Source organism: Streptomyces sp. CB09001, assembly GCF_003369795.1.
Classification (GTDB): Bacteria; Actinomycetota; Actinomycetes; order Streptomycetales; family Streptomycetaceae; genus Streptomyces.
Window position 1 is genome coordinate 7,302,385 of record NZ_CP026730.1, and the last position, 113,458, is coordinate 7,415,842.

General features: G+C 72.7%; 101 protein-coding genes and 5 pseudogenes (2 of these 106 running past the window's edge). 57 read left to right on the forward strand and 49 right to left on the reverse strand.

Annotation, left to right across the window (positions count from 1 at the left end; translation table 11 throughout):
* Window positions 1-344: the end of a Cmx/CmrA family chloramphenicol efflux MFS transporter gene (locus C4J65_RS33555; protein ID WP_115745827.1), read on the forward strand. Its footprint begins 868 nt before the window's first position; only the last 344 of its 1,212 coding nucleotides appear in the window; its start codon lies beyond the left edge, outside the window; its stop codon occupies window positions 342-344.
* Window positions 345-359: 15 nt separating this feature from the next.
* On the opposite strand, the gene C4J65_RS33560 is transcribed toward C4J65_RS33555, so the two are convergent.
* Complete coding sequence (locus C4J65_RS33560) at window positions 360-1,361, reverse strand: WYL domain-containing protein (RefSeq protein ID WP_162833474.1); 1,002 nt, start codon at window positions 1,359-1,361, stop codon at window positions 360-362.
* 145 nt (window positions 1,362-1,506) lie between these two features.
* On the opposite strand from C4J65_RS33560, the gene C4J65_RS33565 reads away from it, so the two are divergent.
* Both C4J65_RS33565 and C4J65_RS33570 read left to right on the forward strand, forming a co-directional pair.
* On the forward strand, window positions 1,507-1,929 hold the full coding sequence (locus C4J65_RS33565) for a VOC family protein (RefSeq protein ID WP_115745829.1): 423 nt from the start codon (window positions 1,507-1,509) through the stop codon (window positions 1,927-1,929).
* Window positions 1,926-3,026 carry a winged helix DNA-binding domain-containing protein gene (locus tag C4J65_RS33570; RefSeq protein ID WP_115745830.1) on the forward strand — a complete coding sequence of 367 codons (1,101 nt, stop codon included), beginning with the start codon at window positions 1,926-1,928 and terminating at the stop codon, window positions 3,024-3,026. The genes C4J65_RS33565 and C4J65_RS33570 overlap by 4 nt, the downstream gene beginning before the upstream one ends.
* A gap of 39 nt (window positions 3,027-3,065) precedes the next feature.
* Here the strand turns inward: C4J65_RS33570 and C4J65_RS33575 are convergent, their stop codons facing one another.
* From C4J65_RS33575 to C4J65_RS33585, 3 genes are all read right to left on the reverse strand, one after another.
* Window positions 3,066-4,142 (reverse strand): MerR family transcriptional regulator, encoded by a 1,077-nt coding sequence (locus C4J65_RS33575; RefSeq protein ID WP_205351181.1) that lies wholly within the window; start codon window positions 4,140-4,142, stop codon window positions 3,066-3,068.
* A 77-nt stretch (window positions 4,143-4,219) separates the two neighbouring features.
* On the reverse strand, window positions 4,220-5,470 hold the full coding sequence (locus C4J65_RS33580; RefSeq protein ID WP_115745832.1) for an acyltransferase: 1,251 nt from the start codon (window positions 5,468-5,470) through the stop codon (window positions 4,220-4,222).
* A gap of 88 nt (window positions 5,471-5,558) precedes the next feature.
* Complete coding sequence (locus C4J65_RS33585) at window positions 5,559-6,395, reverse strand: SGNH/GDSL hydrolase family protein (protein ID WP_115745833.1); 837 nt, start codon at window positions 6,393-6,395, stop codon at window positions 5,559-5,561.
* A 147-nt stretch (window positions 6,396-6,542) separates the two neighbouring features.
* Here C4J65_RS33585 and C4J65_RS33590 point away from each other — a divergent pair, with 147 nt between their 5' ends.
* From C4J65_RS33590 to C4J65_RS33605, 4 genes are all read left to right on the forward strand, one after another.
* Complete coding sequence (locus tag C4J65_RS33590) at window positions 6,543-7,241, forward strand: response regulator transcription factor (protein WP_115745834.1); 699 nt, start codon at window positions 6,543-6,545, stop codon at window positions 7,239-7,241.
* On the forward strand, window positions 7,238-8,749 hold the full coding sequence (locus C4J65_RS33595; protein WP_115745835.1) for a HAMP domain-containing sensor histidine kinase: 1,512 nt from the start codon (window positions 7,238-7,240) through the stop codon (window positions 8,747-8,749). The genes C4J65_RS33590 and C4J65_RS33595 overlap by 4 nt, the downstream gene beginning before the upstream one ends.
* Window positions 8,746-9,309, forward strand: a complete 564-nt coding sequence (locus C4J65_RS33600) for a GerMN domain-containing protein (RefSeq protein ID WP_115745836.1) — start codon at window positions 8,746-8,748, stop codon at window positions 9,307-9,309. The genes C4J65_RS33595 and C4J65_RS33600 overlap by 4 nt, the downstream gene beginning before the upstream one ends.
* A gap of 241 nt (window positions 9,310-9,550) precedes the next feature.
* Window positions 9,551-11,770, forward strand: coding sequence for an MMPL family transporter (locus C4J65_RS33605; RefSeq protein WP_115745837.1), 2,220 nt, complete (start codon window positions 9,551-9,553; stop codon window positions 11,768-11,770).
* A 73-nt stretch (window positions 11,771-11,843) separates the two neighbouring features.
* On the opposite strand, the gene C4J65_RS33610 is transcribed toward C4J65_RS33605, so the two are convergent.
* A complete protein-coding gene (locus C4J65_RS33610) occupies window positions 11,844-13,157 on the reverse strand; it encodes an aspartate aminotransferase family protein (RefSeq protein ID WP_115745838.1) in 1,314 nt (437 codons plus the stop codon).
* A 108-nt stretch (window positions 13,158-13,265) separates the two neighbouring features.
* Here C4J65_RS33610 and C4J65_RS33615 point away from each other — a divergent pair, with 108 nt between their 5' ends.
* Window positions 13,266-14,213, forward strand: coding sequence for a LysR family transcriptional regulator (locus C4J65_RS33615; protein WP_162833475.1), 948 nt, complete (start codon window positions 13,266-13,268; stop codon window positions 14,211-14,213).
* Between the two features lie 13 nt (window positions 14,214-14,226).
* On the opposite strand, the gene C4J65_RS33620 is transcribed toward C4J65_RS33615, so the two are convergent.
* Window positions 14,227-14,961, reverse strand: coding sequence for a TetR/AcrR family transcriptional regulator (locus tag C4J65_RS33620; RefSeq protein WP_115745840.1), 735 nt, complete (start codon window positions 14,959-14,961; stop codon window positions 14,227-14,229).
* Between the two features lie 186 nt (window positions 14,962-15,147).
* Between C4J65_RS33620 and C4J65_RS33625 the strand changes: the two genes are divergently transcribed.
* Window positions 15,148-17,409, forward strand: a complete 2,262-nt coding sequence (locus C4J65_RS33625; protein WP_115745841.1) for an MMPL family transporter — start codon at window positions 15,148-15,150, stop codon at window positions 17,407-17,409.
* Window positions 17,410-17,490: 81 nt separating this feature from the next.
* Here the strand turns inward: C4J65_RS33625 and C4J65_RS33630 are convergent, their stop codons facing one another.
* The 3 genes from C4J65_RS33630 to C4J65_RS33640 form a co-directional block, all read right to left on the reverse strand.
* Window positions 17,491-18,162, reverse strand: a complete 672-nt coding sequence (locus C4J65_RS33630; protein ID WP_115745842.1) for a CBS domain-containing protein — start codon at window positions 18,160-18,162, stop codon at window positions 17,491-17,493.
* Window positions 18,162-20,321, reverse strand: coding sequence for a SpoIIE family protein phosphatase (locus tag C4J65_RS33635; protein WP_115745843.1), 2,160 nt, complete (start codon window positions 20,319-20,321; stop codon window positions 18,162-18,164). Before C4J65_RS33635 ends, C4J65_RS33630 begins: the two co-directional genes overlap by 1 nt.
* Window positions 20,322-20,451: 130 nt before the next feature.
* Window positions 20,452-21,810, reverse strand: coding sequence for a family 43 glycosylhydrolase (locus C4J65_RS33640; RefSeq protein ID WP_115745844.1), 1,359 nt, complete (start codon window positions 21,808-21,810; stop codon window positions 20,452-20,454).
* Window positions 21,811-22,046: 236 nt separating this feature from the next.
* Between C4J65_RS33640 and C4J65_RS33645 the strand changes: the two genes are divergently transcribed.
* The 6 genes from C4J65_RS33645 (at window position 22,047) to C4J65_RS33670 (ending at window position 28,649) form a co-directional block, all read left to right on the forward strand.
* A complete protein-coding gene (locus tag C4J65_RS33645) occupies window positions 22,047-23,312 on the forward strand; it encodes an ROK family transcriptional regulator (protein ID WP_162833476.1) in 1,266 nt (421 codons plus the stop codon).
* The gene (locus tag C4J65_RS33650) at window positions 23,299-24,240 is read left to right on the forward strand and encodes an ABC transporter permease (protein ID WP_205351111.1); all 942 of its coding nucleotides are present in this window, start codon (window positions 23,299-23,301) and stop codon (window positions 24,238-24,240) included. The genes C4J65_RS33645 and C4J65_RS33650 overlap by 14 nt, the downstream gene beginning before the upstream one ends.
* The gene (locus C4J65_RS33655) at window positions 24,237-25,049 is read left to right on the forward strand and encodes an ABC transporter ATP-binding protein (RefSeq protein ID WP_115745847.1); all 813 of its coding nucleotides are present in this window, start codon (window positions 24,237-24,239) and stop codon (window positions 25,047-25,049) included. The genes C4J65_RS33650 and C4J65_RS33655 overlap by 4 nt, the downstream gene beginning before the upstream one ends.
* 20 nt (window positions 25,050-25,069) lie before the next feature.
* The gene (locus tag C4J65_RS33660) at window positions 25,070-26,071 is read left to right on the forward strand and encodes an aliphatic sulfonate ABC transporter substrate-binding protein (RefSeq protein ID WP_162833477.1); all 1,002 of its coding nucleotides are present in this window, start codon (window positions 25,070-25,072) and stop codon (window positions 26,069-26,071) included.
* An 83-nt stretch (window positions 26,072-26,154) separates the two neighbouring features.
* Complete coding sequence (locus tag C4J65_RS33665) at window positions 26,155-27,633, forward strand: sulfatase-like hydrolase/transferase (RefSeq protein WP_275898188.1); 1,479 nt, start codon at window positions 26,155-26,157, stop codon at window positions 27,631-27,633.
* Window positions 27,634-27,671: 38 nt separating this feature from the next.
* Window positions 27,672-28,649: a formylglycine-generating enzyme family protein gene (locus C4J65_RS33670; RefSeq protein ID WP_115745850.1), complete on the forward strand. Its 978-nt coding sequence runs from the start codon at window positions 27,672-27,674 to the stop codon at window positions 28,647-28,649.
* Window positions 28,650-28,674: 25 nt separating this feature from the next.
* Here C4J65_RS33670 and C4J65_RS33675 read toward each other — a convergent pair whose 3' ends face one another.
* The 3 genes from C4J65_RS33675 to C4J65_RS33685 all read right to left on the reverse strand — a co-directional run bounded on the left by C4J65_RS33675 (window position 28,675) and on the right by C4J65_RS33685 (window position 30,792).
* On the reverse strand, window positions 28,675-29,019 hold the full coding sequence (locus C4J65_RS33675; RefSeq protein ID WP_115745851.1) for a hypothetical protein: 345 nt from the start codon (window positions 29,017-29,019) through the stop codon (window positions 28,675-28,677).
* Window positions 29,020-29,192: 173 nt separating this feature from the next.
* Window positions 29,193-29,396 carry a hypothetical protein gene (locus tag C4J65_RS33680; RefSeq protein WP_115745852.1) on the reverse strand — a complete coding sequence of 68 codons (204 nt, stop codon included), beginning with the start codon at window positions 29,394-29,396 and terminating at the stop codon, window positions 29,193-29,195.
* A gap of 178 nt (window positions 29,397-29,574) precedes the next feature.
* Window positions 29,575-30,792: an IS110-like element IS110 family transposase gene (locus C4J65_RS33685; protein ID WP_115745063.1), complete on the reverse strand. Its 1,218-nt coding sequence runs from the start codon at window positions 30,790-30,792 to the stop codon at window positions 29,575-29,577.
* Window positions 30,793-31,406: 614 nt separating this feature from the next.
* Between C4J65_RS33685 and C4J65_RS33695 the strand changes: the two genes are divergently transcribed.
* The gene (locus C4J65_RS33695) at window positions 31,407-32,369 is read left to right on the forward strand and encodes a zinc-binding dehydrogenase (protein ID WP_162833478.1); all 963 of its coding nucleotides are present in this window, start codon (window positions 31,407-31,409) and stop codon (window positions 32,367-32,369) included.
* 70 nt (window positions 32,370-32,439) lie between these two features.
* Here the strand turns inward: C4J65_RS33695 and C4J65_RS33700 are convergent.
* Both C4J65_RS33700 and C4J65_RS33705 read right to left on the reverse strand, forming a co-directional pair.
* A pseudogene (locus C4J65_RS33700) lies at window positions 32,440-32,898 on the reverse strand (class I SAM-dependent methyltransferase); the annotation flags it as partial.
* A gap of 213 nt (window positions 32,899-33,111) precedes the next feature.
* The gene (locus C4J65_RS33705) at window positions 33,112-34,125 is read right to left on the reverse strand and encodes a LacI family DNA-binding transcriptional regulator (protein ID WP_115745854.1); all 1,014 of its coding nucleotides are present in this window, start codon (window positions 34,123-34,125) and stop codon (window positions 33,112-33,114) included.
* 337 nt (window positions 34,126-34,462) lie between these two features.
* Between C4J65_RS33705 and C4J65_RS33710 the strand changes: the two genes are divergently transcribed.
* The 4 genes from C4J65_RS33710 to C4J65_RS33725 all read left to right on the forward strand — a co-directional run bounded on the left by C4J65_RS33710 (window position 34,463) and on the right by C4J65_RS33725 (window position 39,294).
* Window positions 34,463-35,773: an extracellular solute-binding protein gene (locus C4J65_RS33710; RefSeq protein WP_115745855.1), complete on the forward strand. Its 1,311-nt coding sequence runs from the start codon at window positions 34,463-34,465 to the stop codon at window positions 35,771-35,773.
* A gap of 104 nt (window positions 35,774-35,877) precedes the next feature.
* Window positions 35,878-36,873, forward strand: a complete 996-nt coding sequence (locus C4J65_RS33715) for a sugar ABC transporter permease (RefSeq protein ID WP_115745856.1) — start codon at window positions 35,878-35,880, stop codon at window positions 36,871-36,873.
* Between the two features lie 12 nt (window positions 36,874-36,885).
* Window positions 36,886-37,809 (forward strand): carbohydrate ABC transporter permease, encoded by a 924-nt coding sequence (locus C4J65_RS33720; protein WP_115745857.1) that lies wholly within the window; start codon window positions 36,886-36,888, stop codon window positions 37,807-37,809.
* A gap of 45 nt (window positions 37,810-37,854) precedes the next feature.
* Complete coding sequence (locus tag C4J65_RS33725) at window positions 37,855-39,294, forward strand: GH1 family beta-glucosidase (protein ID WP_115745858.1); 1,440 nt, start codon at window positions 37,855-37,857, stop codon at window positions 39,292-39,294.
* A 113-nt stretch (window positions 39,295-39,407) separates the two neighbouring features.
* Here the strand turns inward: C4J65_RS33725 and C4J65_RS33730 are convergent, their stop codons facing one another.
* From C4J65_RS33730 to C4J65_RS33745, 4 genes are all read right to left on the reverse strand, one after another.
* A complete protein-coding gene (locus C4J65_RS33730; protein ID WP_115745859.1) occupies window positions 39,408-40,604 on the reverse strand; it encodes a glycoside hydrolase family 64 protein in 1,197 nt (398 codons plus the stop codon).
* 189 nt (window positions 40,605-40,793) lie between these two features.
* Window positions 40,794-41,288 carry an NUDIX domain-containing protein gene (locus C4J65_RS33735; protein WP_115745860.1) on the reverse strand — a complete coding sequence of 165 codons (495 nt, stop codon included), beginning with the start codon at window positions 41,286-41,288 and terminating at the stop codon, window positions 40,794-40,796.
* A 4-nt stretch (window positions 41,289-41,292) separates the two neighbouring features.
* Window positions 41,293-42,354, reverse strand: coding sequence for a serine hydrolase domain-containing protein (locus tag C4J65_RS33740; protein WP_115745861.1), 1,062 nt, complete (start codon window positions 42,352-42,354; stop codon window positions 41,293-41,295).
* On the reverse strand, window positions 42,351-43,187 hold the full coding sequence (locus C4J65_RS33745; RefSeq protein ID WP_115745862.1) for an IclR family transcriptional regulator: 837 nt from the start codon (window positions 43,185-43,187) through the stop codon (window positions 42,351-42,353). The genes C4J65_RS33740 and C4J65_RS33745 overlap by 4 nt, the downstream gene beginning before the upstream one ends.
* Before the next feature lie 54 nt (window positions 43,188-43,241).
* On the opposite strand from C4J65_RS33745, the gene C4J65_RS33750 reads away from it, so the two are divergent.
* Genes C4J65_RS33750 through C4J65_RS33770 form a run of 5 tightly spaced genes read left to right on the forward strand, consistent with a single transcriptional unit; the run spans window position 43,242 to window position 48,523 of the window.
* Window positions 43,242-44,819, forward strand: coding sequence for an ABC transporter substrate-binding protein (locus C4J65_RS33750; protein WP_162833479.1), 1,578 nt, complete (start codon window positions 43,242-43,244; stop codon window positions 44,817-44,819).
* Window positions 44,816-45,808, forward strand: coding sequence for an ABC transporter permease (locus C4J65_RS33755; protein ID WP_115745864.1), 993 nt, complete (start codon window positions 44,816-44,818; stop codon window positions 45,806-45,808). Before C4J65_RS33750 ends, C4J65_RS33755 begins: the two co-directional genes overlap by 4 nt.
* A complete protein-coding gene (locus tag C4J65_RS33760; RefSeq protein WP_162833480.1) occupies window positions 45,805-46,719 on the forward strand; it encodes an ABC transporter permease in 915 nt (304 codons plus the stop codon). Before C4J65_RS33755 ends, C4J65_RS33760 begins: the two co-directional genes overlap by 4 nt.
* Window positions 46,716-47,582, forward strand: a complete 867-nt coding sequence (locus tag C4J65_RS33765; protein WP_115745865.1) for an ABC transporter ATP-binding protein — start codon at window positions 46,716-46,718, stop codon at window positions 47,580-47,582. The genes C4J65_RS33760 and C4J65_RS33765 overlap by 4 nt, the downstream gene beginning before the upstream one ends.
* Window positions 47,579-48,523, forward strand: coding sequence for an ATP-binding cassette domain-containing protein (locus C4J65_RS33770; RefSeq protein WP_115745866.1), 945 nt, complete (start codon window positions 47,579-47,581; stop codon window positions 48,521-48,523). Before C4J65_RS33765 ends, C4J65_RS33770 begins: the two co-directional genes overlap by 4 nt.
* A gap of 11 nt (window positions 48,524-48,534) precedes the next feature.
* Here C4J65_RS33770 and C4J65_RS33775 read toward each other — a convergent pair whose 3' ends face one another.
* Window positions 48,535-49,473 (reverse strand): ROK family protein, encoded by a 939-nt coding sequence (locus C4J65_RS33775; RefSeq protein ID WP_162833659.1) that lies wholly within the window; start codon window positions 49,471-49,473, stop codon window positions 48,535-48,537.
* A gap of 62 nt (window positions 49,474-49,535) precedes the next feature.
* Here C4J65_RS33775 and C4J65_RS33780 point away from each other — a divergent pair, with 62 nt between their 5' ends.
* From C4J65_RS33780 to C4J65_RS33805, 6 genes are all read left to right on the forward strand, one after another.
* Window positions 49,536-50,318, forward strand: a complete 783-nt coding sequence (locus C4J65_RS33780; RefSeq protein WP_115745868.1) for a creatininase family protein — start codon at window positions 49,536-49,538, stop codon at window positions 50,316-50,318.
* A 23-nt stretch (window positions 50,319-50,341) separates the two neighbouring features.
* Window positions 50,342-51,469, forward strand: coding sequence for an enolase C-terminal domain-like protein (locus C4J65_RS33785; protein ID WP_115745869.1), 1,128 nt, complete (start codon window positions 50,342-50,344; stop codon window positions 51,467-51,469).
* Window positions 51,466-51,873 (forward strand): Rid family hydrolase, encoded by a 408-nt coding sequence (locus C4J65_RS33790; RefSeq protein ID WP_115745870.1) that lies wholly within the window; start codon window positions 51,466-51,468, stop codon window positions 51,871-51,873. The genes C4J65_RS33785 and C4J65_RS33790 overlap by 4 nt, the downstream gene beginning before the upstream one ends.
* Before the next feature lie 93 nt (window positions 51,874-51,966).
* On the forward strand, window positions 51,967-54,894 hold the full coding sequence (locus C4J65_RS33795) for an FAD-binding and (Fe-S)-binding domain-containing protein (RefSeq protein ID WP_115746770.1): 2,928 nt from the start codon (window positions 51,967-51,969) through the stop codon (window positions 54,892-54,894).
* A 71-nt stretch (window positions 54,895-54,965) separates the two neighbouring features.
* Window positions 54,966-55,517, forward strand: coding sequence for a YciI family protein (locus C4J65_RS33800; protein WP_115745871.1), 552 nt, complete (start codon window positions 54,966-54,968; stop codon window positions 55,515-55,517).
* Window positions 55,514-56,803 (forward strand): helix-turn-helix transcriptional regulator, encoded by a 1,290-nt coding sequence (locus tag C4J65_RS33805; protein WP_205351194.1) that lies wholly within the window; start codon window positions 55,514-55,516, stop codon window positions 56,801-56,803. The genes C4J65_RS33800 and C4J65_RS33805 overlap by 4 nt, the downstream gene beginning before the upstream one ends.
* A 6-nt stretch (window positions 56,804-56,809) precedes the next feature.
* On the opposite strand, the gene C4J65_RS33815 is transcribed toward C4J65_RS33805, so the two are convergent.
* A complete protein-coding gene (locus C4J65_RS33815; protein ID WP_115746771.1) occupies window positions 56,810-57,832 on the reverse strand; it encodes an aldo/keto reductase in 1,023 nt (340 codons plus the stop codon).
* Between the two features lie 176 nt (window positions 57,833-58,008).
* Here C4J65_RS33815 and C4J65_RS33820 point away from each other — a divergent pair, with 176 nt between their 5' ends.
* Window positions 58,009-58,851: a helix-turn-helix transcriptional regulator gene (locus C4J65_RS33820; protein WP_115745872.1), complete on the forward strand. Its 843-nt coding sequence runs from the start codon at window positions 58,009-58,011 to the stop codon at window positions 58,849-58,851.
* An 80-nt stretch (window positions 58,852-58,931) separates the two neighbouring features.
* Here the strand turns inward: C4J65_RS33820 and C4J65_RS33825 are convergent.
* Window positions 58,932-59,783: pseudogene (locus C4J65_RS33825) on the reverse strand (glycoside hydrolase family 16 protein); the annotation flags it as partial.
* A gap of 99 nt (window positions 59,784-59,882) precedes the next feature.
* Entirely contained in the window at window positions 59,883-61,076 is a 1,194-nt protein-coding gene (locus C4J65_RS33830; protein ID WP_115745874.1) for a glycoside hydrolase family 64 protein, read from the reverse strand.
* A 253-nt stretch (window positions 61,077-61,329) separates the two neighbouring features.
* Between C4J65_RS33830 and C4J65_RS33835 the strand changes: the two genes are divergently transcribed.
* Window positions 61,330-62,439 (forward strand): glycoside hydrolase family 43 protein, encoded by a 1,110-nt coding sequence (locus tag C4J65_RS33835; protein ID WP_115745875.1) that lies wholly within the window; start codon window positions 61,330-61,332, stop codon window positions 62,437-62,439.
* A 32-nt stretch (window positions 62,440-62,471) separates the two neighbouring features.
* Here C4J65_RS33835 and C4J65_RS33840 read toward each other — a convergent pair whose 3' ends face one another.
* On the reverse strand, window positions 62,472-62,831 hold the full coding sequence (locus C4J65_RS33840; protein WP_346265891.1) for a hypothetical protein: 360 nt from the start codon (window positions 62,829-62,831) through the stop codon (window positions 62,472-62,474).
* 392 nt (window positions 62,832-63,223) lie between these two features.
* Between C4J65_RS33840 and C4J65_RS33845 the strand changes: the two genes are divergently transcribed.
* Window positions 63,224-64,099: a helix-turn-helix transcriptional regulator gene (locus C4J65_RS33845; RefSeq protein ID WP_115745877.1), complete on the forward strand. Its 876-nt coding sequence runs from the start codon at window positions 63,224-63,226 to the stop codon at window positions 64,097-64,099.
* A gap of 44 nt (window positions 64,100-64,143) precedes the next feature.
* Window positions 64,144-64,959 carry an SAM-dependent methyltransferase gene (locus C4J65_RS33850; protein WP_115745878.1) on the forward strand — a complete coding sequence of 272 codons (816 nt, stop codon included), beginning with the start codon at window positions 64,144-64,146 and terminating at the stop codon, window positions 64,957-64,959.
* Between the two features lie 29 nt (window positions 64,960-64,988).
* Here C4J65_RS33850 and C4J65_RS33855 read toward each other — a convergent pair whose 3' ends face one another.
* Window positions 64,989-66,665 (reverse strand): VWA domain-containing protein, encoded by a 1,677-nt coding sequence (locus C4J65_RS33855; protein WP_115745879.1) that lies wholly within the window; start codon window positions 66,663-66,665, stop codon window positions 64,989-64,991.
* 20 nt (window positions 66,666-66,685) lie between these two features.
* Entirely contained in the window at window positions 66,686-67,903 is a 1,218-nt protein-coding gene (locus C4J65_RS33860; protein ID WP_115745880.1) for an AAA family ATPase, read from the reverse strand.
* 136 nt (window positions 67,904-68,039) lie between these two features.
* Here C4J65_RS33860 and C4J65_RS33865 point away from each other — a divergent pair, with 136 nt between their 5' ends.
* Window positions 68,040-69,944, forward strand: a complete 1,905-nt coding sequence (locus C4J65_RS33865; RefSeq protein WP_162833482.1) for a glycoside hydrolase family 9 protein — start codon at window positions 68,040-68,042, stop codon at window positions 69,942-69,944.
* A gap of 28 nt (window positions 69,945-69,972) precedes the next feature.
* Here C4J65_RS33865 and C4J65_RS33870 read toward each other — a convergent pair whose 3' ends face one another.
* Window positions 69,973-70,545 carry a TetR/AcrR family transcriptional regulator gene (locus tag C4J65_RS33870; protein ID WP_115745881.1) on the reverse strand — a complete coding sequence of 191 codons (573 nt, stop codon included), beginning with the start codon at window positions 70,543-70,545 and terminating at the stop codon, window positions 69,973-69,975.
* Between the two features lie 60 nt (window positions 70,546-70,605).
* A complete protein-coding gene (locus tag C4J65_RS33875) occupies window positions 70,606-70,971 on the reverse strand; it encodes a MerR family transcriptional regulator (RefSeq protein ID WP_162833483.1) in 366 nt (121 codons plus the stop codon).
* Window positions 70,972-71,087: 116 nt separating this feature from the next.
* On the opposite strand from C4J65_RS33875, the gene C4J65_RS33880 reads away from it, so the two are divergent.
* Both C4J65_RS33880 and C4J65_RS33885 read left to right on the forward strand, forming a co-directional pair.
* On the forward strand, window positions 71,088-72,161 hold the full coding sequence (locus C4J65_RS33880; protein WP_115745883.1) for an alkene reductase: 1,074 nt from the start codon (window positions 71,088-71,090) through the stop codon (window positions 72,159-72,161).
* Between the two features lie 196 nt (window positions 72,162-72,357).
* Window positions 72,358-73,647, forward strand: a complete 1,290-nt coding sequence (locus C4J65_RS33885; RefSeq protein ID WP_205351183.1) for a phosphatase PAP2 family protein — start codon at window positions 72,358-72,360, stop codon at window positions 73,645-73,647.
* Window positions 73,648-73,698: 51 nt separating this feature from the next.
* Here the strand turns inward: C4J65_RS33885 and C4J65_RS33890 are convergent, their stop codons facing one another.
* From C4J65_RS33890 to C4J65_RS33905, 4 genes are all read right to left on the reverse strand, one after another.
* Window positions 73,699-74,619 carry an SDR family oxidoreductase gene (locus tag C4J65_RS33890; RefSeq protein ID WP_115745885.1) on the reverse strand — a complete coding sequence of 307 codons (921 nt, stop codon included), beginning with the start codon at window positions 74,617-74,619 and terminating at the stop codon, window positions 73,699-73,701.
* 145 nt (window positions 74,620-74,764) lie between these two features.
* Window positions 74,765-75,514, reverse strand: a complete 750-nt coding sequence (locus C4J65_RS33895) for a hypothetical protein (RefSeq protein ID WP_205351112.1) — start codon at window positions 75,512-75,514, stop codon at window positions 74,765-74,767.
* A gap of 264 nt (window positions 75,515-75,778) precedes the next feature.
* The gene (locus C4J65_RS33900; RefSeq protein WP_115745887.1) at window positions 75,779-77,299 is read right to left on the reverse strand and encodes a catalase; all 1,521 of its coding nucleotides are present in this window, start codon (window positions 77,297-77,299) and stop codon (window positions 75,779-75,781) included.
* A gap of 448 nt (window positions 77,300-77,747) precedes the next feature.
* A complete protein-coding gene (locus tag C4J65_RS33905; RefSeq protein WP_115745888.1) occupies window positions 77,748-78,710 on the reverse strand; it encodes a LysR family transcriptional regulator in 963 nt (320 codons plus the stop codon).
* A gap of 112 nt (window positions 78,711-78,822) precedes the next feature.
* On the opposite strand from C4J65_RS33905, the gene C4J65_RS33910 reads away from it, so the two are divergent.
* The 3 genes from C4J65_RS33910 (at window position 78,823) to mgrA (ending at window position 81,335) form a co-directional block, all read left to right on the forward strand.
* A complete protein-coding gene (locus tag C4J65_RS33910; RefSeq protein ID WP_115745889.1) occupies window positions 78,823-79,716 on the forward strand; it encodes an NAD(P)H-binding protein in 894 nt (297 codons plus the stop codon).
* A gap of 77 nt (window positions 79,717-79,793) precedes the next feature.
* Window positions 79,794-80,168 carry a darcynin family protein gene (locus C4J65_RS33915; protein WP_115745890.1) on the forward strand — a complete coding sequence of 125 codons (375 nt, stop codon included), beginning with the start codon at window positions 79,794-79,796 and terminating at the stop codon, window positions 80,166-80,168.
* 120 nt (window positions 80,169-80,288) lie between these two features.
* Window positions 80,289-81,335, forward strand: coding sequence for an L-glyceraldehyde 3-phosphate reductase (gene mgrA / locus C4J65_RS33920; protein ID WP_115745891.1), 1,047 nt, complete (start codon window positions 80,289-80,291; stop codon window positions 81,333-81,335).
* Between the two features lie 24 nt (window positions 81,336-81,359).
* Here mgrA and C4J65_RS33925 read toward each other — a convergent pair whose 3' ends face one another.
* The 3 genes from C4J65_RS33925 to C4J65_RS33935 are packed head-to-tail and all read right to left on the reverse strand — an operon-like array spanning window position 81,360 to window position 85,144.
* A complete protein-coding gene (locus C4J65_RS33925; RefSeq protein ID WP_115745892.1) occupies window positions 81,360-82,535 on the reverse strand; it encodes an anhydro-N-acetylmuramic acid kinase in 1,176 nt (391 codons plus the stop codon).
* 39 nt (window positions 82,536-82,574) lie between these two features.
* The gene (locus C4J65_RS33930; RefSeq protein WP_115745893.1) at window positions 82,575-84,146 is read right to left on the reverse strand and encodes a sodium:solute symporter; all 1,572 of its coding nucleotides are present in this window, start codon (window positions 84,144-84,146) and stop codon (window positions 82,575-82,577) included.
* Window positions 84,147-84,154: 8 nt separating this feature from the next.
* Window positions 84,155-85,144, reverse strand: coding sequence for a BadF/BadG/BcrA/BcrD ATPase family protein (locus C4J65_RS33935; RefSeq protein WP_240330577.1), 990 nt, complete (start codon window positions 85,142-85,144; stop codon window positions 84,155-84,157).
* A gap of 207 nt (window positions 85,145-85,351) precedes the next feature.
* Between C4J65_RS33935 and C4J65_RS33945 the strand changes: the two genes are divergently transcribed.
* Window positions 85,352-86,290, forward strand: coding sequence for a MurR/RpiR family transcriptional regulator (locus tag C4J65_RS33945; RefSeq protein ID WP_115745896.1), 939 nt, complete (start codon window positions 85,352-85,354; stop codon window positions 86,288-86,290).
* A gap of 7 nt (window positions 86,291-86,297) precedes the next feature.
* Here the strand turns inward: C4J65_RS33945 and C4J65_RS33950 are convergent, their stop codons facing one another.
* Window positions 86,298-87,512: an alanine--tRNA ligase-related protein gene (locus C4J65_RS33950; protein ID WP_115745897.1), complete on the reverse strand. Its 1,215-nt coding sequence runs from the start codon at window positions 87,510-87,512 to the stop codon at window positions 86,298-86,300.
* Between the two features lie 327 nt (window positions 87,513-87,839).
* Here C4J65_RS33950 and C4J65_RS33955 point away from each other — a divergent pair, with 327 nt between their 5' ends.
* A complete protein-coding gene (locus tag C4J65_RS33955; protein ID WP_115745898.1) occupies window positions 87,840-88,601 on the forward strand; it encodes a hypothetical protein in 762 nt (253 codons plus the stop codon).
* A gap of 47 nt (window positions 88,602-88,648) precedes the next feature.
* Here C4J65_RS33955 and C4J65_RS33960 read toward each other — a convergent pair.
* A pseudogene (locus tag C4J65_RS33960) lies at window positions 88,649-89,941 on the reverse strand (amidase); the annotation flags it as partial.
* Between C4J65_RS33960 and C4J65_RS33965 the strand changes: the two are divergent.
* Window positions 89,927-90,058 (forward strand): annotated as a pseudogene (locus C4J65_RS33965) (TetR family transcriptional regulator); the annotation flags it as partial. The pseudogenes C4J65_RS33960 and C4J65_RS33965 sit on opposite strands and share 15 nt — an antisense overlap.
* Before the next feature lie 55 nt (window positions 90,059-90,113).
* Here the strand turns inward: C4J65_RS33965 and C4J65_RS33970 are convergent.
* Window positions 90,114-91,052: a LysR family transcriptional regulator gene (locus C4J65_RS33970; RefSeq protein WP_115745899.1), complete on the reverse strand. Its 939-nt coding sequence runs from the start codon at window positions 91,050-91,052 to the stop codon at window positions 90,114-90,116.
* 64 nt (window positions 91,053-91,116) lie between these two features.
* Here C4J65_RS33970 and C4J65_RS33975 point away from each other — a divergent pair, with 64 nt between their 5' ends.
* Window positions 91,117-91,857, forward strand: a complete 741-nt coding sequence (locus C4J65_RS33975) for a hypothetical protein (RefSeq protein WP_240330578.1) — start codon at window positions 91,117-91,119, stop codon at window positions 91,855-91,857.
* 70 nt (window positions 91,858-91,927) lie between these two features.
* Window positions 91,928-92,794 carry an endonuclease/exonuclease/phosphatase family protein gene (locus C4J65_RS33980; protein ID WP_162833484.1) on the forward strand — a complete coding sequence of 289 codons (867 nt, stop codon included), beginning with the start codon at window positions 91,928-91,930 and terminating at the stop codon, window positions 92,792-92,794.
* Window positions 92,795-92,801: 7 nt separating this feature from the next.
* Here the strand turns inward: C4J65_RS33980 and C4J65_RS33985 are convergent, their stop codons facing one another.
* Together C4J65_RS33985 and C4J65_RS33990 are read right to left on the reverse strand one after the other, a co-directional pair.
* Window positions 92,802-94,223 (reverse strand): M1 family metallopeptidase, encoded by a 1,422-nt coding sequence (locus tag C4J65_RS33985; RefSeq protein ID WP_115745901.1) that lies wholly within the window; start codon window positions 94,221-94,223, stop codon window positions 92,802-92,804.
* 53 nt (window positions 94,224-94,276) lie between these two features.
* Window positions 94,277-95,083, reverse strand: a complete 807-nt coding sequence (locus C4J65_RS33990) for a DUF4111 domain-containing protein (protein WP_115745902.1) — start codon at window positions 95,081-95,083, stop codon at window positions 94,277-94,279.
* Between the two features lie 68 nt (window positions 95,084-95,151).
* On the opposite strand from C4J65_RS33990, the gene C4J65_RS33995 reads away from it, so the two are divergent.
* Window positions 95,152-96,273, forward strand: a complete 1,122-nt coding sequence (locus tag C4J65_RS33995) for an ABC transporter substrate-binding protein (RefSeq protein WP_115745903.1) — start codon at window positions 95,152-95,154, stop codon at window positions 96,271-96,273.
* A gap of 32 nt (window positions 96,274-96,305) precedes the next feature.
* Here the strand turns inward: C4J65_RS33995 and C4J65_RS34000 are convergent, their stop codons facing one another.
* Window positions 96,306-97,424 (reverse strand): serine hydrolase domain-containing protein, encoded by a 1,119-nt coding sequence (locus tag C4J65_RS34000; protein ID WP_115745904.1) that lies wholly within the window; start codon window positions 97,422-97,424, stop codon window positions 96,306-96,308.
* A gap of 245 nt (window positions 97,425-97,669) precedes the next feature.
* On the opposite strand from C4J65_RS34000, the gene C4J65_RS34005 reads away from it, so the two are divergent.
* Complete coding sequence (locus C4J65_RS34005) at window positions 97,670-98,044, forward strand: VOC family protein (protein ID WP_162833485.1); 375 nt, start codon at window positions 97,670-97,672, stop codon at window positions 98,042-98,044.
* Window positions 98,045-98,100: 56 nt separating this feature from the next.
* On the opposite strand, the gene C4J65_RS34010 is transcribed toward C4J65_RS34005, so the two are convergent.
* Window positions 98,101-98,787: an alpha/beta fold hydrolase gene (locus C4J65_RS34010; RefSeq protein ID WP_115745906.1), complete on the reverse strand. Its 687-nt coding sequence runs from the start codon at window positions 98,785-98,787 to the stop codon at window positions 98,101-98,103.
* 115 nt (window positions 98,788-98,902) lie between these two features.
* On the opposite strand from C4J65_RS34010, the gene C4J65_RS34015 reads away from it, so the two are divergent.
* The gene (locus tag C4J65_RS34015; protein ID WP_115745907.1) at window positions 98,903-99,889 is read left to right on the forward strand and encodes a WYL domain-containing protein; all 987 of its coding nucleotides are present in this window, start codon (window positions 98,903-98,905) and stop codon (window positions 99,887-99,889) included.
* Window positions 99,890-99,976: 87 nt separating this feature from the next.
* Here C4J65_RS34015 and C4J65_RS34020 read toward each other — a convergent pair whose 3' ends face one another.
* Both C4J65_RS34020 and C4J65_RS34025 read right to left on the reverse strand, forming a co-directional pair.
* Entirely contained in the window at window positions 99,977-100,387 is a 411-nt protein-coding gene (locus tag C4J65_RS34020; RefSeq protein ID WP_115745908.1) for a cupin domain-containing protein, read from the reverse strand.
* Window positions 100,388-100,469: 82 nt separating this feature from the next.
* Window positions 100,470-100,964, reverse strand: a complete 495-nt coding sequence (locus C4J65_RS34025) for a cupin domain-containing protein (protein ID WP_115745909.1) — start codon at window positions 100,962-100,964, stop codon at window positions 100,470-100,472.
* Between the two features lie 133 nt (window positions 100,965-101,097).
* On the opposite strand from C4J65_RS34025, the gene C4J65_RS34030 reads away from it, so the two are divergent.
* Window positions 101,098-101,781, forward strand: a complete 684-nt coding sequence (locus tag C4J65_RS34030; RefSeq protein WP_115745910.1) for a 2-phosphosulfolactate phosphatase — start codon at window positions 101,098-101,100, stop codon at window positions 101,779-101,781.
* 3 nt (window positions 101,782-101,784) lie between these two features.
* On the opposite strand, the gene C4J65_RS34035 is transcribed toward C4J65_RS34030, so the two are convergent.
* The 3 genes from C4J65_RS34035 to C4J65_RS34045 form a co-directional block, all read right to left on the reverse strand.
* Window positions 101,785-102,435, reverse strand: a complete 651-nt coding sequence (locus C4J65_RS34035; RefSeq protein WP_115745911.1) for a YceI family protein — start codon at window positions 102,433-102,435, stop codon at window positions 101,785-101,787.
* A 153-nt stretch (window positions 102,436-102,588) separates the two neighbouring features.
* Window positions 102,589-105,000, reverse strand: coding sequence for a hypothetical protein (locus C4J65_RS34040; protein WP_115745912.1), 2,412 nt, complete (start codon window positions 104,998-105,000; stop codon window positions 102,589-102,591).
* Window positions 105,001-105,065: 65 nt separating this feature from the next.
* Window positions 105,066-105,587 carry an ATP-binding protein gene (locus tag C4J65_RS34045; RefSeq protein WP_115745913.1) on the reverse strand — a complete coding sequence of 174 codons (522 nt, stop codon included), beginning with the start codon at window positions 105,585-105,587 and terminating at the stop codon, window positions 105,066-105,068.
* A 99-nt stretch (window positions 105,588-105,686) separates the two neighbouring features.
* Between C4J65_RS34045 and C4J65_RS34050 the strand changes: the two genes are divergently transcribed.
* From C4J65_RS34050 to C4J65_RS34080, 7 genes are all read left to right on the forward strand, one after another.
* The gene (locus tag C4J65_RS34050; protein ID WP_115745914.1) at window positions 105,687-106,559 is read left to right on the forward strand and encodes a helix-turn-helix transcriptional regulator; all 873 of its coding nucleotides are present in this window, start codon (window positions 105,687-105,689) and stop codon (window positions 106,557-106,559) included.
* A complete protein-coding gene (locus C4J65_RS34055; protein ID WP_115745915.1) occupies window positions 106,556-106,825 on the forward strand; it encodes a DUF397 domain-containing protein in 270 nt (89 codons plus the stop codon). Before C4J65_RS34050 ends, C4J65_RS34055 begins: the two co-directional genes overlap by 4 nt.
* A complete protein-coding gene (locus C4J65_RS34060; RefSeq protein ID WP_115745916.1) occupies window positions 106,822-107,637 on the forward strand; it encodes an SAM-dependent methyltransferase in 816 nt (271 codons plus the stop codon). The genes C4J65_RS34055 and C4J65_RS34060 overlap by 4 nt, the downstream gene beginning before the upstream one ends.
* 41 nt (window positions 107,638-107,678) lie before the next feature.
* The gene (locus tag C4J65_RS34065; RefSeq protein WP_162833486.1) at window positions 107,679-108,437 is read left to right on the forward strand and encodes an IclR family transcriptional regulator C-terminal domain-containing protein; all 759 of its coding nucleotides are present in this window, start codon (window positions 107,679-107,681) and stop codon (window positions 108,435-108,437) included.
* Between the two features lie 86 nt (window positions 108,438-108,523).
* Window positions 108,524-108,928 carry an STAS domain-containing protein gene (locus C4J65_RS34070; protein ID WP_115745918.1) on the forward strand — a complete coding sequence of 135 codons (405 nt, stop codon included), beginning with the start codon at window positions 108,524-108,526 and terminating at the stop codon, window positions 108,926-108,928.
* A gap of 93 nt (window positions 108,929-109,021) precedes the next feature.
* The gene (locus C4J65_RS34075) at window positions 109,022-109,381 is read left to right on the forward strand and encodes a DUF488 family protein (protein ID WP_115745919.1); all 360 of its coding nucleotides are present in this window, start codon (window positions 109,022-109,024) and stop codon (window positions 109,379-109,381) included.
* Between the two features lie 116 nt (window positions 109,382-109,497).
* Window positions 109,498-109,941: a nuclear transport factor 2 family protein gene (locus C4J65_RS34080; RefSeq protein WP_115745920.1), complete on the forward strand. Its 444-nt coding sequence runs from the start codon at window positions 109,498-109,500 to the stop codon at window positions 109,939-109,941.
* 36 nt (window positions 109,942-109,977) lie between these two features.
* On the opposite strand, the gene pntB is transcribed toward C4J65_RS34080, so the two are convergent.
* The 3 genes and pseudogenes from pntB to C4J65_RS34095 form a co-directional block, all read right to left on the reverse strand.
* Window positions 109,978-111,435 carry a Re/Si-specific NAD(P)(+) transhydrogenase subunit beta gene (gene pntB, locus C4J65_RS34085; protein WP_162833488.1) on the reverse strand — a complete coding sequence of 486 codons (1,458 nt, stop codon included), beginning with the start codon at window positions 111,433-111,435 and terminating at the stop codon, window positions 109,978-109,980.
* The gene (locus C4J65_RS34090) at window positions 111,432-113,006 is read right to left on the reverse strand and encodes a Re/Si-specific NAD(P)(+) transhydrogenase subunit alpha (protein WP_115745922.1); all 1,575 of its coding nucleotides are present in this window, start codon (window positions 113,004-113,006) and stop codon (window positions 111,432-111,434) included. Before C4J65_RS34090 ends, pntB begins: the two co-directional genes overlap by 4 nt.
* A gap of 95 nt (window positions 113,007-113,101) precedes the next feature.
* Window positions 113,102-113,458, reverse strand: a pseudogene (locus tag C4J65_RS34095) (TetR-like C-terminal domain-containing protein) (its annotated part continues 3 nt past the right edge of the window); the annotation flags it as partial.

Below are 113,458 nucleotides of genomic sequence, written 5' to 3' on the forward strand. Positions count from 1 at the left end.
CCGCCGTGACCGTCCTGGCGCTGCTGCTCGGCGTCTCCGCGTTCTACACGGCGCCCGCGCTGAACGCGCGCATGTTCAACGTCGCCGGTGCCGCGCCCACCCTCGCGGGCGCGACGACGACCGCCGCGTTCAACCTGGGCAACACCGGCGGGCCCTGGCTCGGCGGCACGGTGATCGACGCGGACCTCGGCTACGAGGCCACCGCCTGGGCGGGCGGGGCGATGACCCTGGTCGCGATCGCCTTCGTCGCCGTCTCCCTGCGGCTGCACACCCGGTCGCGCGTCGTGACGGGCGGCGGCCCGGCCGCCGAGACCGCGAGCGTGGAGCGGGCCCAGCGGGTGTGACGCGGGCCTCGGCGCTCACCGTCGCCGGGGCCGCTCCGCGACGGCCCTGGCACAGCGGTCGGCCAGCCCGGCGAACGCCTCCTTGAGCGCGGGCGGGCCGACCACCTCGATGTCGGTGTCGTAGAGGCAGAAGGCGGCCGCGAGCGAGGGCCACGACCAGGAGCCCGTCGTGAGCCGGCAGCGGTCGGGACCCAGCTCCTCGACCGTCCCGTCGGCGGCGTGCGGGGACACCGCGGAGGCGGGCAGGTGGAGTACGGCCGTGCCGCGGCAGGGCCAGTCCGGGGAGCCGTCGGAGCCGCGGAACCTGCCGGTCAGGAAGGCGGCCGCGTCCCCGCCGGGCAGGTCCCGGGGCGTGAAGCGCGGGCCGGTGGGTGTGCGCGGGGTGATCCGGTCGGCACGGAAGACCCGCCAGTCCTCGCGGTCCAGGTCCCAGGCGACCAGGTACCAGCGCCCGCCCCGGGCGACGAGATGGTGCGGCTCCACCCGGCGCGGGGGCGGCGCCTCCTCCGCCGCCGTGTCCGCGGCGTGGGCCGGGGCATGGTCGAAGCGCAGGACCTCGCGTGCCTGGACGGCGGCGCTGAGCGCCATCAGGACGCCGGTGTCCGCCTGGGGCTGCGGCCGGGGCGCGGACCGTGCGACGGAGGTGACCTGGAGGGCGTCGATCCGGTGCCGCAGCCGGGCGGGCATGACCTGGCGCAGGGTGGTCAGGGCGCGCTCGGCCCCGTCCTCGATCCCCGCGCCGGTGGCCGCGGCCGTCCGGAGCGCGACCGCGAGGGCCACCGCCTGCTCGTCGTCGAAGAGCAGCGGAGGCAACCGCGTTCCGGCGTCCAGGCGGTAACCGCCGTCGGGGCCCTTCACCGCCCGCACGGGATAGCCCAGCTCCCGCAGCCGGTCGACGTCGCGCCGCAGCGTGCGCGCACTGACGTCCAGCCGCTCGGCCAGCACCGCGCCGGGCCAGTCCCGGCGGGCCTGGAGCAGCGAGAGCAGGGACAGCAGCCGGGCCGAGGTCTTCTGCATGACCACCATGCTGCCGCACATAGCGGCCACAACCTGACCGCTACCTGAAGCAGAGTGGGCACCGCGGGGCCGGACCGGCCCCGCGGCGGCCCGCTCCGTGGGCCGTCCCGCTGTTCCGCTTGTTCCACGAGGCAAGGAGCCCGTCGTGACCGCCAAAGCCGTGACCCACCTCAACTTCCGTGGTGACGCCCGAGAGGCCCTCACCTTCTACCAGGCCGCGTTCGGCGGGGACATCACCCTGGTGACGTACAAGGACGCCGGCAACGTCCAGGATCCCGCCGCGGCCGACCAGGTGATGTTCGGCCAGGTGTCCACCGCCGACGGCCTGGCCGTGATGGCCTACGACGTGCCGTCCGACCTGCCCTGGAACCAGGGTGAGAACGCGTTCTTCGTCTCGGTCCGCGGCGAGACCACCGAGGAGATCACCGCGTACTGGGAGAAGCTCGCCGAGGGCGCGACCGTCGTGCGGCCCCTGGACGCCGCCCAGTGGGCGCCCCTGTACGGCATGCTGCGGGACCGGTTCGGCGTCACCTGGGTCCTGGACGTCGTGAGCGAGTACAACGCGTGAGCGTGCTCGACGCCCGGTCGCTGAACCGGGCGGCCCTCGCCCGGCAGCTGCTGCTCGACCGCGCGGACCGCCCGGTGCTCGACACCGTCGCGCACCTCGGCGGCATGCAGGCACAGGAGCCCCAGGAACCGTTCGTCGGGCTGTGGTCGCGGCTGCGCGACTTCGCCCCGCGGGTGCTCGACGACCTGCTGACCGGGCGTCGGGTGGTGCGGACCCACCTCATGCGCCGCACCGTCCATCTCGTCGCCGCCGAGGACGTACTGGCCTGGCGATCGCGCCACGACGCCATGCTGCGCGCACGCGTCCTCGGCACCTACCGCCGCGAGCTCGCCGGGGTCGACCCCGACGAGCTCGCGGCGGCGGGCCGCGCGGTCCTGGCCGACGGCGAGCCCCGCTCGATGGGCGACCTCGCCCGCGCCGTGGCCGCGCGGTGGCCGGACGTGGGACCGCGGCCGCTCGGGGAGCTGCTGGTCGCCGCGCTGATCCCGATGGTGCAGTTGCCGCCGCGCGGGCTGTGGCGCACCAGGGCCGGGGTGCGCAACGCCCCGGTGGCCCACTGGCTGGGCCGCGAGGTGGAGCCGCCCGCCCCGCCGGGCACCGATCCGGTCGGGGAGGAGCTGGTACGGCGCTACCTGGCCGCGTTCGGGCCGGCCGCCTCGGCGGACCTGCGGGCCTGGTGCGGGCTCGCGGGGCTGCCGGCCGCGGTCGCGGCGGTGCGCGGGGAACTGGTCTCCTTCCGCGACGAACGGGGCCGGGAACTCCTTGACCTGCCCGGCGCGCCGCGACCCGACCCGGACACCCCCGCACCCGTCCGGTTCCTGCCCGCCTTCGACAACGCGGTCCTCGGCTACCAGGACCGCGGCCGGATCATCGACGACCCGCACCGCGGCCTGTCGGTCACCGGTGCCCGCTTCGTCCTCGTCGACGGGAGGGTCTCGGCGACCTGGACCGTCGAGGACGGCACGGTGACCGTCGCTCCGCTGCGCCGGCTCACCCGGGCGGAGTGCGCCGAGGCCGCCGAGGAGGGGCGGGCCCTCGCGTCCTTCCTCTCCGAGGGCGGCAGCGACCGTGTCCGGGTCGGGGCGGCACCGCCCTGAGGGGCGGCCGGCCCGGACGCGGCTCGGAGGCCGGGGGCGTCACTCCCCGGGCACGACGTCGGCGACGACGCAGCTGACGTTGTCGGGACCGCCGGCCCCGTTGGCCAGGGCCACCAGTTCCCGGACGGCCCGCCCGGGCTCGCCCGGGGCGGCCAGCACCCGGCGGATCTCGTCGCCCGGCACCACCGTCGACAGGCCGTCGGAGCAGAGCAGGTAGCGGTCCCCGGGCCGGGCGTCCCGCAGGCGCATCTCGGCGGTGGCGTCGGCTCCCCGGCCCAGGGCCCGTACCAGCAGCGACCGCTGGGGGTGGGACGCGGCCTCCTCCGGCGTGATGCGGCCCTCGTCGACCATCGACTGCACCATGGTGTGGTCGTGCGTGATCTGGAACAGCTCCCCGTCGCGCAGCAGGTACACGCGCGAGTCGCCGATGTGGACGAGGCCCAGCTGCGACCCCGTCCAGAGCATCGCGGTGAGGGTCGTACCGGCCTGCTGCGGCGCGGAACCGGATCCCACGGCGTCGTGCACGGCCCGCTCGGCCTCCTCCACCGCGTCCGCGAGGACGTTGAGGAGGCCGTCCGCCGGGACACCGCCGCTTTCCAGCCGCCGGAGCGACTCGACGGCGGCGGCGCTCGCCGGAGCGCCCTCGGCGCCGAAGCCGTCGGCGACGGCCAGCAGGCGGGAACCGGCGTAGGCGGTGTCCTGGTTGCTCTCGCGGACCAGGCCGGTGTCGGAGGCGGCGGCGTAGCGCATGCTCAGGGCAGGAGCGGTGGGAGACATGGCGGGGTCCTTCCGGGTCAGGTGATCGACGAGGAAGGCGGCCAGGTCCCGTCGGGCGGCGGTCTCGGCCTCGGCCCGTGCCCAGAAGGCGCGGACCTCCCCGGCCGCCACTCCCGCGTCCAGCGAGCACACGTGCCGGATGCGGACCAACGGCATCCCCAGGCGGCGCAGCCAGGCCACGAGCCGGGCCCGTTCCACCTGTTCCGGAGCGTAGAGGCGGTAGCCGGTGACCGGGTCGACGCGGGCGGGCGGCAGCAGGCCCAGCTCGTCGTAGAGACGCAGCGCCTTCGGCGACAGCCGGGTCGCCTTCGCGAACGCCCCTATGGTCAGCAGCTCCACGCCCACGTGCCCACTCCTCCTCGTACCGGGCGCGTCGCCCGGTGGCACCGATGCTGCGGCCTGCCCCAAGGTGAAGGTCAACCGCCGCCCGCCCCGAGACGTGTGACGTCGACCGAGCCCTCCCCGGTTCGCGGCTGGGGGACCACCGCCCACAGCGCGGTCAGCGCGGCGAAGGCGGCGACGAGGGCGACCGCCCCGGTGCGGCCCCTCGCCCAGCGGGCCCGGAACCGGACCGGGTCCTCCACCAGGACCTTGGAGAGCAGGGCGAGCCCCACCGACACGGCGAGCAGCACCGCCGTACGGGGAGCCCCCTCGAGACCGAGCCGTTCCTCGCTCAGCAGCAGGTACACGGGCCAGTGCCAGAGATACAGGCTGTACGAGACCACGCCGAGCCGGCGCAGCGGCGCGGCGGCGAGGAAGCGCCCGGCCGGTGTGCGGGGAGCCCGGGCGAGGCACGCGATGAGCAGGGCGGCGGCCAGGGCGTGGAGGAACAGCCCGCCCCGGAAGAGGGAGGGGGAGTTCTGGCCGTCGGCCGCGACCCAGTACGCCCCGATGCCCGCCGCCAGGGCGAGGCTCCACCGGTCGGCCGCGCGTTCGCCGAGGCGGGAGACCAGACGCGCGGCGGGCTCGGTGGCCGCCAGCGCTCCGAGGAGGAGCGAGAAGGCGCGGGTGTCGGTGCCCTCGTAGACCCGGGTGGTGTCGGCCGGAGTGGTCAGGACGACCATCAGCACCAGGGACGCGACGGCACCGGTCGCGGCCACGGCGGCCACCCGCCGTCCGGCGCCCCGGCCGCGGGCCACCAGACAGAGCACCAGCGGCCACACCACGTAGAACTGCTCCTCGACCGCGATGCTCCACAGGTGGCTGAAGACCCTGGTGCCGGCCGAGTCCCAGTAGCCGACCCGGTCCGCCACGAAGTGCCAGTTGGCGAGGTTCGCGGCCACCCACGGCCCGTCGTCGAGGGCGTACCGGAGCAGGTTCGGCGGGCCGAGGGCCCACACCAGGAGCAGGGTTCCGGCGAGCACGACCGCGAGCGCGGGCAGCAGCCGTCGTGCGCGCCGGCCCCAGAAGGCGAGGAGGTCGATCCGGCCCCCGCGGGCCCGCGCCTCCTTCAGCAGCAGGCCCGTGATGAGGAAGCCGGACAGGACGAAGAAGAGGTCGACGCCGAGGAACCCGCCGTCGAAATGACCGGCGTGGAAGAACAGCACGCCCAGGACGGCGACGCCGCGCAGGCCGTCGAGCGGGGCGACGTGCCGCCGCGGCGGTCGCCGCACGGGGGAGGGGGCGGCGCGGCGGTGGGCGGGGGAGGGTGTGGCCGGCAGGGGCATGGGCTGGTCTCCGTGGAAGGGGTGAGGCGTCCCCGGCCCGCGACCGCCTCGCGGTGGGCGGGTGCGCGGGCCGGGGTCCGCCATGGGGCTACGCGCAGCCGAGCCGGCTGTAGACCTTCTCGCCGGTCCACGCGCCGGTGGCCCACGTGTCGGCGGCGGCCGGGTCGAAGCCGTACCGCTTCTCCAGCTGTTCGCCGAACCAGACGGCGAACGCCGCCGAGCCCTGCTGGCAGGAGTGGATGCCGTCCTCGCTGCGCTGCGCCTGCTCGGAACCGCTGTCGTCGCCCCACAGGGCGGCGGCGTCGAGGAAGCCGGCCGTGTCCGGGTGCTCCTCGGCCACACTTTTCGCGGACCGCGGCGCGGATGCGATCCCGGCCTCGTGCGGCTGGTAGAAGTCGTCGATCCTGAAGGGCGGGGCGGAGACGAGGAGGAGGTCGGCGCCCGCCTCGTTCACCGTCTTCACCAGGCGTTCGTAGGCCGCGCGCTGTTCGGCCGGGGTGCCCCAGTCGTAGGTGGTGACCTGGTAGGCGACGACGTCCGGCGCGAAGGACTCCAGTGTCTTCGGCAGTCGGTCCCAGGTGGGCGCCGCGATCTCGCCGACTACACCGCCGCCGCCGGTGGCGGCCACCGACTTGAACGCGACGCCCCCGGCCTTCATGGCCGCGTCGAGGGCGGGCGCCTGGGTCTCACCGATGGAGTCGCCCATCCACAGCAGCCGTCGCGGCCTGTCGTCCCGCTTCCCGTCGGAGGAGCCCTTCCCGCCGCCCGGGGCGCCGGCCGCCGCGCTGTCGCTCGCGGAGACCTCGACACCGGTGCCGGAACCCTGACAGCCGGTCAGGGTGAGTGCCACGGCCACGGCCAGGGCGTACCCGACGGCGTGGCGGGCGGGCAGCGACCGCCCGCTGGAGTTGATCTCGTTGTCCATGCCTCCAGCACAGGCCACCCGCGCCCGGCCCGGGGAGGGCTGTCATCGTTTCCTCACATGACGCGGAACCCGGCGTCATACGCTTCGAGCACGCTGGCAGAAGACGGCCGCCGCCGAGCCGAGGAAACCGGAGAAGAGCGCACCCCCATGGCACGAGTCCTGCTCATCGAAGACGACCCCGCAGTACAGAGAGGCGTCTCGCTCGCGCTGAAACGCCGGGGGCACGAGGTGGCCGTCGCGGGCAGCGGCGAGACCGGCCTGCTGACCCTGGAGCGGCACCGGCCCGACCTGGTGCTCCTCGACCTGATGCTGCCGAACATGAGCGGTCTGGAGGTGTGCCGCCGGATCCGGGAGAGCAAACGGATCCCGATCATCATCCTCTCCGCGCGGGGCGACGAGATCGACATGGTCGTCGGCCTGGAGGCGGGCGCCGACGACTACGTGGTCAAACCGGCGGGCGCCGAGCTGCTGGAGGCGCGGATCCGGGCGGTCCTGCGCCGGGTCGCGCCCGCCCAGGACGGCGGTACGCTGAATCCGGCCGCCGGCCCCGAGCGGCACGCGGACCTCACGGTGGACCGCACCACCCTGGTCGTGGCCAAGCACGGCACCGAGCTGCCCCTGGCACCCTCGGAACTGAAGCTCCTGCTGTTCCTCACCGCCACCCCCGGGCAGGTGTACTCGCGCCAGCAACTGCTGGAGCAGGTCTGGGAACACTCCTTCTACGGCGACGTCCGCCTCGTCGACGCCTGCGTGATGCGGCTGCGCGCCCGTATCGAGGACGACCCGCGCAGACCGGTGTACGTGCAGACCGTGCGCGGCTTCGGCTACCGGTTCGGTCCACTGTGAGCCGGTTCCGGCCCCTCCGGCTCGCTGGGAGCAGACTCCGGCCGCACCCGCCCCGCGGGCTGCGGGTCCGGCTGGTCGTCGCCTTCCTCCTGGCCGCCGCCTTCGGCGCCCTGCTCACCGCCGGCTTCACCTTCCACCGGGCCCGCGCGGCCATCCTCGACCGCGCCGCGGAGACCGCCGTCGCCGATCTGCGTACCCAGCTCGACTCCCTCGCCCCCGACCTGACCCTTCCGCCGACCGCCGAGGACCTGCGCGGGCTCACCGGACAGATCGACCAGGCCGGCGGGGCACGCGCCTGGCACGCGTCCGCCTCCTACCGGGGCGGCGAACCGGTCTCGGCCTCCCCCGGCGCGCCGGCCGTCCCCGACGAGCTGCGGGAGACCGTGCGGGACACCGGGCGGGCCGTCCACCAGCGGACCGAACACGACGGCCGCCCGTGGCTGGCCCTCGGCATGCCCGTCGCCTACACCCCGGACGAAGCCGAGAACGGGGACCCGGACCCGGGGACGCTCTCCGGGCTGACCGTGTACGCCGTCTTCCCCCTCGACGACGACCGGGCCGACATCGACGCCCTGGTCACCGCGGCCCAGGCCGGAGCCGTCCCCGCGCTCGCCCTCGCCCTCGTCCCGGCCCTCGCGGCGGCGCGCAGCGTCCTGCGGCCCGTCCGACGACTGCGCCACGGCGCCGAACGCATCGCGGCCGGGGAGCTGGACACCCGCCTGGACACCGCGGGCCACGACGAACTCGCCGACCTGACCCGCTCGTTCAACACCATGGCGGAGACCCTGGAGCGGGACGCCGCCGAACTGCGCCGGCTCGAGGCGGGCGCGCGCCGCTTCGCCGCCGACGTCGCCCACGAACTGCGCACCCCGCTGGCCGCCATGGCCGCGGTCACCGAGGTCCTCGACGAGGACGCCGCCGCGGGTGTGCTGCCCGCCGACACGGAGGACGCCGTCCGGCTGATCAGCGAGGAGGTGCGCACCCTGGCCCGGATGGTGGAGGACCTCATGGAGGTCTCCCGCTTCGACGCCAAGGCCGCCCCCGTCCACCGGGAGGACGTCGACCTGCGCACCCTCGTGACCAAGACCCTGCAACTGCGCGGCTGGGCCGACGACGACCGGGTGCGGGCCGACCTGCCCGAACCGGCACCCGTCCGCGTCGACCCCCGCCGGATCGACGTCGTCCTCGGCAACCTGGTCGCCAACGCGCTGCACCACGGCCGTCCGCCCGTGACGATCGCGGTCCGCGCGTGCGACGACCGGGTCCGGGTCACCGTCACCGACCGGGGGCCCGGCATCCCGGACGACGCCCTCCCGTACGTCTTCGACCGCTTCTACAAGGCCGACGCGGCACGGCCCCGCTCCGGCGGCAGCGGCCTCGGACTCGCCATCGCCCACGAGAACGCCGCCCTGCACGGCGCCACCCTCACCGCGGCCAACCGACCCGGCGGCGGTGCCGTCTTCACCCTCACCCTGCCGCGGGCCGCCTCCTCCCCGGGAACGACATGACATCCCGCCACTTCCCGCGTCCGAATCGGGCCGCCCTGGCCCTCACCGTGCTGCTCGCCGCCGGTGTCACCGGCTGCGGAATCGGCACCACCGGCCCGGTGCGGGCCGGCGCACCCGCCTCCGGCGTCCAGCGGCCCGGTGACGGGGCGGGCACCGTGCGCCTGTACTTCGCCGGCCCCTACGGCCCCCGCCCCGTCACCCGGCGGACCGACGCCGCCCTCGCCCCGCAGCAGGCACTCGACCTCCTCCTGGACGGTCCCACCCGGGCCGAGCGAGAGCGCGGCCTGACCACCCACGTCGCCTCGGGAGCGGCCGGACGGCTCACCGCGACCACGAGCGACGGAGCCGTCGACGTCGTCGTCCCCCTCCGGGTCAGCGCCGGCGAACTCGACGTGACCGCGGTCAGCCAGCTGGTCTGCACCGCGGCCCACGCCGACGTCCCGGGAGACCTCCCCGCCGACGAGGTCGACGTCCGGATCCACGAGAACGGCATCCGCTCCGCCAGGCCCTGGACCCTGCGCTGCGGTGCGGGCGGCAACGCCACGCCCGTCACCGGCTGAGCGGGCGTCGACTGCCCGCGGCAACGAAATGCGGAGTACACCCATCTTCGTGATCTACACCGAGGGGAGAGGAGCGCGGGTCCCCACTACACCCGACGCAGTACGCCAGTCCAGACCCAGGGTCGGATCAAACGCCCGGAACCCCGGGCGAGCATGGATGTGTACCCCGGTCAGCGTCTCCGCCTTCCCCCCATGTGCCGGGTCTTCGTCCTGCCCGTAACCCGACGGATTGGTCCAAAAGGTGGCTACGTTTCTCTATCGACTCGGCCGGAGGGCGTTCCGGCGCCGCGGCCTGGTCGCCCTGTTGTGGGTGGCCATACTCGTGGGTGCCGGCGTCGCCTCGTCCGCCGCGCCGGCCCCGCCCGAAGACTCCTTCTCCATGCCGGGCACCGAGTCCCAGAAGGCGTTCGACCTGCTCGACGAGCAGTTCCCGGCCGCCAGTGCCGAGGGCGCCACGGCCCGCGTCGTGATCCGTGCCCCCGAGGGCACGAAGATCTCCGACGCGGCCGGCAAGGACCGGGTGAAGGACCTGGTCGCCGACCTCAAGGCCGGCCCGCAGGTCTCCTCGGTGGACGACCCGTTCGAGGCGAACGCCGTCAGCAAGGACGACACCACCGCCTACGCCTCGGTGACCTACAAGGTCAACGCGATGGAGCTGACCGACGAGGCCCGCGACTCGCTCACCGCCGCCACCGACGGCGCGCGCGAGGGCGGGTACACGGTCGAGACCGGCGGCGACGCGGTCGTGGCCGAGCAGGAGATGGGCGGCACCGCCGAGCTGATCGGCATCGGCGTCGCCGCGATCGTGCTCCTGCTGACCTTCGGCTCACTGGTCGCGGCGGGCATGCCGCTGCTCTCGGCGATCATCGGTGTCGGCATCGGCATCTCCGCCATCGGGGCGCTCGGCAGCACGCTGGAGCTGTCCGCCACGACCTCCACCCTCGCCATGATGATCGGCCTCGCGGTCGCCATCGACTACGCCCTGTTCATCGTCTCGCGCTACCGGGCGGAGATCGCCGAGGGCCGTGCCCCGGAGGAGGCGGCCGGACGGGCGGTCGGCACCGCGGGCTCCGCGGTCGTCTTCGCCGGACTGACCGTCGTCGTGGCCCTGGCCGGTCTGGCGATCGTCAACATCCCGATCCTCACCAAGATGGGCCTGGCCGCCGCGGGCACCGTCGGCATCGCGGTGCTGATCGCCCTCACCCTCACCCCGGCGCTGCTCGGCTTCGCCGGCAAGAAGGCGCTCAGCCGCAAGGACCGCAAGGCTCCCGCCGGGGCGCGCGCCGCCTCCGGCAGGCCGAAGCTCGGCACCCGGTGGGCCCGCTTCGTCCAGCGGCGCCCGGTCACCGTCCTGCTCACCGCGGTCCTCGGCCTCGGCGTGATCGCCGTACCGGCCGCCGGTATGGAGCTGGGCCTGCCCGACGAGGGCAGCTCGGCCCCCGACACCACCCAGCGCAAGGCCTACGACATGCTGTCCGAGTCCTTCGGGGCCGGGTTCAACGGCCCGCTGATGGTCACCGTGGACGCGCGCGGCGCGGACGACCCGAAGGCCGCAGCGGACACCGTGGGCGAGAAGATCACCGGACTGGGCGAGGCCGCGGCCGTCACCCCGGCGAACTTCAACGAGGAGGGCGACACCGCCGTCCTCACCGTGATGCCCAAGACCGGTCCGAGCGACGTCGCCACCGAGTCGCTGGTGCACGACATCCGCTCGCTGTCCGGCGACATCAGGGCCGACACCGGCGCGACCATGCTGGTCACCGGCGCGACCGCGATGACGATCGACTTCTCGCAGACCCTGGACGACGCGCTGATCCCCTACCTGGCGCTGGTCGTCGGGCTCGCCTTCCTGCTCCTGATGCTGGTGTTCCGCTCGGTCCTCGTCCCGCTGAAGGCGGCCCTGGGCTTCCTGCTCTCGGTGGCCGCGGCGCTCGGCGCGGTGGTCGCGGTCTTCCAGTGGGGCTGGCTCGCCGACGTGTTCGGCGTGGACCAGCCGGGCCCGATCATGTCGATGATGCCGATCTTCATGATCGGCGTGGTCTTCGGCCTCGCCATGGACTACGAGGTCTTCCTCGTCACCCGCATGCGGGAGGCGTACGTCCACGGACAGTCCGCCGCCGAGTCCGTCACCACGGGCTTCACCCACGGCGGCCGGGTGGTCGCGGCCGCCGCGATCATCATGGTCAGCGTCTTCTCCGGCTTCATCCTGGAGAACGACGCCATGATCAAGATGATGGGTTTCGGCCTCGCCATCGCGGTGCTCTTCGACGCCTTCGTGGTCCGCATGGCCATCGTGCCCGCGGTGCTCGCACTGCTCGGCACCAAGGCCTGGTGGCTGCCCCGGTGGCTGGACCGCCTGCTGCCGAACGTCGACGTCGAGGGCGAGAAGCTGCACCGGGAACTCGGCGACACCGTCGCGCCCACGGAGCCCGCCCGCGAGCCGGAGACGGCCGGAGTCTGACACTCCCGCACACGGCCCCGGTGTCCTGGTACCCCCAGGGACACCGGGGCCTTCGGGTTGCAGGGCCGCAGGGCTACAGGTCCGCGGCGGCGTCGGTGAGTGCCTGGTCGAGGACGGCCACACCGCGGGCGATCTCGTCGTCGCTCGCGGTCAGCGGGGGAGCGATACGGAAGATCCCGCCCATCCCCGGGAGCTGGACGATGTTCATGTGCAGCCCCAGCTCGAAGCAGCGCCGGGTGACGGCGGCGCCGAGCCGGTCCGCGCCGCCCTCGCCCAGCACCCGGTCGCCGACCAGTTCCATGCCCAGCAGCAGCCCCCGGCCCCGGACGTCGCCGACCACCTCGTGCCGGACGGCGAGCTTGTCGAGGCCCTCCCGCAGCGCCGCGCCGAGCCCGCGGGCGCGCTCGTCCAGGCGGTCGCGGACCAGGACGTCGAGGACGGTGTTGCCCACCGCGGCGGGCAGCGGGTCGTTGACGTGGGTGGTGAAGAACAGGAAGCCCCGCTCGTGCGCCCGCTGCTCGATCTCGGGGCTGGTCAGCACGGCGGCCAGCGGCAGCCCCGCGCCCAGCGTCTTGGACAGCGTGAGGATGTCCGGGACGACACCCTCGTGCTCGAAGGCGTACCAGTCGCCGGTGCGGCACAGCCCCGTCTGGGCCTCGTCCAGGATCAGCAGCATGCCCCGCTCGCGGCACTTGTCCGCCAGGGCGGCGAGATAGCCCGGCGGAAGCTCGACGACGCCGCCCGAGGAGAGGATCGGCTCGACCAGGCACGCGGCCAGACTGCCGACCGACTGGGCGTCGATCATCTCGAAACCCAGGTCCAGCTGGCGCCGCCAGTCCAGTTCGCCGTCCGCGCCGACGACGGAGGGGCGGTAGCGGTCCGGCACCGGAAGCGCGAAGTTGCCCGGCGCGGCGGGGCCGTAGCCCTTGCGTCCGGCGCTGTAGGTGGCGTTCGCGGCGGCCTGGGTCATGCCGTGCCAGGACCGCGCGAAGGAGACGATCTCGTGGCGCCCGGTGACGAGCTTCGCCATCCGCACCGCGGCCTCGTTCGCCTCCGCACCGGTGGTCAGCAGCAGCGCCTTCTCCAGCGGTGCGGGCAGGGTGCCGGCGAGCCGGCGGGCCAGCTCGACGACCGGGCGGCTGAGCATGCCGCTGTGCAGGTGGTCGAGGTGCGCGACCTGCTCGCGCACCGTCGAGACGATCGCCGGATGGGAGTGCCCGAGGATGGCACTCATCTGACCGGACGTGAAGTCCAGCAGCTCACGGCCGCTCTCCGTGAACACGGAGGTGCCCGCGGCGCGCACGACGACCTCCGGCGAGAAGGGCGCGTGGCCGGAGTAGCGGATCAGGTGGCGCCCCAGGTCGGCGCCGGGAGTCTCGGAAGGCATGCGACCGACGGTAGGGACGGGTCGCTGCGCGTGTCCATCGCACGGATTCGACGCTGCTGTACGGCAGAACCGTACAGATCGCCCAGGGTGCGCCGTACCATCGGCTCCGTGCTCAACTCCGGACGACTGCACCTGCTCAGCCAGCTCGACACGCTCGGTACCGTCCGCGCGGTCGCCGACACGCTGCACCTGAGCGCGTCGACGGTCTCCCAGCAACTGGCGGTGCTGGAGACCGAGACCCGGTGCCGGCTCATCGAGCGGACCGGGCGGCGGGTGCGGCTGACCCCGGCCGGACTCCTGCTGGCCCGCCGGGCCCGGGAGATCCTCGACCGGATGGCCGACGTCGAGGCCGAACTGCGCGCCCTGAACGACGAGCCCATCGGCACCGTCCGGCTCGCCGTGTTCCAGAGCGCGATCTACAGCCTCGCCGTCCCGGCGGCGAACCGGCTGGCCGCCACCCATCCGCATCTGCGCCTGGAACTCGTCGAGATGGAACCGCACGAGAGCGGCCCCGCCCTGCGCTCCGGCGAGGCGGACGTCGTCGTCACCACCACCGACTACTCCGGCCTGACGTGGGGCGCGGACCTCGACGTCATGTCGCTCGGCAGCGACCCGGTCCTCCTGGTGCTGCCGGACGGCCATCCGCTGGCCGCCCGCGCCGCCGTGAACCTCGCGGCGTGCAAGGAGGAGACCTGGGCCTGCGACCGGCCGCAGTCGTACATGGCGGACCTGACCGTGCGGCTGTGCCGCGAGTCGGGATTCGAACCCCGGGTGGCCTGCCGGTTCAGCAACTACCTCATGCTGCTGCGGCACGTCGAGACGACCGGTTCGATCGCCCTGCTGCCCGCCCTCGCGGTCACCGCGGACCATGCCGTCGTCACCCGCCGCCTCAGCCCGCCGGTGCACCGCAACGTCGCCGTGGTGGTGCGGCGCGGTGCCCCGCAGCGGGCCGCGGTGAACGCGGTCATCGCCGCCCTGCGCGACCACCCCGAGATCGAGGCCCTGTCCGCCCCCGACCCGTCCCGTGCGGGCCGGGAGGCAGACCCGCACCCCTGAGAGCCGCGCTCGCTCAGGCGGCGGGGATCCGACGGTGGATGTCCTCCAGCATCATCCGCACCGACGTGCGGAAGACCTCCGCCTGATGGTCGCCCAGGAACGCGGTGTGCCCGAACACCTCCAGGACGACCAGGCCGTGCACGTGCCCCCACGCGCTCAGGAAGAGGGAGACCGCGGCGGGCGGCAGATCGCCCTGGGCGTGCAGGGGCAGCTGTTCCAGATGCTCCCGGTAGGGCGGCGAGAGCGCGGGGACCTCGGCCGCGGCGAGCTGCGCCGGGGTGAAACCGGCGAACAGCTCGCGCTGGAAGACCGCCGCCATCCGGCGGACCGCCTGCGTGGTCGGGCCCTCGGCGGGAGCCGCGTAGTAGCGCAGCGGCGTCCCGTAGAGGAGCTGGAAGTGCTCGGGTCGGGCGACGCCCCAGTCGCGGTAGGCCTCGGCCACCGCGACCAGACGGGGTGTGGAGGCGTCCGCGCGCACGCTGTCGGCGGCGGCCTGCAACGCGTCGGACAGTTCGCCGTACGCCTTGGTGATGAGGGCGGTGACGAGGGCGTCGCGGTTCGGGAAGTAGTGGTAGAGCGCCTGCACGGTCATGCCGAGACCGCGGGCGACCGCGCGGAGCGACAGCGCTGCGGGACCGTGTTCGCCGATGTGCTGTTCGGCGGCGGCGAGTATCTCCTGTGCCGCGGCGGTCCGGCGCCGCTCGCGGAGGGGGACGGGAGCCGTGGTGGTGTGTCGCTCTGCGGGCATGCGGCGAGCCTACGGCGCCACGGCCTGACGGGCCATCACGAAGTCGAACACTGTTAGGTAAATCTCACACTGCCAAAGCGCGTGACGTCTCACTAACGTCGTGGTGCGGCGGCGCGGGCCCTCCTGAGGTCAACAACTCCGGCCGCATTCCGTCGCCTTCACCGCAAGGAACAAGGGAGAACGTGCGTGTTTGAACGCATAGCCGAACTGGCGATTCGCCGGGCCCGGCTGGTACTGGTGGTCGCCGTCGTGGCCGTGGCGCTCATGGGTGCCGTCGGAGCCGGCGCGTTCGGCAAGTTGAAGGGGGGAGGCTACGACGACCCGGCCTCCCAGTCCACCAGGGCCGGGCAGGCCATCGAGGAGAAGTTCGGCGGGGAGACGAACCTCGTCCTGCTGGTCGGCGCCCCCGAGTCCGGTGTCGACGCGCCGGCCGCCGAGCGCGCAGGCCGGGCCCTGGTGGCGGACCTCAGGGACGACCCCGACCTCGAGAACGTGGTGGCGTACTGGGACGCCGAACAGCCCGCGCTGCGCTCCGAGGACGGCCGCGAGGCCCTGGTGCTCGCCCACGTGAAGGGTGACGAGACCGAGCAGCGGGAGAACGCCAGGACCGTCATCGACGCGTACACCGGACCCCACGAGGGCGGCCTCGACGTCCGGGCCGGCGGCGGCGCCGCCGTGGGCAACGACATGGAGACGCAGACGCCCAAGGACCTCGTGCTCGCCGAGGCCATCGCCGTACCGCTGACCCTCCTGCTCCTCCTGCTCGTCTTCGGCAGCGTGGTCGCCGCCCTGCTGCCGCTGGCCATCGGGACCATCGCCATCACGGGAACCTTCGCCGAACTCGCCCTCCTCGGCGGGGCGGTCGACGTGTCCGTGTCCGCGACCAACCTGACCACGGCCCTGGGACTGGGCCTGGGCATCGACTACGCCCTGCTGATGATCAGCAGGTTCCGGGAGCAGCTGGCGACCGGTTCCACCGTGGACGACGCCGTCCGTCACACGGTGCGGACCGCCGGCCGCACGGTCGCCTTCTCGGCCGCCACGGTGGCCGTCGCGCTGGCGGCGCTGCTGGTCTTCCCGCAGTACTTCCTCCGCTCGTTCGGCTACGCCGGGGTCGGCGTGGTCGCCATCGCCGCCATCGGCACGCTCTTCGTGATGCCGGCCCTCTTCGTCGTCCTCGGCCATCGGGTCAACAGCGGCCGGCTTCCGTGGGCCAGGAGGGAACGCACCGCCACCCGGGCGCCCCTGTGGGGACGGCTCGCGGACACCGTGATGCGGCGCCCCGCGCTCACCGCGCTGCCCGTGCTGGCCGTCCTGCTGGTGGCGGCCGGCCCGCTCCTCGGCATCACCCTGGGCACCCCCGACGAACGCGTGCTGCCCGAGGACGCGCAGAGCCGCCAGGTCGCCTCCGTACTGCGCGAGGAGTTCAACGGCAACGACGACGCCGCCCTCCACGTGGTCATCGACGCGCCCGTGGACAAGGCCCCGCTGGGCTCCTACGCGGCCGAACTGTCCGGCATCGAAGGCGTGGTCCGCGTCGAGACCGGCGCGGGAACCTACATGAAGGGACAGTCCCGGGCGACCGGCCCCGGCAACGCGGCCCTCGGCCGCCCCGACGCCCAGCGCGTCACCGTGGTCAGCGGCCTCACCCCCCGGTCGGACGAGGCCCAGGAACTGGTCGAGGCGGTGCGGGCCGTCGCACCGCCCGTCGGGACCGAGGCACTGGTCGGCGGCGGGGACGCCCAGCTGGTCGACTCCAAGGACTCCATCAGCGGCCGGCTCCCGCTCGCCCTGGGCCTGGTCGCCCTGACCACCTTCGTCCTGCTCTTCCTGTTCACCGGCAGCGTCGTGCAGCCGCTGCGCGCCCTGGTCCTCAACGTGATCAGCCTGGGCGCGACCCTCGGCGTGATGACCTGGATCTTCCAGGACGGCAATCTGGCCTCCCTGATCGGCGTCACACCGCAGCCGATGGAGGCGTCGATGACCGTGCTGATGTTCTGCATCGCCTTCGGCCTCTCCATGGACTACGAGGTCTTCGTCACCAGCCGGATCAAGGAACTGCACGACCAGGGCGCGGACACCCGCACCGCCGTGACCGACGGGCTCGGCCACACCGGACGCATCGTCACCGCGGCCGCCTGCCTGCTCGCGGTGAGCTTCTTCGCCTTCGGGACCGCGAAGATCAGCTTCATGCAGCTGTTCGGGCTGGGCAGCGGACTGGCCATCCTCATCGACGCCGTCGCCGTACGCGGTGTCCTCGTACCGGCCGCCATGCGCCTGCTCGGCCGCTCGGCCTGGTATGCGCCGCCCCTCCTGCGCAGGTTCCACGGGCGCTTCGGCCTCAGCGAGGCCGGCCCCGCACCCGCACCCGCACCCGCACCCGCGCCCGTCTCCGTCGCGGAGCCGGCCGACCGGCCCTCCGGGGTGAAGGACTCGACCGGGGTCTGACGCTCCCGGCCCGCGGCTCCGCCCGTGTCCGCCCCCCTCCCCCGGGGAAGCGGACACGGGCGGGCGCCGTCCGGCGGGAGTTCACTGGCCGACGGCCGCGGACCCCTCCGCGTCGGCCTCGCCGGCCGGCCGGAACTCCACGGCGACGACGCCGTCCACGCTCCGGCAGTGCTCTTCCAGCAGCGGGGCGGACACATGGGCCGGGAGCCGGCCGCTGAGCACGACATGGCCGTGCGCGACGTCCACCTGTACCGACGAGGGAGCCAGGCCCAGCGCCTTGACCAGGGCCTCCTCGATGATCTCGGTGCGAATCGCGCGGTCCGTGCGCAGGAAGACCCGCAGCAGGTCGCTTCTGCTGACGACCCCGGCCAGCCGCCCGTCCCCGTCGACGACCAGCAGCCGCTTGATGCGGTGCCGTGCCATCACCCGGGCGGCGTCCACGACGCTCCAGCTCTCCAGGGCGCACAGCGCGGGTGAGGTCATGAGCCCGGCCGCGTCCGTGGCGTCCGCCTTGCCGGCCGAGGCCCGGGACCACTCGGCCTGCCCGGGAAGACCGTCGGGCTCCCCGCCCCACATCTTCTGCAGGAGGTCGGCCTCCGACACCACCCCCACGGGGCGGTTCTCCCCGTCGACGACCGGCACTGCCGTGATGTCGTACTCCAGCAGCAGGTGGGCGATCTCCTTGAACGGTGTGCCCCGCTGCACGCGGACCACGGCGTCGCTCATCAGATCGCGCACCCTCTGGTGTTTCATTAAGGGTCTTCTCCTCCGCTGCCGGCCCGCGTCGGCCGGCGTTCGTCCTTCTTGTCCCTGAAAACGATCGATCGGCCCCGGGAGTGCCCCGGCACCGACACGCGGGGACTGACGAGGACCAGGGCGATGTCGTCGCCCGGGGTGGGCGCGTGCCGGATGAGGGTGTCGGCCATGGCGTCGAGGTCGCCGGGATCCCCGGCCTCCAGGAGACCGGCGAGGGCCGCGATCGCGTCGTCCAGGTCGACGCCCGGCGCCTCGACGAGTCCGTCGGTGTAGAGGGCGAGCACACTGCCCGGCGGCAGCGGGAACTCCAGCGACGGGTACACGGTGTCCGGCTCGATGCCCAGCAGCAGGCCGGGTGGCACCCGCAGCGGCTCGATGCGCCCGTCGGCGTGGCGCACCAGGGGCGGCGGGTGGCCGGCCAGCGCCACACACGCGCGGTGCGTGGCCAGGTCGATGTGCACGTAGGCGCAGCTGGTGAACAGGCCGGGGTCCAGGTCGGTGAGCAGCCGGTTGGTGCGGGCCAGGACGTCGTCGGGGGGCGCCCCCACGGTGGCGTGGGCGTGCACGGCGGTGCGGACCTGCCCCATGAGCGCCGCCGCGTCCACGTTGTGTCCCTGCACGTCGCCGATGGTGACGCCCGCGGTGCGCTCGTCGAGGTGGATGACGTCGTAGAAGTCCCCGCCGATGCCCAGACCGCGGGCCGCCGGAAGGTAGCGGGCGGCGACGTTCAGACCGGGCACCTCGGGGAGGGTGCGGGGCAGCAGGGCGGACTGCAGGCGGTGGGCGAGGTGGTGCTTGGCGTCGTAGAGCCGGGCGCGGTCCAGGGCCTGCCCGACCAGGCCCGCCAGCGATGTGAGGGCGGCCCGTTCGCCGGGCGGGAAGACGTGCGGCCGCCGGTAGGAGAGCAGGAGCGAGCCGATGGGACGGCCGGAGGCGATCAGCGGCAGTATGGCCCACGCGGCCATCCCGTCCTCGTAGGTCATGGCGGGGTAGGTCTCGTGGAGCTCCTCGAAGGTCGTCCAGAATCCCGGGACACCCGTGGCCATGACGTCGACGCCGGGAATGGCCGAGGTGAGGGGCGTTCCGTCGAACCGCCTCAGCAGCTCCGGGTGGTAGCCGCGCTGGCCGACGATCTTCAGCCGGCCGTTCGCCGGGGCCATCACCACCATGCCCTGGGCCCCGAGCGCGGGCATCAGCTGGTCGGCGGTCTGCTCGACCACGTCCTGCACGCTGACGGCCTCGGTCAGGGTGGAGGCCAGGTGCATCAGGTGGTAGAGCACCGTGGCGCGGCTGGGGCCCGAGGACTGTGCCGACCGGGACAGGGGCTCCTCCCCGTCCGGCCCGCCGCGGGTGATGCGCACGCTCAGCCCGGTGGCGTCCGGGTACAGGTCGAAGGCCAGCCACGTCTTCGGCGGGCGCAGGACCGTGAAGGCCTGAGGCCTGCGGCTGACGAGCGCGGCCCGGTAGCGGTCCTCGACGTGCGGCACGTCCATCCAGGGCAGTGCCTCCCACGGCAGCGCGCCCAGCAGCAGGGCCCGGTCGACACCCAGCAGCTCGGCCGCCCCCGGGGTGACGAAGGTGAGGCGCCCGTCCAGGTCCAGCGCGCAGGAGCCGCCCGGCAGGCGTTCCACGAAGGCGGAGAGCGCGGTCGCCTCGGCGGGGGAGGGGGTGCGCGGGGCCGCCGGGGGCAGCGTCCTTGGCCGGTCCTGCGGCAGCAGCGGATCGCCGCGGTCGAGGGCCCGCTGCAGGCTGTCCCCCAGGCGGCGGCAGCCCGCCCGGATGACGTCCTGTTCGTCGGCGCTCAGCCGCGCCGGGTGGTTTCCGGACCACAGCAGCACCAACCCGCCCCGGACGGTGGTGCCCGAGACGAGCGGCGCGGCCGCCAGCCCGAAGTCGTACGGCAGGACGAGCGCCAGCCGCGGATACTCGCGGGCCATCTCCTCGCGGCCGCCCGCCCACACCAGACGGTGCTCGCGGATGGCGTCCGCCACGGGCATCGGATCCCTCAGTCCGACCCGCCGCCACGGGGCGGCCATCTCCTGGGGGACCCCCGTGACCAGGACCTGCCACACGGCGTCCTCGCCCGGCGGCAGTGCGTAGAGGATCCCTCCGAACGCACCGCTCGCCCGCACGACGGCCGCCATCGCGGAGTCCATCAGCCGTCCGCCCGCGTCCGCACCGACCGGGCCGCCCGACGCCGGCCGCCCCGAACATCACCCATATCTGGACACTACGCCCGTCCCGCCGCGACGGCATGCGAGGGAGTGACAGGACGCGGACCTCCGCTCAGTGCCCGTTGCCGTGACCCCCGGAGCCGCGCTTCACGTACAGCCGCCCGTCCGCCGGACCGGTCCACTCCAGCTGTACGACACCGGGCACCGCGGCCTCCGCGACGCGCGAGGCCCCCGACCAGTAGCCGGCGGCCGGGTTCTGGAAGTACGTCGCCCACAGGCCGCCCCGGTGATCGGCGAAGAAGTTGTTGTGACCGGCGCCGACACCCGCCGTGTACCGCTCGGAGTACGGGCCCTCGAACCGGTCGGCCACCGCGACGATCGCGTCGTACTGGTACTGCACGCGCCCCGCGGCGGGCACGTCGTAGGCCTGGCGGACGGTGCCGTCGGCGTTGACGGACGTACGGTCCCAGGCGGCGTGGACCAGGTGGTACTTGCCCCGGTGCTTGAACACGTAGGCGCCCTCGAGGTACGGCTCCGGGGAGTAGGGCCTCTGCCGGAACCGGGGCAGGTCCGTCGTCGTGACGATGTCCTCCATGTCGTCCCGGAACTTCGCGTACAGGTCGTTGTGCAGCACGAGCCACGCGTCGTCGCCCTCGGAGAAGAGGCCGCCGTCGATGTGGTGGTAGGCGCCGGGCTCGATGAACTTCGGCCCCCCGATGAACGAGTCGCCGAAGGGCTTGTCCAGGTTGCCCTCGACCAGCCGGTACGGGCCCTCGACGCCGCCCTCGCTCACCAGCATGAACGAGCCGACCTTGCGGGAGTGGTCGCCCATGCACGCGACGAGGTACCAGGTGTCCCGGAAGTAGTGCAGCTCCGGCGCCCAGGCCTGGCCGCGCTTGCCGAACTGCTCGTCGTGCCAGTACTCCTGCCAGGGTGCGACGACCGTGCGGCCGGGCCGGTTCTCCCCGGCGAACTCGGGCGACCACACCTTGCCGCGCTCGGCCCCGGGCCGGATGCCGGTGGTGTCGGCCAGCCGCCACGGCCCCTTGAGGGAGGGGGCCAGCCACACGAAGATGCCGTCGTTCCAGGGGCCGGCGGCCTCGAGTCCCGGCACCCGCGTGGTTCCCGTGGCGACGTACAGCGGGCGGCCGTCGACGACGAAGCAGTTGACGTACGTGTCGCGCATCCAGACCGTGCCGCGCTCCTCGTCACGCGGGCGCAGCTCCAGCGGGAGGACGAACGAGTTGTCCTCGCGCGGCCACAGATCGGCGCGGGTGTCCGCGGCGCCGTACGGCTCGGGATCGGGCCAGTTGCGCGGGTGCCGGCGCTCCGGCCCGGCCTGCGGGGAAGTCGCGGGCGCAGCCGCGGGAGCCGCCTGCGCGGCGCCCGCGGGCAGGGCGAACGCCGCCCCCGCACCGGCGGCGCCGGCCAGCAGGGATCGTCGGGGCAGTCCGTACTCGGCATCGGTCATCAGTCGGGTTCTCCTTCGTCGTCCCCGTCCGGAAACCGGGGCGCGGCACACGAGCCGCATGACGGGGGCATGGCGCACAGCATGCGAACGCCCGCACATTTACGTCAACAGGGCGGACGAATAATCGAGTCCGAGGGGCAAGGGCAGGGCGTGGCCCACCTGGGATTGTGAACACTTCATTGCGTCTTTCTGTCGGAGTGTTGACGGAATAATCGAGCCTCCCTACGTTGACCGGCATGCAGATGCCCAGCGGAGTGCACGCACTGGTCAGGCGGACCCACGAAGAGCGCGTCATGCGTGCGCTGCAGGAGAACGGCGCCATGAGCCGCGGCGAGATCGCCCGGGTCGTGGGCCTGTCCCGCACCACCCTGTCCGAGATCACCGGCAACCTCCTGCAACGAGGTGCCATCGTCGTCGTCGACACCGACGCGTCCCGCCGCGAGGGCAGCGGGCGGCCCGCCGAACGGCTGGCGCTCGACCCGGCGTCGGCGCAGTTCATGGGCGTCGACTTCGGACACCGGCGCGTCCACGTCGTCGTCGCCGACGCCTCGCACGAGATCATGGTCTCCGGGTCCGTCCGGTACGAGGACACCGCGACCTGGGGGACCCGCACGCGACTGGCCCTGGAACTGGTCGACCGGCTGAGCGGCGAGGCCGGGGTCCACTACGGGGCGCTGCAGGGCATCGGCATCGGCGTACCCGGTCCCTACCCGGCCCCGGAGGGGGCGGCCTGGCCGCGCGCCACCGCGGGCACCACCGTGCTGCGCCCGGCACCCGAGGGCGTCGACGTGGCCTTCGCCGAACGCTTCGACGCCCCGGTCATCGTCGACAACAACACCCGGCTGGCCGCCCTCGCCGAGGCGATCAGCGGCGCCGACAGCGTCGCCGACCTGGTGTACGTACGCCTGTCGGACGGCGTCGGCGGCGGTCTCGTCGTCGGCGGCCAGCTGGTGACGGGTTCCTCCGGGCTGGCCGGCGAGCTGGGGCACGTGACCGTCGAACCGGCCGGCCGCCCCTGCCGGTGCGGCAAGCGGGGCTGTCTGGAGACCGTGGCCTCGGTGCCCGGAATCCTCGCCGCCTGCTGGGAGTTCGGCCTGCGCCTGGAGAACCTCGACGACCTCGCCGCCGCCGTGCGCCGCGCCCACCCCGTCGTGGACCGGGTACTGCGGGAGGCCGCGGGGGCACTGGGCCGGGTGGTGGGCGCCGCGACCATGATGCTGAACCCGGCGAAGGTGGTCATCGGCGGCGAGATCACCCGGCTGGCGCCCGTCCTCGTGGAACAGGTCGCCGCCACCCTCGCCGCCGAGATCTTCCCGACCGCGTCGGCCGGACCCGCCGTCGCCGCGGCCCGGCTCTCCGACGACGACGGCGCCATCGGCGCGCTCGCCGCGGTCTTCCACAGCTCACCCCTCCTGGCGAGGTATCCCGAAACCGCCGACGTGAAGGGCCGTTCCGATGCACCCCACTCCGCCACCGAAGGAGCCGCCCATGTCCGTCCTTGACAAGCGGAGTGCCGGCCAGCGGCACCCGCGGCCCGGGAAGGGGCCCGGGTCCTCGCCCGAGGCCGAAGCGGGAGACACCACTGCGGGAGACACCACTGCGGGAGACACCACCGTGGGAGACAGCACCGCGGAAGACAGCACGGCGAGCGCCGACAAGTCCGTGCCGGAGCGCTCCCGTTCCGGCAGGCGCGGGCTGCCGCTCGCCCTGAACGCCGTGTCCGTCGCACTCGGCATCGCGATCTGGTGGGCCCTCGCGTCCGCCGGTTTCAAGCTGCCGACACCCCCGGAGGTCGTCTCCCGGGCCTCCACCCTGATCAGCGACGGAACGCTCGCCGACGACGCCCTGGCCAGCCTGACCCGGGTCCTCATCGGCTTCGCCCTGGGCACGGCCGTGGCCGTCCCGGTCGGCTTCCTGATGGGCTGGTACGGCATCCTGCGCGGACTGATCGAGCCCTGGATCCAGTTCTTCCGCACCATCCCGCCGCTGGCGATCATCCCGCTGGCCGTGGTCGCCATGGGCATCGACGAGACGCCGAAGATCTTCGTCATCTTCCTGGCCGCGTTCCTGGCCTGTGTGATCTCCACGTTCCAGGGCGTGGTGAACGTCGACCGCACCCTGATCAACGCCGCCCGAGTGCTGGGCGCGGGCGACGCCACGATCTTCGCCCGGGTGGTGGTGCCGGCGTCCACCCCCTTCATCCTCGTCGGCATGCGGGTCGGCCTCGGCTCGGCCTGGGCCACCCTGGTCGCCGCGGAGCTGATCGCCGCCCAGGAGGGCCTCGGCTACCGCATGCAGAACGCCCAGCTCTACTACGACCTCCCGACCATCTTCGTCGGGCTCATCTCGATCGGGATCCTCGGTCTCCTCATGGACCGCGTCCTCCTCCTCGCCGAACGCAGGCTCACCCGATGGCAGGAACGCCGATGACCAGCACACCCGCCAAGATCTCCGTCCAGCACGTCACCAAGACCTTCTCGCTGGGCCGGGAGACCTTCACCGCCCTCGACGACGTATCGCTCGACATCGCGAACCACGAGTTCGTCACCGTCGTCGGCCCCTCGGGCTGCGGCAAGAGCACCCTGATGAACATCCTCGCCGGGCTGGAGACACCCACCTCCGGCCGCGCCCTGGTGGACGGAGCACCCGTCTCGGGGCCCGGACCCGAACGCGGTGTCATCTTCCAGCAGTACGCCCTGTTCCCCTGGCTGACCGTACGTCAGAACGTCGAGTTCGGCCTCCGGACCACGGGCGTGCCCAAGCGCGAACGCCGCGCCAAGGCCCAGCACTTCATCGAACTGGTCGGCCTGGAACGCTTCGCCGACGCGCTCCCCAAGACCCTCTCCGGCGGCATGCGCCAGCGCTGCGCCATCGCCCGCGCCTACGCCGTCGACCCCTCGATCCTGCTGATGGACGAACCCTTCGGCGCCCTCGACGCGCTCACCCGGGTCAAGCTCCAGGAACAGCTGCTGAAGACCTGGAGCCAGGACAGGCGCACGGTCCTGTTCATCACCCACGACGTGGACGAGGCCGTGTTCCTGGCCAACCGGGTCGTCGTGATGGCCGCCCGTCCCGGGCGCGTCTACGACGTCGTCGAGGTCGACCCGGCCATCGAGCGCGACGAGGCCTTCCGGCTCAGCCCCGAGTTCGCCGCGCTGCGCAACCGCGTGTGGCACTCCGTCTACCACCAGGAAGGCCGCACCGCCGCCCTTTCCGGTTCCCACTCCCCGACGTCATGACCCGGAAGGGACTCACCGCCATGTCACCCCTCCTCACCCGCAGAAGCCTCACCACCACCCTCGCCGGCGCGGCCGCCATGGCACTGCTCGCCGCGTGCGGCGGCGGCTCGTCCTCCGGCGGATCGTCGGACAAGGTGCGCTTCGGCTACATCAACGACTTCAACGGCGCCAGCCTGATCGCCATCGCCGAGGCCAAGGGCCTGTGGAAGAAGCACGGGCTGTCGGCCGACGCCAAGGTCTTCACCAACGGGCCGCTCCAGATCCAGGCCCTGGGCACCGACAACCTCGACTTCGGCTACATAGGCCCCGGCGCCATGTGGCTCCCCGCCTCCGGCCAGGCCAAGGTCGTCGCCATCAACACCCTCGGCAACTCCGACCGGGTCCTCGCCCAGCCGGGCATCACCTCGATGCAGCAGCTCAAGGGCAAGACCGTCGCGGTGCCCGAGGGCACCTCGGGCGACATGATCCTCTCCCTCGCCCTGGAGAAGGCCGGGATGACCAAGGAGGACCTGAAGGTCGTCCCCATGGACCCGTCCACCATCGTCTCCGCCTTCTCCTCCCGGCAGGTCGACGGCGCCGGTTTCTGGTACCCGGCCGCGGCGACGATCAAGAAGCAGGTCCCCGACCTCGTCGAACTCGCCAAGAACGCCGACTTCGAAGCGGACGTCTCCTTCCCCACGGCGTTCGTCGCGGGCAACAAAGTGGTGGCCGACCAGCCGGAGAAGACCAAGAAGGTCCTCGCCGTGCTGCGCGAGGCCATGACGTTCCGCTCCGAACACACCGACGAGGCGATCGAGCTCACCGCCGACAAGCTGAAGATTCCCGTCGACCAGGTGAAGGCGGACGCCGCGAACAACAAGGTGCTCAGCGTGGCGGAGCTCGACCGGCTGACCCAGGACGGCACCGTCGTCAAATGGCTGGAGGGCATGAACGACTACTTCGTCAACGCCGGCAAACTGAAGAAGCCCGCCGACCCGAAGACCTACTACACCGGCGACCTCTTCACGGGAGCGGGCAAGTGACGCGAGCGAACGAACCCGGCGCGGAGACCGGCCCCCGGACCGGCAACCCGTCCGGCCCGCGGCCCGGGGCGTCCCGGAAGAACATCCTCTTCCTCATGACCGACCAGCACCGCACCGACACCCTCGGCGCGTACGGCAACCCGCTGGCCCACACCCCCGCACTCGACGAACTGGCCGCCACCGGAACCCGCTTCGACCGCTGGTACACCCCCACCGCCATCTGCACCCCGGCCCGCGCCAGCCTGCTGACCGGCCAGGCCCCCTTCCGGCACAAGCTCCTCGCCAACCACGAACGCAACGTCGGCTACCTCGAGGACCTCGCCGAGGACCAGTTCGCCTTCTCCCGGGCGCTGCGCGAACACGGCTACAACTGCGGCCTGTTCGGCAAGTGGCACGCCGGGAACCGCCGCACGGCGGCCGACTACGGCTTCGACGGCCCCGAACTGCCCGGCTGGCACAACCCCGTCGACCACCCGGACTACCTCGCCTACCTCGCCGAACGCGGACTGCCCCCGTACGAGATCAGCGACCGCGTCCGCGGCACCCTCCCGAACGGCGGCCCCGGGAACCTGCTCGCCGCCCGGCTGCACCAGCCGGTCGAGGCCACCTTCGAGCACTACCTGGCCACCCGCGCCATCGAGCGGCTGGAACGCTACGCCGCCGACGCCCGCGAACGCGACCAGCCCTTCTTCCTGGCCCTGCACTTCTTCGGACCGCACCTGCCGTACATCCTCCCGGACGAGTACTTCGACCTGGTCGACCCGGCGGACGTGGAGCTGCCGCGGTCGGTGTCCGAGACCTTCGAGGGCAAACCCCCGGTCCAGCGCAACTACAGCGCGCACTGGACCTTCGACACGATGCCCATCGAGACCACCCGCAAGCTCATCGCCGTCTACTGGGGCTACGTGGCCCTCATCGACCGGCAGATCGGCCGGGTCATGGCTGCCATGGAGCGGCTCGGCCTCGTGGACGACACGGCGGTGTTCTTCACCTGCGACCACGGGGAGTTCACCGGCTCGCACCGGCTGCACGACAAGGGCCCCGCGATGTACGAGGACATCTACCGCACACCAGGCCTGCTCCGGGTCCCGGGCGCACCCGGCGGCCAGGTGCGCGACGAGTTCGTCAGCCTCCTCGACTGCACCGCCACCATCCTCGAACTGGCGGGCCTCGACCCGAAACCCGCCGTCGACTCGCGCAGCCTGCTGCCCCTGGTGCGGGGCGAGACGGTGGAGTGGGACGAGGACATCGTCTGCGAGTTCCACGGCCACCACTTCCCCTACCCCCAGCGCATGCTGCGCGAGGACCGGTACAAACTCGTCGTCAACCCCGACTCCGTCAACGAGCTGTACGACCTGCACACCGACCCCGACGAGCTGCAGAACGTCTACGCCCACCCGGAACAGGCGGAGGTCCGCGGCCGCATGATGCGCCGGCTCTACGACGTCCTGCGCGAACGCGGCGACAACTTCTACCACTGGATGACATCGATGTACGACGTCGGCGAGGTGGGCCACGACCCGACCCTGAGCGGGCTCGACGAGTCCACGTACAGGGCCTAGGCCCTGTCGTCCCACGCACGCGATCGATTCGAGGACCCGTGACCCTTACCCACCGCCCGTGCTGCGCCGCCGCGACGGCACCCGTCGCCGTGGCCGCCCCGTCCCCCGCGGCCGCCGCGGAGCAGGCGCCCGCCGCCCGCCCGCGCTCGACCCGCGGACAGGTGCGCCTGCCGGGCGGTGGGTTCGCGATGGGGGACGCCTTCGGGGAGGGATACCCGGCCGACGGCGAGACACCCGTGCACACGGTGCGTCTGCGGCCCTTCCACATCGACGAGACCGCCGTCACCAACGCCCGGTTCGCCGCCTTCGTCAAGGCGACGGGGCACGTGACCGACGCCGAACGCTTCGGCTCCTCGGCCGTCTTCCACCTGGTCGTCGCCGCCCCGGACGCCGACGTTCTCGGCAACGCCGTCGGCGCCCCCTGGTGGATCAACGTGCGGGGCGCCCACTGGCGCCGCCCCGAGGGCGCACGCTCCGACATCACCGGCCGGCAGAACCATCCGGTCGTCCACGTCTCCTGGAACGACGCCACCGCCTACGCGCGGTGGGCCGGCAAGCGCCTGCCCACCGAGGCCGAGTGGGAGTACGCCGCCCGCGGGGGACTGGCCGGCCGCCGCTACGCCTGGGGCGACGAGCTGACCCCGGGCGGCCGGTGGCGCTGCAACATCTGGCAGGGCCGATTCCCCCACGTCAACACGGCCGAGGACGGTCACCTGACCACCGCGCCGGTCAAGTCCTACCGGCCCAACGGCCACGGCCTGTGGAACACCGCGGGCAACGTGTGGGAATGGTGCTCCGACTGGTTCTCGCCCACCTACTACACCCACTCCCCGGCCGCGGACCCGCCCGGCCCCCCGACCGGGACGGCACGGGTCCTGCGCGGCGGCTCCTACCTGTGCCACGACTCCTACTGCAACCGCTACCGGGTCGCCGCCCGCTCCTCCAACACCCCGGACTCCTCGTCCGGCAACCTCGGCTTCCGCTGCGCCAACGACGTGGCGCCCCACGGCGATTGACCGGCGTCCTGGCTGAGTACGGCCGTCATGTGCGGATCAGCCGCTGCGTGATCTCCCGGTACTGCCGCAGGGCGAGCCGGAGCTCCTCGGCATGCGTCTCGGGGTCCTGGTCCCGCCAGCTCTCGTGCAGGACACGACGCTGTTCCGCGAGGGCGTTCGCGAGGTGGGCCGCGGCGTCGTCGAAGGCGCCCTCCGCCTCCTCCAGCGCCTCGTGGGGCGTGTCGGCGAAGGTGTTGATGGCCTTGCGGAGGCGGTCCAGGACAGCGTCCCGTTCCGCCGGCGGCAGGAGCGCCTCCGGTGCCGCGGAACGGCGCCCGGTGTGGTGCCGGTCCTGGTCCGAGGGCTGCTGTGCGCGCGTCTGGTCGTACATGTCGTGTGCCGCTTTCCTGGGGTGCTTGGATCATTGCGTTCCCCGGAGCGGCGCCGCTACGTGCGGGTGCGCCGGACACTGGGTCCGGAAGGGGCCGGTGGAGCGGAGCGCCGAACCGGTCGCCGGAGGCGGAGGGGGCCATGGTACGCGACCGCCCCCTCGCCCCGCGCCTTTCACCTGCCGAGGATGCCCTGGGGGAGGAGCGACTGCGGCGAGGTGGCCGGATGCCCCACCTCCAGCGATCCGAGGAGACCGTCCAGGAGCGGACCACCGGGAACACCGGCGGACGGGCCGGGCACGGGGGCCGCCTCGGCGAGGGGAGCGGAGACCAGCAGAGCGGTGGCCATGACGGAGACACAGGCGAGCTTCTTGATCATGTCCGTCCCAACGAACGGAGGCCCGGGGGGAAACGCTCGCCGGACGCGTACTGGGCCAGTCGGGTTCACGCGGACGCCAGCCGTGGCACCGGCGGAAGGGGAGCGTGATGGGGGGGTGCCTCTATGTCCTTCGTCAAGGCGCCCCTGTCGGGTTTGGGGTGATTCGGTCTTGCTGGGGTCATGCCGCGAGCTCGACGCCCGCGGGCATGCGGGATTCGTAGAAGGTGCCGTCTCGGAGCATGGCGAACAGGACGCTGATGCGTTGGCGGGCGAGGCGGAGGAGGGCCTGGGTGTGGGTTTTGCCGCGGGCTCGCTGGCGGTCGTAGTAGGTGCGGGAGGCGGGGTCGGCGTTCATGCAGGCGAAGGCGGACAGGAACATGGCGCGTTTGAGCTGGCGGTTGCCGCCTCGGGGCGCGTGTTCGCCGTGGATCGAGGTACCGGACGACTTCGTGGTCGGGGCGAGTCCGGCGTAGGAGGCCAGGTGGGCGGCGGTGGGGAAGCTGGTGCCGTCGCCGACGGTGACCAGCAGGACGGCGGCGGTCCTGACGCCGACGCCGGGCATCGACGTCAGGACCGGGGAAAGAGGGTGGGCCTCCAGCAGGGCGTTGATCTGGGCTTCCAGGGCCCGGCGCTGTTCGTGGACAGCGGCGAGAGAGCTGGCCAGGGAGGGCACGACGATGTCGAGGGTGCCGGTTCCCGGGACCACGACGGTCTGCTCGTCCAGGGCGTCGAAGATGTCGTCGATCAGCCGCTGGGCCATGCGCGGGGCCTTGGGCCGGACGAGCTCGACGAGCCTGCGGCGTCCGGCTTTGCGCAGTGCGGCCGGAGAGCCGTAGCGCTCCAGCAGCCAAGTGACGGCCTGGTGGTCGAGGCGGGGGCCCAGGACGCGCTCCAGCGAGGGGTGGAACTGGGTGAGCAGGCCGCGTATCCGGTTGGAGGTGCGGGTGGCCTCGGCCGCGAGGTCCTGGTCGAAGCCGACGAGGACCGAGAGCTCGGCGGTGATCTCGTCGGTGAGCTCCAGGGAACGCAGGGTGTGCGCCATCGTGCGGGCCGCGTCCGCGATGACCGCTGCGTCCTTCGCGTCGGTCTTGGCCTCGCCGGGATACAGGTCGGCGATCCGCCGCATCGCCAGGCCGGGCAGGTAGGCGACCTTGCAGCCGGCGTCCCGGGCGACCGTGAGCGGGAGGGCGCCGATGGAAGCGGGCTGGTCCACGATCACCAGGACCGTGCCGAACTTCGCGGCCAGCTTGTCGAAGACGGCCCGCAGTCTCGGCTCGCTGTTGGGCAGCTGCTTGTCGAGGACCTTCTTCCCGGCCGGGGTGAGTCCGTGGCCGTGGTGAGCGGTCTTGCCGACGTCCAGGCCGAGGAACACGCCCACGTCTTCGGTGTCGAACATCGCGCCCTTTCAGGTGAGTTGCACGTGCCGGCCTCGGCAGTGGTGTCGTACGCGCGCATCCACGTTATGCAGACCTGCCGCCCGCGAGCTGTCCGGCATTGCGCCGGACCGGGCGGTGGCCGGACCTCTCATCAGCGTCTCCGACGGCACCTCCCGGGCCCGGTGACACCACCCCCCAGGTCATACCTTCGACAGGGGGACACAGTCATGCCGGGCCCGGAGGCCAGCGGCCCTCTTGCAGGACCGCGGAAAACATAACGGGAGGCCCGGAACGCCTGATCACCAGCGCGGCGAAGCGCCGGGAGGCCACGACGCGGGCGAGCGTCGGCAGGGTGTGGATGCCCCGGTTCGCCATGATCACGAGCATCAGGTCGGCCAGGACGACATCGGGGCGCAGACCGCCCCCTCCCTGGGCCCGAACCGTCGGCGGCGTACAGCGCGCGGGCCGCCTGGAGGATGCGCTCGCGGTTGTCCTGGGCGTCGGAGCGCAGCGTCTGAGGCAAATGATCGGTCACCACTCTCACTTCAGCGAAGCGGACGGCGGCGTCCGTTAACGTCCGACGAGCAGGGCTTCCGTACGTAGGGGCACGGCCCCGGCGAGCAAGGAGTGGCGAATGAAGGCAGTGGTGATCCGGAGGTTCGGCGGTCCCGAGGGACTGGAGGTCGTCGACCTGCCCGACCCCGCGCCCGCCGCGGGTCAGGTGCTCGTCGCGACCGAGACGATCGGCGTGAGCGGCGCCGACGTCGCCATCCGCAGCGGTGCCCTCGCCGCCTACGGATTCCAGGAGGGGCATGTACCCGGCAGCGAGGTGGTGGGCACCGTGACGGCGGTCGGCGCGGGCGTCGACGCCTCCTGGACCGGCCGGCGCGTATGGGCACAGACCGGCGTGGGAGGGGGCTACGCCGAGCAGGCGACCGCCTCGGCCGACGACATCCTCCCCCTCCCCGAGGGGCTGTCCGCACGGGCGGCGGTGACGCTCGGCAGTGCCGGGGTGGTGGCGCACTTCGGGCTCGCCCACGCCCGCTTCAGCGCGGGCGAGCGCGTGCTGGTGCGCGGCGCGGCCGGCAGCATCGGCATCATGACGGTCCAGCTCGCGGCGCGCGCCGGTGCGGGCGCGGTGGCGGTCACCACGTCGTCGGCCGCCCGCGGCGAGCGGCTGCGCGGGCTGGGCGCGACCCATGTCCTGGACCGCTCCGGCGAGGGCCGCGCGGACGCGCCCCGAGCCTTCGACGTCATCGTGGACATCGTCGCCGGAGCCGACCTGCCCGCGTTCTTCACCAGGCTCGCGCCGAACGGCAGGATGGTGGTCGTCGGCGCCGTCGCGGGGCAGCCGCCCGCGGACTTCGGCACGCATCTGATGGCGTCCTTCCAGAAGTCGATGTCGTTCGCCACCTTCAGTGCCGCCACCGTCCCGGAAGCCGGCCTGCGGGCCGTGCGGGCCGATCAGTTCGCCGCCGCGAGCCGGGGGGAGATCGAGACCGTCGTGCACGAGGTGCTGCCCCTGGACCAGGCGGCCTCGGCGCACCGGAAGATGGACGCGGGCGAGGTCTTCGGGCGCATCGTGCTGACCCCGTAGACCCCTGGACCGGTGCCGCCCCCGGCAGGCACGGCTCGTCCGGTGCGGCGCCCGGCGAACACGCTCAGTCCGCCCCGCGCGGCCGGAGCATGCCCCGTACGGTCGCCGCCACCAGGTCGCGGTCCATCCAGTGGAACGACTGGGCGAGGGTCGCGACGGTGAAGTCGCCGAGTCCCGCGGGCAGTTCCTCGGCCCGCGCCCGCACCCACCGCACCTTTCCGGGTACCTCCCGCTTCGCGGCCTCGCGCGCCGCCTCCGGGAGCATTCCCGCCTTCGTGGCCTCGCGCGCCGCCTCCGCGAGCATCCCCGCGTCCGGATCCACCCCGACCACCTCGTCGGAGAGACCGGCCGGACGCGGGGTGACCGTCCCCGGCCCGCACCCGAGATCGATCAGCCGGCCCCGCCCGTCCAGGTCCACCACCTCGGCGAGCGCGTCCGTCAGGCCGGGGGAGTACGGGAGCCTCCCGCGCCGGTAGCAGGCGGCGGTACCGGCGAACAGCGTCCCGTCCCACTCCCGGCCGACCCCCACGACCCCCCGCCGTTTCCCCGGGCCCGCTCGTGTCCGCCCCGCCCGCCATGGTCCCCCACCGTGCAGCCGGTGCGCCCGCCTGCGCCGCGATGGCACGTCGACCCCGGTCGACTGTCAGTGCCGGCCGGCACCATGGACGGCATCGGTCCCGGCGGGACCGAGGACGACCCGGCCCCCCAAGGCCCGGCGCGGTCCCGCGGTGGGCGCCCGGGCCTACGACGACTCTCGCACCACCAGCTCCGTCGGCAGCGTCATCTGCTGCCGCGGCGCACCGTGCTGCGTGATGTCGGTGAGGATGCGGGCCATGGTGCGCCCCAGCTCCTCCACCGGTTGACGCACCGTCGTCAGCGGCGGGTTGGTGTGGCGGGCCAGGACGGAGTCCTCGAAGCCGACGACGGCGACGTCCCCGGGCACCTGCCGCTTCTGCCGGCGCAGTTCGGCCAGGGCACCGACCGCCATGAGGTCCGAAGCGGCGAAGACGGCGTCCAGGTCCGGGACGCGTTCAAGAAGCAAACGCATGGCGCTCGCGCCGCCCTCCTCGGTGAAGTCGCCCGCCTCGACGAGGAGTTCCTCCGCCGGCACCTCCGCCTCCAGGTGCGCGGCACGCCAGCCGGCGAGCCTGCTGCGGCCGACGTCCATGTCCAGCGGCCCGGTGATGGTGGCGACCCGGCGCCGTCCGCCGCCCAGCAGATGCCGCACCGCGGCGGCGGCCCCGCCGGCGTTGTCGGAGTTGACGTAGCTCAGCCGCTCGCCCGCGTCGCGGCGCCCGGCGAGTACCGTGGGCAGGCCCATCTCCTCGAGCATGCCGGGCAGTCGGTCCTCCGAGTGCACCGAGACCAGCAGCACGCCGTCCACCCGGCGGGTCGCGACCGACGCGGTCAACTGGTCCCGCTCGGCCTGGTCGCGGACGAGCATCAGCTGCAACTGGGTGCGGCTCTCGGCCAGCGCGCCGCTCACCCCGCGGATGAGCGCGGCGAAGAACGGCTCCGAGCCGAGCCGGCTCTCGGACTCCGGGATCACCAGGGCCACGGCGTTGGTGCGGTTGGTCACCAGGCCGCGGGCGACCGAGTTGGGAACGTAGTTCAGTTCTTTGATCGCCGCAAGCACCCTCTCCCGGGCATCGGCGCTGACCAGCTCCGAGCCGTTGACGACACGGGAGACCGTGGTGCGGCCCACGCCGGCGCGGGCGGCGACTGTTTTGATCGTTGGACGGCGGTTGCCGGTCATGCACTCCCCCCTCGGCGGCCGCGGCGGCGCTGCCTGCCGCGGATGTGACCTGCGGCAATTCTGACAGACGCCACGGTCGGCGGAGCACCCCCCGGCCTCCGGGAGGCGAACGCGAGGCAGGACCGGTTGCGACAAGTTGCTTTCAAGTTATTGACAGACAGGCCCTGCTCCCACGAGTCTTCGATGCGCCGGTGGGAACGTGCCCACCAAATTTGGGCACGTTCCCACCACGTGTTCGAGCCGCTGTCTTTCATCGCTGTAGCCGCTGTAGCCATCGCAGTAGTCATCGCAGAACTCGTCACTCCGATGTGTCAGCGTCGTCGCTAGGAGGAGATCCATGGGCACTCTCGGTTCGTTGCGCAGAAAGGCGGTGGCGACGGCCGCGGCCGTCGGCGCGCTCGCGCTGGTCGTCGGCTGCAGCAGCGGCGACGACTCGGCCACCGGTGGTGGCAAGAAGGACGGCAAGGTCACCATCACCATGGGCATGTACGGGGTGATGGGCATCAAGGAGACCGGCCTTCTCGAGCAGTACGAGAAGGAGAACCCCAATGTCGACATCAAGGCCGAGATAGCCGGTGACGAGCAGACCTACTACACCGCCCTGCAGACCAGGCTTGCCGCGGGCAAGGGCCTGAAGGACATCCAGGGCATCGAGATCGGCCGGGCCAAGGAGATCACCGAGACCCAGGCGGACAAGTTCGCGGACTTCTCCGACGTGCCGGGCACCGACCACTTCCTGCCGTGGAAGGAGTCCCAGATCAGCACCAAGGACGGCAAGGTGCTGGGCCTGGGCACCGACATCGGCCCGATGGCCGTCTGCTACCGCAAGGACTACTTCGAGAAGGCGGGCCTGCCCACCGACCGCGAAGAGGTCGCCAAGCTGTGGGCGGGCGACTGGAACAAGTACGTCGAGGTCGGCCGCACCTTCAAGAAGGACTTCAAGGGCGGGGACGTGGCCTACATGGACGCGGCCAGCGGCCTGTTCAACGCCATGGTCTACGGCTACCCCGAGCAGTACTACAACGACCAGGGCGAGCTGATCTACGACAAGAACCCGGCCGTCAAGGAGGCGTGGAACCTCGCCGCCGACGCCGCGGAGGACGGTCTGACCGCCAAGCTCCGTCAGTTCCAGCCGGGCTGGGACCCGGGCCTGGCCAACGGCACCTTCGCCACCGCGGTGTGCCCGGCCTGGATGCTCAGCCACATCAGTGAGAAGGCGGGCGACGCGAACAAGGGCAAGTGGGACGTCGCCAAGGCCCCCAAGGGCGCGAACTGGGGCGGCTCCTTCCTCGGCGTCGTCGAGCAGAGCCCGGTGAAGGAGGAGGCCAAGAAGCTGGTCGCGTGGCTGACCGCGCCCGAGCAGCAGGCCCACATCTTCAAGGAGATCGGCAACATCCCGTCCTCGCGCGAGGCACTGGACAGCCCCGAGGTGAAGAACGCCAAGTCGGAGTACTTCAGCGGCGCGCCGATCGGCCAGATCTTCGGCGCCGCCGCCCAGGAGATCCCGGACAAGCAGGTCCTCGGCCGCAAGGACGGCACGATCAAGGACACCTTCTCCCAGGGCCTGGCCCTGATCGAGCAGGGCGACGCCAAGCGTGACGAGGCGTGGACCACCACCGGGGAGCGCATCGAGAAGGCGGTCGGCTGACTCTCCGCTCCCGAGGCCGACCGGGCCCGCCCGCGTCCAGGATCAGGTCCTGGCCGGCGGGCCCGGCGCCCGGCTCACCCAACCGCACTCAGGAAGGAAGTCCGGTGGCCACCTCCACCACCAAGGCCCTGGCCGGGGACGAGCCTCCGCGGCCCTCTCCCCGCCCGGGCGGCGAGGGCACCGCCCGGCGGCGCGGCGCGCTCTGGCACCGGCTCGACATCAAGGGCGCCCCGTACGCGTTCGTCGCGCCGTTCTTCATCATCTTCGCCGCGTTCAGCTTCTACCCGCTGATCTACACCTCGTGGATCTCCCTGCACGACGTGGAGCTGGCCACCCTCGATGTCATGGAGTGGGTGGCGTTCGACAACTACGTCGAGTTGTGGGGTGACTCGCGGTTCTGGAACGCGACGCAGAACACGATCACCATCGGCGTCATCTCCACGGTGCCGCAGTTGATGATGGCGCTCGGCATGGCGCACCTGCTCAACTACCGGATGCGCGCCTCGCTGTTCTTCCGGGTCGCCTCGCTGGTCCCCTACGCCACCTCGGTGGCCGCGGCCGCCCTCGTCTTCACCATGATCTTCGAGCGCGACTTCGGCATGATCAACTGGGCGCTCGGCTCGGTCGGGATCGACCCGGTGGACTGGGAGGCCGACAAGTGGCCCGCCCAGGTCGCGATCTCCACCATCGTCATCTGGCGCTGGACCGGTTACAACGCGCTCCTCTACCTGGCCGCGATGCAGGCCATCCCCGCCGACCGGTACGAGGCGGCCTCCCTCGACGGCGCCTCCCGGTGGAAGCAGTTCATCCACGTCACCATTCCCGGGATCCGCTCCACCATCGTCTTCACCATCGTGCTCTCCACGATCGGCGCCACCCAGCTCTTCGGCGAGCCGCTGATCTTCGGCCAGGGGCCCAACGGTGTCACCGGCGGCGCGGACAACCAGTACCAGACGCTGGGCCTGCTGCTGTACGAGGAGGGCTGGAAGAACTACCAGATGGGCCGCTCGGCGACCGTCGCCTGGGCGATGTTCATGCTGCTGGTCCTCGTCTTCGTCGTGCAGCGCGTCATCAAGCGCCTGCGCTCCCGAACGTCCTGACCTGGAGTCGTCATGACCACCCAAAGTCTCCCGGCCCGGACCGACGCCCCGGCCCGGACCCCCGCCGTGAAGGAGAAGGGCCGCGGCGGCCGCCGACTGCTGCGTCAGCGCGCCGGCCGTCAGCACCACGCCGGCCCCCTCGCCTACGTACTGCTCGCCATCATGGCGATCCTGTCGATCTTCCCGCTGTACTGGACGATGGTGGCCGCGTCCACCGACAACACCCGGGTCAGCCAGACGCCGCCCCCGTTCCTGCCCGGCCCGAACCTGTTCAGCAACCTCGCCCGGGCCTGGGACGAGGCGGCGATGGGCAAGGCCATGGTCAACAGCCTCATCGTGGCCGGGGTGATCGCCCTGTCCACGGTGCTGTTCGCCACGCTCGCCGGGTTCGCCTTCGCCAAGCTGCGGTTCAAGGGGCGCAACGCCCTGCTCATGCTGGTGATCGGCACCATGATGGTGCCGCCGCAGCTCGCCGTCGTACCGCTGTTCATGATGATGGCCGACCTGGGCTGGTCGCAGCAGTTGCCCGCCGTCATCTTCCCGACGCTGGTGAGCGCGGTCGGTGTGTTCTTCATGCGCCAGTACCTGACGGAGGCGCTGCCGGACGAGCTCGTCGAGGCCGGACGCGTGGACGGAGCGCACTCGCTGCGGATCTTCTTCAGCATCGTGCTGCCCATCGCGCGGCCCGCGATGGCCGTCCTGTTCATGATCACGTTCGTGCACGCGTGGAACGACTTCTTCTGGCCGTTCGTGGTCCTCGACATGACCAACCCGACGGTCCCCGTCGCGCTCACCCAGCTCAGCGCGGGCTACGTCCGCGACCAGTCGCTGATCATGGCCGGCGCGCTGCTCGGCACCCTGCCGCTGCTGGCGATGTTCATCGTCTTCGGCCGTCAGATCGTCAGCGGCATCATGGCGGGAGCCGTCAAGGGCTGACCCGCCGACCCGCCGCTCCAAGCACCCCCACCTGAAAGGATTTACGTGGTCACCGCAGCACACCAGACCGCCTCCGCCCCGGACGCCGCCCGCACCTTCCCCAAGGGCTTCCTCTGGGGCTCGGCGACCGCCTCCTACCAGATCGAGGGGGCCGCCGCGGAGGACGGCCGCACGCCGTCCATCTGGGACACCTACGCCCGCACTCCCGGCCGGGTCCGCAACGGCGACACCGGTGACATCGCCACCGACCACTACCACCGGCGGAGCGAGGACGTCGCCCTCATGGCCGAACTCGGCCTGGACGCCTACCGCTTCTCCCTCGCCTGGCCCCGGATCCAGCCCACCGGCCGCGGCCCCGCCGTGCAGAAGGGCCTGGACTTCTACCGGCGCCTGGTGGACGAGCTGCTGGAGAAGGGCATCCAGCCCGTCGCCACCCTCTACCACTGGGACCTGCCCCAGGAACTGGAGGACGCCGGCGGCTGGCCCGAGCGCGCCACGGCCGAGCGGTTCGCCGAGTACGCGGCGCTGGCCGCCGACGCCCTCGGGGACCGGGTGAGGACCTGGACCACCCTCAACGAGCCCTGGTGCAGCTCCTTCCTCGGGTACGGATCCGGCGTCCACGCGCCGGGCCGTACCGATCCGGTCGCCGCCCTGCGCGCCGCCCACCACCTCAACCTGGGGCACGGCCTGGCCGTCCAGGCGCTGCGCGAGCGGGTCCGTGCCGACGCCCAGATCTCCGTCACCCTCAACATCCACCACGTCCGCCCGCTCACCGGCAGCGAGGGCGACGTGGACGCGGCCCGCCGGATCGACGCCCTGGCCAACCGGGTATTCACCGGCCCGATGCTGAACGGGGCCTACCCGGAGGACCTGCTGAAGGACACCGCCGAGCTGACCGACTGGTCCTTCGTGCAGGACGGCGACCTGCGCCAGGCCCACCAGCCGCTGGACTTCCTCGGCGTCAACTACTACACGCCCACCGTCGTCTCCGAGACCGAGGGCAGCGGCGCCCACGCCTCCGACGGGCACGGCAACAGCTCCCACAGCCCCTGGCCGGGCGCCGACCGGGTCGCCTTCCACCAGCCGCCCGGTGACACCACCGCCATGGGCTGGGCCGTCGACCCCACCGGCCTGTACGACCTGCTGCGCCGGCTGTCCGCCGACTTCCCGAGGCTGCCGCTGGTCATCACCGAGAACGGCGCCGCCTTCGACGACTACGCCGACCCCGAGGGGCAGGTCAACGACCCCGCCCGGATCGCGTACGTCCGCGGTCACCTGGCCGCCGTCCACCAGGCCATCCTGGACGGCGCGGACGTGCGCGGCTACTTCCTGTGGTCCCTGCTGGACAACTTCGAGTGGGCCCACGGCTACAGCAAGCGCTTCGGTGCCGTCTACGTCGACTACCCGACCGGCACCCGCATCCCCAAGGCGAGCGCCCGCTGGTACTCCGAGGTCGCCCGCACCGGCGTACTGCCCGGCGTCTGACCGGGCCGGTGCGGTACCCGACAGCCCGCCCCGCCGGGTGCCGCACCACTGTTCCGCCCCCGTCCTCCACCGCACCGGCCGAGGACGGGGGCGGACGCGTGCCCGCCGCCGGCTCAGTCGAGCGGGGCGAGCGTGAGCCTGGCCTCGGCCGGGTTGCCGTCGTGCACCAGCGACTCGTGGTTGCCGACGTCGTCGAAGGCGAACGCGTACGCCTTCCCGTCGGCCATGCGCTCGTGGATGATCCGGGCGTAGTGGTTGGTCACCGACTCCCGGTAGAAGTCCGCCGCCGAGGGGTCGGGCTGGTTGGGGTTGCTCAGCAGCGTCGAGCGGTTGAAGCCGGCGCACAGCGTGCGGGAGATCGGGCCGCGCACCTGGTCGTTGGGCGCGTCCAGGAGCCGGTGGCAGCCGAAGACGCTGGAGGCGTCGGGCTTCTGGAAGCTGGTGACGACCGCGCCCGAACTGTTGGTGAAGTTCATGACGTTGCCCGAGACCCGCCCGAAGTACTTGGTGTCCGGCCGGTCGCCGAAGGGCGTGACGGTGAGCGTGGTCGTCGCGTACTTCTGCCAGACCCGGTTGATGTAGTCGTCCATGACCGACGCGGGCAGCGCCCCGGTCTCCACCCCGTACAGCGGCGCCAGCGCCCGCAGTACGCTGCCGTCGGGCCGGGTCTGGACCAGTCCGCCCCAGCCCGGCTGGGCCCGCAAGGCGTCGAACACCCCGCGGTAGCCGCCGGCCTTGAGCTGTCCGGCGCTGCTCACGCTGCCGTCGGCGCGCCGCACGCCGACCGTGTAGGGCGCGGAGAACATGTCGACCTGGGTGCTGTTCAGCCACAGCCCGCCGTCGTTGAGCGTGTACTCGGACCAGTTGAAGAGGATGTTGCGGTTGGGGTCGCTCGGGTTCTGGACGGCGGGCTGGACCAGGCCGCCGGTGGTGAGCCGGAAGTCCAGCTTCTGACCGTAGGAGAAGTAGATGCGCCCCGACAGCTTCGGGATCCGGATGGTCTTGGTCTGTCCCGCGGCCGGTCCGGGGATGGACGCGTCCGGTGCGGGAGTTGGGGGATTGCCGCCGGCGGGCCAGGCGTGGAAGGTGCCGTTCTCGTCCGCCCAGCCCTGCTGACCGGTCGTCAGCGAGGTGCCCAGGTTGTAGATGTGGACGGCGTCGCCCCGGGCGGAGTTGTTGGTGATCTTCAGGGGGATGGTGGCGGGCACCGCGGCGTCCGCGGGCGGCGCGGCGCCGAACGAGAGCAGGGCGCCGGTCAGGCCTGCGGCCGCGGCCACGGCGAGCAGACGGAGTCTGAGTCGGGAGAGCACTCTCCACCTCCGTGCGGGTGTGGGGGAATTGGTCCGTACCGATTCTGAGAGCGCTCTCAGCGTTGCGCCGGGGCGCGTTCATGTCAATGTGCGCGGCGGAAGTGCGCGAGTCGGAACGCGGGTCCGCTTTCGGCCGCCACGGCAGGACCTGCCGCGAGGCTGCGCGCCCGTCCCGGCTGGTGCTGCCGTTCAGGCGACGGGACCGGCCACCGGGTAGTGCCGGACTCCTGCCGCACCCCGCCGCTCCGCGCCGGGCCACAGGCAGTCCAGGACCGAGGCGGACGGCGGGAAGAGCGCGGACGGCACCGACTCGCGGGCGACCCACTCCCAGCGCTCGATCCTGTCGGGCTCGGTGACCCGGGGCACACCGGCCGCCCGCTCGGTGACGGCCGCGGCCGTCACCCGGGTCAGCCCGCCCACGCGGTCGACGAGCACGGCCAGCACCCGCACCTCCGCGGGGGCCGCGACGAGCCCGGTCTCCTCCGCCAACTCCCGGGCGGCGGCCGTCTCGAAGTCCTCGCCCGCGTCGACCTTGCCGCCGGGCAGTTCCCAGCGTCCGTCGTGACCGAGCCCCAGCAGTACCCGTCCGGCGGGGTCGAGGACGGCGAGGCCGACGCCGGTGAGGCTCTGCGCGGCGGGGCGGGCGCGTTCGGGGCGCTCGGCGCCCGGTGCGGAGGAGTTCACCCGCTCATTCCACACGGTGGCGACTCCCGGCAGCCACCGGGGGCAGCGCGGCGGCCGCGTCGTGGAACGCCCGGCGCAGGGCGACGATCCCGTCGCCCGTCCTCGTCGGGTGCACCCGGTTGGTGAGCAGCACGGCGTACCGACGCGTCGCCGGGTCGACCCAGAGGCTGGTGCCGGTGAAGCCCGTGTGGCCGTACGAGTCCGGGCCGAACACCTCCCCGGCGGGGGAGCCGACCGGGTCGCGGCCCTGCCAGGCCAGCGCGCGCCGCAGCGCCAGGTCGTCCGTGTGGGCGGCCGTCATCAGGGCGAAGGTGTCGGGCCGCAGCAGGTCCCGGCCGCCGGCGGCGAGGGCGGCGCCGAGACGTTCCATGTCCGCGAGGGTGGAGAACAGGCCCGCGTGCCCGCCTGCCGCGCCGAGCACCACCGCGTTCTCGTCGTGGACCTCGCCCACCACCCGGCGGCCGCGCCAGGGGCAGTCCTCGGTGGCCACCGCGCGCGCCCGGCGCCCGGCGTCCGGCCGGAAGACGGTGTCGCGCAGGCCGAGCGGCGCGCACACCAGCCGCTCCACCAGTGCGTCCAGGGGCTCCCCGGCCGCCGCCTCGGCGATCAGGCCGAGGACGATGAACCCCTGCGAGGAGTACTGGACGCGGGTGCCCGGCTTCGCGGTCAACGGCAGCAGGCGCACCGCCTCCAGCAGCGCCGCGCGGGTGGAGTGGTCGCGGTACAGCGGCACCTGCCCCGGTATCCCCGAGGTGTGCGTGAGGAGTTGACGCACGGTCAGCTCCGCCTTGTCGCCGCCCCGGTAGTCCGGCAGGTACGCGCCCACGGTGTCGTCGAGGCCGAGCGCGCCGCGTTCGACGAGGGCCATGACCACGAGTCCGGCCACCGGCTTGGTGACCGAGGCGAGGTCCCACACGTCGTCGCCGTCCAGCGGCGGCCCGTCCCAGGCCCGGGTGCCGGTCCAGCCCCGGTCCAGCGGTCCCTCCGGGTCCCCGACGGACCAGGCGGCGCCGGAGCAGACGCGTCGCTCCCGCCCCTCGGCGAGGAGTTCGGCCAGGGCGCTCATGCCTCCTCACCGCCGCCGGCCGCGCCCACCACGCCGAGCACGGGGGTGCGCGCGCCGAGCCCGGCGGACACCGTGCGCGCGGCCGCCCGCACCATCGGCCCGAACACCTCCACGCTGCCGGGGTCGAGGGTGAAGGTGAGCCCGGCGATGCCGATGGCACCCACGGCCCGGCCCTCCGCGTCCAGCACGGGAGCCGCCACCGACCGCATGTCCGGCTCGTCGTACTCGTCGTCCACGGCGTAGCCGCACAGCGCCGCCCGTGCGAGCACCGCCCGCAGCGCGGCGGGGTCGGTGGGCGTGCCCGGCGTGCGCGCCTCCAGGTCCGGTGCGTCCAGGACGGCGGCGGTCTCCTCGGCGGGCAGCGCCGCGAGCATGGCGAGCCCCACGCCGCAGGCGTGGAGCGGCGACCGGTGGCCGGGCCGGGTGGCCATCCGGTACTCACGGGCCGGCTCCGACTGCTCCAGGTACACGGCGTCGGACGCGTGGCGCACCGCGTAGAACGCGACGTGGCCGGTGCGCCGGCGCAGGTCGGCGAGGGCGGGCCTGGTCAGCTCCAGTACCCGGCTGTCGTTCAGGGCCGCCGCCGCCAGGCCCAGCAGCCGGGGCCCCGGACGGTAGCTGCCGCCCTCGGCGGGCTCGGCGAAGCCGTACTCCGCCATGGTCCGCAGATGCCGGTGGACGGTCGGTTTGGTCAGTCCTGTGCGGCGCGCGATCTCTCCCAGCCGGTGGGGGCCACCGGGCTGGACGAGCGCATCGAGCACCTCCATCGCCTTGTCGACGGGGCCCTTCACGAGTTCCTGGTCGACCGACCGGGTGTTGACCGCTTTCACCATGTCGCTTAGCTTAACCCAACCGCATTCCATCTGACGGAACGGAGGTGTTGTTCAATGGAACGAATTTTTCAGGGGCGCACGGTGGACCGCAGCCGTCCCAGCCGACGCCACGTCCTGCGGACCGGTGGTCTGCTGCTCGGAGCCCTCAGCGCTCCGGCGCTCCTGACCGCGTGCGGCACGACGGCCGCCGCGGACCGGGCCGGCAACGTGCTGCGGGTCTCCCAGACGGGCGACCCGAAGACGCTGGACCCGCAGAAGCAGGGCGACATGGTGTCGATGAACGTCCTGATCAACATGTTCGACACCCTCACCACCCGCGGCCGGGACAACCGGCTGCACCCCAGACTCGCCCTGAGCTGGAAGGCCACCGACGCGCGGACCTGGCGCTTCGTGCTCCGACCCGGGGTGACCTTCCACAACGGCGAGGTGTGCGACGCGCGGGCCGTCGCCTTCAGCATCGAGCGGCTGCTGGACCCCGCGACCAAGTCACCGATCGTCGAACTGCGCTTCGTCGAGGGCGTCACCGTCGTCGACCGGCTCACCGTCGACATCCACACCACCGTGCACGACCCCATCCTGCCCGCCAAGCTCTCCCTGTTCGGCGGCGTCGTCGTACCGCCCCGCCACCTCGCCGAGGTGGGCGACGCGGCCTTCGCCGACCACCCCGTCGGCACCGGGCCCTTCACCTTCGAGAGCTGGCAGCGCGACCACGAACTGCGGATGCGGGCCCATGCCGGCCACTGGAACGGACGCCCGGCCGTCGACGGCCTCGTCTTCAGCCCGGCGCCCAACGCCTCGTCCTCCCTGGCCGCGCTCCAGAGCGGCGGCGTCGACCTCGTCGCCGGACTCACCCCGGACGCCGCCCAGCAACTCGACGGCTACGGCGGCATCAGCATCGACGGCTACACGGGGATCCGCACCGCCTACCTGTCCCTGAACACCCTGGAAAACGGCCCGCTCCAGGACCGCCGGGTACGCCAGGCGCTCAACCACGCGATCGACGTCCCGCTGCTCATCAAGGCCGTGCTCGGCGGCAAGGCCACCGAGACGCCCGCCCTCGTCCCGCGCGGCTCCTTCGGCTTCGACCCCACCGTCAAGCCCTTCACCCGCTCCGTCGACACCGCGCGGCGGCTGCTCGCCGAGGCCGGTCACCCGCACGGCTTCTCCACCACGCTCACCGCCTCCAACGTCGACGCCAACGTCGCCGAGGCCCTGTCCGGACTCCTCGCCGGGGCCGGGGTGGACGCCCGCGTCAACCTGCTCGACCCCGGCACCTACTCCGCCCGCCTCACCTCCGACAACCGCGGTGCGCTCGGCCCGATCTACCTCGCGGCCAGCACCGTCTGGACGATGGACGGCGCGAGCATCGTCCAGTCCAACGTGCGCAGCGACCGCCGCCAGAGCCGCTGGCACTCCGCCGAGGCCGACCGCCTCATCGACGCCGAGGAACTCTCCGAGGACCCCCGCAGGCGCGAAGAGGCCTTCTCGGACCTGCAACGGCTGATGCGCCGGGAAGCACCCTTCGTCTTCCTCTACCAGATCGACAACATCATCGCCCGCAACGACCGGCCCCGCTGGACGCCGGGAGCCGCGGGCGTCCTCTCGATGGAGAGCGCGGAGGTCTCCCGATGAGCGCCCTCACCCTCGACAAACCACCCACCCCGGCGGACACCCCGACCCGCCGCACGGACCGGACGGGCCCGCTGCGAGGGGTGCTCAGGCGCCTGCTCACCGCCCTGTTCGTGCTGTTCTGCACGGCGACCGTCGCCTTCTTCCTCGTCCGCCTGTCCGGCGACCCGGTGAAGATCCTGCTGCCGCCGGACGCCACGGCCGAACAGGAACAGGTGCTGCGCCACTCGCTGGGCCTGGACCAGTCCCTGTTCGCCCAGTACCTCGACTACCTCCGGGGACTGCTCCACCTCGACTTCGGCGACTCCCTCGTCTACGGCCAGCCCGTGAGCGAGATCCTCGCCGACCGGCTGCCGGCCACGATCGAACTGGCCGCCGCCGCGCTCGCGGTGACCCTCGTCATCGCGATCCCGGCGGGCATCCTCGCCGCCATGCGCCGCGGCCGGGGCACCGACAAGACCGTGATGACCGGCGTCCTGCTCGGCCAGTCCACCCCGCCGTTCTGGGTCGGCATCCTGCTCATCCTGGTCTTCGCCGTCTGGCTGCGCGCCCTGCCCGCCTCCGGTTACGGCACCCTCGCCAACCTGGTCCTGCCCGCCGTCACCCTCGCCGTGTACTCCGTCGCCGTCGTCGCCCGTCTGCTGCGCTCCTCACTGATCGACGTCCTGTCCTCCGATCACATCCGCAGCGCCCGGGCCAAGGGATTCGGGCCGCTGCAAGTGGTGCTCAGGCACGGACTGCGCAACGCCTCGCTGCCGGTGGTGACCGTCGTCGGCCTGGAGGTCGGCAACCTGCTCGGCGGGGCGATCCTCACCGAACGGGTCTTCTCCTGGCCCGGGGTGGGCCAGCTGACCGTCGAGGCGATCTCCAACCGCGACTTCCCGCTCGTCCAGGCCACCGTCCTGTTCTTCGCCGCCACCTTCGTCGTGGTGAACCTGCTCGTCGACCTCTCCTACAGCTTCCTCGACCCGAGGGTGAGGACGTCCCGATGACCGTCATGTCACCGGCCGCGACCGACGTGACCCCGGAGAAGAAGCCGTCCGGCGGCTCCGGATCCGTCGTCCTGCGCGGCCTGCTGCGCAACAGGCTCGCCGTACTGGCCCTCGCCGTGCTCGTACTGCTGCTGTTCGCCGCCCTGTTCGCCCCGCTGATCGCCCCCTACGACCCCAACGCGCAGAACCTGCTGCTGCGGCTGCGGCCCCCCGCCTGGCAGGACGGCGGCAGCGGCGCCCACCTCCTCGGCACCGACCAGCTCGGCCGCGACATGCTCTCGCGCGTCATCCACGGCGCCCGGGTCTCCCTGCTCGTCGGCGCCGGCGCCGCACTCCTCGCCGGCGTCATCGGTACGGCCGTGGGCCTCGCCTCCGGATACTTCGGCGGCTGGGCCGACCGCACTCTCATGCGGCTCGCGGACGTCCAGCTCGCCTTCCCCTCGCTGCTGCTGGCCCTCGCCGTCGTCGGCTTCCTCGGCTCCGGCCTGTGGGTCGTGATCGTGGTGCTCGGCTTCACCGGCTGGGTCTCCTACGCCCGCGTCGTACGCGCCGAGGTGATGTCGCTGCGCACCCGCGACTTCGTCACCGAGGCCCGCGCGATCGGCGTCACCGACGTCACCATCATGCGCCGCCACCTGCTGCCCAACGTGATGGCGCCGCTGGCCACCATCGGCACCCTGCACGTCGCCGCCGCCATCGTCGCCGAGGCCTCCCTCAGCTACCTGGGCCTGGGCGTCCCCAAGGAGACGGTCACCTGGGGCGGCATGCTCGCCGACGGCCAGCTCTACCTGGGCACCTCCTGGTGGGTCGCCGTCTTCCCCGGCATCGCGCTGATGCTGACCTCCCTCGCCATCAACATCACCGGCGACGCCCTGCGGGACGTCGCGGACCCGAAGGCCTACCGCCGATGAGCAACGACCGACCGACAACCGGCTCCGGCCGAACCACGGGCGACGCACCCCGGCCGCCCGCCGACCAGCGACCGCTCCTCGAGATCGACGGCCTCAGCGTCGACTTCCGCCTGGCGGGCTCCGTCGTCCACGCCGTCCGGGACGTCTCCCTGCACGTCCGCGCCGGCGAGACCCTCGCCGTGGTGGGGGAGTCCGGCAGCGGAAAGAGCGCCACCGCGCTGTCCGTCCTGCGTCTCAACCCGAGCCCGCCGTGCGTCTATGCGAGCGGCGAGATCCGCTTCGAGGGACGCGACCTGCTGCGCCTGTCCGAGAAGGAGCTCGGCAGGGTCCGGGGCCGCGACATCGCCATGGTCTTCCAGGACCCGATGACCTGCCTCGACCCGCTCCAGCGCGTCGGCGCCCAGGTGGCCGAGGTCCTCAGGCACCACACCGGCATGTCCCGCGCCGAGGCCGGACAGGCCGCGCTGGCGGCCCTCGACGAGGTCGGCATTCCCGACCCGGCCCAGCGCTACCGCCAGTACCCGCACGAACTCTCCGGCGGCCTGCGCCAGCGCGTGATGATCGCGACCGCGCTGGTGGCCCGCCCCCGCGTCCTCATCGCCGACGAGCCGACCACCGCCCTGGACGTCACCGTGCAGCGCCAGATCCTCGACCTCCTGGTCACCCTCCAGCACAAGCACGACATGGCCGTCGTGCTGATCACCCACGATCTCGCGGTCGTCGCGGAGACCGCCGACCGGGTCGTCGTCATGAACAGGGGCAGGGTCGTCGAGACCGGCGACGTCCTCGACGTGTTCGACCGCCCGGCCGACGACTACACCCGCCGGCTCCTGGCGGCCACCCCACGACTGGAGGCGGCATGAGCACCGACGCGACCGACACCCCCGCCCCCGCGCCCACGTCCGCCGGGCCGCTCCTCGAACTGGACGGCCTGCGCAAGGAGTTCGGCGGCCGGTCCCGGAACGTCGCCGTCGACGACGTGTCGCTCGAAGTCCGTGAGGGCGAGACCGTGGCCCTGGTCGGCGAGTCCGGCTGCGGCAAGACCACCCTCACCCGGCTGCTCCTCGGACTCCTCGAACCCACCGCCGGAAGCGTGCGCTTCGACGGACAGGACCTCGCCGCCCTCACCGCGTCCCAAATGCGGGGTGTACGACGGCAGATGCAGGTGGTTCTCCAGGACCCCTACTCCAGCATGAACCCGCGCATGCGCATCACCGACATCGTCGCCGAACCGCTGGTCACCCACGACCCCGAGGCACGCGGGCGGCGCGCACGGGCCCGCAACCGGGAACGGGTCGGGGAACTCCTGGAGGCCGTCGGCCTGGACACCGGCATTCAGGACCGCTACCCGCACGAGTTCTCCGGCGGCCAGCGCCAGCGCGTCTCGATCGCACGGGCCCTGGCACTCCGTCCCCGGCTGCTGGTGCTCGACGAGCCGACCAGCGCCCTGGACGTCTCCGTGCAGGCGACCGTCCTCGACCTCCTGGCGGACCTGCAACAGCGGCTGGGCCTCACCTACGTCTTCGTCTCGCACAACCTCGCCGTGGTGGCGCAGGTGGCCGACCGGGTCGCGGTGATGAGCCGGGGGAGCCTGGTCGAGGTGGGCGAGGCGGCGGCGGTGCTGCGCACCCCGCGGCACCCCTATACGCGGCAGCTCCTCGACGCCGTACCGGTCCTCGACCCGCGCCGGGGCCGACGGGCCGCGGCACGCGCGTCCGCCCCGACGGACGAACCGACGGACGAACCGACGGACGAACCGACGAACGAAGCGACGGACGAAGCGACGGACGAAGCGAGCCGATGAACCGCCCCACGCTAGAGGTGCGACAGCACCAGACCCGCCCCGCCGAGGAGTGCCACGTCGTCGACCGCGGCGGTGCCGACCAGCACCCGCGGCTGCTCGGCCCCCGCGAAGGCGACCGCGTCCCGCAGCCGCTCCTCCACCACGGTGCGGAAGCGCTCACCGCCCTCACGGGCCTCGCCGTGCAGGATGAACAGGCCCGGCGCGAAGAGCTGCTGCACGTTCACCAGTCCCAGGGCGAGGTTGTGCGCGTACTCCTCCACCACCTGCCCGGCGAGCGGCTCCCCGCCGCCGACCAGCTCGGCCAGCGACACCGCCGCCCCGAGCCCCGCGGCACGCGCCCTGGCCCGCAGCCAGCCGGAGGTGGCCAGGGTCTTCCAGCAGCCCCGGTTCCCGCACGTGCAGCGCTCGCCGCTGGCCGACACGGTCATGTGCGCGCCGCTGCGCCCGCCGGGCGGGGCCATCACCTCACCGTCGTAGAGGACACCCACCCCGAGGACCTCGCCGGTCGAGACCGAGGCGAAGGTGCGCCGTCCGCGGCCCGCGCCGAACCAGCGGTCGCCGAGCACCTGGAGCCGCGCCCGGTGCTCCACCCGGACCCCGACGCCGGTGAGGGCGCCGAGCCGCTCCGTCACCGGAAAGCCGCGCAGGCCCGGCACGTCGTTGACCTCCAGGATCAGTCCCGTGAGGGGGTCCACCAGCCCCGCGGCGGCCACGCCGATCCCCTGGACCTCGTGGGCGGCGAAGACACCGGCCACCCCGGCCAGTGCCCCGTCGATGTCCGCGGGGGTCGCGGTCGCGGCGTCGTACGACACCTCGGTGCGGTCGAGCACCCGGCCGGCCATGGACAGCACGGCCGCCGTGACGCGGCCGGGAACCAGCTCGACGGCCCCCAGCCGCCGCGGTGCCGCAGGAGTGGCCGGTTGCCGCGCGGCCTCGGGGACCAGTCGCAACGGAGAACTTTCGTGGACCATGCGCCGACTCTGCCATGGCCGTGTTTGGGAGAGGTAGCACTGTGAGCCAATCGAAACTGACCGAACTCACCTGGCGGGAGGTGCGCCGGGCCGGCGAGCGGGGCATCGCCCTGCTGCCCATCGGATCCCAGGAGCAGCACGCCGCGCACCTGCCGATGGGGACCGACACCCTCCTGGTGGAGGAGGTCGTGGACCGGGCGCTGGCCCTTCTCGACCACGGAACCCCCGCGTCCCCCGAACCCCCCGCCGCCGAGGTCGTGCGACTGCCCGCGCTGCCCTTCGGGCACAGTCCGCACCACCTGTTCGCGGCGGCCGTCTCGCTCTCCGCGGCGACCCTGGGCGCCGTCCTCGACGACGTTCTCGACTCGCTCGTGACCAGCGGATACCGCCGGGTCATGGTCGTCAACGGCCACGGTGGCAACGACGAGATCATGCGGCTCGCCGTGAAGCGGTTCGCGCTGCGCGCCCGGGTCACGGTCGCCGCCTGCTCCTACTGGACCCTCACGGCGGGCGAGGACGAGGCCGGGCGGCCGGACGTCACCCCGGGGCACGCCGGATGGTTCGAGACGTCCCTCATGCTCGCCGCCCGTCCCGCCCTGGTGCGCACCCCCGTGCCCGCCCGCACCCCCGTCGAGCCGCCCCCGCTGTTCGACCACCCGCCCCACCCCGGCCTGACCGTCGAGCGGCACGGCGAGTGGGAGCGGGTCGACGGGTCCACCGACGACGCCTCCGGGGCCGACGCCGACCGGGGCGGCCGGCTCCTCGACGACCGGGCGCGGGGACTGGCCCGCGCGATCCGGGCCTTCGACGCGGCGAGCCGGTGACCCCCATGATGCGAGGAGAAGAAATGAAGATCACCGACGTCGACGTGTGGGTCGTCAACCTCCCACTCGTCAACCCCTTCACCAGTTCCTTCGAGACCAAGACCGGGGAGACCCGCACCGTCGTGCGCGTGCGCACCGACGCCGGCGTCGAGGGCTGGGGCGAGACGATGTGGGGCGCGCCGGTCGCCGCGATCGTCCGCCAGATGGTGCCGGACCTGATCGGGACCAGCCCGTTCGCGCTGGAGGGCTTCCACCGCAAGCAGCACATGGTGCCCTTCTTCTACGGCTACCTCGGCTACGCGGCGATCGCCGCCGTCGACGTCGCCTGCTGGGACGCGATGGGCAAGGCCACCGGCCAGTCCGTGACCGACCTGCTGGGCGGCGCCGTCCGCGACGAGGTGCCGATCACCGCGCTGATCACCCGTGCCGACGCGCCGGGGGCAACCCCGGCCGACCTGCCCGGGGCCATGGCGGAGCACGCGGTGCGCGTCGTCGAGGAGGGCGGTTTCGACGCCGTCAAACTCAAGGGCACCAAGGACTGCGCGGGCGACGTCGCCATCCTGCGCGCGGTCCGCGAGGCGCTGCCCGCCGTGAACCTGCGGGTCGACCCGAACGCGGCCTGGTCCGTCCCCGACTCGGTCCGGGCCGGCATCGCCCTGGAGGAACTGGACCTGGAGTACCTGGAGGACCCCTGCGCCGGCATCGAGGGGATGTCGCAGGTGAAGGCGAAGGTGCGCATTCCGCTGTGCACCAACATGTGCGTCGTCCGCTTCGAGGACTTCGCCCCGGCCATGCGGCTGAACGCGGTCGACGTCATCCACGGTGACGTCTACAAGTGGGGCGGCATCGCGGCGACCAAGGCGCTCGCCGCGCACTGCGAGACCTTCGGCCTGGGCATGAACCTGCACAGCGGCGGCGAACTCGGCATCGCCACGGCAGCCCACCTGGCCGTCGTGTCGAGCACGCCCGTGCTGTCGCGGGCCATCGACAGCATGTACTACCTGCACGCGGACGACATCATCGAGCCGCTGCACCTGGAGAACGGCCGGCTGCGGGTGCCGTCGGGACCGGGCCTGGGCGTGAGCGTGGACGAGGACAAGCTCCGCCACTACGCGGGCGTCAACGAGCGGGACGGTGACCTGACCGGATGAGCGGGCCGAACGGCAAGCAGGCGGTGCACACGGACCGGGCACCCCGTCCCGCGGGCGCCTACTCCCAGGGGGTGGTGGCGGGCGGGTTCCTGTTCACGGCCGGTTTCGGCCCCCAGGACCCCGCCACCGGCGCCGTGCCGGAAGGGGTGGCGGCGCAGACCGCGCAGGTGCTGCGCAACGTGGCGGCGGTCCTCGCGGCACGGGGCCTGTCCCTGCGGGACGTCGTGAAGGTCACGGCACACCTGCAGCACCTCCGCCGGGACTTCGCCGCGTACGACGCGGCCTACCGCACCTTCTTCGAGGAACCCTGCCCGGTGCGCACCACGGTCGGGTCCGACCTGATGGACATCCTCGTGGAGATCGACGTGGTGGCCCTCCTGCCCGGCGCGGACCGGCCGGGGTGAACCGCCGCCTGCCCGCCGGCCCCGCCGGGGCCGGCGGGCACCGCAGCCGTACGCTGATCAGCACCGACCGAGATCGTGTGGGAGTCGAACGTCATGCCCCTGCTGGAGCCCAAGCCGGAAGCCCTCCGTCCCGGCACGCCCCGTGTCGCGTCCGCCGACCGGGTGCCCGACGCCGGGGCCACGGGTACCCCCGAGCCGCTGCGGGCCGGCCTGACCGCTCTGCTGGGCCCCGACAAGGTCCTGTGGAAGGTCTCCGACCTGGTGAAGTACGCCTCCGACGCCAGCCCCTACCGGTTCGTGCCGCAGGTCGTCGTACTCCCGGAGAACATCGACGACGTCTCCGCCGTGCTGGCGTACGCGCGCGACCACGGCCGCCGGCTCGTCTTCCGCGCCGCCGGCACCAGCCTCAACGGCCAGGCCCAGGGCGAGGACGTCCTCGTCGACGTGCGGCGGCACTTCACGGGCATCGAGGTCCTGGACGGCGGCGCACGGGCCCGCATCCGGCCCGGGACCACGGTCATGCGGGCCAACGCGACCCTCGCCCGGTACGGCAGGATCCTGGGGCCCGACCCGGCCAGCGCCATCGCCTGCACCCTCGGCGGGGTGGTCGCCAACAACGCCTCCGGCATGACCGCGGGCACCACCCGCAACTCCTACCGCACCCTCGCCTCGCTGACCTTCGTGCTGCCCGGCGGCACCGTCGTCGACACGGCCGACCCGCACGCGGACGAGACGCTGGCGCGGACCGAGCCGGAGCTGTGCGAGGGACTGCTGGCGCTGAAGGCGGAGATCGAGGCGGACCCGGAGCTCACCGCCCGCATCCGGGCCAAGTACGAGATCAAGAACACCAACGGCTACCGGCTGGACGCCTTCCTGGACGGCGCGACGCCGGTGCAGATCCTGCGCGGGCTCATGGTCGGCTCCGAGGGCACCTTCGGCTTCATCTCCGACGTCGTCTTCGACACCCTGCCGCTGGACCGCAGGGTCTCCAGCGGCCTGCTCTTCTTCCCCTCGCTGACCGCCGCCGCGGCGGCCGTGCCCCTGTTCAACGAGGCGGGGGCCATCGCCGTCGAGCTGATGGACGGCAACACGCTGCGCGCCTCGGTGAGCGTGCGGGGCGTACCGGCCGACTGGGCCGGTCTGCCGAAGGAGACCGCGGCGCTGCTGGTGGAGTTCCGGGCGCCCGACGAGGCGGGGCAGGAGGCCTTCGAGCGGGCGGCGGCCCGGGTCGTGGAACGCCTCGAACTGGTCGCACCGGTCGCCTCGGTGACCAACGAGTTCACCCGCGACGCCAAGGTCGTCTCCGGCTACTGGAAGGCCCGCAAGGCCTTCGTCACGGCGGTCGGCGGCTCCCGCCCGGCGGGCACCACCCTGATCACGGAGGACTTCGCGGTCCCGCCTTCCCGGCTGGCGGACGCCTGCGAGGCGCTGCTCGGCCTCCAGGCGGAGCACGGTTTCGACGCCGCCGTCGCCGGTCACGCCGCCCACGGCAACCTGCACTTCCTGCTCGCCTTCGACGCCTCACAGGCCTCCGACGTCGACCGGTACGCCGCGTTCATGGACGACTTCTGCCGGATGACCGTGGAGCGTTTCGACGGGTCGCTGAAGGCGGAGCACGCCACCGGACGCAACATCGCCCCCTTCCTGGAACTGGAATGGGGGCCCCGGGCCACCGAGTTGATGTGGCGTCTGAAGCGGCTGATCGACCCCGAGGGTGTGCTGGCGCCCCGGGTCGTCCTCGACCGCGACCCGAGGGCCCATCTGCGCGGACTGAAGACGATCCCCGGGATCGAGCCGGTCGCCGACCCCTGCATCGAGTGCGGCTTCTGCGAACCCACCTGCCCCAGCCACGACCTGACGACGACCCCGCGCCAACGCATCGTGCTGCGCAGGGAGATGCTGCGGCAGCCGGACGGCTCCCCGGTGCAGGAACAGCTCCTCGCCTCCTACGGCTACGACGCCGTCGACACCTGCGCGGGCGACTCCACCTGCGCGATCGCCTGCCCGGTCGGCATCGACACCGGCGCCATGATGAAGGACTTCCGCCACCGCAGGCACTCGCCGCGCGAGGAGCGGATCGCCGCACTGACCGCCAAGCGCTTCAAGACCGTCGAGGCGTCGGCCCGCCTCGCGGTCGGCGCGGCCGAAAGGATCAGCGACCGGCTGCTGGAGGCCGCCACCGGCCTCGCCCGCAAAGCCGTACGCCCCGATCTGGTGCCCGAGTGGCTGCCGGAGATCCCGGGCGCCGCCGCCCGCACCGCGCCGCCCACCTCCCGGGCGGGGGCGAGCGCCGTCTACTACCCGGCCTGCGTCAACCGGATCTTCGGTGGTCCGGACGGCGACGGCACCCCCTCGCTCCAGCAGGCCGTGGTCGACGTCTCGGCCCGCGCCGGCCGGCCGGTGTGGATCCCGGACGACGTGGCGGGCACCTGCTGCTCGACGATCTGGCACTCCAAGGGCTACGAGGACGGCAACACCGTGATGGCCAACCGCGTCGTCGAGGCCGCCTGGGCCTGGACCGACGGCGGGCGGATCCCGCTCGTCGTCGACGCCTCCTCCTGCACGCTCGGCATCCAGCACGAGGTCGTCCCCCACCTCACCCGCGCCAACCGGGAACTGCACGCGCGCCTGAAGGTGGTCGACTCCGTCGTGTGGGCCGCCGAGGAGCTCCTGCCGCGGCTGACGATCCGCCGCACGACCGGTTCGGCCGTGCTGCACCCGACCTGCTCGATGCAGCACCTGGGCGACGTCGACCGGCTCCGCGCGGTCGCCGAGGCGGTCGCCGACGAGGTCGTCGTCCCGGACGACGCCGGATGCTGCGCCTTCGCGGGGGACCGCGGCATGCTGCACAAGGAGCTGACGGAGTCGGCGACGGCGAAGGAGGCCGCGGAGGTGACCTCGCGCCCCTACGACGCCCACCTGTCCGCCAACCGCATGTGCGAGATCGGCATGGACCGAGCGACGGGGCGTGCGTACCACTCGGTCCTCATCGAACTGGACCGGGCGACCCGCCCCTCCTGACCCGCGCGGATACGCGTGAACGACTGGCCAAGCAATCACCACGGGTGCTGCCGGTGCCCCAGACTGGGCGCATGGAGTTCTTCTGCTACCACCGTGACCGGGCCGGCTCCCTGACACTGCGTGAGGAGCTGCTCGAGGCGCACTGGAGCTACATGGACGGGTACGCCGCGGAGATGATCGCGCGGGGCCCGACCCTCACCGGGGACCGCGAGGTGCCCACGGGCAGCGTGCACGTACTCGACCTGCCCGATCCGGCCGCCGCCCGGGCGTTCGCCTTCGACGAGCCCGGACACCAGGCCGGCGTCTACCGGGACGTGCTGCTGCGCCGGTGGCGCAACACGCTGGGGCGCACCATGTGGGACTTCCCCGGCGGCCCGACCGAGGGAGACGGGTTCCTGGTGCTCGGCCTGGGCGCCGGGAAGGCCACCGACCTGGACGTGCCGCCCGGCCGGGACGAGCTGATCGCGTACGGCCCCCTGCTCTCCGACGACGGCGGCACCTGGCTGGGCACGGCGGCACTGGTGCGGGCGCCGGACCCGGCCACGGCACGGGGCGTGCTGACGCCGGAGCGGTACGCCGAGCTCGAGGTCCACCCCTGGCAGTTCGGCGGGCGCCCGTCGTGAACCCGGCCGTGGCCCGGGGCCACCGGCGTCAGGTCCCCGGGCCCGACCGGTCCAGTTCGGCGAGCGTGGTCGTGCTGACCTGCTTCGGGGACCTGGACGCGGCGGCCTCGCTCGTCGCGGAGATCCCCGCGGTGCAGGACGCGGCCGGAGGCAGCCTCATGCCCTACGGCGCCCTGGGGCTCGCCGCGCTGCGGGACGGCGGGGAGGAGGCCGACGCGCTGATCCGCGAGGGCCTGGAGGGGGCCGTCGCGCGCGGAGGGGGGATCGGTGTCGCCATCGCACAGCGGGCCAGGGCCCTGCTCCGCAACGGACAGGGCGAATGCGAACGTGCGTTCGATGCGGCGCGTCGGGCGAGCGAGCACCCGGACGACCTGGTCGCGGGCAACTGGGGCCTGACCGAGCTGGTCGAGGCGGCGGCCCGCCTCGGTGACCGCGAGGCGGCCGGGGCCGCGCTGGACCGGCTCACCGCGACGACCGGGGCCGCCGGCACCGACTGGGCCCTGGGCGTCCAGGCGCGCTCCCGTGCCCTGCTCGTCGAGGGCGACGCCGCCGAGGACCTGTACCGCGAGGCCGTCGATCGCCTCGGCCGCACCCGCGTGCGGGTGGAACTGGCCCGCGCGCATCTGCTGTACGGCGAGTGGCTGCGACGGGAGAACCGCCGCGGCGACGCCCGTGAGCAGCTCAAGCGGGCCCACGGGATGTTCACCGGGATCGGCGCCGGTGTCTTCACCGAGCGCACCGTGCGCGAGCTGAAGGCCACCGGCGAAACGGTGGCCAAGCGGCGTACCGGCGCCACGCCCGCGGCGCTCACCGCCCAGGAGGCACAGATCGCCCGGCTGGCCCGGGACGGGTCCACCAATGCCGAGATCGGGGCCCAGCTGTTCCTCAGCCCGCACACCGTGGAATGGCACCTGCGCGAGGTGTTCGCCAAGCTGGGCATCTCCTCCCGCCGACACCTGCGCGACGCCCTCACCGACCGTCCGGCGGCCAGCACACCCGTCCAGGGCCCGTCCGGCGCGATCCGGCGGCGGCCCGCCGGCCCGTGGGCTCGGCCGGCTCCCGCCGTGCGGGTTCCGCCCGTCGGGCCCATCCTGGAATCCGGGCCACGAAGCCCACAGACCGACCCACCGGGAGGTCCTGTGATTCTGCTCGCGCTGCTCCTACCAGTCGTGATGATGGCCTTCCTCTTCGCCGCGGACGCGCTCGAGGACCTGATCTTCCCGCCCCCGGCGGCTCCCGACGAGGACACCCCGGCCGCGGACATCGCCCGGACGACGTCCCCCTGACCGGAGTCAGGCCGCGCGGCGTTCGTCCAGGGGGCGGCGACGCAGACCCGCCCGCTGGAGCGCCGGGGGCACGAAGACCTGGTCGAGCGCGCCGACGTCGGTGCCCGGCGGGACGATCTCGTCGATCCGGTCGAGCAGGTCGTCACCGAGGGCGACGTCGAGCCCGGCGAGCAGGTCGTCGAGGTGATCCATCGTGCGCGGCCCGACGATCGCACTGGTCACGCCCGGGTGGGCGATGGTGAACGCCATCGCGAGGTGGGTCAGCGGCAGGCCCGCCTCGGCGGCGAGCGGGACGAGCCGTTCGACCGCGTCGAGACGGCGCTCGTCGCCGAGGTGCCGGACGAGCCCGGCGCGGCGCAGCTCGTTCGGCCCGCCCTTGCGCACCCGCCCCGTGAGCAGCCCCTGCCCGAGCGGGCCCCACACCAGCGTGCCCAGCCCGTGGCGCTGCGCGACCGGCAGCACCTCGCGTTCGATGCCGCGGTCGAGCAGCGAGTACGGCGGCTGCTCGGTGTGGAACCGGGCAAGACCGCGCCGCTCGGCGACCCACTGAGCCTCCACCAGGTCGGACGCCGGGGTCGTGGACGTGCCGATCGCACGGACCTTGCCGCTGCGGATCAGGTCGGAGAGCACCGAGAGGGTCTCCTCGACGTCCGTGTCGGGATCCGGCCGGTGGATCTGGTAGAGATCGATGTGATCGGTCCCGAGGCGGCGCAGCGAGTCCTCCACGGCCGTCATGATCCAACGCCGTGAGGCGCCCCGCTGGTTGGGGTCGTCGCCCACCGGGCGGCTCACCTTGGTCGCGAGGACGACACGGTCGCGCCTCCCCCGGATCGCCTTGCCGACGACTTCCTCGGAGTCGCGGTAGGCGTCCGCGGTGTCGATCAGGTTGATCCCGGCGTCCAGCGCCTTGTGGATGATGCGCGCGGAGTCGTCGGGGTCCGGATTTCCGACCGAGGTGGCGAACATCAGGGTGCCGAGTGCGTACGGGCTGACCTTGATGCCCGTGCGGCCGAGCGTGCGGTACTGCATGGCGGTCACGCCTTTCCTTGTGAAGGGACCCGGGCAGCGCACGGCACCGGCGAACCGGGCCGGCGAAACCCGCCGGCCTCCAGGGTGTGGCGCCGCCGCCCGCGGCGGGAGAGACGTCCTCGTCCAGGGACCGGCCGTCCCTGGCTGCGGACGGCGGCGCGGGGCATGGTGGGTGGGTGGACAGAACCGAGCTGGCCGATTTCCTGCGCCACTGCCGTACCCGACTCGCCCCTGCCGACGTGGGCCTCCCGCAGGGTGCGCGGCGCCGCACCCCGGGGCTGCGCCGCGAGGAGGTGGCGCAGCTGGCGGGCATGTCCGCAGACCACTACACACGGCTCGAACAGGCCAGGGGATCGCGTCCGTCCCGGCAGATGCTCGCGGCCGTCGCCCGCGCGCTGCGGCTGACCGACGACGAACGGGACCACCTGTTCCACCTGGCCGGCGAGGAGCCCTCGCGCGACCGCGCGCCCACGGACCACGTCCGCCCCGCCCTGCTGCTCCTCCTGGACCGGCTGACCGACGTCCCCGCCCAGGTGGTGAGCGACCGCGGCGACGTCCTCGCGCAGAACGCGATGGCCAAGGCGCTCCACGGCGACGCGTCCGCCCGTCGCGAGGCGGAGCACAACGTCGTCTGGCGCTTCTTCACGGACCCGGCCGCGCGGGAACACTTCCCGGCCGAGGACCACGACCGGGCCGCCCGCGCGGCGGTGGCGGACCTGCGTGCCACCCTCGCCAAGCGCCCGGACGACGCGCGGCTGGCGGCACTCGTGCGCCGGCTGCGCGCCCGCAGCGAGGAGTTCTCCGCGCTCTGGGACAGCCACGAGGTCGCCGTGCGCCGTGGCGACGTCAAACGCTTCCTGCATCCGGTCGTCGGCCTGCTGGAGCTGGACTGCGAGGTGCTGCTGAGCCCCGAGCACGACCAGCGGCTCGTCGTGTACACCACCCGCCCCGGCAGCGAGTCCCACGAGCGGCTGGAACTGCTGCGCGTGGTCGGCCTCCAAAGCCTGACCAGCGGCTGAACGGGAGGCGGACCGCGGCCTGGGGGAGGCCACGGTCCGCTTCGGGGCCCGGGCACGCCGCGGGCCGGGGGCCGTCAGCCGTCGCTCGTGGTCACCTTCACCTCGTCGACCACCAGTTGCTGCGGGAAGGCGGTCGAGCCGTCGGGGTCGCCGGGCCAGTAGCCGCCGACCGCGAGGTTCAGGATGAGGAAGAACGGCTTGTCGAAGACCCACGTGTTGCCGCCCAGGTCGGCCGGCGTGCGGGTCTGGTAGACGTTGCCGTCGACCGACCAGGTGATCCTGTCCGGCGCCCAGTCCACGGCGAAGGTGTGGAAGGCGTCGGCGAAGGCCTCACCGTTCGGCAGCGTGTAGGCCGCGCCGATGCCGCCCGAGCCGGAGTAGCCGGGTCCGTGGAGGGTGCCGTGGACCGTGGACGGCTCGAAGCCGACGTTCTCCATGACGTCGATCTCGCCCGAGTTGGGCCAGCCGACCTCGCCGATGTCCTGGCCCAGCATCCAGAACGCGGGCCAGATGCCCTGCCCGCGCGGGATCTTCATCCGGGCCTCGACGTGGCCGTAGGTCGCGGTGAACCTGCCGGAGGTGTTCAGCCGCGCGGAGGTGTACTCGCACGTGCCGTACCAGCACTGGTAGTTGCCCGGGTTCTCGCGGCGGGCCTCGATGACGAGGTTGCCCTGCCCGTCGAGCTTCGCGTTGTCGGTGCCGGGGGTGTAGTACTGCCGCTCGTGGTTGTTGACGTTGTCGCCGGTCTCGAGCTGCCACTTGGCGGCGTCGACGCCGGATCCGGCGGGTCCGTCGAAGGTGTCGGAGAACGTCACCGCCGCGGCGGTCTCCGGACCCCGTTCCGCCTGGGCGGGGGTCACCGCGGCGGCCGCGACGAGGGTGGCGGACAGGGTGGCGAGCAGGCAACTGCGGAGCAGTCGTGGGGAGGCCATGTCTCTCCCTTTCGTGGGCCCGCTCCCACGGGGCGGGAGCGGGCACGGGGGTGGGGGGATGGTGGTGCGTCGGTTCGGGCGCGGGTGGGGCCGGCCCGGTCAGCCGAAGGACTCCAGCGTGATCGCCGCGTCCTTGGGGTCGCCGTCGTGCACCAGCGACTCGTGGTTGCCGACGTCGTCGAAGGCGAAGGCGTACGCCCGGCCGTCCTGCATCTGCCCGTGGACGAGGCGGGCGTAGTGGTTGGTGACGTCGTCCTGGTAGAAGCCGGAGTCGTCGGCGTCGGGCTGCTCGGAGTTGGTGAGCAGCGTGGAGCGGTTGTACGCGGCGCACAGGGTCCGCGAAATGGGGCCGCGCACCTGGTCGTTGGGGGCGTCGAGCTTGTTGTAGCAGCCGAAGACCGAGTCCGAGTCCGGCTTCTCGAAGGAGGTCACCACCGCGCCGCTGCCGTCGGTGAAGTCCATCCTGCCGCCGTTCACCCTGCCGAAGAACTTCGTGTCCGGCTGCTCCTTGAACGGCGTCACCGTCAGCGTCTCGGCGGCGTACTTGCTCCATACGCGGTCGATGTAGTCGTCCAGCACACCGGCGGGCAGGTCGCCGGAGCCGACGCCGTGCCCGGGCGCCAGGACGCGCAGCGGCGAGCCGTCGCCCCGGGTCTGGACCAGCCCTTCCCAGCCGCCGCCCTGCTGGGCGAGCCCGTCGGCGACCGCCTTGTACCCGCCGGGCTTCAGCGAACCGGTCTGCTTCGTGGAGCCGTCGCCCGCGGTCAGGCCGACGGAGTAGGGGGCCGAGAACATGTCCACCTGGGTGGAGTTGATCCACAGCCCGGAGTCGTTGAGCGTGTACTCGGTCCAGTTGAACAGCGTGTCGTGGTTGGGGTCGTCGGCGTTCTGGACGGCGGGCTGCACGAGGCCGCCGTCGGCGAGCCGGAAGTCGAGCTTCTTGCCGTACGAGAAGTAGACGCGGCCCGAGAACTTCGGAAGCTGAACGGTCTTTGACCCGCCGTTTGCGGGGCCCGTGAACGAGGCGTCGGGCGCCGGGACGGGCGGGGCGCCACCGGCCGGCCAGGCGTGGAAGGCGCCGCTCTCGTCGGCGTATCCCTGCTGCCCCGAGGCGAGTTCGGTGCCGATCACGGAGACGTAGACCTGCTCGGCACTGCCCGAGTCGTCCTTCAGGGTGAGCGGGATGGTGTCCGGTACGGCCGATGCCGGTTCGGCGGGCCCGACGACGACGGCGACGGCGCCGATCGACGCCGCGACGGCCAGGGACGCCGTCAGCTTGCGTGGGGAAAGCACACGGTCCTCCTTGGTGTGGGGGGACCTGTAGCGTTGTAGTCCTTCCCTGTGCATGTCAACTAGTTGAACGAGATCAATCGGAAGAAGGCGCTCCGGGTTCGGAAGGTGAAGTGGAGGGAAGCTGTGCCCGCCGGATGCCGTGTGTACCGGGGGCGTTGCGGTCCGCTCATTGACATGTCCGCCGTCAATTACGATCCTGGAACCGCTGCCAACTTCCATCGATGTACATCACGGCCCGTGGAAGCGGAGGGACATGCCGCCCCTGACCGGAAGCCCGCCGAACGGGACCCGGAAGCCAGCCCGTCGCGTTCGCCGCACCGTCGCCGCCCTGGTCTCCGGTGCCCTCGTCGCCCTCCTGCTCCTGGTGTCCTCCGCCGGGCCCGCGCAGGCGGACCGGACCGCTCTGCGGGCCGCCGATCCGAGCGTGATCCGGGTCGGCGGCACCTATGTCCCGGTGCAGTCCACCGGGGGTGGCATCGCCGTACGCCAGGCCGCTTCCACGGCCGCGCTCGCGGCGGCGCCCGCCCGCCAGGTGTGGTCGGACGCACGTGGCCGCGGCGAGGTGTGGGCGCCCGAGATCGTGCGGGACGGCGGCCGCTACCACATCTACTTCACGGCCGGTCGGGGCGCGGCCCACCGGATGTACGTGATCAGCTCCACCGCCGCCGACAGCGGCTACACGGCCGAGACCGAACTGGCCCTGCCGGACGACAAGTGGGCCATCGACGGCACCCTGTTCACCTTCGAGGGGCAGCGGTGGTTCGTCTGGTCGGGCTGGGCCGGCGACACCAACGTCGAACAGAACCTCTACATCGCGCGGATGAGCAGCCCGACCACACCGACCGGGGCGCGGTACGTCATCTCGCAACCGAGGGAGAGCTGGGAGCGGGTGGTGGGCAACCCGTTCATCAACGAGGGCCCCGAGCCCGTCAAGGACCCGAACGGGCAGTTGCACATCGCCTACTCCGCCAACGGCAGCTGGAGCGACCAGTACTGCCTGGCCGACCTGCGGCTGCGGGCCGGCGGCGACCCGACGTACGTGTGGGACTGGTACAAGTCCAACGGCTGCCTCTTCGGGTCCCACCGCGCCACGATGATGGCGGGCTGGGACCCCACCCTGTACGTCGACGGGCCCGGTCACCACAGCTTCGTCCTGCTCGACGGCGACATCGCCACGAGCCCGCCCGCCGGCCCCAGGTTCCCCCTGATGTTCCACGCGGTCGCGAAGGGGACGCCGTACTCGTGGGAGAACCGGTACTGGTACACCGGCACCTTCTGCTGGTGGGGCGGGACCACCTACAGCCGGGCCAACGTCCCGGGCCCCACCAGCGACACCGGCTGGAGCCTCAAGTTCTTCGAGTAGGGACGTCGCGTCGGAGCGCGGAGCGGTCCCGCTCAGGGCGCCAGGGACCAGCGCGGCGCCACTCCGGCGAGCCCGCAGACGAGGAAGTACAGCGGGATGGGGGCGGTGTAGGGCGAGTCGCCGTCGGGGCCGTGGACCAGGCGCGGCCCGGCTGGGCGGCCGCCCGGCCGGGACCGGGTCCAGGACGGGTCGCCGACGACGTAGTGGGTGCCGGACGGCCACGCGATCCCGATGTCGGACCCGGAGGGCACGATCCACCACCAGAGCCCCTCGTCGGCGAACACGCAGCCCGCACGGGGAAGGCGTGCCAGGATGCGTTCGCCGTGGGCCGCACAGGTGCCCACGGCGTCGTGCCCCAGTTCGGCGCGGAGTCCGGCGGGGAGGCTGAGCAAGGCCGGGCCCGGACGCCGTCGGCGGGGTGGACGGGTGGCACCGGACGAGCACGGGCGGTCACGGACGGTGGCTGCGGACGGACGTGGATCACGGGTGTGCTGCAGGTCCATGGGGGGTGGTCCTTTGGCCGCGACGGACGGCAGGAGAACGTTGTCGTGCGAGATCGCCCCATGGGTGGGGGACGGTCTCCAGCAGGACGGTCCTGGTGTGAGGATCGAAAAGCGCAGGAATCGCAGGGGGCGGTGGAGCCACTGTGTCATCCGTCAACAACCGTGCGCAACCAGCAAGTTGAAATTTGCAGCGGACAGGATGCATGCTCCTGCGGCGGGACGGAGCCCGTGACAGACTGGCGTGTCCGGGCCCGGGCGCGGGACGGCGAAGGGGAGACGGTGTGACCGCGGAGACCGACTGGGGCGGAGCACCCTCCGTGCTGCGGATGATCCTCGGCAGGCAGTTGGAGGAGCTGCGCACCCGCGCCGGTCTCACGTTCGAGCAGGCCGGCGAGGCGATCGGGGTGAGCCACTCCACCATCCGCCGGCTGGAGGCGGCGAAGGTGGCCCGGCTGCGCCTCCCGGACGTCGAGAAGCTGCTCCAGATCTACGGTGTCCGCGACCAGCAGGAGATCGACACCTTCCTGAAGTCGGCGCGGGAGGCGAACAAGCGCGGCTGGTGGCACACCTACCGCGACGTCATGCCGGACTGGTTCGCGGCGTACCTGAGCCTGGAACAGGCGGCCCTGCACATCCGCGCCTACGAGGCCGGGTTCGTGCACGGCCTGCTGCAGACCCCGGCCTACGCGCGGGCCCTGCTGAGCGCCGGCAACCCGCACGCCTCCTCCGTGGACACCGAGCGGCGGGTGGCCCTGCGCATGCGGCGCCAGGAGATCCTCACCCGCCCCTGTCCGCCCCGCCTGTGGGTCGTGATGGACGAAACGGTCCTGCGCTGGCCCGTCGGAGGAACCGAGGTGATGCGGCGCCAGGTGGACCACCTGATCGAGGTGGGACGGCTGCCCCACGTGACACTCCAGATCATGCCGTTCGCCGGGGGCCCGCACCCCGCCATGCGGGCCGGCGCGTTCGACCTCTTCCGGTTCCGGGCCCCCGAACTTCCCGACATCGTCTACCTCGGCGGACTCGTGGGCGCCGTCTACCTGGACAAGGGCGACGACGTGGTGGTCTACCGCGAGGCCCTGGACCGCCTGGGCGCCCAGGCGGTACCGGCCCGAGGCACCGAGGAACTCCTCGGCGCGCTGCGCAAGGAGCTGTGAGGACTTCCACCCGTACCGCACCACCCCATGGAGAGAGGCGAACGATGTCCGACAGCGGATGGCCGGCCGACCGGATCGACACCGAGCACGCGCACTCGGCGCGGATCTACGACTACATCCTGGGAGGGAAGGACTACTACCCCGCCGACCGGGAGGCGGGGGACGCGATGGCCGGGGAATGGCCCGCCCTGCCCGTGCACATGCGCGCCAACCGGGACTGGATGAACCGAGCGGTGCGATGGCTGGCCGAGGAGGCGGGCGTCCGTCAGTTCCTCGACATCGGCACCGGCATTCCCACCTCGCCCAACCTGCACGAGATAGCGCAGTCGGTGGCCCCCGAGTCACGCGTGGTCTACGTGGACAACGACCCCATCGTCCTCACCCTGTCCCAGGGTCTGCTGTCCAGTACGCCGGAGGGCCGGACGACGTACATCGAGGCGGACTTCCAGCGCCCCGAAGCCGTCCTCGAATCCGACGAGTTCCGCAAGACGCTGGACCTGGGCAGCCCCGTCGCGCTCACCGTGATCGCGATCGTCCACTTCGTCCTGGACGAGGACGACGCGGTCGGCATCGTCCGCCGCCTCCTGGAGCCCCTGCCCGCGGGAAGCTACCTGGCGATGACCATCGGCACCGCCGAGTTCGCCCCCGAGGAGGTGGGCCGGGTCGCGCGCGAGTACGCGGCGCGCGACATGCCGATGCGGCTGCGGACCATCGACGAGGCGCACGAGTTCTTCGAAGGGCTGGAGCTGGTCGCACCGGGCATCGTCCAGGTCCACAAGTGGCATCCGGACGGCACCGGCGAGCAGGGCATCCGGGACGAGGACATCGCGATGTACGGGGCGGTGGCTCGCAAGCCGTGACGACCCGCACACCATGACGGCCGGCCGGCTCAGATGACGCGGAACAGGTCGGCGGCGGCGTGCACGTCGGTGAAGTCCTCGACGGAACGGAGGTGGTCGCACAGGGCCTCGAGGACCGAGCCGGCCGCCGCGACGCGCGGGGAGCCGACGCCCACGCCGAAGACCCGGAAGCCCAGCCGGCGCTTGGCCTCGTTCCACCCCCGCATCCAGGCCTCGGTGACACCGCAGTCGTCGTCGGTGAGCATCACGATGTCCCCGCGCGTACGGGCGGCGTCGGCGAACTCCTCCTCGAGCAGTTCGCCCGCCGCCGACAGGGGCCGCTCGTAACTGGTGCCGCCGCCGAGGAAGGTCTCCGCGAAGTCGAGGGTACGGGCGAGATCGGCGGGCCGGCCGGCCGGGAAGCGGAAGACCCGGAGCCGGTCGGCGGCGGAGAACACGATGCCGACGAAGTCCCGCCCCGCGTCACGGGCCTGGTCCAGCAGGGCCAGTGCGCACGCCTTCGCCCAGGCCTCCCGGGTGATGCCGCCGGGCCCCGCCTCGTACATGGAGTGCGAGGTGTCCACGCAGGCGATGACGGCGCCCCGGCCGGTGGCCTGTTCCCCCTGGCTGTCGTAGAGCATCAGCTCCCGCGCGGCGTAGCGCGCGGCGAACACCGCACGCAGTTCGGGCAGTCCCAGATTGGCCAGCTCGGACGGGATGACCCGGGAGAGGTCGTCGCCGAGCGTGACCCCGATCAGCTCACCGGTGGCGTTCTCCACCTTGCGGGCGCGTTCCCCCTTGGCCATCTGCCGGAAACGGCCGATCAGTTCGGCCCACTCGGCGAGCCGTCCGGTGCGCAGCCGCTCCGCCAGCCGGGCGCGCTCGTCGAACGGCATCCGCTCCAGCTCGCCGGAGCCGACACCCCAGGCCCGCATGAGCGCGGTCTCCTCCCGCGCGGCCGCCGCCGACTTCGCCACCGCTCCGCGCGCGGCGGCACGGACGCCGGGGATCGCCACGGCGAGCGCCCGGCCCGCGTCGGAGGCGGCCCGCCTCGCGGCGGCGTCCGCCTCCCGGACCGCCCGCCGTACGGCGTCGGCCGCCGGTCCCGGCACGGTGCCGTCCTCGCCGGCCTCTTCGGCGGCCTGCCGGAGCGCCTCGGCGACGGCGTCCGCCGCGTCCTCGGCCTCCCGCCGGGCCCGCTCCGCCCGCTCGTCCCGGTCCCGGGCGGGCCGGGAGTCCTCCAGCATCCGGCGCAGCGCGGTGCCCTGGGCGAGTACGGCCATGGCCGCGGCGTACGGGTCGCCGGCCGTCTCCCGGTGCAGCCCGTCGAAGTCCGGTGACTCCAGCAGCGCCGCGACGAGGCGGTGGTTGACCAGCCGGGAGGGCTCCAGCTCGGCCGGCTCGCGCAGGCGTGGGGAGGTCTTGTAGGCGGCCAGGAAGACGTCGGTGAGCAGGTCGGCCGTGTGCGCGTGGTGCTCGCCCAGTTCACCGGCCAGCTCGCGCAGCGCGGGCGACTGCTCGTAGGTGTCGCGCCAGGCCATGCGGTCGAAACGGTCCGCGGCCACGGCCCCGGTGTGCCGCGCGGGGGCGGCACCCGACCGGGCCAGCCACGCCCCGGCGCGGTCCGCCAGCACGTCGAGCCGGCTCGCCGTCCCGCTCCCGTGCACGTCCGTGTCGGTGTCCGTGCCCGTGTTCGTGTCCGTTTCTGTCTCCGTGTTCTCGTCCACGGGGCCGTCCGCCGCGGTGCTCAGAGCTGGGCCTGGACCGTGCTCGCGTCCACGCCGAGGGCCTCGGTGAGCACCCGGGCGCGGACGGCGCGCTGGCGGCCGGTGACCCGGTCGATGGCGGTGGTGGAGCGGCCCGCGCCCACCGCCTCCGCGCGCAGTCTCTCCAGCCGTTTGCCCGCCATGGCCAGCTGGTTGTGGGCCTTCTTGATGACCCACTCGCTCAGCGCCTCGCGGGACCGCCCGGCCATCGCGTCGAGCTGCGCCTCCAGCTCCGCGATGGTGTCGGCGAGGTCGAGCGCCTCCTTGGCGTCCGGATTGACCAGGTGCAGTACTTCACGTTCGACCGTCGGGCGTTCGGCGGGGGAGTTCCACAGCACGTGGGTCAGCACCGACAGATCGCTCTCCGCGACCGAGGGGCGCCCGTCGAGGTAGGCGGACGCCTGGAGCAGGCCCACCGCCTGCCGCCAGCGGCGGTCGGAGGCGATCAGCTCCTTGCGGCGCAGGGCGGCCCGCAGGGTGCAGACCGCGTCCACGATCCCGTCGGGCACCTCCACTTCGGGGACGGCCTCGTCCACGGCGTGCCGCAGCGCCGCCAGGTCCACGGTGGTCCGCCCGGGCGTGGCCGGGCGGCTGACGGCGGAGCGGACCAGAGCGGCGAAGTTGGAGGGATCCTCCAGGTACGTGACCTCGATCCGCACCAGGAGCCGGTCGTAGATCGCGGCCGAGTCCTCGCCGTCGGGCAGCTCGTTGCTCGCCGTGATGGCGCCGATGAGAGGGCAGCGGACGGGCTCACCGCCGCTCTCGGGGTGGTAGATCCGCTCGTTGAGGTAGCCCAGCGTCTCGTTCAGCGCCGCCGTGGAGCACTTGAAGATCTCGTCGATGAAGGCGACGTGTGCGGTGGTGGCGCGCCCTTCGTAGACCTGGCGGTACTCCCCGCGCGCCAGCGCGGCGACGTCGATCGGCCCGAACATCCTCGTCGGCGCCGTGAACTTGGACAGCAGGATCTCCCAGTAGGACGCCCCCACGACCCGGCCCGTCAGTTCCCGGGCCAGCTCGGACTTCGCGGTTCCGGGCGGGCCGAGCACCAGCGAGTGCTGACCGGCCAGCAGCGTCACCAGCAGCGTCCGTACGACGTCGGCCCGTTCGTAGAAGCGGTCCGACAGCTCGTCGCCGATCGCCCGGAGCCGCTCGGCCGTGTCCTGGGCGGCCGGTGCCTCCTGCGGGTCCTTCTGGCCCATGGCCGACTCCTCCTGTGGCGGTCCGGGTGGGCTGGCGGATCAGAGCCTATCCCGCACAAACGTCCACTTCCTCGCCCTGCCCCCGGTCGGTACCTCGGCCCGCGGCGCGGTGGCGCCATCGACCAGACTGTCCACCATGAGCCACTTGTTCTCGCCGTCGGCCCGCTCCGTGCCGGCCGCGACCGCCGCCGTCCTGGCGGCCTGCTGCCTCACCGCGTGCTCCGGGGGCGGCGGCGAGACGCCGGCGGCCATCCGCGTCAACCAGGCCGGATACGTCTCCGGCGAGAAGAAGTTCGCCTATGTCATGGGAGACCGGGACACCTTGGCGGACGCCGGTTTCGAGGTCCTGGACGAGCGCGGCGACCCGGCCGGGCACGGCGCCCTCGGTCCCTCCCTCGGCGGCTGGAACGACACGTACACCGCCGTGCGCACCATCGACCTCTCCTCGCTGCACCGCACCGGCACCTACCGCCTGCGCCTGGTCGGCGCGGGCGGTGACCCCGAGGTCCGCTTCCGGGTGGCGCCGGCGGAGCGGTTGCTGGACCCGCTGCGCGCGGACACCGTGCGCTTCTTCGGCACCCAGCGGGACGGCGCGGACGTACTGGCCGATGCGACCGGGCGGGAGCCCTCGCACCTGACCGACGAACAGGCGCGCGTCTACGAGCCGGCCCGCACCGGCCCGGAGGCCGACGGGACCACGGCCGGTTCGGCACCGACCGAGGCCGGCGGTCCCGTGGACGTCTCGGGCGGGTGGTTCGACGCGGGCGACTTCCTGAAGTTCACGCACACGACGTCCTATGTGGTCGCACAGATGCTGAGCACCGTCCGGGACACACCGGAGGTGCCCGGACTGCGGGAGGAGGCCCGGCACGGTCTGGCCTGGCTGGACAGGATGTGGGACGGGGAGACGGGCACGCTCTACGCACAGGTGGGGCTGGGTTCGGGCGGCCAGGAGGTCCGCGGCGACCACGACGTGTGGCGGCTGCCCGAACAGGACGACCGGCTCACCGTGCGACGGGGCGACCCGGACTACCTCCTCAAGTACCGGCCCGTCTTCCGTGCCAACGAACCCGGGGAGCCCCTCAGCCCCAACCTCGCGGGCCGGGTGAGCGCGGCCTTCGCCCTCGCCGCGCAGACCGGGGCCGAGGACGATCCGGCACAGGCCCGCGCGTGGCTGGACAAGGCCGCCGCCGTCTACGCGCGGGCGGACACCCGGCCGGACGCCGGGGACCTGGTCACCACCGTGCCCGCGGACTACTACCAGGAGCACTCCTGGCGCGACGACATGGAGTGGGCGGCCGTGGAACTCTCCCGCGGCGCCGACGCCCTGGGCGACGCACGCGCCTCGCGGTGGAGCGGCGAGGCGGTCGACTGGGCCCGCGCGGCCCTGCGGGAGGAGCGCGGCGGCACCCTGGGCCCCGCCGACGTCAGTGCCCTCGCCCACGCCGACGTGCTCACCTCGGCGGCCCCGGACGCGGACCTCGCGGCCGCCCTGAAGGCGGAACTGAGGCGGCAGGTGGAGACGGGGCAAGAACGCGCGGCCGGGGACCCCTTCCGGTCGGGCGTCATACCCACCGACTTCGACGCGGCGCCGAACACCTTCGGGCTGCTCGCGACCGCCGAGCTGTACGCGCGCGTCACCGGCGACCACCGGTTCGACGACTTCGCCGCGCAGCAGCGGGCCTGGGTCTTCGGGGCCAACGCCTGGGGCACCAGCTTCGTCGTGGGCGCGGGCGACGTCTTCCCGCACTGCCTCCAGCACCAGGTCGCCAACCTGGCCATGAGCCGCACCGGCCACGGCGACATCCTGCGCGGCGCCGTCGTCAACGGGCCCAACGACGCGGACCTGCTGAAGGAGCCGGACACCTTCGACGGGAGCCGTCCCTGCTCCTTCGCCCCGGAGGGCGGGCCGTGGTCGCGATACGACGGTCACGGCGCCGGCTACGTCGACGACGTGCGGGCCTGGCAGACGGTGGAACCGGCCGACGACTTCACCTCGACCGCCCTGTACGCACTCTCCCTCACCGTCGCGCGGTTCTGACGCGAAGGGGGATCGCCCGCGCCCGGGGTCAGGACGTGGTCGGCCAGGTCCGCAGCAGGACGTCCAGCGCGTCGAGGATCTCCGTCCAGCTCTCCTGCGAGTCCGGGGCGCTGTGGCTGAAGCCTCCCGAGGCCTCCAGACCGACGAAGCCGCTGAAGACGCTGCCCAACAGCCGTACCGCATGGGTCTGGTGCGGTTCCGCCAGGCGGTAACCGCGCAGGATCGCCCGCGACATCTGGGAGTGCCGCACTCCGGCACTGGAGGCCGCCGCCTCCGCGTCGAGGGGGAACTGCGTGGCGGCGAAGCGGCCCGGGTGTTCGACGGCGTAGTCGCGGTAGACGTTCGCGAACGCGGTCAGCGCGTCCTTGCCGGCCCGTCCGGCCACCGCCTCGGAGGCCAGGTCGGCCAGCTCCTCCAGGGCGAACAGCGCGATCCCGGTCTTGAGGTCGTGAGCGTTCCGCACGTGCGAGTACAGGCTCGCGGTGCGGACGCCGAACCGCCGGGCCAGCTCCGTCGGCGTGGTGCGCTCGAAGCCGATCTCGTCGGCCGTCTCGGCCCCGGCCCTGATCAGACCTTCGGTCGTCAGCCCTACCCGAGCCACACCCGTCCTCCGCATCGCTCACCCGGCAACCGGGGAAGATTATGAGCTTGCCTAACATGTTTAGGCAAACTGGGTGTCCCGGTATTCACGGGCAGCCGTCATCAGGGCGTTGAGCGCGTCCCTGGTGCGGATGAGGTCGGCGATGTGCTCGGTCAGCCGGTCCCGCTCCTGCGCCATGCGCTCCAGCGCGGCGTCGGAATGGGCCTCGCTGGGCGCGTCCACGCAGGGGAGCAGTTCGGCGATGGTCCGGCTGGACAGGCCCGCGGCGTACAGCCGCTGGAGGAACCTGACCCGCTCGACCTCGTGCTCCGTGTACTGGCGCTGGCCCCCGGCGCTGCGCGTGCTCGCCAGCAGTCCCTGGTCCTCGTAGTAGCGCACCGACCGGACGCTGACCCCGGCCCGGGACGCCACTTCTCCGATACGCATGACCTGCTCCCCGCTGTGATCTGCGGCACACATACTTGCCTCTGACGTCAGTGTCAGGTTCTAGCGTAGCGGTCGTGCCCGAGATCCGGGCCCGCGGACGACGAAGGAGTCCTGACATGACGTCCCTCTTCGACAGTTTCCGGCTCGGCGACCTGACGCTGCCCAACCGGATGGTCATGGCGCCGATGTCGAGGGTGCGCGCCGCCGAACGCGGCCTGGCCACGCCGTCGATGGCCACGTACTACGCCCAGCGCGCCACCGCCGGACTGATCGTCTCCGAGGGAGTGCAGCCGAACGAGGTCGGTCAGTCCAACCCTGGGACCCCCGGGCTGCACACCGACGAGCAGGTCGCCGCGTGGCGTCCCGTCACCGCCGCCGTGCACGCCAACGGCGGACGGATCTTCGCCCAGATCATGCACGGCGGCCGCGTCTCGCACCCCGACACCACGGGCATGGTGCCGGTCGGTCCCTCGGCCGTCCCGGCCGTCGGGGAGGTGTTCACCCCGACCGGCCCGCAGCCCGTGCCGATGCCGCGCGCCCTGGAGACCGCCGAAGTGCCGGAGCAGGCCCGGTCCTACGCCGAGGCAGCACGCCGCGCCGTCGACGCCGGCTTCGACGGTGTCGAGCTGCACGGTGCCAACGGCTACCTCATCTCGCAGTTCCTCTCCTCGAACGCGAACCTGCGCACCGACCGCTACGGCGGTCCGGTGGCCCACCGGATCCGCTTCGCCGTCGAGGCCGTGTCCGCGACCGTCGAGGCCGTCGGCGCCGACCGGACCGGCATCCGCCTCTCCCCGGCGGGCACGTTCTGGGGCGTCGAGGAGACCGACGTGCTCGACCTCTACACCGAGCTGCTGACCGAGCTGTCGCGCCTCGGGATCGCCTACGTCCACATCGAAACCACCGCGGACGAGGACCTGCTGGTCGCCCTGCGCCGCGTGTGGCCGGGCACGCTCGTCATGAACCCGGTGCTGCCGATGGGCCCCAAGCAGACCGGTCGCGACGACGCCGACCACTGGCTCGGGCTCGGGGCGGACCTCATCAGCTTCGGCCGCGGCTTCATCGCCAACCCCGATCTGGTCGAGCGGCTGCGCACGGGCCTGCCGGTCGCGCCGGTGGACGAGGCCACGTACTACCAGGGAGGTGACGCGGGCTACCTGACCTACCCGGCGTACCAGCACACGGCCTGACACGGGTCCGGGGGCCGGCTCAGTGGTGCCGTTAGCATGTTCGAACTCGTGACGATCCGTACGAGCGACCTATTTGAGCTACCTATTTGTCCGACCCCCTAGCAAACGGGCCAAACAATTGAAAACCCTACCGACACGAATATCCGCGCGAAGAGACCGCGGCCCCCTGTCCGCCGAGCTGCGTCGGGCGCGGGCCCTGCTGTGGGCCGCGGCCGGCGTGGTGACCCTCGGTTTCCTCGTCGCGCTGGAATTCGCCGCGCGCCACTACGGCGTGCGGGGCCCGATCACCGAGCAGGCGCGAGAAGTGGTCTTCGCGCCCGCCTCGGGGCCGCTGCTGTACGCCGGCCTCGCCCTGACGATGGTGGTGCTGACCTGGCGGCAGCGCCTGGTCGCGGCCGGTGCCGCGCTCGGCATCGACGTCGTCTTCTGGCTGGTGCGCTGGGCGGCCGGCGCCGACATGAACTTCGGCAACGGCGCCCTGTGGGTGGTCCTGGGCTGTGCGGTGGTCGCGGTGACGCGCCGCGAGGGCGGCGAGCGGGCCCTGCTGCTGAAGGGCGTGGGGCTGGGGCTGCTCCTTGTGGCCGGCCACAAGACGGGCGACACCTGGCTGCTCATCACCTCGGAGACGCGCAAAGCGGTGCTCGACCCGTACGTGGCCACCGCCGACCAGGCGCTCGGCAACCCCTCGTGGCTGGTCGGCCGGTTCGTCGACGCCACCGAGCCCGTCGGCGGCCACGTCCTCCACCTCGTCTACGGCCAGCTGCCGCTGGCCGCCGCCCTCGTCGGGCTGTACCAGTTGCGCCATGTGGCGGTCGAGCGCCGGTTCCCGAGCCACCACCTCGTGCGCACCTTCCTCGTCATCGGTCTGCTCGGACCCGCCGTCTACATGGTCTTCCCGGTCGTCGGACCGGTCTTCGCCTACGGCGCCGACGGCGGCCAGTGGGCGGTGGCCAACCTGTGGCCGCACACGCTGCCGCCGACCGGGGCGCCGCACCCGATCCCGTTCGACGACATCACCCCGCGCAACTGCATGCCCAGCCTGCACACGGCGTGGGCCACGACGCTGTTCGTCCACTCCCGCGGGGGCTCGCGGGGCATGCGGTTCGCGGGCACGTTCTGGCTGGTCGCCACCCTCACCGCGACCCTGGGCTTCGGCTACCACTACGGCGCCGACCTCGTCGCAGGCGTGGTCTTCGCGCTCACGGTCGAGGCCGCGATGCGCGCGTTCGCGCGGGGCTGGGACGGCGCCGCCGTCCGGCTGGTCGCGTACGGCACGACGGTGTTCGCGGTGCTGCTGGTGTCCTACCGGTACCTGCCGGTGGAGATGGCCGAGCACCCGGGGGCCGCCGGGCCGCTGCTTCTCCTCGCGATGGCGTCCGTGATCCTCGGGTACCTGCGGACCACCCGGCGTTGGGAGGCGAAGGCCGTGCCGGCGCGGCAGCCGGAACCGCCGCGCCCCGCGGAACCGCAGCCCGAGCTGGTCTGATGCCCGGGCCGGGGCCCCTCGCGGCAACCGGGGCCGCGGGAGGCGACCGGGCTACTTGAAGTAGTGGCCCTGCTCCAGGTCCTCGACGAGCCCGGGCTGGACGGGCTCCCACCCAAGCAGCTCGCGGGTCAGGACGCTGGAGGCCGCGCGGTTGGCGGCGAGGGGGCCCGCCAGCCACCCGAAGTGGGCCTCCGCGTCCGCGGCCGGGACCGACACCACCGGCAGGCCCAGCTGCCGGCCGACCACCTCGGCGAGGTCCCGCACCGGCAGGCCCTCCTCCGCGACGGCGTGCAGCGTCGAGCCGGCGGGGGCCTTCTCCAGCGCGAGGCGGAACAGGCGCGCGGAGTCGAGACGGTGCGCGGCCGACCAGCGGTTGGTGCCGTCGCCGATGTACCCGGAGACGCCCTTGCCGCGGGCGATCCCGATGAGCGCCGGTACGAACCCGTTGTCCCCCTCGCCGTGATTGGTCGGCGCCAGCCGTACCACGGAGGAGCGGACACCGCGGGCCGAGAGGGAGAGGGTCAGTTCGGCGGTGACGGCCCGGATGTGCTGGGCGTCGCCCCGGGCGGCCGCGGCCCGGTCCGCGTCGTGGCCGTCGTGCTCGGTAGCCACGTGCCCGGGAATCGCGGGCGTCCCGGACGCGATCGTGAACGGCCGGTCGGTCCCGGCGAGCGCCTCGCCGATCACCTCGACGGCCCGCCGGTCGGCCTCGCCGGCGCCCTTGAAGTCGCCCGAGAACGCGATGTCGTGCTTGAAGGCCAGGTGGACGACCCCGTCCGAGTCGGCGGCGGCCCGCCGCAGGACGTCGAGGTCGTCCAGGGTGCCCCGGACCACGTCGGCCCCGGCCGCGGTGAGCGCCTCGGCCGAGGCGTCCGAACGGGCGAGTCCCACGACCTGATGACCGGCCCCGATGAGCTCGGGAACGACGGCTGAGCCGATCCAGCCGGAGGCGCCGGTAACGAAGACACGCATGAGATTCCTCCAGGTATGTGTATGCGGCGACTGCCCGTCCGGGATCGAGCGCGGGTACGAGCGACGAGCGCGGCACCGGGACCTTCGATGACAGCCGCTGTCATCGAAGGTAACACGCGATGTCAGTGACTGTCATACCTGGCCGTCAGGGAATGCGCCGCGACGGCGCGGGACGCATCAGCGCGAGGTCGTCGCCCCAGGCGTCCAGCGTCGCCGCGTGTCCCGCCTCGCGCGCCGCGGCCTCGACCCTGCCGAACAGCTCTCGCTGCACGTCCGTGTCACCGGCCCCGGTGATCCGTCCGAGCGTGGCCAGGAGTTCGCGCGCGTCCCACCCCGGAAGCGGGAACCGGTCCAGCTCCCACTCCAGGTACTTGTTGTAGGGGCGCGGACGCCGGTCGAGGGCGAACAGCAGCTCCAGCAGGAAGCCGAGACTGTCCGCCGCGTCGAGCCGCGCGGCGAGCGGATGCCCGTCCCGGGCGTTCTTGAGCGACCGGTAGTGAGAGTTGGCGTAGGCGTCCAGCCGGGCGGCCGCGATCCGCGAGGCCTCCGCGGCGCCGAGCCGCCCCTTGGCGGCCACCATCCTCGCGATGCGCCCGCCGAGCCGGTCGAGCAGGACCCGGGCCCGCGCGACCGCGTAGCGCTCCCAGTCGCCCAGCCGGTCGAATTCCGCCACCGTCACGACGACCACGTCCAGCCGGGCGGAGCGGAAACCGTCGAGGCGGGCCGGGCCGGTCCGCACCTCGTCGGTGACCACGACGTATACGTCGTGGTCGGAGTACCGGGTGGGCATGCCGTCGTGGGCGTGGGAGCCCTTGAGGACCAGACCGACGACGTCGGGGTCGGCGGTGGCGTGCGCGAGGAACGCCTCGTAGGCCATCGGGTGCGGTGCGGACACGTGCGGACCTCCGGGCTGCTTGACGGGAGACATGACGAGCCGCCCTCGAAGTCCGGTCGACGAGAGGGCGGTCACTCCGTCCGCGGCGGCCGAGGCCACCGCACCGCAGATCAACGCACCCCCGGATGTTAACAGCCCGCATTTCGACGAGCCGGCGCCGCAACCTCGGCGGAAGCGCCGGCGACGGAGAACTCGCCGGTCACGCGGAGCGGGGCGTGCGCCGGCCGGTGCACGCCCCGCCGGAGCGGAGAACCGCGGGGGACCTCAGGCCTTGTCCTGCATGGACTGCCGGGCCGGATTGCGCTGCTCGGCGGCCTTGAAGTCCTTCTCGCCCGCCTTCGCCCGCACCCCCTTGGCGATGCGCTCGCCGATGGTCGTGTCGATGTTCGACCAGTACTCGAAGGCCCGCTGGAGCACGGGCTCCGTCACCTCGTTGAGGAGGTGGTCCACCACGTTGTCCACCAGCCGGTCCCGGGCCGCGTCGTCCATCACTTCGCGCACCAGGGTGCCCGGTTGCCCCCAGTCGTCGTCCTCGGCGTGGCTGACGTAGGCCGTCCGGGTGATGGACCCGTCCGCCTCCCAGCTGGGCGGTGTGCCGAAGCGCCCGGTGTCGGCGGCCGGGCCGCCCTTGGAGTTCGGCGCGTAGACCGGGTCGGTCGTCTTCCGGTACGCCATCGCGCCGTCCTTGGAGTAGGTGCGGACGTCGACGACCGGGGCGTTCACGGGAAGCTGCTGGTAGTTCGCGCCGATCCGGTGGCGGTGGGCGTCGGCGTACGAGAAGAGCCGGGCCAGCAGCATGCGGTCCGGGCTCGGGCCGATGCCGGGGACCAGGTTGTTCGGCTGGAAGGCCGCCTGCTCGATCTCGGCGTGGTTGTCCGTCGGGTTCCGGTCCAGCGTCATGCGGCCGACCGGGATCAGGGGGTAGTCGCCGTGCGGCCACACCTTCGTCAGGTCGAACGGGTTGAACCGGTAGCCCGCTGCGTCCGCATACGGCATGACTTGCACGTGCAGCGTCCAGCTCGGGAAGTCGCCGTCGCGGATGTGCTCGAAGAGGTCCCGCATGTGGTAGTCGGTGTCGGCCGCCGCCATCTGGTCGGCCTCGTGCTGGGTGAAGTACTCGATGCCCTGGTCCGTCTTGAAGTGGTACTTCACCCAGAAGCGCTCGCCCGAGGCGTTGATCCACATGTAGGTGTGGGAGGTGTAGCCGTTCATGTGGCGCCAGGTGCGCGGGATGCCGCGGTCTCCCATGAGCCAGGTGACCTGGTGCGCGGATTCCGGCGAGAGCGTCCAGAAGTCCCACTGCATGTCGTGGTCGCGCAGGTTGCTGTCCGCCCGGCGCTTCTGCGACCGGATGAAGTGCTGGAACTTCATCGGGTCCTTGACGAAGAACACCGGCGTGTTGTTGCCGACCATGTCGTAGTTGCCCTGGCTGGTGTAGAACTTCACCGCGAAGCCCCGCGGGTCGCGCCAGGTGTCCGGGCTGCCGCGCTCGCCGGCGACGGTCGAGAAGCGGGTGACCAGGTCGGTCCGGGTGCCCGGCTGGAAGACGGCCGCCTTGGTGTAGGCACTCACGTCGTGCGTCACCTCGAAGTGGCCGAAGGCGCCGCTGCCCTTCGCGTGCGGCTGGCGCTCGGGGATACGCTCCCGGTTGAACTGCGCCATCTGCTCGATGAGGTAGGCGTCCTGGAGGAGGACCGGACCCGCCGGGCCCGCGGTGAGCGAGTGTTCGTCGCTCTCCGCCGGTGCGCCGGAGTCCGTGGTGGTGGCGGGCGGGGTGTCCGTCATGAGACTGCCTTTCGTCGGGGAGTGGCTGACGCCCAGGAGCCGCGCGACTCGAACACGGGGCACGGGACCCTCTTCGCCCTGCGCGGCAGAACGGTCCCGCCGACGCCCGGACCGTGCCCGGGGCCCCGGCCCGCGTGGTTCCCGCGGCACGTGTGCCCAGGAGCGCCCACGCCAATCGGGTGCGGGTGCCGGGGCGGGCCGGGCAGGAGGGAGGAGGGGGCGGATCCCGTCGGCGCGTCGGCGCGTCGGCCGTGCCGCGTCCCGGCGCCGGGACGCACCGCGTGCTCACCCATCCGTCCAGGCCTTCCGGAGTGCCGTCGTCCGTATCAGTCTCCGCCGCCGCCCGGCCCCCGCAAGCGGAGCGGGCGGGGGTGCCGGGCGGGCGGCGGCGCGCGGCTGCGGCGGTGGGGAAGACGGATCGGCACCCTGTCCCGCCCGTTGCCCCCGACTACCCGCGCCGGGCGGACGGCTCGGCGCGCAGCACCCGGCGGACCGCGGCGCGCAGCCAGTGGTGCGCGCCGTCGGCGGTGTGCCGGGGGTGCCAGGCCATGCCGATGGTCACCGGCGGCAGTGGCAGCGGGACGTCGAGGAGGCGCAGTCCGAGGACCGAGGCCTGTTCGGTGAGGGGACTGGGTGAGGAGCCGGCCTCGTCCGGCGCGGCGGGCACCAGCGCGACGACGTCGGTGCGGGCGGCGAGGGACAGCGCCGCCAGATGTCCCGGGAGGACGACGGCGACCCGGCGGCTGAGGCCGTGCTCGGCCAGGGCGGCGTCGACCGGACCGTCGAACCGGCCGCGGCGGCTGACCGCGACGTGCTCGGCGGCGGCGAACCGCGCCGCGGTCAGCGGCCCTTCGGTGAGCGGGTGGCCGGGCCGGACGGCCGCCGTCATCCGCAGGGTGACCAGCTCCTCGACCCGCGTCTCGGGATCCACGTGGTCGATCGCCCCGACCTCCAGGTCCACCCGGCCGTCACGCAGGGCCGGCCCGGCCTCCAACTCCTCGGCCCGGAACCGCAGCGAGATCCCGGGCGCCTCCTGCCCGGCCAGCGTCAGCAGACCGGCGGCGAGGGCCGCGCCGACCAGGTCGGCGGCCTGGAGGCTGAAGGTGCTGCGCAGCGTGGCCGGGTCGACGCCGGTGGCCGGGGTCAGCAGCGCGCCGAGCCGGCGTACGACGGTGGCGGCCTCGTCCCGCAGGGCCAGCGCCCTCGGGGTGGGCACCATGGTCTGCCCCGCCCGGACCAGCAGGGGGTCCTGGAGGATCCGGCGGAGGCGCCCGAGGGTGCGGCTCATGGCCGCCGGGGAGGTACGCAAGCGGGCGGCGGCGCGGGTGACGCTCTGCTCCGCCAGCAGGGCGTCGAGCGCCACGGCGAGGTTGGCGTCGATGACCGGCGCGATCGGATCTGTGCTGTTCACCAGTGTTATTCCGTTCCAGGCAACAACCCCTTGCTGAAGTTCCCATTGTGGCAACACCGCGCGGCTCCGCAGGATGTGGGCGTACCCGAACGGAACGACCCACGAGGTTTTCATGATCGTCATCACTGCCCCCACCGGGAACATCGGGCGCCGGCTACTGCCCCTGCTCCTGGAGTCCGCCCCCGCACGGGGCGAGCACCTGCGCGTGATCGTGCGCGACCCCGCGCGCCTGGCCGACCCGGTGCGCGAGCGCGTCGAGGTGGTCACCGGCTCGCACGGCGACCCCGCCGTCGTCGACCGGGCCTTCGACGGCGCCGACGCCGTCTTCTGGCTCGTCCCGCCGGACTCCTCCCGCGCCCCGGACGACGCCTACCGGGGCTTCACCCGGCCCGCCGCGCACGCGCTCGCCGCGCACGGCGTCGGCCATGTCGTCGGCGTCTCCGCCCTCGGCCGCGGCACCCCGGTCGCGGGCCGCGCGGGGCTCGTCACCGCGTCCCTCGCCGTGGACGACCTCATCGCGGAAACCGGCGTCGCCTACCGGGCCCTGGCCAACCCGTCGTTCTTCGAGAACCTCCTGGAGGAGGCCAGCTCGATCCGGGAGCGCGGCTGCTTCACCGACGTCGTCGACGCCGAGCGCGAGGCCCCTCTCGTGGCCGTCGCCGACATCGCCGCCGTGGCCGCCGGCCTCCTGCTCGACCGGTCGTGGACCGGCACCGGCAGCGTCCCGGTGCTCGGACCGCGGGACCTGTCACCCAACGACCTGGCCCGCATCATGACCGAACAGCTCGGCCGCCCCGTCCGCTACGAACGCCAGACGCTCGACGATCTGCGCACCACCCTCGTCGGCCACGGCCTCGACAAGGAGTTCGTGGACGGCGTCGTCGACATGAAGCGGGCCAAGGACGACGGCCTCGACGCGGGCGTCACCCGAACCCCGGACACGGCCACCCCGACCACCTTCGAGGACTGGGTCGCCCGGACCCTCAGGCCCGTGGTCCTGTCCTGAACCCCCACCCTCGCCCTCACCCACCCTCGCCCTCACCCACCCCCGCCCCCACCCTCACCCGGAAACAGGGAGCAACCATGCCCGAAGAGACGGCCCACACCGCCCACACCCCGGTCACCGCGTTCATGCTCGTCAAGACCACGCCCGAGTGGCTCGCCCTGACCGTCGACGAGCGGGTACACGCCTTCACCACGGAGGTCGTCCCCGTCGTCGAGGCCAGGACCGCCGGCGTCCGGTCACGCTTCTACGACACGGAGTTCTACTCCGCCCGCGTCACCGACGTCTGGGTCTGGGAGGCCGACGACCACCACGCCTACCAGCTCCTCGTCGACGCCCTGCGCGAGACGCCCTTCTGGGACCGGTACTTCGAGGTCGTCGACCTCCTGGTGGGCACGGAGAACGGTTACGCGCGCACCTACGGAGTCGACGCGGTCACCACCATCGCCACCTGACCGGACCAGCTGGATCACGGCGCCGACGACGGTGAGAAACTGACGGCGCCCGCGATGCCGCCGCGGCCGGACGGTCACGGGGCACGGGGCGCCCGACCCGCTTCCCCACCGGAGAACCCCATGAACCACGTCGCGGACCCCAGCCGCTACGACGGCGCCATGCAGTACCGCCGCACCGGACGCTCCGGGCTCGACCTGCCCGCGCTCTCCCTCGGCTACTGGCACAACTTCGGCGACGACAAGCCGTTCGAGACCCAGCGGCGGATCGCCCTGCGCGCCTTCGACCTCGGCATCACCCACCACGACCTCGCCAACAACTACGGTCCGCCCTACGGGTCCGCCGAGATCAACTTCGGCCGGATCCTGCGGCAGGACCTGGCGCCGTACCGGGACGAGCTGGTGGTGTCCACCAAGGCCGGGTGGGACATGTGGCCCGGCCCCTATGGTCAGGGCGGCGGCTCCCGCAAGTACGTGCTCGCCTCCCTCGACCAGTCCCTGAAGCGGACGGGTCTCGACTACGTCGACATCTTCTACTCCCACCGCCTGGACGCCTCCACCCCGCTGGAGGAGACCATGACGGCGCTGGACACGGCGGTGCGGCAGGGCAAGGCGCTCTACGTCGGCATCTCCTCCTACGACGCCGAGCGCTCCCGACAGGCCGCGGCGATCCTCCGTGACCTGGGCACACCCCTGCTCATCCACCAGCCGTCGTACAACATGCTCAACCGGTGGATCGAGACCGAGGGCCTCCTCGACGCGGCCGCCGACGAGGGCTTCGGCGTCATCGGGTTCACCGCACTGGCGCAGGGGCTGCTCACCGGCCGCTACCTCGACGGCGTGCCCGAGGGGTCCCGCGCCACCCAGGGCAAGTCCTTCGCGACCGGCTGGCTCACCGAGGACACCGTCCGGCGGCTGCGCGCCCTGAACGACATCGCCGCCCGCCGGGGCCAGAGCCTGGCGCAGATGGCGCTCGCCTGGGCGCTGCGCGACCCGCGCGTCACCTCGCTGGTGATCGGCGCCTCCCGCCCCGAGCAGCTGGAGGAGAACGCGGCCGCCCTGGCCAACCCGTCCTTCGGCGATGACGAACTGGCCGAGATCGACAAGTACGCGGTCGTCGACGGTGACGTCGACCTGTGGCGGCGGGCCCGCACCGGCGAGCTCGGCTGAGGCGTCCGCCGTCCGCAGAAGTGCTCAGGGCCCGCCGACGATGCGCAGCACCCGGGGCGGCTCGCCGGCCGGCTCGGGCAGCCGCAGGGGCTCCCGCCCGGGTGTGATGCTGCCGAGCAGCGACGCCCGGCGGGCGCCCGTCCCCGAGGGGATCGCGCCGGGCAGGCCGTTGACGGTCAGGAAGCCCAGGAGGGCGAAGGCCAGTGCCTCCTTGGCGTCGGACGGCAGCCCGAGCGCGTCGCTGGAACCGAGGGCCACCCCGGGCAGCTCCTCGGCGATCACGCCCATCAGCACGGGGTTGCGCGCGCCACCGCCGGACACGACGAGCCGCGTCACGCCCTGCGCTCGGCAGGCGTCGGCCACCGTGACGGCGGTGAGCCGGGCCAGGGTCGCCAGGACGTCGTCGGGCTCCGCCACGGGCGCCGCCGCGAGCGCCCGCAGCAGATACGGCAGGTGGAACTGCTCCTTGCCGGTGCTCTTCGGAGCGGGCCTGCCGTAATACGGGTCGTCCAGCAGCACCCGCAGCAGCCCCGGATCGACCCGGCCGGCCCCGGCCCGGCGCCCGTCCTCGTCGTAGGCGGCCGCACCGCCGGTGAAGTGCCGTACGGCGGCGTCCATCAGCGCGTTGGCCGGGCCGGTGTCGAAGGCCAGCGGCTCGGCGCCGGGGGCGACGACGGTGACGTTGGCGATCCCGCCGAGGTTGAGGGCGGCGGGGACGCCGGGCAGCGCCGCCATGGCCAGGACGTCGGTCATGGCCACCAGCGGCGCCCCCTGACCGCCGGCCGCGACGTCCCTGCCGCGCAGGTCGGACACGACGGGCAGACCGGTCGCCTCGGCGATCCAGGCGGGCTGGCCGAGCTGGAGGGTGCCGCGCACGGCGCCGTCCTCCACCCAGTGGTACATCGTCTGCCCGTGCGAGACCACCAGGTCGGCGGCGCCCCCGCACAGCTCGCGCACCGCCCGCACGGCCACGCCGGCGAAGGCCTGCCCGACGCCGGTGTCGAGCCGGGCGACGTCCCGGAGCGTCGCCGCCGCCGGCGGCAGACTGCCCGCGATCAGGTCGCGCAGCCCGTCCGGGTAGGGCGCGGAGAAGTGGCCCAGCGGCCGCATCACCAGGACCTCACCCTGTAGTTCGAGGTCGGCGGCGGCCGCCTCGATGGCGTCGTAGGACGTGCCTGACATCAGGCCGATCACACGCACGATGCACTCCTGCGAAGGGTTGAGCGGGCCGGTACGGGATCAGTTCCGGCCGGCCGTCGTGGTCAACCGGTCGGGTCCGGCGCCCGGTTCCTCGTCGACCGCCGAGACCCGGTCGGACTCCGGCGCCCGGTGGAACAGGCTCAGCACACCGCCGACGAGCAGGGTGATCAGCACGCCGATCGGCACCAGCCACTGGGCCGCGATCGCCTGGGACACCGTGGTCCCGCCCGTGGTGACGTCGATCTTCACCCCGCGCACGATGTACGTCATCACCCCGATGGTGACCAGGAAGGCCACGACGGAGTCGACCTCGTTGGCGCGTTTGACGAGCCGTCCCAGCAGGAAGGCGCCGAGCAGCGCGCCGTAGGTGTAGCCCGCGATGGTCAGACCGGTCAGGTACACATTGCCCGTGCTCGCGCTGAAGGCGCAGGCGAAGACGGCCATGAGCGTCGCCCACACCAGCGTCATCCAGCGGGCGAGCCTGAGCAGCGCCTCCTCGGACGGTGTACTGCGGAAGAAGCTGTGGATGATGTCGGCGACGGTCGAGTTCGACATGGAGTTCAGCGCCGAGGACAGCGATCCCATCGCGGCGCCCAGGATGCCGGCCACGAGCAGGCCCGAGACCACCACGGGCAGCCCGTGCAGGATGAACTCGGGGTAGAGGTTGTCCGAGCTGGACAGCCCCAGCTCCGCGAACGACCTGCCCTCGTTGTACGACCACAGCAGCGCGCCGACGAGGGAGAAGGCGGCGAACTGGACGGTGACGAAGACACCCGAGGCGATCATGGCCTTCTGGCCGTCGCGCAGCGTCCGCGTCGCCAGTACACGCTGGACGATCAGCTGGTCGGAGCCGTGCGAGGCCATGGCGAAGATGGCGCCGCCGATGATGGCCGTGGGCAGGGCGAACGGACTGGTGAGGATGTGGGCCAGGTCGAAGTCGGTGTCGAAGAGCGCGAACTTGCCGGCGTCCAGGGCACGCGCGTAGCCGTCACCGCCGACGTGGGCGGAGAGCACCGCCACGGCGAGGACCGCGCCGCCGAGGTAGAGGACCATCTGGATGGCGTCGGTCCAGATGACCGCCTTGATGCCGCCCAGGTACGTGTAGATCACGGTGATGAGCGTGATCACGACGATGATCACACGGTAGCTCGCGTGCACGCCGAACTCGTCGAGCAGCAGCTTGATCGGGATGGCGGAGGCGAACAGCCGCACGCCCTCGGCCAGGAGCCGGGTGAACACGAAGGTCACCGAGGCGAGCCCCTGCAGTTTCAGCCCGAACCGGTCGCCCAGGTACTGGTAGGCGCTGACGAAGCCGCCGCGCTTGTAGAGGGGGATCAGCACCGTGGCCACGACGACGCGTCCGACGACGTAGCCCAGGGCGAGTTCGACGTTGCCGAATCCCTGGCCGCTGTAGGCGCCGCCGGGGACGCTGATCACCGTCAGCACACTGGTCTCCGTGGCGACGACGGAGAAGGAGACCGTCCACCACGGCATGTGGCCTTCACCGACGAAGTAGTCCTTCGCCGACTTCTGCCGGCCTGCCTTCCGCAGGCCGATCCAGGCGATCCCGATCAGATAGACCACGATCACCACGAGGTCGAGCTGGCGCACGCTTGCTCCTAGACACTGGCCGGTGGGGTCGCCGGCGTGGGGAGAGGGGGGTTGGCGGCCGTCCGGCGGACGCGGACGACGAGGGAGGCATGAGGGGTCGTGCGGTCCAGCGCCAGCAGGCGGGCCCCGTCCAGGGGGTCGCCGAGCGCGGACGTGAGCCGCACGGGGAGTCCGGAACCGGCGAGGGCGGCGGTCAGCGGCGCCATCAGGGCCGGGCCGAGGCCGGCCAGCCCACCGGTGACGGCCGTGGGCAGCGGCCCGCGGCCCGTGGTGATCCGGCGGGCCGCCGCGAGCGCGGTCTCGGCCAGGTCGGCGGCGGCGTCCCGGACGATCGCCGCGGCCACGGCGTCCCCCGCGTCGGCGGCCCGGGCCACCTCGGGGGCGAACGTGGCGGCCGTACGGGCGGGATTGCCGCCCTGTCCGACCGTCACCGGCAGCCGTTCGAGGTCGCCGAAGAGGCCGACGGCGGCCTGCAGCAGCACGGTGTCCGGGCCTCGCCCGTCGTGGGCGCGCAGGGCCGCCCGCAGTCCGGCCGTGCCGATCCGGGCGCCGCTGCCGTCGTCGCCGAGCAGCGGGCCCCACCCGTCGACGCGTGCGTACGTCCCGTCGGCGCCGATACCGACCGCGACCGCACCGGTGCCGATCGCCAGCACCACCCCCGCCCGGCCGCCGAGCGCGCCGGCGTGGGCGGTGACCGCGTCGCTGGTGACAGCCGCCTCCGGGACGGGCAGGTCCTCCAGCAGGGCACCCACCAGGGACCGGGCCGCCGCGGGGGCCGAAGCCGCTCCGGCGGCGCCCACCAGGACGGACTCCGGCCCGGCACCGCCCGCCTCCCGAAGGAGCGGCTCGACGGCGGCACGCACGGCGGCACGCGCCGCGGTCACCCCGTCGGGCGCCGCCAGACCGGGAGCACCCGCCACGGAACTGACGGCCCGTGACGAGTCGGCGCTGTTCCACAGCATGGCGCGGCAACCGGTCTTCCCGAGATCTACCGCCACTACTGAAGTCATACGGCTTGCCCTTTGCCCGAGTGACCCGGCACGTCGAGAGCCACCAGGTCGTCGGTGACCGGTGCGGATCGCCGTCCGAGTATGGGAACGCCGCCCTCCGGATGTCAATAAGTAACGTCATGTTGTTCAGTGCGTAACTTTTTGACCCCCTCGGGTCACCCCATTACCCTGTGCTCACCACATCCAGGAGGGGCCATGGTCCGCCAGTCCTCGTCCCGCGTGCCGGAGCCGTCCGCCCAGGACGCAGCCCCGCTCGCCGGCATCCTCACGCGCGTCCGCGCCGCCCGGCCCTCCCTGGCCCCCTCGGAACGGCGGGTGGCCGACGCGGTCCTCGCCGACCCGGGACAGGTCGCGGAACTGTCCATCCATGCGCTGGCGAAGCGGGCGAGCACCTCGGCGGCCACCGTGATGCGGTTCTGCCGCACCATCGGCACGGGCAACTACCCCCAGTTGCGCCTGGCCCTGGCGGCCGCCGCCGCCCGGGAGCACGCCCTGGGCGGCGAGCGGGCGGCGCAGGGCGGCACCGACATCAGCCCGACGGACTCGCTGGACCGCATAGTCAACAAGATCATCTACAACGAGGTGCGGGCCCTGGAGGAATCGGGCGCCGCACTCGACGTCGACGCGCTGGGCCGGGCCGTGGACGCGGTGGCCAAGGCCCGCAGGGTCGACATCTTCGGCGTGGGCGCCAGCGCGTTCGTCGGCCAGGACCTGCACCAGAAGCTGCACCGCATAGGCCGGATGGCCTTCATCTGGAGCGACCGGCACGCGGCGCTCACCGCGACGGCCCTGCTGGCACCCGGCGACGTGGCCCTGGCCGTCTCCCACTCCGGGGAGACCGAGGACACCACCGAGCCCCTCCAGGCCGCGGCCGAGCGCGGAGCCACCACCATCGCCCTGACCAACGACCCGGGCTCCACACTGGCGACCGCTGCCGACCTGGTGCTGACGACCTGCGCGCGGGAAACACCGTTCCGCTCCGGCGCGACCGTCAGCCGCATCGCCCAACTGGCCGTCGTCGACTGCCTCTTCGTCGGTGTCGCCCAGCGCTCCTACGACGCGGCGACCACCGCCCTCGAAGAGACCTACGGAGCCGTCCAGCGCCGTCGGCGCCCCACGCGCCGCACCGGGTGACGGCACGTCACGACCGCACGGTCCCCACGCCTCCCGTTTCCGGATACCCGCCCTCGTGCAGGCCTGTCACCAGCTCTCGCGGCAGACCGTGGGTGTCATGGAGGTAGTGGAAGTCCTCCTCTCCCAGCGGGCCCCGGAAGCGGGGCCGGGCGAGCACGTTCCGGCCGCGTTCCAGGAGCCGCCGGAACCGGCGCTCCTCCTCCACCAGCAGCCGCCGCACGAGGCCGGGGAGGCCGGGGTCGCCGTCCTGCCGGAAGTGGTCCAGGGTGTGCGTGATCAACTCGTCCGGCAGGTCACCGAGCCCGCGCGAGGGATCCTCCAGCCACAGCACGGTGAGCAGCCGCCGCACCAGGCGCCGCAGCACGTATCCCTGGCCGGTGTTGGACGGGCGGACGCCGTCGCCGACGACCACGACGGCCGACCGGAGGTGGTCGCAGACCACCCGGAACGACGGTTCGTCCAGCGGCCACAGCGTGGGCAGCAGCCGTCGCCACGGCTCGAAGACGTCGCACTCGAACACCGACGACCTGCCCTGCAGAAGCATGGCGAGGCGCTCCAGGCCCATGCCGGTGTCGACGTTGCGCCGCCCGAGCGGCACGAGGCGGCCGTCGTCCAGCCGGCGGTGGCGCATCATCACGTGGTTCCACACCTCCACCCAGCGGTCGTCGCCCGTGGGCGTGGACCGGGGCGGGGTGTCACCGCTCCACAGGAAGATCTCCGAGTCGGGTCCGCACGGGCCCACCGGCCCGTTGGACCACCAGTTGTCGTCCACCGTCGGCTCCACGGGAACGCCGCGCTCCTGCCACAGCCGCAGCGACTCGGTGTCCGGCCCCACCTGCTCACCGCCCCCGTACACGGTGGCGTGCAACAGCCCCGGGTCGACCCCGAAACCCTCGGTGAGCAGCCGGTGGGCCCAGTCGAGGCTCCGCGAGCCCTCGTAGTCGCCCAGCGACCACGTGCCGAGCATCTCGAAGACCGTCAGATGGGTGCTGTCCCCGACCTCGTCCAGGTCCGTGGTGCGCAGACAGCGCTGTACGTTGACCAGCCGCCGGCCCAGCGGGTGGGGGCGGCCCTCCAGGTACGGGGTGAGCGGATGCATGCCGGCGCTGGTGAACAGCACCGGATCGCCCGGCTCGGGCAGCAGCGTCGAGCCGGTGATCCGGCGATGACCCTGATCCTCGTAGTACTCGACGAACGTGCGGATGACATGCTCGGTGTCCATGGGGTGAATCCTTCGCTCAGAGGCGGGAGACGCACCGGAGAACGGAACCGTGCGGTCCTCGCATCTGGGCGAAGGTGGCGGAGCGCCACGTGAACCACCGACGGGCCGTTTCCGGTCGCCGGTGGGAAAGGGGGAAGGTCAGACGGCGGCAACCGGCGAGCTGGTCGCTCGCGCGGTCGCGAAGATGATCCTGCCGATGACGTTCATGGCACGAAGATAACGCTCCGGGCGCGTGCGAGCACCCGGATATTCCCGCAACCGCGCCGCCCCGTCCGGGAGTCCCTACCTTGGTAGGGACAGCGCGGGCCGACGGATACGGGGGAGCACATGGCCGACTTCCATCCCTTCAGCAGACGAGAGCCTCTCACCCGGACGCTGCTCACCTCGCTGTGGGCGCTCATCCCCGTCCTGACCCTCGGACTCGGCACGCTGCCCCTGATGATCCACGCGACGGTGCGCACCAAGAGCCCGGCGCAGGCACTGGCCACCGTGCCCTACGGTGTGGCGGCCGCGCTGTTCGTCACCTTCGACCCGGACGTGTCCGCCACGTACGAGGTCGTGTTCGGCGCCGCCATGTTCTTCAACATCCTCGTCGGGACCGGTCACGCGTTCGCCATCCGGTCCCGGGTGTGGCAGCGCCCCGACGCGGAGCTGCTGTACCCGCTGCAGAGCCGGCAGCGGGCCCTGCTCGCCGCGCACCGCGACGAGCGGGCGGCGCGGGAGACCGCGCGGGACATCGCCGCCGTCGACCCGCGACAGGCGGTCGAACTGGGCATCGGCCGTGTCGACCTGGCCGACCGGGCGTTTCCCGACGGCGGTCTCGTCGACGTCAACAACGTGCCCGCCGGCGTCCTGGCCCGCCACCTGACCCTGTCCGACGAACAGGCCGCGGCTGCCGTGCGGATGCGGGCGGCGGTCGGTGGCTTCGCCTCCGTCGAGGACCTGTCCGTCACCATGGACCTGCCGCCGCGGCATCTGGACGCGGTCGCGGACCGGTTGCTCTTCCTGCCCCCGCAGGAAGGGGCGAGCCGAGACCGCCCGTCCACCCGGCCCGGGCAACGGACCACGCGGTCGAACCCGCCCTCGTAACCACCCCGGCGCACCTCCGAAATGGACGCACCGCACTTCCTGGGCGACTACCGGGACGTGGCGGAGCCCGCCCGGCTTGGCGGAACGGGAAGGTCTCCCGCCCACACGGCAGGGACGCGGTCCGACCACGGCTGTGCCTGTTCGAGCTGTCCGGCGAGGCGGAAGAGCAGCCCTTCGAGTCCGTAACCGGCGGCGAACTGCATGCCGATCGGAAGTCCCGTCCCGGTGTCGGTGGTCACCGGCACGGACATGGCCGGTGTGCCCGCCACGTTGAACGCCATGGTGAACGGGGAGTGGTCGTTGAGCCGTTCGATCCAGCCGAGGCCGTCGAGCGCCTCCGTGCCCTCGCCGTAGGCGCCCAGCGGCGGGGGCAGCTCCGGCAGGGTGGGGGTGAGCAGCAGGTCGTGGGTGCCGAAGTACCGCGCCAGGCCGCGGGCGACGCGATTGCGGATCGCGAGGGCGGTGACGAACTGGGGGCCGCTGACCCGTTGCCCGTAACGGTGGGCGGCCAGCGTCGCCGGTTCGAGGGACGAGGAGTCGAGGGGGCGGCCGAGGGCTGCCGACAGGTCGTCGACCGTGGCCGCGAGATTCGCGGTCGACAGACGGGCGTTGGCCAGCACGAACTCCTCCCAGTCGGCACCGAGGTCGACCGTGACCTCCTCCGTGCGGTGTCCGAGGGATTCGAGCAGCCGCACGGTGCGCTCCAGCGCCTCTGCCACCGGGCCGGCGGTGGGGCGCCCGCCCCAGGCCCGGGCGAGGACCCCGATCCGCAGCGAGCCCGGCGGGCGCGCGACTTCCTCCGCGTAGGGGCGGGACGGCTGCTCGGCGAAGTAGGGGTCGCCCGGCTCCGGGCCGCGTATCAGATCGAGCAGCGCCGCGCTGTCCCGTACGGTGCGGCTGACGCTGCCCTGGACGGCCAGCCCGTTGAATCCCTCGTCGAGCGCGGGGCCCATGGAGACCCGGCCACGGGTGGGCTTCAGCCCGAAGAGACCGTTGTACGCGGCGGGGATGCGCAGCGAGCCGGCCGCATCGGTCGCGTGGGCGAGGGGGACCGCTCCGGCCGCGACGGCCGCGGCCGCGCCGCCGCTGGATCCACCGGCCCCCCGCCGGAGGTCCCACGGATTGCGGGTCGGGCCGTACAGCACCGGTTCCGTGGTGATGCTGTAGGCCAGCTCCGGCGTCGCGGTACGCCCGAGGGTCACAAGGCCCGCGCGGCGGAAGCGTCGCATCAGGAAGGAGTCGGAGCGGGCGACGTGCCCGGCCGCGAGACGGCTGCCCATCTCCGTGCGCCGGCCCGCCATGGCGACCCCGAAGTCCTTGATCAACCGGACCCCGAACAGGTCGCGGCCCAGATCACCTTCGTCCTCGAAGGGGCGCAGGTCAGCACACAGAACGGAAGCGTCGACCGGGCGGGGGAGCGGTTGATGCGCATCGTCGAGGCGATCGTGGACCAGTAGCGGAACGGGATCGGGCCGGACCACACCGGTGCCGCGGGCTTCCGGGTGGTGGGCGCTACTCCGGCGGGCCCGTCGCCCAGGAGGGCAGCCAGGTGTCCTCGGGCAGCGGGGCCAGGTTCGCGAAGTGGGCGACGACCGCCCGGAGTCCCGGGTGTGGATTCTCCCGGGGGACCAGGAGCGAGAGCGGGTAGGCGAGCGTCGGACCCGCGATCGGGATGCGGCGCAGATCGTGGCCGGTCGGCCAGACGTACCGGTCGCGCGAGCCCACGAGGGTGGCCACGTCGTCGGAGTCGGCGAGGATGTCGAGGAGCACCTCGTTGCCGAAGTTCGGGCCCGCGGCGTCCACACGGAGGCCGAACCCGGTGATGAGCTGATCGTAGAAATCGGCCCATTCGCTGCCCGGCGCGATACCGGGCACCCAGATCCGGTGCCCGCGCAGCCGGGCCGGTGCCACGGTGCGTGCGGAGGCGAGCGGGTGTCTCGGGCCGACGACGAGTTCCAGCGGGGAGTGGAACGCGTGGATCATCCGCACCTCGGGCGGCAGCGCGGCCGGGTCGGTGACCGAGCGGAAGGAGGCGTCCACGTCGCCCGCCTGTACGGCGGCCACCGCCAGACGCGGGTCGTCGACCTTCAGCGTCACCACGTCGAGCGCGGTTCCGGGATGTGAGCGCCAGTAGTCGTGCAGGACGACGGCCTGCGCGGACCGCAGGCCCAGGACGTCGATCCGCAGCGCCCGCGAGCCGCGTCGGATGGCGGTGACGGCGCGGTCGACGTTCTCGACGAGGTTCCGGGCGTGCGGCAGGAAAGCCTGCCCGTCGAGCGTCAGCTCGACCCCTCGGGCGGTGCGGGTGAACAGCCGGACGTCCAGTGCGCGCTCCAGGGCCGCGATCCGTTTCGACACGGCCTGCTGCGTCACGCCCAGCTCGTCGGCAGCGTGCCGCAGCTGTCCCAGCTCGGCCGCGCGGACGAACGATCGCACCGCCTCGGTATCCATGGGGTGAGCATAGGGCTGCCCAACCGATGGTTGTGGCTCACGCGTGCGCTCCGTGCTGACCAGGGTGGGACGATCAGCGGTCCCGGCCGGTCCGGGCCGGGTCCTGCGCGCGCCTCACCTGCTGTTCCAGTCCTTCGAGGATGAGGGCCAGACCGGCCTCGAAGGCGGACTCGTGGTCCATCGGCGGCACGTCCAGGCCTACTGGTTCGTCCCGCGCATCGCGTCGGACAGCAACGTCCGGGACACCTACCACGCGCCCGGCGGCCGGATGATCATGCGCAGGAGCCACAACCCGACGGAGACCCAGGTCTACTTCGTGCTGCGGGAACGGTCCGCGCAGGCCTCGGCCGTCCACCGGGAACCGGTCGAACGCCAACGGCGTTTCTGGGCCGACCGGTTCCGCGACGCGGGATGGCAGACCGCGCGGTTCCTCGACGGCATGGAACGGACAAAGATCTTCTACTCCCAGGAGGTCGTTCAGGTGCGTACGGACACCTGGTCCAAGGGCCGCGTGGTCCTGGTCGGCGAGCTCAACCGGCACGGCCACGACCTGCCCACCGCCCTGGCCAACTACGACACCGTGCTGCGGCCCTTCGTGGACGAGATCCAGGCCGAGGTGAAACCGCGCCTCCTGCGCCTGGACATGCCCGGCAGCCGGCTGGCCGTCGACGCCCTCCACGCGGTCACGGCTCTCGCCTGCCGACTGCGCGTCCCCGATCTCGTCGCGCGTCACTCGAAGACCGACCGGGGCGGTGACTGGCGGCTCCCCGACATGCCGAAGGGCCGAAGCCTCGACGCCGCATGAGGTGCGCGCCGGGCGGTGCCGGGGCGCGCCCCTCGGTGCCATAACCTCGTCCGTGGGAACGGCGGTTGCCATGTGTGTCCACACCGAGGAGGCGGCGGTGCTCAAATGGGGCGGCTCGCGATTGCTCGTCTGCGCGCTGGCGCTGGCCTGCGTGGCACTGGTGGGGCCCAGCGCCCCCGGCGGTGCCCTGTCCGGCAGGTCGCTGCCCGTCGAAGCCGTCAAGGACGTCGTACCCGACCGGGTCATGACGTGGAACCTGTGCAACCCGTGCGACGCGAGCAACCTCGACCGGGCCGCGGAGATGGCCGCGCACGCGCCCCAGGTCATCGGCATGCAGGAAGCCTGCGCACGTGACGTCGACAGGATCCGGGACTACCTGGAGGCCTTCCACGGGCTGGTCTACCACGTCGCACACGGGTCGGTCCTGCAGAACTGGGGCCGCTGCGGGGGAGCGCCGTGGAATCCCGGGGGCTTCGGCCAGGCCATCCTGTCGGCGGCACCGATCACGGACGCGGTCAACGTCGAGTACCCCGACGGCGGATCCGAGGACCGCGGGTACCTCGCCGTCACCACCGAGGTCGGCGGCCGGCCCGTCCGGGTGTTCAACACGCACCTCGCCCAACGGCGTCAGGAGGAGTTCAGGACGGACCAGGTCCGCGTACTCGCCAAGGAAGTCGCCCGGCACGAACGCGCCATAGTCGTCGGCGACTTCAACGCCGTGCCGGAAGCCGGCGAACTCGACCCCATGTGGTCCCTGGCCACGGACACCGACCCGCAGTGCCACCCCGCGCCCGTCGGCACCTGCGAGCCGACCACGGACTGGCAGAGCAAGTTCGACTACGTCTTCCTGCGCGGCGTCGCCCCGCGCGAGCACCGCGTGGTCCGCACGGCGCACTCGGACCACGACATGCTCTACGCCGACGTGGACGTCACCTGAGGCCCCGTCACCGGATGCGGTGGCTCTCCCAGAAGGGGCCGAGGTCCGTCTCCGTCACGGCCTGTGCGGCGCGCTTGAAGTCCTCGGTGGTCGAGACGCCGTACCAGTGGTCGTGGGCGTAGCGCTTGAGGAGCCGCGCCATGGTGTCGGCGCCGAGGGTGCGTTCCAGGTCGGCCAGCGCGCAGGGCCCGGCCGTGTAGACGACGTGGTACTCGCCGCGGTGCCCGGACCAGTAGTCCATGGAGGCGGTCAGTTCGGTGCCGTCGTCGGGCCAGTAGACGTCCGACCAGCAGTCGCGGGTCTCCAGGCCGTAGAAGCGGAAGTTGGCGTACTGGGCGAAGCTCTCGTCCAGCCACGGCGAGGCGTACTCGTCGTTGCCGACGATGCCGTACCACCACTGGTGCGCCAGCTCGTGGACGACGGCGCTGCCCTCCTCGGTGGTGCCGAGGAGGACGAGGCCGGGATACTCCATACCGCCGCCGAACCCGCTGGTCATCACGAGATCGATCTCGCCGTAGGGGTAGTGGCCGAACTCGCGGCCGAACCGGTCGACGGCCGCGACGGCCTCGGCGCGGCTGAGGCGGACGCCCGCGGCGGCGGTGCCGGGCGCCCAGAAGGACTTCACACGCACACCCCCGGGCGTGGTCTGGGCCGCCGTGCGGAAGGGCCCCGCGGCCCACGCGAAGTCCCGCACGCGCTCCGCGAGGCTGAGGGTCACCGAACGCCCCGGGACTCCCGGGCGGGTCCTGGTGCGGCCCGTCGCGGGCACCGCCATGTCCGACGGGTGGTCGAGGCGGACCCGGAAGTCACCGGCGAGGGCGTAGAAGCTCTCGCCGACGGCCACGTACGGATCGAGGTGCCACCCCTCGGCGTCGTGCACGGCGAGCACCGGCAGTGCGTTGCCGAGGAAGCGGAAGGCGCCCTCGCGGCCGAAGCGGGCATTGCGGTCGGGCACCGTGATGGAGACGTCGAAGGCGACGGACGCCCGCTTCCCGTGCGCGAGGGGCTTCGGCAGGGCGATGCGCAGAGCCGTACAGTTCACCGTGAGCGGGTCCGCCGTGCCACCGCGCAGACCCGACACGACGACGGGGGAGGGCACGCCGGGCACACCGGGCCCGGCGGACGTGCCGCATCCGTCCTCGCCGTTGCCCCACAGGCGCAGGTACACCGCACGCAGTGGCCGGGCGGACGCGTTCCGGAAGGACACCCGCTGCCGCCCCGTCCAGTGGCCGCCGTCGGCGTCGGAGCGCAGGTCCACGTCGTAGCGGGCGCGATCGGGTGTCGCCGCGGACCCGGCTGCCCCGGCTGCCGCGCCGGCCTCGCCCGCCGGCGCGCCCACCGCCAGGAGCAGCACGAGCAGCACCACGAACAGACGGCGACCGGTCCGGTGCGACCACGGGGTGGGCAGGGACGTGCCAAGCGGCGACATGACAGCGCATGCTGCCACAACTCCCCGCCGGCTGCCCCGACTTCGCCGAATCCTCAGCCCCGCCGGGCGCCGTACGCGAGACCGGCTCCGATGGCCATGGCGGTGAACGCGATCGTGTCGTCGGCCCGGCGTTCGGGGGCCCCGTCGTAGGCGGACGGCGTGCCGGTGGACTCGCGCACCCGCAGGGCCTCCAGGACGATCGGGTGCCAGCGCGCGTCGAAGGCGGTCAGGGCGTAGCGGCCCGCGCCGCTCTTGGAGGTGAGGGAACCGGTCGCGAGCAGGTGATGCAGGCGGCTGACGCCGAGCACGCACCACTCCACGGCGTCCGGCTGGGCAGCCTCCGCCGGACTCCCGGCCAACTCCCGGTGCACGTGCGACCAGTAGCTCGACAGGTTGTCGTGGCTGAAGGCGCGCAGCGCGGCGTCGTCGACGTACACCTCGGACTCGGTGAGCGCCGGGCCGCGGACCGTCACGCCGTGCCGGGCCAGTTCGTGCCAGGTGACGGGGTTGATGCCGAACCGCCCGGCCTCCTCGTAGGCCCCCATCCGGGTGCAGGGCAGGTCGGGGCAGCGCTCCGGTGGTCCGGCCAGGTCCTCGCGCACCGCGTGGAAACCGTCGAAGAAGGGGCGGGGCTGCTCCCGGCGCACGGTCTCGTGTGCCGCGGCCAGCGCCGCCAGCGCGGCCCGGCCCGGGCGCTCGGCCAGCACGCTCACGAAGTCGACGTCACTGCGTTCGGGGAAGAACTCGCCGAAACCGAGTGAGCCGCACAGGTACAGCCCCTGGACCAGTCCCGGCGCGGACGCGTCGATCGCGGACAGGAACGCGGACGTGGTCCGGTGGACTTCCGGCGGCAGCGACATGCCGGCCAACGTAACCAGGGGCTCGCGCAACGCATAATCGGTTGCCGTCGGCGCCGGTGGTGGATGCAATGACCGTCATGGTCACCCAAGAGCCTCTGCCGGGGCGGGACGAGACGAACGGGCACGTCCGGATCGGCGCTCTCGCGCCGCTGACCCGGCCGGGCTGGGACGAGGCGGGCCGGCACCTGCTCGCCGGAATGGAACTGGCCGTACGCGAAGTCAACGACGCCGGCGGCATCCTGGGCAGACCGCTGGAACTGGTGGTGCGGGACACCGCGGCCGATCCCGACCGGGCCGCGGCGGCCGTGGAGGAACTGGCCGGGCTCGGCGTGGCCGCGCTGGCGGGGGAGTACCACAGCGTCGTCGCTCGTGCCGCTGCCGCGAGGGCCGACGCCCTGGGCGTGCCGTTCCTGTGCGCGTCGGCCGTGCTCGACGCACTCACCGAACAGCCGACGCCGTGGGTCGCGCGCCTCGCCCCGGCGCAGTCCCACGGCTGGCGGATCTACGGGGACTTCCTCCTCGCGGAGGGCCACCGCCGCATGGCCGTGGCCGCCGACCCGAGCAGCGTCTACTGGGCGTGCGGCACCCGCATCCTGCGGGACCACCTCGCGCCGCACGGCGGCACCGTCGTCGAACTCGACGCGCGCGAGTCGACCGCCGCGTCGGTGTGCGACACGCTCGTCGACCGGCAGGCGACCGCTCTCCTCCTGCTGGTCGGTCACCCCGAGCCGGCGGTGCCGATCGTCCGGTCCGTGCGCCGCGACCCGCGCCTGGCCGGGATCATGATCGGTGCCCCGGCCGGGCAGCCGGAGTTCACCGGATGGGCGACGTCGCTGGGCGCGGACGGCGCCGCGGTTCCCTTCCTGCGCTACCTGCCCGAGCACCTGGGCCCGCTGGGCGCACGGGTCGCGACGGCGCTGCGCGAGCGGCTGGCCGAAGCGCCCTCCTTCGTCGCCTTCGAGGGCTACGACACGGTGGCGGTCCTCGCCGACGTGCTGCGTTCGCACGGCCCGGACCGGGCGTGGACCGCCGAGTCCTGGGCGAGCGTCCCGGTCGAGGGAACCCGGGGGCGGATCCGGTTCTCCCGGACGCCGGGCATCGGCGTGTGGCAATGGGCCTGGGCACCGGTCCAGGTCGTCGACCGGGATCCGGCGGAACCCGGCCGCCTGCGGGTCCTGCACACCGGCTGACGTGCGCAGCCTCCTCGGGGCGCGGCGCCCGGTCAGCCGTACATCGCCACGCGGTGGAAGGCGGCGAGCGCGTCGTCGAGGGGGTGGGGCTGCGGCCTGCCCGAGGAGTCGAGGGCGTTCCACCTCTGGAGGTTCACCGCGACGGCCATGCGACGCCTGCCGTCGGCGCTGATCACGGCCAGGGTCCCGGCACCCCAGGCGGTGCCGCCGTGCCCCCAGAAGGTGACCTGGCCGGGCGCTTCCAGCGGGTGCAGGCCGAGGCCGTACGGGATCGTCCGCCCCTCCTGGGAGACGACCGGCACGGTACGCCGCATCTCCGCCAGCGAGGACGGGCCGACGATCTCGCCGGCCAGCAGCATCCCGAAGAAGCGGTTGAGGTCCGAGACGGTCGATGTCAGTGACGCCGACGGCCCCACCCACGACATGTCGTAGACGCTGTAGTCGCGCGGCGGGTCGATCATGCCGAACCAGGACTCGTAGAGGCGCGAGTGCGGCTCGCCCAGGTACGGACCGGTGGGCAGCTCGGTGTCCCGGAGCCCGGCGCGCTCGATGACGTTCCGGGTGATGCACCGCTCGGCGCTGGTGCCGGTCACCTTTTCCAGGAGCTTGCCCAGGATCAGGTAGTTGGTGTTGGAGTACCGGCCCGGAGTGCCGCCCGGGGGGCCGGCGGCGGGTGCGGCGACGCCGAGTGCGATGAGTTCGTCGGGGTCGAACCGGGTGAACCGGTGCTCGTCCAGGCTCTGCGGTCCGGTGTCCGCGAGGGCGGGGAACGCCTTGAGGGACGAGTAGGCGTGGGGCAGGTACTCGGCGAGACCGCTGGTGTGGTTCAGCAGCATGCGGACCGTGACGGCCTCGCCGCGTCCGTCGGGAAGGAGCCCGGGAAGGTACCGGCCGATCGGTGCGTCGAGACCGATCCGCCCCCGCTCGACCTGCTGAAGGACCGCGGCGGCGGTGAAGGTCTTCGTGATGCTGCCGACCCGGTGGCGCATGCCGGCGGTGACCGGGCGGCCGGTGGCGGCATCGGCTGCCCCGGCGGCGCCCCGCCAGACCTGGTCGCCGTCCCGCACCTCGGCGAACAGGCCCGGCATCCCGGCACGGTGGACGTTCTTGACGGCTGCGTCCAGTACCTCGGGATCCAGTGAGTCACTCACGGCAGGTGTCCTTTCCCCGGCTCTTCGAAGCTCTCCGAGCTCTCCGACGGCTCTTCGACATGCTCTTGTACCCATTATGCACGCGGTGCGTGCAACATGGGGGCAATATCGAGTGCATGGGTGCAGAGGCGGAGCGAAGGAGAATCCGGTGCGCCCCGCCGCAGTGCATGCCCGCCGCCGCCCCGGGTAGGACGTTCCGGTACAAGGGCGTAACGCAAGGGCCCGAGGAGCGAGGAGTGTCGGACGTGATTCGAAAGCTGCAGGCGGTCGCGCTGGACTGCGCAGATCCCGTACGGCTCGCGTCGTTCTACGCGGAGCTGCTCGGCGGACGGGTGGTCGCGGATCCGGACGACTCCGACTGGCACGAGGTGCACGGCTTCGAGGGGACCCCGCTGGCCTTCCAGCGGGTGGACGGCTACCGCGCGCCCCAATGGCCCGGCCAGGACCACCCCCAGCAGCTCCATCTGGACTTCGACGTCGACGACCTCGAAGGCGAGGAGAAGCGGGCACTCGCACTCGGCGCGACCGTCCTGGAGCGGACCGACCAGCTCCGTCCGGGCGCCAACTGGCGGGTCTACGCGGACCCGGCCGGCCATCCGTTCTGCCTCTGCCTCCACTGACCGCACCGGGCACCGGGCGTCCTGCCGCGACGAGCTTCCGCGGAGGTGACGCCCGTTCAGTCCGCCGCGGCCGCCGCGGCCAGGATCCGGGCCAGCTCGGCAGGCTTGGTGATCATGGGCCAGTGGCCCGAGTCGATGTCCGCGAAGTCGACGTGCTTGGCCCGGGCGAGTTCGGGTACGTCTCCCGCGCTGATCCACTGCCGCGCCTGCGCGGGCGTGAACTCCGGGCACACGACCACGACCGGCACGTCGTACCGGCGCTCGTCGGACAGCCGCACCACGCCCCGGGCCACGGCCTCGGGCACCGGGATCGCGGCCGCCGCCAGCTCACGCCGCGCCGCCGCGTCGAGGTCGGCGGCATCGGGCCCCTGGAAGGGCTCCCAGCCCGGAAAGGGCATCGCGCCGTCCCTGACCTCGAAGAAGTCCGCATACGGCTGACCGTCGGGGGTCGGGATGCCGCCGATGAGCGCGACCTTGGCCAGCCGCTCCGGACGCCGGTCGGCCGCCAGCCAGGCCAGTGCACAGGCCGCGGAATGCCCCACCACCATGGGCCTGCCGGGCGCCGCGTCCACCGCGGCCAGCACCGCGTCCACCTGATCGTCGAGCGTGGCGGCCGCCGCGCCGTCTCCCTGTCCCGGGAGCGTGAGCGGCACCGGACGGTGGCCGAGCGACTCCAGCGTGGACGCGACGCGCCCCCACACGGATCCGTTCAGCCACAGGCCGCCGATGAGCACGATGTCCATGATCGGTTCCCTTCGTCTGCGTGACCTCACCGTAGGAGGAGATCCGGACGTTCCACTGCCGGTTTCCTCACCGTGCCCCACTCCTGGCGTCCGCCGCACGGACTAGCCTGCTCCCGTGCCCCACGACCCCGGTCCCACCGCGCGAGCGCTGCGCGCCCTGGAGATCCTCCGGACCCGCCCCACCACGACGGCCGACGAACTCGCCGTGCGGCTGGGTGTGACGGAGCGGGCGGCGCGCCGGTACGTCGGGATCCTCAAAGAGGCGGGCATCCCCGTGGAGTCGGCCCGGGGACCGCACGGCGGATACCGGCTGGGACGCGGGACGAGACTGCCGCCCGTGCACTTCACCCAGGCCGAGGCACTCGGCCTCGTCATGGCGGCACTCGGCGGGCGACCTGCCGTGGCCGGCGCCGACGACCTCGTCGGTACCGCCCTGGGCAAGGTCGTCAAGGCGCTGCCGGAGAGCGTCGGCCGGCAGGCGGCACTGCTGCGGGAGTACGCGGCCGCCGCCCCCGACCCGTACGCGGCCCACCCGGATCCGGCCGTCACCAGCGCCCTCGTCGACGTCGTCGCGCACCGGCGCCGCGTGCTGCTCGCCTACCGCAGCGAGGCCGGCAACGCATGGGAGGAGGAGGCGGACCCCTGGTCCCTCGTCGTCCGTCACGGGCGCTGGTACCTGCTGTGCCACTCCCACCGCGCGGACGCCGTCCGCACCTACCGCGTCGACCGGATCGGTGAGGTCCGGAGCACCGGCCACGGATTCCACGCACCGGTGGACTTCGACCCGGTGGCGGTGCTGGAGGAGAACCTGGGCACCGGATGGCAGTTCGACACCCGCGTGGTCTTCGACGCCCCGCCGGCCGAGGTCGCCCCCTGGATCCGCCCGCCCATGGGACGGCTCGAACCCCTGGGAGACGGCTGCGTCCTGGTCGGCAGCACCCGCAACCCGGACATGTACGCGCAGGAATGGCTCGCGAGGGTGCCGCTCGCCTTCCGCATCGAGGGCGGAGCGGAACTGCGAGCCGCTGCCGCCGCCCTCGCGCAGCGTTTCACCGCAGCGGTGACGGACCAACGGCCCGGCTCCGGGGCGCCAACGGGATGAAGCCCGACGGGGCGGAGGCGGTGTCCGCTCGCCGGGCGGCATGCGGCCGAACCGCCGGTTTCACGCGGTTGCCGGCCCGGCCACCCGTCACGGCCGGGCGCCCCGCAGGTGCCGTCGGGCGGCCAGCTCCTCCTCGCCCACCACGGTCAGCACCGGGCTGCCCGGCGCCGCGAACATGGTCACGACCAGCTGCGACCGCGCGTCCGAGAGGTTGTTGGCGCCCTGGTAGTGAATCACGTCGCCTCCGGGCTCGAACACGGCGTCACCGGCCTTGAGCACCCGGGGCGCCTCCCCCTCCAGCTCGAAGAGGATCTCGCCCTCGGTCACGTAGCCGAAGAGCGGTCCCGGGTGCCGGTGCGGCGGCGCGCCCGGGTCTCCGGGAGCCAGCGTGACCCGGACGGTCCTGGCCTCGGCACCGGCCGGAATCCCGGCCGTCGCCTCCGGCAGGCTCGCGACGATCTCGACGCCCGGGGGCAAGTGGTTGTTCCGGGAGTCCATGGGATCCTCCTGAAGGGAACGGTTCACGGCTGTGACAGGACAGCCGCCTCGTTGGTGACACTGCCGCGCGTGCGGCCCGTCCCTATTCGACGAAGTACGAGTCGTGCTTGTCGAAGAACGCGGCACGTTCCTCCTCCGAGGAGTGCGCCAACTGCGACACCTGCTCGAAGTACTCCTCGCGCGGCGCACCGGGAGTGAACAGCAGGAGCATGTCCGCCGGGGCGTCGGAGTCGTTGCGGAAGGCGTGCAGGCCGCCCTGCGGCACGTGCAGGAAGTCGCCCTTGCGCGCGTCGACCCACCGCACGCCGTCGAAGACGCGCACCGTGCCGTCCAGGATGTAGAACGACTCCGAGATCCGCTTGTGGAAGTGGGTCTTGGGCCCGCCGGCCCGGGGAGCCATCTCCACCCGGTACAGCCCGAACTCGCCCCGGGTGGTCCCGGTGGTCGCCAGGTAGTGGGTGGCGTTCTTGCCGCTGCCGCTCTCCCCGAGGTTCGGCGGTGTGGTCGCCGGCCGGAAGACGGCACTGACCTCACCGTCCTCACCCCAGTACTTCTGTTCCGGATACGGGTAGGACATGGCGGTTCCTTTCCTGGGGCGGGCACACGGTGACGTGCCGGCACGGATCTCGGTGAACGGTCCTCCGTACCGTCAGACCGACTGGCGCCCGCGGGTGTGACAATGGTGCCGGGCCGGCGCGATCATGACTTGAATGGACACTCGTTTCGCTGGCATACCCGAGGTGGTCGAGACTCCGTCGGTGGCGGTCGTCGTCGACGTCATGCGTGCGTTCACCGTGGCCGCCTGGGCCTTCGCCCAAGGGGCGGAAAAGATCGTTCTCGCCGAGTCGCTGGACGAAGCCCTGGCTCTCAAGGAGCGCGACCCGGACCGGGTGGCGCTCAAGGACGGCCCGCTCACCCCCGGTTTCGACCTGGTCAACTCGCCGGGCCTGCTGCGCACCGCCGACCTCGCGGGACGGACCGTCGTGCAGAAGACCACGGCGGGGACCGTCGGCGCCCTCGCGGTCAAGGACGCGTCGCTGGTGCTGTGCGCCGGCTTCGTGGTCGCGGAGGCGACGGCCCGGGTGCTGCGGACACGCGCCCCCGAGCACGTCACGTTCGTGGTCACCGGCGAGGACGGCCGGGCCGACGAGGACCTCGCGTGCGCCCAGTACATCGCGCGCAGGGCCACCGGGGGCGGTGCGGACGCCGCCGGGTTCCTTCGCCGTGCCGCCGCCTCGCGCGCCGCCACCGAGCTGGCACAGGGCGTGCGTCGAGGCGTCCATCCCGACGACGCCGCCCTCTGCCTCGAACTCGACCGGTTTCCCTTCGCCATGGTCGCGGCTGTGGAGGACTCGCTCATGGTCCTGCGTCCGTGCGCCGCGCCGCGGCCGTGAGGCTCAGGAGGAGCGGATCGCGGAGATGTCGAACTGCAGGCGCACCTTCTCGCTCACCATGCTGCCGCCCGCCTCGAGCCGCTGGTTGTAGACCAGGCCCCAGTCCCTGCGGTCGATGGTGGTGGTCCCGTCGAAACCCGCCCGCTCGTAGCCGAACGGATCCACGACCGAACCGAGGTAGTCCAGTTGGAGCTCGACGGGGTGGGTCGTCGCCCGGATGGTGAGGTCCCCCGTCATGCGGAAGCTCTCCGCGGACTCCTGGGTGGTGGAGGTGGAGCGGAAGGTCATCTCGGGGTGGCGCCGCGCGTCGAAGAAGTCCTTGCCGACGAGGTGGGCGTCCCGTTGTTCCACGCCGGTGTCGACGCTGGCCACGCGGATGACGAGGTCCGCCCGGGACTCGGCGGGGCGGGCTCCGTCGAAGTGGAGCGTGCTGTCGTAGTCGGTGAACGCCCCGCGGACCGTGGTGACCATGGCGTGCCGCACGGAGAATCCGATCCGGCTGTGCGGGCGGTCGATGGTCCATCGCCCGGACAGTGCGCGAAGGGCCGGGTCGAGCGTGGCCACCGCTGTCGCGGACCGCGCGGCGAACCGGTCCGGCCCGGCGGCCGACGGCTGCTCGACGGTGGTGGTCTGGCGACGGCTGAAGATACCCATGAGTCGGCCCTTTCGAATTCGATCACTTCGTGTTACCACGAAGCCGATCAATGGCCCACGGCAAGATGGGTGACCTCGTCCGGGTTCCATGACCCCGACCGCAAAGCTGCACGGGTTGGACACGGGGCCCCTCGCTCGTGCACACGGCAGGACCTAGCGGAACCGTCCCAGCGCCTCCCTCAGTCGCCGGGTGTCCCGCAGCCGTTGCTCGTAGGTGGCGCCGAGGACCAGCAGCACGAGACCGGCGAGGGCGGGAGGGACCCAGCGGGGGAGCGCCCCGACGACCTGGGCGAGGTACGGGGCCAGTTCGTGCAGCGCCACCAGCGCGAGCACACCCGCGCCGATGAGCAGTGGCGCCTGGAGCCGGTGCCGGGCGCCCGCCAGCGTCACCGCGAGCGCGGCGACGCCGAGCGCCAGAGGCCGGAGCCAGTGCTGGTCGTCCCAGGCGGCGAGCAGACTCGGCACCAGGGTGAGGGCCAGCCCGGAGCCGTACGCCGTCCACGACGACACCCCGGCAGCACGGCGCCGACGCAGCAGTCCGACGACCAGCGCCGGTCCGGTCACCGGCAGGGTGTAGGCCTCCGGAGTGGCGACGTCCCACGCCGCCAGGCGCACCCAGGTGGCCAGCAGGAACAGCCCGGCCGCCGCCCAACCGGCCGCCCGCCGCTCCGGACGCAGCGCGGTGGCTGCCGCGACGGCACCGCAGAGGGAGAGCACCAGGGCCAGCATCGGCGGCTCCGGCACGGCGAGCGCGAGCGCGAGCAGCGCCGCGGACGCGCCCGCCACCTCGACCGGCACGGTGCCGCGCGACCCACCCGTACGCGACGCGATCAGGGCGGCGACGCCGGGAACGACGAGGACCAGCAGCGCCGTGTGGTGCGGTTGCCGGCCCGCGGACGCGCCGATCGCGCAGGCCAGAGCCGTGGCGTGACAGAGGGCGGCGGGCGCGGTGAAGGGAGCGGCCCCCGGGCTGCGGCCGGCGGCACCGAACAGCACCGTCAGCGTCACGAGTACGGCGATCGTCGCGGGCTCGGAGGCCAGCGCGACGAGGGCGAGAGCGACCGAGGTGACGAGCGCCAGCAGCAGAGCCGTCAGGGCCGGCGGCGACAGCCGCTTGTCGGAGCGGCCGGTCCGCACCGCGAAGCCCAGGGCCGCCGTGACCACGGCCGCGTGCGCCACCAGACCGGCCGCATAAGGCAGTCGGAGCACCACCGGGAGTACGAAGACGGCCGCCCAGCCGAGGACGAGCGCCACCACCGTGGCCGCCGGGCGCCGAGCCGCGCGGCGCCCGGCCACCATCAGCACCGCGGCCACCACGGCGAGGACCAGCGGTACGGTGCCCCCGTACGGCGGCCGGGGCAGGCCCGTGAACACGGCGTCCCGGAAAGCCTGCGGCGTGCCGCTCCAGGGCCGCGCCCCCCGGACCGCCGGACCGAGCACGCACCCGATTACCAGGGGGAGTGTCCACAGCACCACGAAGCCCTGAACCGCCACCGAAGCGCGCACCAGTCCCTGACGCGAAGGCCGGTGAAGGCGCGACCGCTCCGCCGCCAGCAGGACGATCGCGCACGCCAGGCACCCCGGCACCGTCCACCCATCGGGCACCGTCACCCGCAGCACCCCACCGGCCCCGGCGACCACACACAGACCCGCCGCGAACGCGGCGCCCATGGAGATCTCCGGACGGGGAACGAAGCGGCCGGCCACCAGGGCGAGCGCCGCCGCCACGACCAGGAGCGCCGCCGCCCGTGCGGCCGGGCCCGGGTCGGACGCGCTCCAGCAGAGCCACCCGGCCGACAGCACACCGGCGGCGCCCGTGCCCAGTGCGCCGGTGACGGCGACGACCCGCACCGGCAGCAGTGCGGCGCGCAGCGCGACGGCGGTGCCGCCGGCGGCGGTCGCCAGCGACACGGCGGTGAGCGGGTACGGACCCGCGCCGGCGGCGACCGCCCACAGGAGCAGGGGCAGGTGGGCGGTCGCCACCGCGAGCGGGAGGGGATGCCGGAGCCCGAGGCGCACGCCGTACACGGCCCACAGCGCCGCCAGGACGGCGGACGCGGCGGCCGTGTACCCGACACCCTCCGTCGCGGTGAACGCCACTTCGTGGAGCGCGTAGGCGTCGAGGACGGTCAGGGCGGTCCCGAGAGCGGCCACCGCCTCGGCCGTCGACCTCAGCCCGCGCCGCAGCAGTGCCACCGGCACACCGAGCGCCCCCACGGTCAGCGCACCGAGCACCAGAGCGCGTCCCGCGATGCCCAGGTGACCCCAGCTGACGAGGGTGAACGCGATCGCCGCGATCGTCAGCAGTACGCCACCGAGCACCAGCAGTACGTTCTGCACGCCGGGCGCGGTGGCCTCCGGCCGGCGTGCGCCGCCGCCGGTGTCGGCGGGCGGTCCCCCCGGTGAGGTCCCGGGACCGAGGGCGGGCTGCCGGGCGGCGGTCGCCTGAAGCGTGTGGACCAGCCACGCACGGCGCCGCAGCAGGACGGTGCGGCGCAGGTCGAGTTGCCGCAGCTCGGCGTCCAGGAACCGCAGTTCCTCGGCCGGGGGCGGAAGGTTCGTCATGCCTCGGAGTGTGGTCCTCGCCACGTGCCGGGACATGAGCGCGCATACTCAGCTCGTACTCAGGGTCAGAACTCGATCCGGAGAACCGCCCAGACGACGTTGCCCCCGGTGCGGCCGGACCGGGCCGTCCCCCACGAGTCGGCGAGCTGCTGCACGATCAGCAGCCCCCGGCCGCTCTCGTCCTGCGTGCCGGAGCGGCACCCGGCCGGAGTGGCCGAGGTGCGACCGTCGTCGTGCATCTCGATCCGCAGCTGCTCGTGCGAGGTCAGCGACAGGCCGCACAGCATGCGGTCGCTGCCCGAGTGGATCACGGCGTTGGTCGCCAGTTCCGAGACGAGCAGCACCGCGTCGGTGCACACGTCGCCGGGAAGCCGCCAGGTGCGAAGCTGCCGGCGGACCGTGTCGCGCGCCGTCCGCACGCTGACCCGGAGTGAGGGCAGCTCGAACCAGTGTTCCAGGTCGGGGCGCGCCGGTGGTAACAGTCCGGGTGAAGGGCTCGTGTGGGGGGTCACGGTGATCGCCTTCCAGTGAGGACGGGCGCGATGCTCACGACCGCAACTATGCTCGCCGTCGAGTTCAGCCTGCAACCGGATCCCTGATAATTTCAGAAAGACCCGTTCAGTCTGGTGTCGTCACCAAGTCGCTGTCACAATGGCGCCGGTGACAGCCCATCAGGAGGTAGGGGCGTGAGTGAAGCTCGGACCGGCGCGGGCACCAGCGCCCCGACGGTGCTGCGCATGATCCTTGGCCGTCGGCTCCACGACATGCGGCAGGGCGCGGGTGCCTCACTGGCCGACGCCGCCAGGGCACTTCGGGTGACACCCCTGACGATCCGCCGCCTGGAGAAGGCCGAAGTCGCCCTCAAACCCCTCTATGTCGAGAAACTCCTGCAGACCTACGGCAGGGGGCAGCAGGAGACGGACGAGTTCGTCGCCCTCGCCGAGCAGGCCAACAAACCGGGCTGGTGGCACGCCTACCGCGACGTGCTGCCCAACTGGTTCACCGCGTACGTCAGTCTGGAGACCGGCGCCGGCACGCTGCGCACCTACGAACCCCACTACGTCACGGGGCTGCTCCAGACCCCCGCCTACGCCCGCGGCGTCCTGGGCGGCGGTTTTCCGAACGGCTCCGACGAGGAGTTGGAACGCCGCGTCGGCCTGCGGCTGCGCCGGCAGAGCCTGCTGGAGCGCGAGAACGCGCCCACCCTCTGGGTGGTCATGGAGGAAGCGGTCCTGCACCGGGTCGTCGGCGGTCCGGAAGTGATGCGCGAGCAGATCGACCGGCTCCTGGAGGTTTCCGAGCTGGAGCACGTCAGCATCGACATTCTGCCCTTCGCCGTCGGCGCCCACGTCGGGGCCTGCGCACCCTTCACCTACTTCCGGTTCGAGGAGCCGGAGCTGCCCGACGTCGTCTACAGCGAGATCCTCTCCGCGTCGATGTACCTGGACGAACGGGCCGACGTCGTCGCGCACCTGGAGGCGCACAACAGGATGTCGCTGCTGACCTCGACCCGAGCCAGCACGGCACTCCTGAACCGCATGCGCAAGGAGTACTCATGAGCACCACCGACGTCCCCGTCTACAACGGGATGCCCGCCCGCGACCTCGGCGAAAGCGGCTGGGAACGCCCGTGGAGCGGCCCCAACGGCGGCCAGTGCGTGGAGACCAAGCAACTCGCCGACGGACGGATCGCCGTGCGTCAGTCGACGGACCCGGCCGGCCCCGCACTCATCTACACGCGCGAGGAGATCGGCGCGTTCGTCCGAGGAGTCAAGCAGGGCATGGCCGACCACCTGACGGCCGGCCGCAGGAAGGGAACAGCATGAGCAACACCCAGGCCGCGCGGGGCCTCGACACCAGCAGGCCGCACTCGGCCCGCATGTACGACTTCTACCTCGGCGGCAAGGACCACTTCCCGGTCGACAAGCAGGCGGCCGAAGCGGTCGCCGAGGCCTACCCGGGCATCTTCACCTGTGCCCGGGAGAACCGCGCCTTCATGCACCGTGCCACGCGGGTACTGGCCCAGGAGCACGGCATCCGGCAGTGGCTCGACATCGGCACGGGCATCCCCACCGAGCCGAACGTGCACCAGGTGGCGCAGTCCGTCGTGCCCGAGGCCCGCGTGGTCTACGCGGACAACGACCCGCTCGTCCTGAAGTACGCCGAGCGCCTCATGCGCAGCACCCCGCAGGGCCGCACCACCTACATCGAGGCCGACGTCAACGACCCCGAAGCCCTGCTGAACGCACCCGAGCTGGCCGGCATACTCGACCTGTCCCAGCCGGTCGCCCTGTCGCTGAACGCGCTGATGCACTTCATCACCGACGCCCGCGACCCGTACGGCATCGTCGGCCGGCTGATGGCGGCGCTCCCGGCGGGCAGCGCGCTCGCGCTGAGCCACTGCACGCCCGACTTCGACCCGCCCACCTGGCAGAAGGTCACCGACATCTACACCGGCGCGGGCACGCCGGTGCAGTTCCGCCCGCAGAAGGACGTCGCCCGCTTCTTCGACGGGCTCGACCTCCTCACCCCCGGCGTCACCGTCGGTCACCGCTGGCGACCGGACCGGCCCGCCGGCCCCGACACCCCCACCGACGCCCGGGTCAGCCTGTGGGCCGGGGTCGGCATCAAGCCGTAGCGCACTTGCCGGACCCCTCCGACGGGGCGCAGTGTGGAGGGGTGAGCGGTCAGGAGGGCCCCACGCTCATCTCCTCGGTGCAGCGAGCCTTTCGCCTGATGGAGGCCGTGGGCGCGCACGAGAGCGGCGTACCGGCCAAGCAGCTGGCGCGCGAGACGGGTCTGGCCCTGGGCACCACGTACCACCTGCTGCGCACCATGGTCCACGACGGCTACGTGCGCAAACTCGAGGACGGCACGTTCGTCCTGGGCGAGAGGCTCGGCGCGCTGCACGCGGGAAGTCATGACCAGACGGCGCTCAGCAGGGTCCGTCCCACGCTCACCGAGCTGCGGGACGACCTGTCGGCCGCGGCGTACCTGACCCTCTACGAGGACGGCGAGATCCGGGTCGCGGAGATCGTGGACGGCCCGAAAGCGCCCCGTGTGGATCTCTGGGTCGGTTTCGAGGACGCGGGACACGCCACGGCGCTCGGCAAGAGCGTGCTGCGCGAGCTGGACGCGGACGCCCGCGCCGACTACCTCTCCCGCCACACGATGAACGATCTCACCCCGCGCACCATCACCTACCGTGCCGAGCTGCTCCGGAGCCTCGACGCCTCCCCGCGGGGCCCGGCCGTGACCGACCTGGAGGAGTACCGTCTGGGCACCGCCTGTGTCGCGGTCCCCGTCCGCCGGGGCGACACCATCGGATCGCTCGGCATCTCCGTGGACATCAACCGCACGGCCCGCCTCGACGACGCCGTCGCGACGCTGCTCGCCACCGCGGAACGGGTGTCCCGGGGGCTCTCGCTCACCATCTGAAAACCGGCCTCTTGTGGCATCACTGCTTCACGGCGTTTCCTGGATGAGACGGGCAAATCGGGCATGGTGGCAACGGGAGCCGGAACGTGAGTGAGCAGGGCGTCGCAGGGCCGTACGGGCAGGTCGGCTGTCACGTGGCGAACGGCTGGACGGTCGTCCGGGCGGCCGACGAGATCGACATCGCCTTCGCGCCCCTCGTCCGGGCCGAGGTGGGCCGACGCCTGGCCGAGGGCCACCGGCACTTCGTCCTGGACCTGTGCGACACACCCTTCATCGACTCCATGGGCCTCGGCATGATCGTGGCCGTGACCAAGCTGATCCGGACCCGTCACGGGTCGCTGCGGATCGTCTGTCCGGACCGGCGGCTCCTGCACGTCTTCGCGCTCGGCGGCCTGGGAGCGGTCTACTCGTTCCACGACTCCGTGGACGAGGCCGTCGCGCAGCGTCCCGGCGCCGAGGGACTGGCCGGCTGGCCATACGTGCGCGACTGACGCCCCCGTCACCGCATGCCCCCGTGTTTGGGCCCGCCCGCGGCGGTTCACTTGAACGGAAGCCGCCGCCGGCTCCTCTCCGGAAGGTGAATCATGACGGCACGGGTCGGATACCGGAGAATCTACGAGAGTTCCACCGCCCAGGACGGCAAGCGCGTGCTCGTCGACCGCCTGTGGCCCCGCGGTGTGAGCAAGGAGAAGGCCGATCTGGACGAGTGGCTGCGCGACGTCGCCCCGTCGGCCGACCTGCGGCGCTGGTACCACCACGATCCGCGGCGCTACGACGAATTCCGGCGCCGCTACTTCGCCGAACTGGCGGACCCCGACCACGAGGCCGCGCTGGAACGCCTGCGCGACCTGGCGGCCCACGCCAAGGTGACCCTGCTCACCGCCACCAAGGACGTGGACCACAGCGAGGCGGCCGCGCTCGCCCAGTGGCTGGACGGGTCGTGAGTCCTGAGGGCGCCCGCGCCCGCCCTACCTCGGAGGTAATCGCCTCGTGGCGCGAGGGCCGACAGGATGGGCGATCCCACCGCATCGACGGGATGCGGACCAGGAGGAGGTCTCCCGTGACCACGGCCGCATCGACGAACACCCGCTCCGTGGTGGAGGACCTGCTCCGCAGGATCGGCACCGGCGACCCCGAGCACATCGCCGAGCTGTACGCCGAGCGGGGCGACTGGATGCTCGACTGGCCGGAGGCCGAGCACGGCCGTCCCGCCACGCCGTGGATCCGGCACCGGTCCACCCGGGCGGACGCGGCGGCCCACTACCGGGAGCTTGCCGAGCACCACCTGCCGGAGCAGGCGGACACCGAGGTGGAGCGCGTCCTCGTCGACGGGAACGACGCGGTCGTGCTCGGCGAGATCCGCCAGACCGCCCGCCCCACCGGACGCGCGTACCGCGCCCGGTTCGCCCTCCACCTGACGGTCGAGAACGGCCTCGTCACCCGCCACCACGTGTACGAGGACAGCCTCGCCGTCGCCCAGGCGTTCGAGACGGACCGCGAGTGAGGGCTCCGCGCGGCGCCCATGGGCCCGGCACCGCCGTCACCGCACCGCCGTCACCCCCTGGGCCGCCCGAGGGCCTCGTCCGGTCCCGGACCCGAGAGCCTCCAGGATCGCCTCGACGCTCTGTTTGGCGTCCCCGAAGAGCATGCTGCTGTTGTCCCGGAAGAAGAGCGGGTTCTGCACGCCCGCGTAGCCGGAGGCCATCGAGCGCTTGAACACGACGACCTGTTCCGCCTCCCACACCCGCAGCACGGGCATGCCCGCGATCGGACTGGCGGGGTCGTCGGTCGCCGAGGGATTGACCGTGTCGTTCGCGCCGATGACCAGCACGACCGAGGTGTCCGCGAAGTCGTCGTTGATCTCGTCCATCTCCAGGACGATGTCGTACGGCACCTTCGCCTCGGCCAGCAGCACGTTCATGTGCCCGGGCAGCCGACCCGCGACGGGGTGGACGCCGAAGCGCACCTCGACGCCGCGCTCGCGCAGTCGCCGGGTCAGCTCCGCGACCGGGTGCTGGGCCTGCGCCACGGCCATGCCGTAACCGGGGGTGATCACCACGGACCGCGCCCGCGCGAGCAGTTCGGCCGCCTCGTGCGCCCGTACCTCACGGTGTTCGCCCTGCTCCTCGGCACCGCCGGGCGGAGCCTCGATGCCGAAGCCGCCCGCGATGACGGAGAGGAAGGAACGGTTCATCGCCTGGCACATGATGTAGCTCAGATACGCACCCGAGGATCCGACCAGTGCACCGGTGACGATGAGCAGGTTGTTGTCGAGCAGGAAGCCGGCCGCCGCCGCGGCCCAGCCGGAGTAGCTGTTGAGCATCGAGACGACGACGGGCATGTCGCCGCCGCCGATGGAGGCCACCAGGTGCCAGCCCAGGGCGAGCGCCAGAACCGTGACCGCCACCATCAGGGGCAGGCCCGGACTGACGGTGAACCAGACGGTCAGCACCGCGAACAGGGCCAGCGCACCCAGATTGAGGGCGTTCTTGCCGGGAAGCATCAGCGGCCGGGACTTGATCCGCGCGGACAGCTTCAGGTACGCGACCACGGAGCCGGTGAAGGTGACCGCGCCGATGAAGACGCCGATGAACACCTCGGCGTGGTGGATGCCGACCAGGTCGGCGGCTATCCGGCCCCGCGAGCCGTGCGCCTCGACCTCCAGATAGCTGTTCCAGCCGACCAGGACGGCCGCGAGACCGACGAAGCTGTGCAGCACCGCGATCAGCTCGGGCATCTGCGTCATCTCCACGCGCCGCGCCCGCCACAGGCCGATCGCGGCGCCGATCACCATGGCGAGCAGGATCAGCGCGATCGGCCCGGCGGACACGCTCCGCGCCGAGACCACGACGGTGGCCGCCAGGGCGAGGGCCATCCCCGCGATGCCGTAGACGACGCCGGCGCGCGACGTCCGGTGCTGGGACAGGCCGGCCAGGCTCAGGACGAACAGCAGGGCAGCCACCAGGTCGGCGGCGCGGGAGGCGGTCATGGACGTCATCGGGACTCGCCTCTCGAGAACATGGACAGCATGCGACGGGTGACGGCGAAACCGCCGAAGATGTTCACGCTCGTCAGCAGGATCGCCACGAAGGACAGCACGGTGACGAGCGTGCTCTCGTGTCCGATCTGCACGAGGGCACCGATCACCACGATCCCCGAGATGGCGTTGGTCACCGACATCAGCGGGGTGTGCAGGGAGTGGTGGACCTTGCCGATCACGTAGTAACCGATGACCACCGCCAGTGCGAACACCGTGAAGTTCTGTGCGAGTTGGGCCGGAGCGAAGGCGACCAGCAGGAAGGTCGCCAGCATGCCGAGGCCGATCGGGCCGAAGCGTCCGGCCGGGGTCGGCCGGCGCGGTTTCCCGCCCACCGGTGCGTCCGCGGACGCCGCGGCCGGCGCGGTGGCGGGCGGGGCCGCCGACACGGGGACCGGCGGGGGAGGCCAGGTGACCGTGCCCGCACGGACCACGGTCACGGTCCGCTGCACCACGTCGTCGAAGTCGATGACGATCCGGCCGTCCTTGCCGGGGGTGAGCAGCCGGAGCAGGTTGACCAGATTGGTGCCGAACAGCTGCGACGCCTGGGCGGGCAGCCGGGCCGCCAGGTCCGTGTAGCCGATGAGGGTCACACCGTTGGCGGTCACCACGGTCCGGCCCGCGACGGTCCCCTCGACGTTGCCGCCGTGGGCGGCGGCCATGTCGACGACGACACTGCCGGGCCGCATCGCCGCCACGTCGGCGGCGGTCAGCAGGCGCGGGGCGGGGCGTCCGGGGATCAGCGCGGTGGTGATGACGACGTCCACGTCACGGGCCTGTTCGTGGTAGAGCCGGGCCGCGGCACGGTCGTAGTCGGCCGACGTCGCCTTCGCGTAGCCGTCGGCACTCTCCTCCTGGGCGACGTCCACCGCGAGGTACTCGCCGCCCAAGGACCGCACCTGGTCCGCGACTTCGGGCCTGGGGTCGGTGGCGCGGACGATCGCACCGAGGCTGGAGGCGGCCCCGATGGCGGCGAGCCCCGCGACCCCGGCCCCGGCGACGAGGACCTTGGCCGGCGGCACCTTGCCCGCGGCGGTGACCTGCCCGGTGAAGAAGCGGCCGAAGACGTGCGCCGCCTCGATCACGGCCCGGTACCCGGCGATGTTCGCCATGGAGCTGAGCACATCCATCGACTGCGCCCGCGATATGCGCGGCACCGCGTCCAGGGCGAGGGCCGTGACGCCCCGCGCGGAGAGCGCGTCGAGCAGCTCGGGCCGCTGCGCCGGTGCCAGGAGGGCCACCAGCGTCGTACCTTCGCGCAGTGCGGCGGTCTCGTCGGCGGTCGGCGCGTCGACCTTGAGTACGACGTCCGCGGCCCAGGCCTCGCCGACGCTCGCCCCCGCCTCGGCGTAGGCCTCGTCGCCGAAGCCGGAGGCCGCGCCGGCTCCGGACTCGACGACGACCTCGTAACCGAGGCCGAGCAGCAGGCGAACCGTCGAAGGCGTCGCGGCGACGCGCGTCTCCCCGGGCAAGGACTCGGCGACGACGCCGACGCGCCGAGGCGGGTGGTGAGCGGGTTGGTGTCCAGTCATGTCCAGTCTCTCGTGGAAGCGTTGTTGACCGGTTCCGTACCCACGGGAGGGCGACGCGGCACCGAGGGACGGCCGCCGTTCTTGGACGTGGCCGGTCAGGGACCGGTGCGGCCGAGCACCTCCGCGACGAGCCGGCGGGCGTACGCTGCGTCGAGCCCGTCCGGGCGGAAGAGGATGCGGTACATCAGGGGGGCGACGACGCGGTCCATGACCGTCTCGACGTCGGGCGCGGCGTCCCCGCGTCCGGCCGCGCGGGTGAGGACGACGCCGAGCTGGTCGGCGGCGTAGGCGGAGCACCGGCCGGCGTTGCCGCCGTCCGGGTCGCCGAGCAGCGCGTCGCGGATGTAGGCGCGGCCGGTGGGGGAGGCCATCTCGTCGAGGAACTGCTCGGCCCACGCCGTCAGGTCGGAGCCCAGCGCGCCGTGGTCCTCGGGGGCGGTGTCGGGCCGGAG

Excerpts from the sequence above, each read along its gene's own strand:
- C4J65_RS33560 (WP_162833474.1), bottom strand. The coding sequence starts at position 1,361 with ATGCAGAAGACCTCGGCCCGGCTGCTGTCCCTGCTCTCGCTGCTCCAG.
- C4J65_RS33580 (WP_115745832.1), bottom strand. The coding sequence starts at position 5,470 with ATGCCCCTGCCGGCCACACCCTCCCCCGCCCACCGCCGCGCCGCCCCC.
- C4J65_RS33585 (WP_115745833.1), bottom strand. The coding sequence starts at position 6,395 with ATGGACAACGAGATCAACTCCAGCGGGCGGTCGCTGCCCGCCCGCCAC.
- C4J65_RS33590 (WP_115745834.1), top strand. The coding sequence starts at position 6,543 with ATGGCACGAGTCCTGCTCATCGAAGACGACCCCGCAGTACAGAGAGGC.
- C4J65_RS33600 (WP_115745836.1), top strand. The coding sequence starts at position 8,746 with ATGACATCCCGCCACTTCCCGCGTCCGAATCGGGCCGCCCTGGCCCTC.
- C4J65_RS33610 (WP_115745838.1), bottom strand. The coding sequence starts at position 13,157 with ATGCCTTCCGAGACTCCCGGCGCCGACCTGGGGCGCCACCTGATCCGC.
- C4J65_RS33620 (WP_115745840.1), bottom strand. The coding sequence starts at position 14,961 with ATGCCCGCAGAGCGACACACCACCACGGCTCCCGTCCCCCTCCGCGAG.
- C4J65_RS33630 (WP_115745842.1), bottom strand. The coding sequence starts at position 18,162 with ATGAAACACCAGAGGGTGCGCGATCTGATGAGCGACGCCGTGGTCCGC.
- C4J65_RS33635 (WP_115745843.1), bottom strand. The coding sequence starts at position 20,321 with ATGGACTCCGCGATGGCGGCCGTCGTGCGGGCGAGCGGTGCGTTCGGA.
- C4J65_RS33640 (WP_115745844.1), bottom strand. The coding sequence starts at position 21,810 with ATGACCGATGCCGAGTACGGACTGCCCCGACGATCCCTGCTGGCCGGC.
- C4J65_RS33645 (WP_162833476.1), top strand. The coding sequence starts at position 22,047 with ATGCAGATGCCCAGCGGAGTGCACGCACTGGTCAGGCGGACCCACGAA.
- C4J65_RS33650 (WP_205351111.1), top strand. The coding sequence starts at position 23,299 with ATGTCCGTCCTTGACAAGCGGAGTGCCGGCCAGCGGCACCCGCGGCCC.
- C4J65_RS33655 (WP_115745847.1), top strand. The coding sequence starts at position 24,237 with ATGACCAGCACACCCGCCAAGATCTCCGTCCAGCACGTCACCAAGACC.
- C4J65_RS33660 (WP_162833477.1), top strand. The coding sequence starts at position 25,070 with ATGTCACCCCTCCTCACCCGCAGAAGCCTCACCACCACCCTCGCCGGC.
- C4J65_RS33675 (WP_115745851.1), bottom strand. The coding sequence starts at position 29,019 with ATGTACGACCAGACGCGCGCACAGCAGCCCTCGGACCAGGACCGGCAC.
- C4J65_RS33680 (WP_115745852.1), bottom strand. The coding sequence starts at position 29,396 with ATGATCAAGAAGCTCGCCTGTGTCTCCGTCATGGCCACCGCTCTGCTG.
- C4J65_RS33685 (WP_115745063.1), bottom strand. The coding sequence starts at position 30,792 with ATGTTCGACACCGAAGACGTGGGCGTGTTCCTCGGCCTGGACGTCGGC.
- C4J65_RS33695 (WP_162833478.1), top strand. The coding sequence starts at position 31,407 with ATGAAGGCAGTGGTGATCCGGAGGTTCGGCGGTCCCGAGGGACTGGAG.
- C4J65_RS33705 (WP_115745854.1), bottom strand. The coding sequence starts at position 34,125 with ATGACCGGCAACCGCCGTCCAACGATCAAAACAGTCGCCGCCCGCGCC.
- C4J65_RS33710 (WP_115745855.1), top strand. The coding sequence starts at position 34,463 with ATGGGCACTCTCGGTTCGTTGCGCAGAAAGGCGGTGGCGACGGCCGCG.
- C4J65_RS33720 (WP_115745857.1), top strand. The coding sequence starts at position 36,886 with ATGACCACCCAAAGTCTCCCGGCCCGGACCGACGCCCCGGCCCGGACC.
- C4J65_RS33740 (WP_115745861.1), bottom strand. The coding sequence starts at position 42,354 with ATGAGCGCCCTGGCCGAACTCCTCGCCGAGGGGCGGGAGCGACGCGTC.
- C4J65_RS33745 (WP_115745862.1), bottom strand. The coding sequence starts at position 43,187 with ATGGTGAAAGCGGTCAACACCCGGTCGGTCGACCAGGAACTCGTGAAG.
- C4J65_RS33750 (WP_162833479.1), top strand. The coding sequence starts at position 43,242 with ATGGAACGAATTTTTCAGGGGCGCACGGTGGACCGCAGCCGTCCCAGC.
- C4J65_RS33755 (WP_115745864.1), top strand. The coding sequence starts at position 44,816 with ATGAGCGCCCTCACCCTCGACAAACCACCCACCCCGGCGGACACCCCG.
- C4J65_RS33760 (WP_162833480.1), top strand. The coding sequence starts at position 45,805 with ATGACCGTCATGTCACCGGCCGCGACCGACGTGACCCCGGAGAAGAAG.
- C4J65_RS33765 (WP_115745865.1), top strand. The coding sequence starts at position 46,716 with ATGAGCAACGACCGACCGACAACCGGCTCCGGCCGAACCACGGGCGAC.
- C4J65_RS33770 (WP_115745866.1), top strand. The coding sequence starts at position 47,579 with ATGAGCACCGACGCGACCGACACCCCCGCCCCCGCGCCCACGTCCGCC.
- C4J65_RS33785 (WP_115745869.1), top strand. The coding sequence starts at position 50,342 with ATGAAGATCACCGACGTCGACGTGTGGGTCGTCAACCTCCCACTCGTC.
- C4J65_RS33790 (WP_115745870.1), top strand. The coding sequence starts at position 51,466 with ATGAGCGGGCCGAACGGCAAGCAGGCGGTGCACACGGACCGGGCACCC.
- C4J65_RS33795 (WP_115746770.1), top strand. The coding sequence starts at position 51,967 with ATGCCCCTGCTGGAGCCCAAGCCGGAAGCCCTCCGTCCCGGCACGCCC.
- C4J65_RS33800 (WP_115745871.1), top strand. The coding sequence starts at position 54,966 with ATGGAGTTCTTCTGCTACCACCGTGACCGGGCCGGCTCCCTGACACTG.
- C4J65_RS33815 (WP_115746771.1), bottom strand. The coding sequence starts at position 57,832 with ATGCAGTACCGCACGCTCGGCCGCACGGGCATCAAGGTCAGCCCGTAC.
- C4J65_RS33835 (WP_115745875.1), top strand. The coding sequence starts at position 61,330 with ATGCCGCCCCTGACCGGAAGCCCGCCGAACGGGACCCGGAAGCCAGCC.
- C4J65_RS33850 (WP_115745878.1), top strand. The coding sequence starts at position 64,144 with ATGTCCGACAGCGGATGGCCGGCCGACCGGATCGACACCGAGCACGCG.
- C4J65_RS33860 (WP_115745880.1), bottom strand. The coding sequence starts at position 67,903 with ATGGGCCAGAAGGACCCGCAGGAGGCACCGGCCGCCCAGGACACGGCC.
- C4J65_RS33865 (WP_162833482.1), top strand. The coding sequence starts at position 68,040 with ATGAGCCACTTGTTCTCGCCGTCGGCCCGCTCCGTGCCGGCCGCGACC.
- C4J65_RS33875 (WP_162833483.1), bottom strand. The coding sequence starts at position 70,971 with ATGCGTATCGGAGAAGTGGCGTCCCGGGCCGGGGTCAGCGTCCGGTCG.
- C4J65_RS33880 (WP_115745883.1), top strand. The coding sequence starts at position 71,088 with ATGACGTCCCTCTTCGACAGTTTCCGGCTCGGCGACCTGACGCTGCCC.
- C4J65_RS33890 (WP_115745885.1), bottom strand. The coding sequence starts at position 74,619 with ATGCGTGTCTTCGTTACCGGCGCCTCCGGCTGGATCGGCTCAGCCGTC.
- C4J65_RS33900 (WP_115745887.1), bottom strand. The coding sequence starts at position 77,299 with ATGACGGACACCCCGCCCGCCACCACCACGGACTCCGGCGCACCGGCG.
- C4J65_RS33910 (WP_115745889.1), top strand. The coding sequence starts at position 78,823 with ATGATCGTCATCACTGCCCCCACCGGGAACATCGGGCGCCGGCTACTG.
- C4J65_RS33915 (WP_115745890.1), top strand. The coding sequence starts at position 79,794 with ATGCCCGAAGAGACGGCCCACACCGCCCACACCCCGGTCACCGCGTTC.
- mgrA (WP_115745891.1), top strand. The coding sequence starts at position 80,289 with ATGAACCACGTCGCGGACCCCAGCCGCTACGACGGCGCCATGCAGTAC.
- C4J65_RS33945 (WP_115745896.1), top strand. The coding sequence starts at position 85,352 with ATGGTCCGCCAGTCCTCGTCCCGCGTGCCGGAGCCGTCCGCCCAGGAC.
- C4J65_RS33950 (WP_115745897.1), bottom strand. The coding sequence starts at position 87,512 with ATGGACACCGAGCATGTCATCCGCACGTTCGTCGAGTACTACGAGGAT.
- C4J65_RS33955 (WP_115745898.1), top strand. The coding sequence starts at position 87,840 with ATGGCCGACTTCCATCCCTTCAGCAGACGAGAGCCTCTCACCCGGACG.
- C4J65_RS33970 (WP_115745899.1), bottom strand. The coding sequence starts at position 91,052 with ATGGATACCGAGGCGGTGCGATCGTTCGTCCGCGCGGCCGAGCTGGGA.
- C4J65_RS33980 (WP_162833484.1), top strand. The coding sequence starts at position 91,928 with ATGTGTGTCCACACCGAGGAGGCGGCGGTGCTCAAATGGGGCGGCTCG.
- C4J65_RS33985 (WP_115745901.1), bottom strand. The coding sequence starts at position 94,223 with ATGTCGCCGCTTGGCACGTCCCTGCCCACCCCGTGGTCGCACCGGACC.
- C4J65_RS33990 (WP_115745902.1), bottom strand. The coding sequence starts at position 95,083 with ATGTCGCTGCCGCCGGAAGTCCACCGGACCACGTCCGCGTTCCTGTCC.
- C4J65_RS33995 (WP_115745903.1), top strand. The coding sequence starts at position 95,152 with ATGACCGTCATGGTCACCCAAGAGCCTCTGCCGGGGCGGGACGAGACG.
- C4J65_RS34010 (WP_115745906.1), bottom strand. The coding sequence starts at position 98,787 with ATGGACATCGTGCTCATCGGCGGCCTGTGGCTGAACGGATCCGTGTGG.
- C4J65_RS34020 (WP_115745908.1), bottom strand. The coding sequence starts at position 100,387 with ATGGACTCCCGGAACAACCACTTGCCCCCGGGCGTCGAGATCGTCGCG.
- C4J65_RS34025 (WP_115745909.1), bottom strand. The coding sequence starts at position 100,964 with ATGTCCTACCCGTATCCGGAACAGAAGTACTGGGGTGAGGACGGTGAG.
- C4J65_RS34030 (WP_115745910.1), top strand. The coding sequence starts at position 101,098 with ATGGACACTCGTTTCGCTGGCATACCCGAGGTGGTCGAGACTCCGTCG.
- C4J65_RS34035 (WP_115745911.1), bottom strand. The coding sequence starts at position 102,435 with ATGGGTATCTTCAGCCGTCGCCAGACCACCACCGTCGAGCAGCCGTCG.
- C4J65_RS34040 (WP_115745912.1), bottom strand. The coding sequence starts at position 105,000 with ATGACGAACCTTCCGCCCCCGGCCGAGGAACTGCGGTTCCTGGACGCC.
- C4J65_RS34055 (WP_115745915.1), top strand. The coding sequence starts at position 106,556 with ATGAGCACCACCGACGTCCCCGTCTACAACGGGATGCCCGCCCGCGAC.
- C4J65_RS34060 (WP_115745916.1), top strand. The coding sequence starts at position 106,822 with ATGAGCAACACCCAGGCCGCGCGGGGCCTCGACACCAGCAGGCCGCAC.
- C4J65_RS34075 (WP_115745919.1), top strand. The coding sequence starts at position 109,022 with ATGACGGCACGGGTCGGATACCGGAGAATCTACGAGAGTTCCACCGCC.
- pntB (WP_162833488.1), bottom strand. The coding sequence starts at position 111,435 with ATGACGTCCATGACCGCCTCCCGCGCCGCCGACCTGGTGGCTGCCCTG.
- C4J65_RS34090 (WP_115745922.1), bottom strand. The coding sequence starts at position 113,006 with ATGACTGGACACCAACCCGCTCACCACCCGCCTCGGCGCGTCGGCGTC.